This window comes from Nocardia tengchongensis (genome assembly GCF_054781395.1).
The window spans coordinates 2,158,208-2,273,550 of the sequence record NZ_BAAGUM010000006.1 but is presented as its reverse complement, the minus strand read 5'-3'; the positions used below and the strand labels follow the sequence as shown (position 1 = coordinate 2,273,550).

General features: G+C 68.6%; 105 protein-coding genes (2 of these 105 running past the window's edge). 58 read left to right on the top strand and 47 right to left on the bottom strand.

Annotated features, from left to right (window positions below):
- On the top strand, positions 1–452 hold the final stretch of the coding sequence (locus tag ACYVKL_RS21530; RefSeq protein ID WP_379165488.1) for a phytoene desaturase family protein. 1,099 nt of this gene lie to the left of the window's left edge; 452 of the gene's 1,551 nt are visible here — the last part of the coding sequence; its start codon lies off the left edge, out of view; its stop codon occupies positions 450–452.
- Positions 453–462: 10 nt separating this feature from the next.
- Here the strand turns inward: ACYVKL_RS21530 and ACYVKL_RS21525 are convergent, their stop codons facing one another.
- The gene (locus ACYVKL_RS21525) at positions 463–1,107 is read right to left on the bottom strand and encodes a class I SAM-dependent methyltransferase (protein WP_379165487.1); all 645 of its coding nucleotides are present in this window, start codon (positions 1,105–1,107) and stop codon (positions 463–465) included.
- Positions 1,108–1,143: 36 nt separating this feature from the next.
- Positions 1,144–2,064, bottom strand: coding sequence for a LysR family transcriptional regulator (locus tag ACYVKL_RS21520; RefSeq protein WP_213558562.1), 921 nt, complete (start codon positions 2,062–2,064; stop codon positions 1,144–1,146).
- Between the two features lie 253 nt (positions 2,065–2,317).
- Here ACYVKL_RS21520 and ACYVKL_RS21515 point away from each other — a divergent pair, with 253 nt between their 5' ends.
- Positions 2,318–3,739 carry a threonine/serine exporter family protein gene (locus ACYVKL_RS21515; RefSeq protein WP_379165486.1) on the top strand — a complete coding sequence of 474 codons (1,422 nt, stop codon included), beginning with the start codon at positions 2,318–2,320 and terminating at the stop codon, positions 3,737–3,739.
- On the opposite strand, the gene ACYVKL_RS21510 is transcribed toward ACYVKL_RS21515, so the two are convergent.
- On the bottom strand, positions 3,685–4,311 hold the full coding sequence (locus ACYVKL_RS21510) for a GDSL-type esterase/lipase family protein (RefSeq protein WP_379165485.1): 627 nt from the start codon (positions 4,309–4,311) through the stop codon (positions 3,685–3,687). The two genes, ACYVKL_RS21515 and ACYVKL_RS21510, sit on opposite strands and share 55 nt — an antisense overlap.
- A gap of 195 nt (positions 4,312–4,506) precedes the next feature.
- Here ACYVKL_RS21510 and ACYVKL_RS21505 point away from each other — a divergent pair, with 195 nt between their 5' ends.
- Complete coding sequence (locus tag ACYVKL_RS21505) at positions 4,507–6,948, top strand: lysylphosphatidylglycerol synthase transmembrane domain-containing protein (protein WP_379165484.1); 2,442 nt, start codon at positions 4,507–4,509, stop codon at positions 6,946–6,948.
- Here ACYVKL_RS21505 and fadD5 read toward each other — a convergent pair.
- Complete coding sequence (gene fadD5, locus ACYVKL_RS21500; protein WP_379165483.1) at positions 6,945–8,510, bottom strand: fatty-acid--CoA ligase FadD5; 1,566 nt, start codon at positions 8,508–8,510, stop codon at positions 6,945–6,947. The genes ACYVKL_RS21505 and fadD5 overlap by 4 nt on opposite strands.
- A 283-nt stretch (positions 8,511–8,793) precedes the next feature.
- On the opposite strand from fadD5, the gene ACYVKL_RS21495 reads away from it, so the two are divergent.
- From ACYVKL_RS21495 to ACYVKL_RS21475, 5 genes are all read left to right on the top strand, one after another.
- Positions 8,794–9,768 (top strand): NAD(P)H-dependent flavin oxidoreductase, encoded by a 975-nt coding sequence (locus ACYVKL_RS21495; protein WP_379165482.1) that lies wholly within the window; start codon positions 8,794–8,796, stop codon positions 9,766–9,768.
- A 168-nt stretch (positions 9,769–9,936) separates the two neighbouring features.
- The gene (locus tag ACYVKL_RS21490) at positions 9,937–10,101 is read left to right on the top strand and encodes a type II toxin-antitoxin system VapB family antitoxin (protein ID WP_213558568.1); all 165 of its coding nucleotides are present in this window, start codon (positions 9,937–9,939) and stop codon (positions 10,099–10,101) included.
- A gap of 188 nt (positions 10,102–10,289) precedes the next feature.
- Complete coding sequence (locus tag ACYVKL_RS21485; protein WP_379165481.1) at positions 10,290–13,025, top strand: acyltransferase domain-containing protein; 2,736 nt, start codon at positions 10,290–10,292, stop codon at positions 13,023–13,025.
- Between the two features lie 14 nt (positions 13,026–13,039).
- Entirely contained in the window at positions 13,040–13,429 is a 390-nt protein-coding gene (locus ACYVKL_RS21480) for a hypothetical protein (protein WP_379165480.1), read from the top strand.
- Between the two features lie 7 nt (positions 13,430–13,436).
- Positions 13,437–14,564, top strand: a complete 1,128-nt coding sequence (locus ACYVKL_RS21475) for a cation:proton antiporter (protein ID WP_379165479.1) — start codon at positions 13,437–13,439, stop codon at positions 14,562–14,564.
- Positions 14,565–14,664: 100 nt separating this feature from the next.
- Here the strand turns inward: ACYVKL_RS21475 and ACYVKL_RS21470 are convergent, their stop codons facing one another.
- The 3 genes from ACYVKL_RS21470 to ACYVKL_RS21460 all read right to left on the bottom strand — a co-directional run bounded on the left by ACYVKL_RS21470 (position 14,665) and on the right by ACYVKL_RS21460 (position 16,231).
- Positions 14,665–15,060, bottom strand: a complete 396-nt coding sequence (locus ACYVKL_RS21470) for an RNA-binding S4 domain-containing protein (protein ID WP_246598230.1) — start codon at positions 15,058–15,060, stop codon at positions 14,665–14,667.
- Positions 15,061–15,077: 17 nt separating this feature from the next.
- Positions 15,078–15,689, bottom strand: coding sequence for a C40 family peptidase (locus ACYVKL_RS21465; RefSeq protein WP_213558572.1), 612 nt, complete (start codon positions 15,687–15,689; stop codon positions 15,078–15,080).
- A 284-nt stretch (positions 15,690–15,973) separates the two neighbouring features.
- Positions 15,974–16,231: a hypothetical protein gene (locus ACYVKL_RS21460; RefSeq protein ID WP_213558573.1), complete on the bottom strand. Its 258-nt coding sequence runs from the start codon at positions 16,229–16,231 to the stop codon at positions 15,974–15,976.
- 156 nt (positions 16,232–16,387) lie between these two features.
- Here ACYVKL_RS21460 and ACYVKL_RS21455 point away from each other — a divergent pair, with 156 nt between their 5' ends.
- Positions 16,388–17,572, top strand: a complete 1,185-nt coding sequence (locus ACYVKL_RS21455; RefSeq protein WP_379165478.1) for an AAA family ATPase — start codon at positions 16,388–16,390, stop codon at positions 17,570–17,572.
- A gap of 91 nt (positions 17,573–17,663) precedes the next feature.
- Positions 17,664–19,619 (top strand): acyl-CoA dehydrogenase family protein, encoded by a 1,956-nt coding sequence (locus ACYVKL_RS21450; protein WP_379165814.1) that lies wholly within the window; start codon positions 17,664–17,666, stop codon positions 19,617–19,619.
- 61 nt (positions 19,620–19,680) lie between these two features.
- Here the strand turns inward: ACYVKL_RS21450 and ACYVKL_RS21445 are convergent, their stop codons facing one another.
- Positions 19,681–20,115 (bottom strand): hypothetical protein, encoded by a 435-nt coding sequence (locus ACYVKL_RS21445; protein WP_379165477.1) that lies wholly within the window; start codon positions 20,113–20,115, stop codon positions 19,681–19,683.
- A gap of 229 nt (positions 20,116–20,344) precedes the next feature.
- On the opposite strand from ACYVKL_RS21445, the gene ACYVKL_RS21440 reads away from it, so the two are divergent.
- Together ACYVKL_RS21440 and ACYVKL_RS21435 are read left to right on the top strand one after the other, a co-directional pair.
- Positions 20,345–21,331 (top strand): alpha/beta fold hydrolase, encoded by a 987-nt coding sequence (locus tag ACYVKL_RS21440; protein ID WP_379165476.1) that lies wholly within the window; start codon positions 20,345–20,347, stop codon positions 21,329–21,331.
- 183 nt (positions 21,332–21,514) lie between these two features.
- Positions 21,515–21,802, top strand: a complete 288-nt coding sequence (locus ACYVKL_RS21435; RefSeq protein ID WP_213558577.1) for a hypothetical protein — start codon at positions 21,515–21,517, stop codon at positions 21,800–21,802.
- 55 nt (positions 21,803–21,857) lie between these two features.
- On the opposite strand, the gene ACYVKL_RS21430 is transcribed toward ACYVKL_RS21435, so the two are convergent.
- Complete coding sequence (locus tag ACYVKL_RS21430) at positions 21,858–23,153, bottom strand: thiolase family protein (protein WP_379165475.1); 1,296 nt, start codon at positions 23,151–23,153, stop codon at positions 21,858–21,860.
- A 336-nt stretch (positions 23,154–23,489) separates the two neighbouring features.
- Between ACYVKL_RS21430 and ACYVKL_RS21425 the strand changes: the two genes are divergently transcribed.
- From ACYVKL_RS21425 to ACYVKL_RS21410, 4 genes are all read left to right on the top strand, one after another.
- On the top strand, positions 23,490–24,323 hold the full coding sequence (locus ACYVKL_RS21425; RefSeq protein ID WP_379165474.1) for a hypothetical protein: 834 nt from the start codon (positions 23,490–23,492) through the stop codon (positions 24,321–24,323).
- Positions 24,324–24,363: 40 nt separating this feature from the next.
- A complete protein-coding gene (locus tag ACYVKL_RS21420; protein WP_379165473.1) occupies positions 24,364–26,292 on the top strand; it encodes a fumarate reductase/succinate dehydrogenase flavoprotein subunit in 1,929 nt (642 codons plus the stop codon).
- 2 nt (positions 26,293–26,294) lie between these two features.
- Positions 26,295–27,041 (top strand): succinate dehydrogenase/fumarate reductase iron-sulfur subunit, encoded by a 747-nt coding sequence (locus tag ACYVKL_RS21415; protein WP_379165472.1) that lies wholly within the window; start codon positions 26,295–26,297, stop codon positions 27,039–27,041.
- 120 nt (positions 27,042–27,161) lie between these two features.
- The gene (locus ACYVKL_RS21410; RefSeq protein ID WP_246598232.1) at positions 27,162–27,317 is read left to right on the top strand and encodes a hypothetical protein; all 156 of its coding nucleotides are present in this window, start codon (positions 27,162–27,164) and stop codon (positions 27,315–27,317) included.
- 97 nt (positions 27,318–27,414) lie between these two features.
- Here ACYVKL_RS21410 and ACYVKL_RS21405 read toward each other — a convergent pair whose 3' ends face one another.
- Together ACYVKL_RS21405 and ACYVKL_RS21400 are read right to left on the bottom strand one after the other, a co-directional pair.
- Positions 27,415–27,618 carry a DUF397 domain-containing protein gene (locus ACYVKL_RS21405; protein ID WP_379165471.1) on the bottom strand — a complete coding sequence of 68 codons (204 nt, stop codon included), beginning with the start codon at positions 27,616–27,618 and terminating at the stop codon, positions 27,415–27,417.
- Positions 27,615–28,502, bottom strand: coding sequence for a helix-turn-helix domain-containing protein (locus ACYVKL_RS21400; RefSeq protein ID WP_379165470.1), 888 nt, complete (start codon positions 28,500–28,502; stop codon positions 27,615–27,617). The genes ACYVKL_RS21405 and ACYVKL_RS21400 overlap by 4 nt, the downstream gene beginning before the upstream one ends.
- A gap of 263 nt (positions 28,503–28,765) precedes the next feature.
- On the opposite strand from ACYVKL_RS21400, the gene ACYVKL_RS21395 reads away from it, so the two are divergent.
- The 3 genes from ACYVKL_RS21395 to ACYVKL_RS21385 all read left to right on the top strand — a co-directional run bounded on the left by ACYVKL_RS21395 (position 28,766) and on the right by ACYVKL_RS21385 (position 30,658).
- Positions 28,766–28,969, top strand: a complete 204-nt coding sequence (locus ACYVKL_RS21395; RefSeq protein ID WP_213558585.1) for a hypothetical protein — start codon at positions 28,766–28,768, stop codon at positions 28,967–28,969.
- 403 nt (positions 28,970–29,372) lie between these two features.
- Positions 29,373–29,795 carry a GNAT family N-acetyltransferase gene (locus ACYVKL_RS21390; RefSeq protein ID WP_379165469.1) on the top strand — a complete coding sequence of 141 codons (423 nt, stop codon included), beginning with the start codon at positions 29,373–29,375 and terminating at the stop codon, positions 29,793–29,795.
- A gap of 50 nt (positions 29,796–29,845) precedes the next feature.
- Positions 29,846–30,658, top strand: a complete 813-nt coding sequence (locus ACYVKL_RS21385) for a hypothetical protein (RefSeq protein WP_379165468.1) — start codon at positions 29,846–29,848, stop codon at positions 30,656–30,658.
- A gap of 9 nt (positions 30,659–30,667) precedes the next feature.
- Here ACYVKL_RS21385 and ACYVKL_RS21380 read toward each other — a convergent pair whose 3' ends face one another.
- Genes ACYVKL_RS21380 through ACYVKL_RS21365 form a run of 4 tightly spaced genes read right to left on the bottom strand, consistent with a single transcriptional unit; the run spans position 30,668 to position 35,543 of the window.
- Complete coding sequence (locus ACYVKL_RS21380; RefSeq protein ID WP_379165467.1) at positions 30,668–31,651, bottom strand: SCO2521 family protein; 984 nt, start codon at positions 31,649–31,651, stop codon at positions 30,668–30,670.
- A gap of 36 nt (positions 31,652–31,687) precedes the next feature.
- On the bottom strand, positions 31,688–32,737 hold the full coding sequence (locus tag ACYVKL_RS21375) for an SCO2522 family protein (protein WP_379165466.1): 1,050 nt from the start codon (positions 32,735–32,737) through the stop codon (positions 31,688–31,690).
- Positions 32,734–33,666 carry an SCO2523 family variant P-loop protein gene (locus ACYVKL_RS21370; protein ID WP_379165465.1) on the bottom strand — a complete coding sequence of 311 codons (933 nt, stop codon included), beginning with the start codon at positions 33,664–33,666 and terminating at the stop codon, positions 32,734–32,736. Before ACYVKL_RS21370 ends, ACYVKL_RS21375 begins: the two co-directional genes overlap by 4 nt.
- Positions 33,663–35,543, bottom strand: coding sequence for an SCO2524 family protein (locus ACYVKL_RS21365; RefSeq protein WP_379165464.1), 1,881 nt, complete (start codon positions 35,541–35,543; stop codon positions 33,663–33,665). Before ACYVKL_RS21365 ends, ACYVKL_RS21370 begins: the two co-directional genes overlap by 4 nt.
- Before the next feature lie 212 nt (positions 35,544–35,755).
- Between ACYVKL_RS21365 and ACYVKL_RS21360 the strand changes: the two genes are divergently transcribed.
- Genes ACYVKL_RS21360 through ACYVKL_RS21350 form a run of 3 tightly spaced genes read left to right on the top strand, consistent with a single transcriptional unit; the run spans position 35,756 to position 38,749 of the window.
- A complete protein-coding gene (locus ACYVKL_RS21360) occupies positions 35,756–36,643 on the top strand; it encodes a carbohydrate ABC transporter permease (protein WP_379165463.1) in 888 nt (295 codons plus the stop codon).
- Entirely contained in the window at positions 36,633–37,463 is an 831-nt protein-coding gene (locus ACYVKL_RS21355) for a carbohydrate ABC transporter permease (protein WP_379165462.1), read from the top strand. Before ACYVKL_RS21360 ends, ACYVKL_RS21355 begins: the two co-directional genes overlap by 11 nt.
- Before the next feature lie 11 nt (positions 37,464–37,474).
- The gene (locus ACYVKL_RS21350) at positions 37,475–38,749 is read left to right on the top strand and encodes an extracellular solute-binding protein (RefSeq protein ID WP_379165813.1); all 1,275 of its coding nucleotides are present in this window, start codon (positions 37,475–37,477) and stop codon (positions 38,747–38,749) included.
- Positions 38,750–38,779: 30 nt separating this feature from the next.
- Here the strand turns inward: ACYVKL_RS21350 and ACYVKL_RS21345 are convergent, their stop codons facing one another.
- Positions 38,780–39,673: a DNA-3-methyladenine glycosylase family protein gene (locus ACYVKL_RS21345; RefSeq protein WP_379165812.1), complete on the bottom strand. Its 894-nt coding sequence runs from the start codon at positions 39,671–39,673 to the stop codon at positions 38,780–38,782.
- Between the two features lie 89 nt (positions 39,674–39,762).
- Positions 39,763–42,525, bottom strand: coding sequence for an FAD-binding and (Fe-S)-binding domain-containing protein (locus ACYVKL_RS21340; RefSeq protein ID WP_379165461.1), 2,763 nt, complete (start codon positions 42,523–42,525; stop codon positions 39,763–39,765).
- A 157-nt stretch (positions 42,526–42,682) separates the two neighbouring features.
- On the opposite strand from ACYVKL_RS21340, the gene ACYVKL_RS21335 reads away from it, so the two are divergent.
- The 6 genes from ACYVKL_RS21335 (at position 42,683) to ACYVKL_RS21310 (ending at position 49,330) form a co-directional block, all read left to right on the top strand.
- Positions 42,683–44,563 (top strand): ABC transporter ATP-binding protein, encoded by a 1,881-nt coding sequence (locus ACYVKL_RS21335; RefSeq protein ID WP_379165460.1) that lies wholly within the window; start codon positions 42,683–42,685, stop codon positions 44,561–44,563.
- 71 nt (positions 44,564–44,634) lie between these two features.
- Complete coding sequence (locus ACYVKL_RS21330; protein ID WP_379165459.1) at positions 44,635–45,582, top strand: class I SAM-dependent methyltransferase; 948 nt, start codon at positions 44,635–44,637, stop codon at positions 45,580–45,582.
- A gap of 212 nt (positions 45,583–45,794) precedes the next feature.
- On the top strand, positions 45,795–46,265 hold the full coding sequence (locus ACYVKL_RS21325; protein ID WP_379165458.1) for a hypothetical protein: 471 nt from the start codon (positions 45,795–45,797) through the stop codon (positions 46,263–46,265).
- A gap of 95 nt (positions 46,266–46,360) precedes the next feature.
- On the top strand, positions 46,361–47,437 hold the full coding sequence (locus ACYVKL_RS21320) for a DNA polymerase IV (protein ID WP_379165457.1): 1,077 nt from the start codon (positions 46,361–46,363) through the stop codon (positions 47,435–47,437).
- Positions 47,438–47,469: 32 nt separating this feature from the next.
- Complete coding sequence (locus ACYVKL_RS21315) at positions 47,470–48,252, top strand: enoyl-CoA hydratase/isomerase family protein (protein WP_379165456.1); 783 nt, start codon at positions 47,470–47,472, stop codon at positions 48,250–48,252.
- A gap of 85 nt (positions 48,253–48,337) precedes the next feature.
- Positions 48,338–49,330 carry an oxidoreductase gene (locus ACYVKL_RS21310; protein WP_379165455.1) on the top strand — a complete coding sequence of 331 codons (993 nt, stop codon included), beginning with the start codon at positions 48,338–48,340 and terminating at the stop codon, positions 49,328–49,330.
- Here ACYVKL_RS21310 and ACYVKL_RS21305 read toward each other — a convergent pair.
- The 5 genes from ACYVKL_RS21305 to ACYVKL_RS21285 form a co-directional block, all read right to left on the bottom strand.
- A complete protein-coding gene (locus tag ACYVKL_RS21305; protein ID WP_379165454.1) occupies positions 49,327–50,028 on the bottom strand; it encodes an endonuclease/exonuclease/phosphatase family protein in 702 nt (233 codons plus the stop codon). The two genes, ACYVKL_RS21310 and ACYVKL_RS21305, sit on opposite strands and share 4 nt — an antisense overlap.
- A gap of 102 nt (positions 50,029–50,130) precedes the next feature.
- A complete protein-coding gene (locus tag ACYVKL_RS21300; protein ID WP_379165453.1) occupies positions 50,131–50,502 on the bottom strand; it encodes a DUF5073 family protein in 372 nt (123 codons plus the stop codon).
- Positions 50,499–51,305, bottom strand: a complete 807-nt coding sequence (locus ACYVKL_RS21295) for a heavy metal-binding domain-containing protein (protein WP_213558603.1) — start codon at positions 51,303–51,305, stop codon at positions 50,499–50,501. The genes ACYVKL_RS21300 and ACYVKL_RS21295 overlap by 4 nt, the downstream gene beginning before the upstream one ends.
- A gap of 121 nt (positions 51,306–51,426) precedes the next feature.
- On the bottom strand, positions 51,427–53,820 hold the full coding sequence (gene lon / locus ACYVKL_RS21290; RefSeq protein WP_379165811.1) for an endopeptidase La: 2,394 nt from the start codon (positions 53,818–53,820) through the stop codon (positions 51,427–51,429).
- A gap of 163 nt (positions 53,821–53,983) precedes the next feature.
- A complete protein-coding gene (locus ACYVKL_RS21285; protein ID WP_379165452.1) occupies positions 53,984–54,595 on the bottom strand; it encodes a TetR/AcrR family transcriptional regulator in 612 nt (203 codons plus the stop codon).
- A gap of 98 nt (positions 54,596–54,693) precedes the next feature.
- Here ACYVKL_RS21285 and ACYVKL_RS21280 point away from each other — a divergent pair, with 98 nt between their 5' ends.
- The 7 genes from ACYVKL_RS21280 to ACYVKL_RS21250 all read left to right on the top strand — a co-directional run bounded on the left by ACYVKL_RS21280 (position 54,694) and on the right by ACYVKL_RS21250 (position 61,440).
- Entirely contained in the window at positions 54,694–55,575 is an 882-nt protein-coding gene (locus ACYVKL_RS21280; protein WP_379165451.1) for a metal-dependent hydrolase, read from the top strand.
- On the top strand, positions 55,572–56,594 hold the full coding sequence (locus tag ACYVKL_RS21275) for a PDR/VanB family oxidoreductase (protein ID WP_379165450.1): 1,023 nt from the start codon (positions 55,572–55,574) through the stop codon (positions 56,592–56,594). Before ACYVKL_RS21280 ends, ACYVKL_RS21275 begins: the two co-directional genes overlap by 4 nt.
- 12 nt (positions 56,595–56,606) lie before the next feature.
- Entirely contained in the window at positions 56,607–58,070 is a 1,464-nt protein-coding gene (locus tag ACYVKL_RS21270) for a flavin-containing monooxygenase (protein ID WP_379165449.1), read from the top strand.
- A complete protein-coding gene (locus ACYVKL_RS21265; RefSeq protein ID WP_379165448.1) occupies positions 58,070–58,897 on the top strand; it encodes a short-chain dehydrogenase/reductase in 828 nt (275 codons plus the stop codon). Before ACYVKL_RS21270 ends, ACYVKL_RS21265 begins: the two co-directional genes overlap by 1 nt.
- 114 nt (positions 58,898–59,011) lie before the next feature.
- Positions 59,012–59,863, top strand: a complete 852-nt coding sequence (locus ACYVKL_RS21260; protein ID WP_379165447.1) for an alpha/beta fold hydrolase — start codon at positions 59,012–59,014, stop codon at positions 59,861–59,863.
- Complete coding sequence (locus tag ACYVKL_RS21255; protein WP_379165446.1) at positions 59,856–60,428, top strand: TetR/AcrR family transcriptional regulator; 573 nt, start codon at positions 59,856–59,858, stop codon at positions 60,426–60,428. The genes ACYVKL_RS21260 and ACYVKL_RS21255 overlap by 8 nt, the downstream gene beginning before the upstream one ends.
- A gap of 4 nt (positions 60,429–60,432) precedes the next feature.
- Entirely contained in the window at positions 60,433–61,440 is a 1,008-nt protein-coding gene (locus ACYVKL_RS21250; RefSeq protein WP_379165445.1) for a zinc-binding dehydrogenase, read from the top strand.
- Positions 61,441–61,466: 26 nt separating this feature from the next.
- On the opposite strand, the gene ACYVKL_RS21245 is transcribed toward ACYVKL_RS21250, so the two are convergent.
- The gene (locus ACYVKL_RS21245) at positions 61,467–62,543 is read right to left on the bottom strand and encodes a metallophosphoesterase (RefSeq protein WP_379165444.1); all 1,077 of its coding nucleotides are present in this window, start codon (positions 62,541–62,543) and stop codon (positions 61,467–61,469) included.
- A gap of 227 nt (positions 62,544–62,770) precedes the next feature.
- Between ACYVKL_RS21245 and ACYVKL_RS21240 the strand changes: the two genes are divergently transcribed.
- The 6 genes from ACYVKL_RS21240 to ACYVKL_RS21215 all read left to right on the top strand — a co-directional run bounded on the left by ACYVKL_RS21240 (position 62,771) and on the right by ACYVKL_RS21215 (position 68,523).
- Positions 62,771–64,126: a DUF445 domain-containing protein gene (locus ACYVKL_RS21240; RefSeq protein WP_379165443.1), complete on the top strand. Its 1,356-nt coding sequence runs from the start codon at positions 62,771–62,773 to the stop codon at positions 64,124–64,126.
- Between the two features lie 87 nt (positions 64,127–64,213).
- Positions 64,214–65,005, top strand: a complete 792-nt coding sequence (locus tag ACYVKL_RS21235; RefSeq protein ID WP_379165442.1) for a TIGR03084 family metal-binding protein — start codon at positions 64,214–64,216, stop codon at positions 65,003–65,005.
- 363 nt (positions 65,006–65,368) lie between these two features.
- Positions 65,369–66,106 carry a hypothetical protein gene (locus ACYVKL_RS21230; RefSeq protein WP_379165441.1) on the top strand — a complete coding sequence of 246 codons (738 nt, stop codon included), beginning with the start codon at positions 65,369–65,371 and terminating at the stop codon, positions 66,104–66,106.
- Positions 66,107–66,116: 10 nt separating this feature from the next.
- The gene (gene lhgO, locus ACYVKL_RS21225) at positions 66,117–67,310 is read left to right on the top strand and encodes an L-2-hydroxyglutarate oxidase (protein ID WP_379165440.1); all 1,194 of its coding nucleotides are present in this window, start codon (positions 66,117–66,119) and stop codon (positions 67,308–67,310) included.
- A gap of 51 nt (positions 67,311–67,361) precedes the next feature.
- The gene (locus ACYVKL_RS21220) at positions 67,362–67,862 is read left to right on the top strand and encodes an SRPBCC family protein (RefSeq protein WP_213558618.1); all 501 of its coding nucleotides are present in this window, start codon (positions 67,362–67,364) and stop codon (positions 67,860–67,862) included.
- A gap of 10 nt (positions 67,863–67,872) precedes the next feature.
- Entirely contained in the window at positions 67,873–68,523 is a 651-nt protein-coding gene (locus ACYVKL_RS21215) for a ribonuclease H family protein (RefSeq protein ID WP_357189535.1), read from the top strand.
- A 79-nt stretch (positions 68,524–68,602) separates the two neighbouring features.
- Here ACYVKL_RS21215 and ACYVKL_RS21210 read toward each other — a convergent pair whose 3' ends face one another.
- Genes ACYVKL_RS21210 through ACYVKL_RS21170 form a run of 9 tightly spaced genes read right to left on the bottom strand, consistent with a single transcriptional unit; the run spans position 68,603 to position 78,107 of the window.
- A complete protein-coding gene (locus ACYVKL_RS21210; protein ID WP_379165439.1) occupies positions 68,603–69,466 on the bottom strand; it encodes a hypothetical protein in 864 nt (287 codons plus the stop codon).
- Positions 69,467–69,519: 53 nt separating this feature from the next.
- Positions 69,520–70,692, bottom strand: coding sequence for an MlaD family protein (locus ACYVKL_RS21205; protein WP_213558621.1), 1,173 nt, complete (start codon positions 70,690–70,692; stop codon positions 69,520–69,522).
- Positions 70,689–71,810, bottom strand: coding sequence for an MCE family protein (locus ACYVKL_RS21200; RefSeq protein WP_213558622.1), 1,122 nt, complete (start codon positions 71,808–71,810; stop codon positions 70,689–70,691). Before ACYVKL_RS21200 ends, ACYVKL_RS21205 begins: the two co-directional genes overlap by 4 nt.
- Positions 71,807–72,919 (bottom strand): MCE family protein, encoded by a 1,113-nt coding sequence (locus tag ACYVKL_RS21195; RefSeq protein ID WP_379165438.1) that lies wholly within the window; start codon positions 72,917–72,919, stop codon positions 71,807–71,809. Before ACYVKL_RS21195 ends, ACYVKL_RS21200 begins: the two co-directional genes overlap by 4 nt.
- Positions 72,916–73,911, bottom strand: coding sequence for an MCE family protein (locus ACYVKL_RS21190; protein ID WP_379165810.1), 996 nt, complete (start codon positions 73,909–73,911; stop codon positions 72,916–72,918). Before ACYVKL_RS21190 ends, ACYVKL_RS21195 begins: the two co-directional genes overlap by 4 nt.
- Entirely contained in the window at positions 73,911–74,954 is a 1,044-nt protein-coding gene (locus ACYVKL_RS21185) for an MCE family protein (RefSeq protein WP_379165437.1), read from the bottom strand. The genes ACYVKL_RS21190 and ACYVKL_RS21185 overlap by 1 nt, the downstream gene beginning before the upstream one ends.
- The gene (locus ACYVKL_RS21180) at positions 74,951–76,408 is read right to left on the bottom strand and encodes an MlaD family protein (RefSeq protein WP_357189545.1); all 1,458 of its coding nucleotides are present in this window, start codon (positions 76,406–76,408) and stop codon (positions 74,951–74,953) included. The genes ACYVKL_RS21185 and ACYVKL_RS21180 overlap by 4 nt, the downstream gene beginning before the upstream one ends.
- A gap of 12 nt (positions 76,409–76,420) precedes the next feature.
- Positions 76,421–77,284 (bottom strand): MlaE family ABC transporter permease, encoded by an 864-nt coding sequence (locus ACYVKL_RS21175; protein WP_213558626.1) that lies wholly within the window; start codon positions 77,282–77,284, stop codon positions 76,421–76,423.
- Between the two features lie 4 nt (positions 77,285–77,288).
- Positions 77,289–78,107: an MlaE family ABC transporter permease gene (locus ACYVKL_RS21170; RefSeq protein WP_213558627.1), complete on the bottom strand. Its 819-nt coding sequence runs from the start codon at positions 78,105–78,107 to the stop codon at positions 77,289–77,291.
- 500 nt (positions 78,108–78,607) lie between these two features.
- On the opposite strand from ACYVKL_RS21170, the gene ACYVKL_RS21165 reads away from it, so the two are divergent.
- The gene (locus ACYVKL_RS21165; RefSeq protein ID WP_379165436.1) at positions 78,608–79,273 is read left to right on the top strand and encodes a chymotrypsin family serine protease; all 666 of its coding nucleotides are present in this window, start codon (positions 78,608–78,610) and stop codon (positions 79,271–79,273) included.
- 81 nt (positions 79,274–79,354) lie between these two features.
- Here the strand turns inward: ACYVKL_RS21165 and lppU are convergent, their stop codons facing one another.
- Entirely contained in the window at positions 79,355–79,975 is a 621-nt protein-coding gene (gene lppU / locus ACYVKL_RS21160) for an LppU family putative lipoprotein (RefSeq protein ID WP_213560739.1), read from the bottom strand.
- Positions 79,976–80,125: 150 nt separating this feature from the next.
- Here lppU and ACYVKL_RS21155 point away from each other — a divergent pair, with 150 nt between their 5' ends.
- The 6 genes from ACYVKL_RS21155 to ACYVKL_RS21130 all read left to right on the top strand — a co-directional run bounded on the left by ACYVKL_RS21155 (position 80,126) and on the right by ACYVKL_RS21130 (position 87,168).
- A complete protein-coding gene (locus ACYVKL_RS21155) occupies positions 80,126–81,415 on the top strand; it encodes a cytochrome P450 (protein WP_379165435.1) in 1,290 nt (429 codons plus the stop codon).
- A 295-nt stretch (positions 81,416–81,710) separates the two neighbouring features.
- Positions 81,711–82,616, top strand: a complete 906-nt coding sequence (locus ACYVKL_RS21150) for a L,D-transpeptidase (RefSeq protein ID WP_379165434.1) — start codon at positions 81,711–81,713, stop codon at positions 82,614–82,616.
- Between the two features lie 306 nt (positions 82,617–82,922).
- The gene (locus tag ACYVKL_RS21145; RefSeq protein WP_357189553.1) at positions 82,923–83,852 is read left to right on the top strand and encodes a carbohydrate ABC transporter permease; all 930 of its coding nucleotides are present in this window, start codon (positions 82,923–82,925) and stop codon (positions 83,850–83,852) included.
- A 53-nt stretch (positions 83,853–83,905) separates the two neighbouring features.
- Positions 83,906–84,697 (top strand): carbohydrate ABC transporter permease, encoded by a 792-nt coding sequence (locus tag ACYVKL_RS21140; protein ID WP_213560740.1) that lies wholly within the window; start codon positions 83,906–83,908, stop codon positions 84,695–84,697.
- A 19-nt stretch (positions 84,698–84,716) separates the two neighbouring features.
- Complete coding sequence (locus tag ACYVKL_RS21135; protein WP_379165433.1) at positions 84,717–86,063, top strand: ABC transporter substrate-binding protein; 1,347 nt, start codon at positions 84,717–84,719, stop codon at positions 86,061–86,063.
- A gap of 25 nt (positions 86,064–86,088) precedes the next feature.
- Positions 86,089–87,168 carry an ABC transporter ATP-binding protein gene (locus ACYVKL_RS21130; protein WP_379165432.1) on the top strand — a complete coding sequence of 360 codons (1,080 nt, stop codon included), beginning with the start codon at positions 86,089–86,091 and terminating at the stop codon, positions 87,166–87,168.
- 68 nt (positions 87,169–87,236) lie between these two features.
- On the opposite strand, the gene ACYVKL_RS21125 is transcribed toward ACYVKL_RS21130, so the two are convergent.
- The 3 genes from ACYVKL_RS21125 to ACYVKL_RS21115 form a co-directional block, all read right to left on the bottom strand.
- Complete coding sequence (locus ACYVKL_RS21125; RefSeq protein ID WP_379165431.1) at positions 87,237–89,219, bottom strand: M13 family metallopeptidase; 1,983 nt, start codon at positions 89,217–89,219, stop codon at positions 87,237–87,239.
- Positions 89,220–89,386: 167 nt separating this feature from the next.
- Positions 89,387–89,776, bottom strand: coding sequence for a DUF397 domain-containing protein (locus tag ACYVKL_RS21120; protein ID WP_379165430.1), 390 nt, complete (start codon positions 89,774–89,776; stop codon positions 89,387–89,389).
- A gap of 31 nt (positions 89,777–89,807) precedes the next feature.
- Positions 89,808–90,659, bottom strand: a complete 852-nt coding sequence (locus ACYVKL_RS21115) for a Scr1 family TA system antitoxin-like transcriptional regulator (protein WP_379165429.1) — start codon at positions 90,657–90,659, stop codon at positions 89,808–89,810.
- Between the two features lie 90 nt (positions 90,660–90,749).
- Between ACYVKL_RS21115 and ACYVKL_RS21110 the strand changes: the two genes are divergently transcribed.
- Entirely contained in the window at positions 90,750–91,268 is a 519-nt protein-coding gene (locus ACYVKL_RS21110) for a hypothetical protein (RefSeq protein ID WP_379165428.1), read from the top strand.
- Here ACYVKL_RS21110 and ACYVKL_RS21105 read toward each other — a convergent pair.
- Complete coding sequence (locus ACYVKL_RS21105; protein ID WP_379165427.1) at positions 91,246–91,797, bottom strand: DUF4190 domain-containing protein; 552 nt, start codon at positions 91,795–91,797, stop codon at positions 91,246–91,248. The genes ACYVKL_RS21110 and ACYVKL_RS21105 overlap by 23 nt on opposite strands.
- 9 nt (positions 91,798–91,806) lie before the next feature.
- A complete protein-coding gene (locus ACYVKL_RS21100) occupies positions 91,807–92,580 on the bottom strand; it encodes a pirin family protein (protein WP_379165426.1) in 774 nt (257 codons plus the stop codon).
- 281 nt (positions 92,581–92,861) lie between these two features.
- Here ACYVKL_RS21100 and ACYVKL_RS21095 point away from each other — a divergent pair, with 281 nt between their 5' ends.
- The 3 genes from ACYVKL_RS21095 (at position 92,862) to ACYVKL_RS21085 (ending at position 96,436) form a co-directional block, all read left to right on the top strand.
- A complete protein-coding gene (locus ACYVKL_RS21095) occupies positions 92,862–93,332 on the top strand; it encodes an NUDIX hydrolase (RefSeq protein ID WP_379165425.1) in 471 nt (156 codons plus the stop codon).
- 65 nt (positions 93,333–93,397) lie between these two features.
- Positions 93,398–94,708, top strand: coding sequence for an MFS transporter (locus tag ACYVKL_RS21090; protein ID WP_379165809.1), 1,311 nt, complete (start codon positions 93,398–93,400; stop codon positions 94,706–94,708).
- Between the two features lie 78 nt (positions 94,709–94,786).
- Positions 94,787–96,436, top strand: a complete 1,650-nt coding sequence (locus ACYVKL_RS21085; protein ID WP_379165424.1) for a DUF4185 domain-containing protein — start codon at positions 94,787–94,789, stop codon at positions 96,434–96,436.
- A 22-nt stretch (positions 96,437–96,458) separates the two neighbouring features.
- Here ACYVKL_RS21085 and ACYVKL_RS21080 read toward each other — a convergent pair whose 3' ends face one another.
- The 8 genes from ACYVKL_RS21080 to ACYVKL_RS21045 all read right to left on the bottom strand — a co-directional run bounded on the left by ACYVKL_RS21080 (position 96,459) and on the right by ACYVKL_RS21045 (position 103,719).
- Positions 96,459–97,322, bottom strand: a complete 864-nt coding sequence (locus ACYVKL_RS21080; RefSeq protein ID WP_379165423.1) for a 5-oxoprolinase subunit C family protein — start codon at positions 97,320–97,322, stop codon at positions 96,459–96,461.
- On the bottom strand, positions 97,319–98,044 hold the full coding sequence (locus ACYVKL_RS21075) for a 5-oxoprolinase subunit B family protein (RefSeq protein ID WP_379165422.1): 726 nt from the start codon (positions 98,042–98,044) through the stop codon (positions 97,319–97,321). The genes ACYVKL_RS21080 and ACYVKL_RS21075 overlap by 4 nt, the downstream gene beginning before the upstream one ends.
- Positions 98,045–98,060: 16 nt before the next feature.
- The gene (locus ACYVKL_RS21070) at positions 98,061–98,813 is read right to left on the bottom strand and encodes a LamB/YcsF family protein (RefSeq protein WP_379165421.1); all 753 of its coding nucleotides are present in this window, start codon (positions 98,811–98,813) and stop codon (positions 98,061–98,063) included.
- A gap of 168 nt (positions 98,814–98,981) precedes the next feature.
- On the bottom strand, positions 98,982–100,106 hold the full coding sequence (locus tag ACYVKL_RS21065; protein ID WP_379165420.1) for a sulfate/molybdate ABC transporter ATP-binding protein: 1,125 nt from the start codon (positions 100,104–100,106) through the stop codon (positions 98,982–98,984).
- Positions 100,103–101,722, bottom strand: coding sequence for a DUF885 domain-containing protein (locus ACYVKL_RS21060; protein WP_379165419.1), 1,620 nt, complete (start codon positions 101,720–101,722; stop codon positions 100,103–100,105). Before ACYVKL_RS21060 ends, ACYVKL_RS21065 begins: the two co-directional genes overlap by 4 nt.
- Before the next feature lie 10 nt (positions 101,723–101,732).
- Positions 101,733–102,545: an ABC transporter permease gene (locus ACYVKL_RS21055; protein ID WP_379165418.1), complete on the bottom strand. Its 813-nt coding sequence runs from the start codon at positions 102,543–102,545 to the stop codon at positions 101,733–101,735.
- On the bottom strand, positions 102,542–103,285 hold the full coding sequence (gene modA / locus ACYVKL_RS21050) for a molybdate ABC transporter substrate-binding protein (protein ID WP_379165807.1): 744 nt from the start codon (positions 103,283–103,285) through the stop codon (positions 102,542–102,544). Before modA ends, ACYVKL_RS21055 begins: the two co-directional genes overlap by 4 nt.
- 20 nt (positions 103,286–103,305) lie before the next feature.
- On the bottom strand, positions 103,306–103,719 hold the full coding sequence (locus ACYVKL_RS21045) for a TOBE domain-containing protein (protein ID WP_379165417.1): 414 nt from the start codon (positions 103,717–103,719) through the stop codon (positions 103,306–103,308).
- A gap of 140 nt (positions 103,720–103,859) precedes the next feature.
- Here ACYVKL_RS21045 and ACYVKL_RS21040 point away from each other — a divergent pair, with 140 nt between their 5' ends.
- Complete coding sequence (locus ACYVKL_RS21040; protein WP_213558646.1) at positions 103,860–104,687, top strand: hypothetical protein; 828 nt, start codon at positions 103,860–103,862, stop codon at positions 104,685–104,687.
- Positions 104,688–104,697: 10 nt separating this feature from the next.
- Here the strand turns inward: ACYVKL_RS21040 and ACYVKL_RS21035 are convergent, their stop codons facing one another.
- A complete protein-coding gene (locus ACYVKL_RS21035) occupies positions 104,698–106,161 on the bottom strand; it encodes a CCA tRNA nucleotidyltransferase (RefSeq protein ID WP_379165416.1) in 1,464 nt (487 codons plus the stop codon).
- A gap of 174 nt (positions 106,162–106,335) precedes the next feature.
- On the opposite strand from ACYVKL_RS21035, the gene ACYVKL_RS21030 reads away from it, so the two are divergent.
- From ACYVKL_RS21030 to ACYVKL_RS21010, 5 genes are all read left to right on the top strand, one after another.
- Positions 106,336–106,890, top strand: a complete 555-nt coding sequence (locus ACYVKL_RS21030; RefSeq protein WP_379165415.1) for an NUDIX hydrolase — start codon at positions 106,336–106,338, stop codon at positions 106,888–106,890.
- Positions 106,887–109,436 (top strand): DUF6049 family protein, encoded by a 2,550-nt coding sequence (locus tag ACYVKL_RS21025; protein ID WP_379165414.1) that lies wholly within the window; start codon positions 106,887–106,889, stop codon positions 109,434–109,436. The genes ACYVKL_RS21030 and ACYVKL_RS21025 overlap by 4 nt, the downstream gene beginning before the upstream one ends.
- A gap of 314 nt (positions 109,437–109,750) precedes the next feature.
- Positions 109,751–113,770, top strand: coding sequence for a murein biosynthesis integral membrane protein MurJ (locus tag ACYVKL_RS21020; RefSeq protein WP_417629428.1), 4,020 nt, complete (start codon positions 109,751–109,753; stop codon positions 113,768–113,770).
- A 234-nt stretch (positions 113,771–114,004) separates the two neighbouring features.
- The gene (gene sigM, locus ACYVKL_RS21015) at positions 114,005–114,571 is read left to right on the top strand and encodes an RNA polymerase sigma factor SigM (protein WP_357192327.1); all 567 of its coding nucleotides are present in this window, start codon (positions 114,005–114,007) and stop codon (positions 114,569–114,571) included.
- A gap of 140 nt (positions 114,572–114,711) precedes the next feature.
- Positions 114,712–115,343, top strand: the 5' portion of a protein-coding gene (locus ACYVKL_RS21010; RefSeq protein ID WP_379165413.1) for a hypothetical protein. Its footprint extends 268 nt past the window's final position; only the first 632 of its 900 coding nucleotides appear in the window; its start codon is at positions 114,712–114,714; the stop codon falls past the right edge of the window.

The window sequence follows — 115,343 nt, the reverse complement described above, 5'->3', positions numbered from 1 at the left end:
TCACCGATCCGTCGATCCTGGCGCCGGAGCTGATCGAAAGCGGCTTCCACACCCTCACCCTGTTCGGCATCCACACTCCCGCACGGCTTTTCGCCGCCGACCCGCGCGGCGCGAAGGAGCGCCTGGTGGAGTCCACCCTGGCGCAACTGGATTCGGTGCTGGCCGAGCCGATCCGCGACTGCCTGGCCCTCGACGGCGAGGGCAACCCGTGCCTGGAGGCCCACACTCCGGTCGAGCTCGAACGCGAGGTCGGCCTGCCCGGCGGCCATATCTTCCACGCGGACTTGAGTTTTCCCTACCGCACCGGCGCCGACGACAGCCCGGCCGGCCGCTGGGGTGTCGCCACCGGGCACCGCAATATCCTGCTGTGCGGCGCGGGCGCGGTGCGCGGCGGCGGGGTCAGCGGCATCGGCGGCCACAATGCCGCCATGGCGGTGCTGGAGCAGGGCTGAACGACGCCGGTCAGTGCGACGGCAGCAGCTGGGTGACCCGCCACAGCCGGCGCGGCAGTTCGCCCTCCTCGAAGGAATGCCGGTCGCGCAGTTCCCATCCGGCGGCCAGGGTGTCCACCAGGGCCTCGGAGAAGAAGTGCACCGCGAATCCGCCGTGCTCGTAGATGTCGTCGCCCAGCGCCGTGCCCGCGCCGAAGTGCGCGTCGTCGGTATTGCGGACGGTGTAGACGAAGGCGCCGCCGGGCCTGAGCACCCGGCGGATCTCGGCAACCAGGTCCCGCAGTTCCTGGGTGCTGAGGTTCATGCACAGCAGCATGTGCGCGTACACCGCGTCCATACTGCGGTAGGGCAGTGGAATCGGCTGGCGGACATCGAGTTCCCGGGTGCTGACCCGCCCGCCCATCCCGGCGGCCTCCGCGCCTTCGCGAAGCTGCGCCAGGGCGACGGCGCTGAAATCGGTGGCGGTCACCCGAAAACCCCGGCGCGCCAGGTAGATCGCGTCCCGGCCGTGCCCCGAGCCCAGTTCGAGCACCTCGACGGCCCGGATCTCCCGGAACAGGTCCGCCGCGTACACCGCCGCCTCCGACGGCTGCTCGCCGTACATGGCCGGGTGGGTGCGGTAGGTGCGCTGCCAGTGCTCGTGCTGGTCGCTCATGCCCCCATCATGTCCGACCGGGGACGCCGGGGGCGGCTAGGAGGTGCGGCGGCCGTCCGCGCCGTGCTGGCCGCCCATGATGTCGGAGCAGCAGCGAATGAAGTACCGCACCACCGGATCGGCTTCGGAGGCGTCCGGCCACACCACCGCCACCCGGGTCGGGCCGATGCCGTGCACGGGCCGGAACACCACGCCCGGGAAATCGGTGCGGGAGGTGGAGGCGGGGGTGAAGCTCACGCCGAAGCCATTGGCGATGGCGCGCAGCCATTCATCGGTGTTGCGGGCGATGGCCCCGATGATGGCGGTGTCCGCGGGCCGCGAATCCAGGCCCATCCAATAGTCGCGCCACCAGCCGGTTTCGGCGGGCGAGGCGACGTAGGGCTCGTCCCACAGTTCCCGGAAGGCGATGTCGTCGCGGTCGGCGAGCGGATGATCCTCCGGCAGCGCGATCCAGCGCGGTTCGGCGAACAGCTCCCGCAGGTGGTATTCGTCCTGGCCGGGAAAGGGCAAGCGCAGCAGGGCGACATCCACGTCGCCCTCGTCGAGCCCGGCGGTCGGGTCGGTCCATCCGCCCTGGTGCAGGTCGACCTGCCAGTCCGGATGCAACCGGTGGAAGACCCGGATGATCTCCGGGATGTGGCTGTCGGCGGCACTGTTCACACAGCCCAGCCGCAGCACCCGGGAGGCGCGGCTGGAGTCGCTCTTGGTGTCGCGCAGGATCCGGTCCCAGGACGCCAGCAGCGCCGGCAGCTGATCGGAGAGCACCTTGCCGGCCGCGGTCAGGGTCCAGCCCGCGCGGGACCGGATGAACAGCTCCACGCCCAGCTGCTGTTCGAGCTGTTTGATCTGGGTCGCCAGCGCGGGCTGCGCGACATGTAGTCGCTGCGCCGCCCGCGGCAGGTTCTCCGCATCCGCGACTGCCAGGAAGTAACGCAGCAGTCGCGTGTCGATATCCATGCCACCAGGTTAGGAACAGGGCAACCGGTAGGCATACCCGATGGCTTGGAAGGTGGGATTCGGGCGGCATGCTACCGGCGGTTCCGTGTCGGAGGGGGCGGCGCGTGGGGAGTGACGGTGCTCGCGTCCGGTGATTCGGGGCTTGGCGCGCGCTAGATTCGAATTGCTACGAAGTTGCCCGACTCTGGAGGCGAGGACGACGAGCCAACCCCGGCACCATCCACAGCACCGGCGCGCCCGCGGACAGGCCGCGGTGGCGCGCGGCCTGTACGGGGTCACCCGGAAGGCCGCCGGATCGGTGGACCGCTGGCTGCGGCGGGTCAGCGCCGACTCGGCCGTCGATCAGGCCCCGCCGCCGGTGGAACCGCCGATCTCGGCCGACCTGCTGGATCTGCTGCGGCACATGGGCGTCGCGCTCATCCGCTCCGGCGAGACCACCACCATGGTGAAGGACATCCTCGACGATCTGGCTCGCCGCTACCACGCCACCGAGGTGCACTTCTTCGTGCTTCCCACGGGAGTGTTCGTGCGCGTGCAGGACTCACGCGGCTCGGCGGTGGATCTGCTCGAGGCCGACTCCGACACCCTGCGCCTGGACCAGATCTCGGCGCTCTACCGGCTCATCGACCGCATCAAGCAGGAGGCGCCGCCGCCCGCCGAGGCCACCGCCGAACTCGCGGAGATCCTCACCTCCCCGCAGCCGACGCCGGTGTGGCGGCTGCTGGTCGGCAATGTGGTGCTGACCGTGGGGCTGGGTCTGATGCTCGAGCCCACCTCCACCGCGCTGCTCGGCTACATCGTGCTCGGGCTCACGGTGCAGCTGCTGATCATGGGCGCCGACCGCTTCCAGCTGATGTCGACGGCGCTGCCGGTGCTGGCCGGCGCGGTGGTCACCGTGCTGTCCTTCGGTTTTCCGAACGCGCTGGGCGGCGGCAATCCGTCGCAGCTGTTGGTCCCCTCGGTGTCGAGTTTGCTGCCAGGGGCCATGCTCACCAACGGCTCCATCGAACTGGCCACCGGTTCCATGATCGCGGGGGCCAGCCGCACCATCTACAGCTTCAACAAGCTGATCCTGCTCGCCTTCGGGGTGCTGGTCGGGTTGCAGCTGCTGGGCGACCGGGCCACCTCGGTCGCGCCGCACCCCGGGCACGGATTGGGTTGGTGGACACCGGAGGTCGGCGTGCTGCTGATCGGGCTGGGGCACAGCTGGCGGGCCAGCGCACCACCCAAGTCGCTGCCCTGGCTGTTGGTCGTGCTGTACGCGGCGTTCGCCGGACAGCAGGTGGGAACCCACCTCGGGGGCGGTCTGCTCGGCTCGTTCCTGGGCGGCATGATCGCGGTGCCGGTCGCCTACCTGGTGCAGCGCGCCCGGAACGCGCCGCCGACGCAGGCGGTGTTCCTGCCCGCCTTCTGGATGCTGGTGCCCGGCGGCATGGGCTTGAGCGGGGTGTCGGAACTGGTCACCAAGAACGATTCCAACAGCCTGCACATCCTGGTCACCGCGGTGCTCACGGTGCTGGCCATCGCGCTGGGGGTGCTGGTCGGTTCCGGACTGGTGGCCTCCACCCGACAGCCGCGGCTGGAGGGCATGGTCGAGGAGTGGCTGGGGCCCGGCGAGAGTCAGCGCACCACAGGCAGTTCCGAGACCGGGTCGGCCAGCCAGAGCAGCCAGTGAGGCGCGAGCAGGGCGGCGAATTCGTCGTAGCCGACCGCGCCGGGGTGGAAGCCGTCGCCGGCGGCGATGTCGCGCATCCAGATCTGGTTCTCGCGTAAGGGCTGGTGGGCGCGCAGGTAGGGCGCGTCGGCCTGCTCGCACACGTCGGCGTAGCGGGTGTCGAGGGCTTCGAGGCGGACGTTGTGCGCGTCGTCGACGTTCGGCGGCGGCGCGACCACCATTGCCTGCCAACCCCTTTCCCGCACCCGGCGCAGTATCTCCGCCATATTGGCGACCGATTCGTCGGAATCGACTCGGGGACGGCCGTTCTCGAACTGGGTGTCGTTGACACCCGTGGAGATCACCACCCGGCAGTCCGCGCCCGCGGGTAGGCGACGCTCGCACTCCGCTTCCCAGCGCGCCCGTAGCTCGGTGCTGTTCTCCCGGCGGATCCCCAGGTTGTAGTAGGTCAGCGGCTGCCCGGCGGCGGTGGCGCGGGCCGCGAGCCGCCCCGCCCACCCCAGGCATTTCGGATCGCCGACCCCCGCCACGAAGGACTCCCCGATGAAACAGACACGCAGATCGAGCACCACGGCCCGATCCTCGCACGAGCCTCCGACAGCACGCCCGACGCAATGAATAAGCCGGAAAAACCGATACCCGCGCCGGGCGCGGCGGGGCTTCGGGCCGGGCTTGTCGGGCACTCCCAGCCTCACGGGTTACGGTTAGCGGCGTCAGCCGACCATGGGACCGCAGCCGTTCCCACGATCCGAAAGCGCGAATAGGACATGCGAGTCGACGGGCGGGAGATTCCCGTCTCCGGCAGCCTGCTGCAGCCGCGGATCCGCCGGACCAGCGACATTCTGCGCGTCGTGCTGTCCGCGCTGTCGGTGGCCGTGGTCATCGCGGGGTCGCTGATCACCAGGCCGCAGTGGGAGGCGCTGGAGCGTTCGGTCTCCAACATCGTGGGGTTCCTGACCCCGGAACAGTCCAACCTGGTCTACATCGTCTACGGCATCGCGGTGCTGGTGCTGCCCTTCGCCATCCTGGTACGGCTGGTGCTGCGCGGGCAGTGGAAGCTGCTGGCGGGCTTCCTGTCCGCGGGCCTGATCGCGCTGGGACTGTTCTCCATCACCGGCAGCGGCTTCTCCGCGCCACGCTGGCATCTGTCCGAACCTGGACAGGTCAACACCTTCCTGTCGCAGTTCCTCGACGACCCGCGCTGGATCGCCATGCTGGCCGCCACGCTCACCGTCGCCAGCCCGTGGCTGCCCGCCCGGGCCCGGCGCTGGTGGTGGACGCTACTGCTGGCCTTCGTGCCGATCCACCTGTTCGTCTCGCTGGTGGTGCCCGCCCGCGCCGCACTGGGACTGGTGGTGGGCTGGCTGGTGGGCGCGGTGATCGTGCTGGTGGTCGGCACCCCGGCGCTGGAGGTGCCGCTGACCGCGGCGGTGCGGCTGCTGGCCCAGCGCGGCTTCCGGGTCACCGCGTTCACGGTGCTGCGCCCGGCCGCCCGTGGGCCACTGGTGCTTTCGGCGTCGACCACGCCGCAGCCGGAACCGATCGCCTCGCCCGACGGTGCGGCGGTCACGGCGGAAAGCGGCGAATCCGCTTCCCCGGACAATGAATTGATCGTCGAGATGTACGGCGCGAACCAGCGCAGCCGCGGCATGCTGCAGCAGTTGCGGCGCTGGTTGACCATTCGCAGCGGCGAGTACCCGGCCCCCTTCGCGTCCATGCGGCGCGCGGTCGAACACAAGGCTCTGATGGGTTTCGCCATCGCCGATCTGGGGCTGGCCAGCAACAAGCCGCTCACGGTGGCGGCGCTGGACCGCGGCTGGACGGTATACGCGCACACCCTGCCCCAGGGCCACCCGCTCACCGCCGCCGACGGCGAAGCGACGCTGACCCGGGTGTGGCAGGCGCTGCACCGCATGCACCAGGCCCAGATGTCGCACGGCGACCTGCGCACCGAGGAGATCCGCATCCTCGACGACGAGGTCCTCTTCGGCGGCTTCGTGCAATCCGAATTCGGCGCCTACCAGATGCGTTTCGACTCCGACGTGGCGCAGCTGCTGTTGTCCTCGGCGCACCTGTTCGGCACCGAACCGGCGGTGCGGACCGCGCTCGAGGTGCTCGACAAGCAGGCGGTGCTCGACGCCTCGGCCCGGCTCACCAAGACCGCCATGCCCGGCCACGTCCGCAAGGCCGTACCCGACGCGGGCGATCTGATGAAGGACATCCGCGCCGAGGTAGCCGAGCAGACCGGGCAGGACAAGATCGAGGCCGCGCAGATCAACCGCTTCTCGCGCAACCAGATCATCCAGCTGGTGCTGCTGATCGGCCTGGTGTACGTGGCCTACCCCTACATCAGCGCGGTGCCGACCTTCGCCTCCGAACTGGGCAGCCTGAACTGGTGGTGGGCAGCACTCGGCCTGACCGTGTCCGCCCTGACCTATGTGGGCGCGGCAATGGCGTTGTGGGCGTGCGCCTCCGAGGCGGTGAAGTTCGGCAACCTGCTGCTCATGCAGATCGCCAACACCTTCGCCGCGACCACCACCCCGGCCGGTGTCGGCGGTCTGGCCTTGAGCGTGCGATTCCTGCAGAAGGGCGGGCTGGGCGCGGTGCGCGCCACCGCCGCGGTCGCGTTGCAGCAGACCGTGCAGGTGGTGACGCACGTGCTGCTGTTGCTGATCTTCGGCGCGCTGGCCGGAACCTCCACCAACCTCTCGCATTTCGTGCCCAGCGCCACCGTGCTGTACCTGGTGGCGGGCGCGCTGCTGGGCCTGCTGGGCGTGACCATGTTCGTGCCCAAGGTCCGCAAATGGCTGCTCAACGAGGTGCGCCCGCAGCTGGCGGAAGTGCTCGGGCAGCTGAAGGATCTGGCCCGGCGGCCCGGTCGGCTGGCCATGATCGTGGGCGGCTGTGCCACCACCACGCTGGGTATGGCATTGGCGTTGTGGGCCAGTATCGAAGCCTTCGGCGGCAGTACGACTTTCGTGACCGTCACCATCGTCACCATGATCGGCGGCACGCTGGCCTCGGCCGCGCCGACGCCCGGCGGTGTGGGCGCGGTGGAGGCCGCGCTCATCGGTGGTCTGGCGGCGTTCGGAGTGTCGGCGGGGATCGCGGTCCCCGCCGTACTCCTCTACCGGGTGCTGACCTGCTGGCTACCGGTGTTCTGCGGCTGGCCGATCATGCGCTGGCTCACCGCGAAAGACATGATCTAGGCCGAATACCGGTCGCGCAGTGCGACCTTCACGACCTTGCCGCTGGCATTGCGTGGCAGCTCCGGCACCACGACCAGGTGCTTGGGGTGCTTGTAGCGGGCCAGCGATTCGTTGAGGAACGGTTCCAGCTCGTCCAGGGTCAGCTCGTCGATGCCCGCCGCCAGCGCCACCACCGCGACCGGCACCTCGCCCCACTTCTCGTGCGGGCGGCCGACGACGGCGGCCTCGTGAATCTTGGGGTGCGCGAAGAGCACGTTCTCGACCTCGGCGCAGTAGATGTTCTCGCCGCCGGAGATGATCATGTCCTTCTTGCGGTCCACCACGTAGACGAAGCCCTCCTCGTCGCGGCGCACCAGGTCACCGGAGTGGAACCAGCCGCCGTGGAACGCCTCCGCGGTGGCCTCGGGCTTGTTCCAGTAGCGCTGCATGAGAGTCGGTCCGCGATAGACGATCTCGCCGATCTCGCCCGGAGCGACATCGTTCATCTCGTCGTCGACCACACGGGTCTGCAGGGTGGGGATGGGCAGGCCGACCGAGCCGAGCTTGCGCAGCGCGTCCTTGCCCTCCAGCACGCAGGTGATGGGCGACAACTCGGTCTGACCGAAGACCGCGACATTGAAGGCGTCCGGGAAGCAGTCGGCCATCGCCCGGAGCACGGTGTCCGAGGCCGGGGCCGCGCCCCAGCACAGCGCCCGCAGCGCCAGTTTGCGCTGCTTGACCGTCGGCTCCTCGCAGATCAGCTGCCACTGCACGGGGACGCAGAACGCGGTGGTGGCCTGCTCGGCCTCGATCGCGTCGAGGAATTCGGTGGCGTCGAACGCGCCCAGCGGGTGCAGCACGGTGGTGCCGCCGAGCATGAAATACGGGGTGAGACTGCCCAATCCGGCGATGTGGAACAGCGGTGAGGTGCAGAAGCCGATGGAATCGGGGGTGATCTCCAGGGCCCGGATACAGGTCAGCGCCTGCGCGTTCATGTTCGCGTGGGTCAGCACCGCGCCCTTGGGGCTGCCGGTGGTGCCCGAGGTGTACATGATCAGGCAGGGCGTGTCCTCCGGAATGTCCAGCGGCGCATGGGGATCGCCCGGCTCGGCGAGCGCGTCGTCGTAGCCGAGGACGCCGTCGCCGGACTGTCCGTTGATCACCACCACGGTGGACAGCTCCGGAATCTGCCCGGCCACGCCCACCGCGAGCGGCTGCAGCACCGAGTCGGTGACGACGGCCTTGGCGCCGGAGTCGGCCACGATGTAGGCGACCTCGGGCGGGGTGAGCCGGAAGTTCACCGGCACCGCGATCGCGCCCAGGGCGTTGATGCCCATGACCGCCTCGATGTACTCGGTGTAGTTCAGCGCCAGCAGCACCACACGATCGCCGAACCCGACCCCTCGACGGGACAGCGCGCCGGCGAACTTCTCCGACCGTTCGTGCAGTTGCTTCCAGGTGGTCTCCGCGCCCTTGAACTTGAAGGCCACGTGGTCGGGCCGCATGGCCGCGTGCGTGGCGATCTGGTTCACCCAGTGGTTTCGAACCGACCGGATCGGCTCGTCTAGCGGCTGGAAGGTCATGCGGTGTCCTTTCACGCTGATCGACCGTGAGAATACCGCTTAACTTTCTGACGTGACAAGGGTTACAGAGAAGGTTTCATCGATTAGTTCTCACCCAGTCATCCGGCAGTTCAGAGGCAATATTCGTGGGTGCGCTACACCTTGCCCGGCAGGCACTTATCCACAGGCCGACCGGTCACGACACTGTGTTTATGCAAACTCCGACTCACATCAAGGTTGTCGCTCCATATGCAACTATGCGAGTATCGGGTCAGTTGCGAGAGGCAGGGAGAGGACAGCGCCCATGGCACTGAAAACCAGATTCACCGAGACCTTCGGCGTGGAGCACCCCATCGTGCAGGGCGGCATGATGTGGGTCGGCCGCGCCGAACTGGCCGCCGCCGTCTCCGAGGCGGGCGGCCTCGGCATCATCACCGCGCTCACCCAGCCCACCCCAGACGACCTGCGCCGCGAGATCGACCGCGCGCGTGAGCTGACCGACAAGCCCTTCGGCGTGAACGTCACCATCCTGCCGTCGATCAACCCGCCGCCGTACCAGGAGTACGCCAAGGCCATCATCGACTCGGGCGTGAAGATCGTGGAGACCGCCGGCTCCAACCCCGAGCCGTTCCTGCCGTACTACAAGGAAGCCGGGATCAAGGTGCTGCACAAGTGCACCAGCGTCCGGCACGCGCTCAAGGCCCAGAAGATCGGCGTCGACGGCGTTTCCATCGACGGCTTCGAATGCGCCGGACACCCCGGTGAGGACGACGTCCCCGGCCTGATCCTGATCCCGGCCGCCACCCAGGCGCTCGACATCCCGGTCATCGCCTCCGGCGGCATCGCCGACGCGCGCGGCCTGGTCGCGGCGCTGGCGCTGGGCGCGGACGGCGTGAACATGGGCACCCGGTTCATGTGCACCCAGGAGTCGGCGATCCACCAGACGGTCAAGGAGCAGATCGTCGCCAACTCCGAGCGGGCCACCCAGCTCATCTTCCGCACCATGCACAACACCGCGCGCGTGGCCGACAACGAGATCAGCCGCAAGGTCGTCGAAATCGAGAAGGCCGGCGGCAAGTTCGAGGACGTCAAGGATCTGGTCGCGGGCGCGCGCGGCCGCCGCGTCTTCGAAGAGGGTGACCTGGACGCCGGCATCTGGTCGGCCGGTCAGGTGCAGGGCCTCATCGACGACATCCCGACCTGCGGCGAGCTGGTGTCGCGGATGATGTCCGAGGCCGAGGCGCTGATCGGTCAGCGACTCGCGAGCATGCTCGGCTGAGACCCGCCGGGACGATCGGATAATTCCGGCGAAAGTCCGTACGTCCGAGACAATTACGACAAGAGCCCTTGGCATTTCCTGCCGAGGGCTCTCGTCATTCCGGGTATCCGCGAACGGTGGATCCGTCATGCTTTTCAGTACACGACGGATGCGGCGGAGGTGCCTGAAATGGCAATCACTCGAATCTATCTCGATGACGACGCGCTGCGCCGGGCCATGGCCATCTCGGGTGTGCACACCGAACAGGACGCGGTGAACCTAGCTTTACGGTTCTTCAGCACACACGCCACGGCCGAGGACTTCGACCCGACCTTGCACTCCCGCACCGCCTGACGGACACGGGCGGCGACGATCCCCGCGCCGGTCGCGGGGATGCGACTGTGCGAAAGGTCTTCTGACCGCGAGGAAATCTTGGCAGAATCGCCGGTGATACCTCGACGGCCGACAACGCGCGGACACGGGAGGGCATTCCTGTGCGCCACAGTACGAGAGCATCCACCGATCCAGCGCCCCACCCGCGGGTGTCGATCGTCGGTGTCGGCTGCCGCACCACCGGCACCGACTTCGACCACGAGTGGTTCGGCATGGACCGGCTCGCGGCCGCGGGCCTCACCCCGCGCCAGCGCACCACCCTCGAGGCGGCCGTCGAGGCCCTCGACGACTCCGGATTGGGTTGCCTGGCACCGGATTCCCAGGCCGCGGTGGTGTTCGGTGCGATCGGCAGCACCAATACCGCACACCACCTGTCGCGGGCGCTGGACCTGCGCGGCCCGAGCCTGACCGTGGACAGTCAGCGGTCCTCGCCACTGGTGGCCGTGGACATGGGCTGCCGACTGCTGGCAGACGAATCCGTGCCGTTCGTCCTCGCGGGCGGCGTGGATCTCACACTGCTCCCGGATATTTCGGACCTGCGCCTGCCACTGCCGCGCACCGCGGGCGCCGGTCACGACGGCGGCGACCGCTCGGTCGGCGGCGGCGCCGGGACCAGCACCGTCCTGGTGTTGCAGCGCACCGCCGACGCCGTGCGCACCCGCACCCGCCGCTACGCCGAAATCGATGGCCCCGGAATCGGATTCCGCGAGGCGCGCGACGCGGACGCGCACATCGCCCTGCACGATCCCACCCGGCCGACCGGGCCGTTCGATCTCCACCGCGGCGAGGAACCCCCCGTCCTGATCCCGATCTCCGGACCAGACCAGGCCACCATCCACCACCTGGCCCTGCGCTGGGCGGTCGCGCTCGGATCTTACGGCTCGCTGCGCGAATTCGCCGCCGCCACCGCCAGACTCGTCCCCGAATCCACCCGCGCCGCCATCCTCGCCCGCGACTCCGTCGATGCCGCCGCCGAACTGCGAGCCCTGGCCAGGCGCATCGCCGCGACCACCCCGGCCGCCCGATCCGCACCCGACCCCCTCGACCCCGTCCGCGAACACCGCGACGGCCGTGTCCTTTTCCTCTTCCCCGGCACCGGCGACCACCCGCGCATGGGCCGAGCCCTGGCCGCGCGCTACCCGATCTTCGCCACGGCCCTCGCCCTCGCGGCGGACGCCGTCACCGCGGCGGGCGGCCCCCGCGTGTGGACACCGCGATACGGCTTCGGCCGAACCGTGCCGAACCCCACCGCGCCCTCGGCGCACTCGTACTCGGCCGTCGACAACTCCGGGGCGGTTCATACCGAGACCCGATGTGCGGGTTCGATGTCCGACAGTGCTGCTTCCGCGGCGGATCATGGCCCGGACACCGAGACCGCGATATTTGGCGGTGCGTTGAACGACGCGGTCCACAGCGACGGAGAGTGCGCCAACGGGTGCGGCGAGCCAGTCGTGGACATTCCGGACCGCCGCGATGGGGTCGTGGTCGGGCAGGCGTCGTTGTTCGTATTCCAATATGCGCTGGCGGAATTGCTGGAATCGTGGGGGATACGCGCGGATGGGGTGGCCGGGCACGGGGCCGGGGAGGTCGCGGCGGCGGTCGTGTGCGGCGCGCTGTCGCTCGAAGATGGGGCTCGGGTCGCGGTGGCGCGGGCGCGACTGGTGGCGAGAGCCGGAGTGGGCGGGGCCGTCGCGGTCCTCGAAGCGACGCCCGCGGAGGTGTACCGGCTGGTCGAGCCGATGCACGCGGTGGCCGCGGTGGCCGCGGTGGACGGCATGACCATCACTGTGTCGGGCGAAGCGCGCTATATCGATGCGCTGGTCCGGCGGGCTCATCGGCGCACCATCTTCGCGCAACGGGTTCCGGCCGAGTCCGCGCCCGAACCGTCACACCTGCCGAGGATCCGCGAGCACAGCGCCGAATTGCGTAGCGCGCTCGCCGGTCTCACGCCCGCAGCGCCGTGGCGTCCGCTCTACTCGACCACCCGGCCCGGCAGTGTCCTGCGCGCCGCGATCCCGGATGGCGTGACCGGAACGGACCGGGAGATCCGTCTGGACGGCGAGTACTGGGTCGAGAACGTCTCGCGCGCGGTCGAGTTCGCCGCAGCTCTGGAGGCCGCTGTCGCCGACGGCTTTTCGACCGTGCTCGAGCTCGGCCCGACCCCGGTGCTCACCTCCGCGGTGCGTGAGCGGACCGCACTAAGGGACGGAGCGCACGCAGTCCTGTCCGTCGACGACGAGGCGGGAAGCCTGATGGGCACGATCGCGCGGCTGTATCTGGAGGGGCGGACCGTCGATTGGACCGCGTTGGGCCCGCACACCACCGCGCCGCCGCAAAGGCAGTGGCGGAGGCCGGATTCCGTCGATACCGGCGGGTGGCCCCGGGGTGGGTTCGCGGCGGACGGGCATCCGCCGGGGCCGGTGTTTCCGGAGGTGGAGATCCGGGCGGAGGGGACGTATGTGGTCGCGGGTGGGCTGGGGCCGCAGGGGGAGGCGGCGGTGCGGTGGCTGCTGGGGGCGGGGGCCCGGGATGTGGTGGTGCTGACGCGTACGCCGCGGCCGCTGCCGTCCCGGCTGACCGGGATGGAGGACCGGATCGTGATGATGCGATGCGACTGCGCGGATCGCACCGACCTCGCGACCGCGTTGCAGGACATTCGGGAGTGCGGGTCGGCGGTGCGGGGCGTGGTGCACGCGTCCGGGGCGACGCGCCTGGTGGCGGCGACCAATCTGCTGGAGCTGACCGCGGCGGATCCCACCGACTTCACCGTGCTGCTGACCTCGGCGCCCGGCGCGGCCGAGCCGGCGGCGGTGCGGGAACTGGCGGCCGCGCAGGCGGATCGGCGGGTCATCTGCGTGGAGTGGGAGGTCGGGCCCGCCGCCTGAGGCATGATGACCGGATGGCGGATCCCGAGATCACGGTCCAGTGGAAGAAGGAGCCGGACGAGCACGACTACCCGGCCGCCGCGGACTACCTCGAAATGCTGGCCGAGCCGGATGTCATCGAACAGGTGCTCCGGGAGTTGCGGGCCGCGCCCGTGACCCACAAGAAGGCCAAGGATCTGCTGCGCGCCTCGCAGCTCGAGATCCTGCCCAGCTACAACCCTTATGTCCGCCGCGACCTGGCCAAGATCACGTCCGGGAAGGCGCTCTCGCCGATCCTGGTGGTGCGCGGCGACTTCCGTAAGGGTGTGCCCATGCAGATCGTGGACGGCTACCACCGGGTGTGCGCCATCTACTACGCCGACGAGAACATCGCGATCCCGGTGAAGATCGCCTCGCTACCGTGAGCACCGCGTGAACTTCCAGACCCTCACCCTGATCACCGTGCTCGGCCTGGCCGGGCCCTGGCTGGCGTGGCGGCAGTCCTGGCATCTGCCGGTCATCCTGGGCGAACTGCTGGCCGGAATCGTCTTCGGCACCACCGGCTTCGGCCTGCTGCATCCCGCCGACCCGACCTTCAACTTCCTCGCGGACGTGGGCTTCGCCGTGGTCATGTTCGTGGCGGGCACCCATGTGCCGGTGCGCGACGCCGCGATCCGCGCGGCACTCGGGCGGGGCGTGGTGCGCGCGGCGGCGGTGGGCGTGCTGGCCATGCTCGCCGGGCAGGCCATCGCGATCTGGTTCGATACCGGGCACGGACTGCTCTACGCGGTGCTCATCGCCTCCTCGTCGGCGGCCATCGTGTTGCCCATCATCGATTCCCAGGGCCTGGGCGGAAAGCCGGTCCTGGAGTTGACCGCTCAGGTCGCCATCGCCGACGCGGCCGCGGTGGTGGCGCTGCCGCTGGTGATCGATCCGGGCAATGCGGGCAGGGCCGCCGTCGGCGCGCTGCTGGTGGCGGGGGCCGCACTGCTCGTCTACTGCTTCCTGCACTGGGTGGAGGAGTCCGGTATCCGGCACCGGCTGCACACGGTGTCCGAGGACCGGAAGTTCGCCCTCGAACTGCGGGTCAGCCTGGCGTTGCTGTTCGCGCTGGGCGCGCTGGCCACCCGCAGCCACGTGTCGATCATGTTGGCGGGCTTCGCTCTCGGCCTGGCGGTGGCGGCCGTCGGCGAACCGCGGCGGGTGGCCAAGCAGCTGTTCGCTCTGAGCGACGGATTCCTGGCGCCGCTGTTCTTCGTGTGGCTGGGCGCGCGCCTGAACCTGCGAGAGTTCGGCGACCACCCGTATCTGATCCTGCTGGGCCTGGCGCTGGGCGCGGGCGCGGTGCTGGCCCACGCGCTGATGCGATTCCTGGGTCAGCCGGTGCCATTGGGGGCGATCGCTTCGGCACAGATCGGCGTGCCGGTCGCCGCCGTCACCGTCGGCACCCAACTGCATGTGCTGAAGCCGGGCGAACCGGCCGCGCTCATGCTCGGGGCCCTGGTGACCATTGCCGCAGCCGCGTGGGGTGCGCGAAGCGCGGCCCCGCGGGACAACTGATTTCGCGAGGCGAGGGTAACTCGTCGGGGACGCCCGGAATCGGCTCGGCACCCGGCCGCCGGCCCGCGTGCACAACTGTTTACGGCTCTCAGCCGCGCGCTCAAGTCCCGGGGAGGCGGTGGAGCTTGTCGGTCTCGCGGCGTTCGCGCTTGGTGGGGCGGCCCGCACCGCGATCCCGGCGCGGCTGCAGCGCGATCACCTGCGGATCCGGCGGGGGCGGGCTCTTGTCGATCATGCACTGCACGGCCACCGCGGCGCCGACTCGCTTGGTGATGAGCTGCTCGACGATGACGATGCGTTCGAGTCCATTGACCCGGACCCGGATCTCGTCGCCGGGCTTCAGCGAATGCGCGGGTTTGACCGGCACGCCGTTGACCCGCACGTGCCCGGAACGGCAGGCCGCGGCGGCCGCCGACCGGGTCTTGAAAAGCCGAACAGCCCAGGTCCAAGAATCAACTCGGGCCTGGGCCGTGGTGCTCAGTGGAGCAGAGGTCACGCTTTACAAGATACGGGTCACGCGTTGACGACGCGGCGGGCGGTGACCACCTGGCTCGCGTGCAGCGGCGTGTAGGAGACCGGGGTGCCGGACTGCACCGCGTTCAGCAGCTTGCCGTCGCCGGCGTAGATGCCGACGTGGCCGCCGCCGTTGGTGATGACGATGTCACCGGGCTGCAGGTCGTCGAAGGCCACCGGGGCGCCGACGTTGGACTGCTCGAAGCTGGTGCGGGGCAGCTCGATACCGGCCTGCTTGTAGGCCCACTGGACCAGGCCCGAGCAGTCGAAGCTGTAGGGACCGGTCGCGCCCCAGGAGTACTGGGCGCCGACCTTGGTCTCGGCCGCGTGCAGCGCGATGTCGCCCACGGAGCTCGGCTTGTTGAAGATGGTCGGCAGCTGGAACTGCGGAGCGGGCGCGACCGCCGGGGCGCCGACCTGAGCGCCGCCGCCCAGAGCGCCGGGGGTCTGCAGCGCCGTCTCGGCGTCCTTGACCGTCTGGTTGAACTGCTGCACCTGGGGTGCGAATTCGTCCGGCACATCGAAGTTTCCGATGCCGGGGATTTCGACGGTGGCGGCCGTGGCGGTGATCGCCGGGAAGACACCAGTCGTCGTCGCCGCCATCGCACCCATCACGATGGCACCCTTAACGGAAGCCGGAAGCCGAGATTCCTGCTGCAAGCTGTGCTTACCCACTGAGACGCATCTCCGATCGTGCTGCTTGTAACCAAGCGGGCTGCCTCTCCGATGAAGCAACAGACTCCGCTAAGTCACGAGAAGATTACGACTCGGTCGCCCGGTTGTCTACCCGACGTGGGTGGCGTGTCGCATGTTTCCGAAAACGTCCCGCTTAACGGTCATTTCGGTGTAAAGAGCCATGGATCACGAGACGATATAGGTGATCGTTCCGGCCGTTATCAACCCTTCGCCTGGGCGGCCCGCTCCAGCTCGGCAATCCGCCGGCGCGCGTCGGCGAGGTCCACTTCCAACTGACCCAGGGCCATCACCAACGGGCCGACCGCGAGATCGGCCACCAGTTGCGGATCGTCGTACCCGCGCTCGATGGCGACCAGGATGTTGTTGCGGATGCGCGCGGCGACCACCGCCTCGGCGGGCACGTTCCAGGATTCGACCACCTCGGCGACGGTGGGGGGCTGTACGACTTCTTCCGACATGAACCCTCCTGCGCTGGAACCCAACGAATCAGGCATAAGGGTAGAGACCCCGGCGGACACCGCGGGCACATGTGTCGCATGCCGGTTGACAGCTGTCTCTACCGCCCGCCGTAGATGCCCGGATATTCGGTGATTCCCGCGCTACGGTTGGGCCGCATGGACCCCGTCAAGAATCCGTACGCGCCCGGCGCGGGGCAACGGCCACCCGAACTCGCGGGCCGGGACCGGCAGCTCGCGGCCTTCGACATCGTGCTGGAGCGGGTGGCGCGATCCCGGCCGGAACGCAGCGTGATGCTGACCGGACTGCGCGGCGTCGGAAAGACGGTGCTGCTGAACCAGCTTCGCTCGGCCGCCCGCACCCGCGGCTGGGGCACCGGCAAACTCGAGGCGCGACCGGATCAGGAACTGCGGCGGCCGCTGGCCTCGGCGCTGCACATGGCGGTGCGGTCGCTCGCGGCCGAGCACCGCAATCCGGAGCAGGTGGACGATTTCCTGGGGATTCTCAAGGCTTTCGCGCTGCGGTCGACCGCGGACAAGGGGATGCGGGACCGCTGGAACCCGGGCATCGACGTGCCCGCGGTGACCGGGCGGGCCGACTCCGGGGACATCGAGATCGATCTGGTGGAGCTGCTGATGGAGGCGGCGGCGCTGGTGCGCGACCAGGGCGTCGGGATCGCGGTGTTCATCGACGAGATGCAGGATCTCGGGGCGGCCGACATCTCCGCCATCTGCGGGGCCTGCCACGAATTGAGCCAGGACGCCGCGCCTTTGATCGTGGTCGGGGCGGGGCTGCCGCATCTGCCCGCGGTGCTGACCGCGTCCAAGAGCTACTCGGAGCGGTTGTTCTCCTATCACCGGATCGACCGGCTGGATCGGGAGTCGGCGGATCAGGCGCTGATCGCGCCCGCCGAGCGGGAGAACGTGGAGTACTCCACCGAGGCGCTGGACGCGTTGTACAAGAAGGCCGACGGCTACCCGTATTTCGTGCAGGCGTACGGCAAGGCGGCCTGGGACGCGGCGGCGCGGAGTCCGATCTCGGCGGAGGACGTGGCGGTGGCGTCACCCGCGGCCGAAGAGGAATTGGCGGTCGGCTTCTTCGGGTCCCGCTACGAACGAGCAACCCCGGCGGAGCGAGAATATATGCGCGCCATGGCCGATCTGTCCGGCGACGACGGCCCGGTAGCCACCTCCGCCGTCGCGAACGAACTCGGGCGAAAGCCCGCTTCACTGTCCCCGGCGCGCGACGGGCTGATCAAGAAGGGCCTCATCTATTCGGCCGAGCGCGGCACCATCGGATTCACGGTCCCGCATTTCGGCCGCTATCTCCGTGGCGTGCAGTAGCGGGATGCTGTTCGACAGATCTACCCCTACCGGTGGGTAACAAAGGCTCCTACACTCGAATGTGATTCTCATCACGGTCGAGGAGGACATCATGGCGATTGCCGCCAAAGTCGACGCCACCGAAGAACAAGCCCGGGCACTGGTCGAAGAATCCCGCGAAACCACTTGGGCCAAGCCATCCTTCGCCAAGGAGATGTTCCTCGGCCGATTCCGGCTCGACCTCATCCATCCCTTCCCACGCCCCAGCGCCGACGACGCGGCCAAGATCGAGGCCTACCTGACGCGGCTGCGGGCGTTCTGCGACACCATCGACGGCCTCCGCATCGAGGCCGAGGGCCGCATCCCCGACGAATACGTGCGCGGACTGGCCGACCTCGGCTGCTTCGGGCTCAAGATTCCCGAGGAGTACGGCGGCGTCGGGCTCTCGCAGGTCGGCTACAACCGGGCGCTCATGCTGGTCGGCTCCGCGCACGCCAGCCTCGGCGTGCTGCTGTCGGCGCACCAGTCCATCGGCGTGCCCGAACCGCTGAAACTGGCCGGCACCGCCGAGCAGAAGCGGGAGTTCCTGCCGCGCTGCGCCAAAGGCGCGGTGAGCGCGTTCCTGCTGACCGAACCCGACGTCGGCTCCGACCCGGCGCGGATGGCCTCCACCGCGACCCCGACCGCCGACGGCGAGGCCTACGAGCTCAACGGCGTGAAGCTGTGGACCACCAACGGCGTGGTCGCCGAACTGCTGGTGGTGATGGCGCGGGTGCCCAAGAGCGAGGGCCACCGCGGCGGCATCTCCGCGTTCATCGTGGAGGCCGACAGCCCGGGCATCACCGTGGAGCGGCGCAATGGCTTCATGGGCCTGCGCGGCATCGAGAACGGCGTCACCCGCATGCACAATGTGCGCGTCCCCAAGCGAAACCTGGTGGGCCGTGAGGGCGACGGGCTCAAGATCGCGCTCACCACGCTCAACGCGGGCCGGCTGGCGATTCCCGCCATGTGCACGGCCGCGGCCAAGTGGTCGTTGAAGATCGCGCGGGAATGGTCGGCCGCCCGCGTGCAGTGGGGCCGTCCGGTCGGCGAGCACGGCGCGGTCGGCACCAAGCTGTCCTTCATCGCCGCAACGACTTTCGCGTTGGAGTCGGTGCTCGACCTGTCCGCCACCATGTGCGACGAGAACCGCAACGACATCCGCATCGAGGCCGCGCTGGCCAAACTGTGGGCCTCGGAGATGGCGTGCGAGATCGCCGACGAACTGGTGCAGATCCGCGGCGGGCGCGGCTACGAGACCGCCGCCTCGTTGCAGGCGCGCGGCGAAAGAGCCGTGTCCGCCGAACAATTGGTGCGCGATCTCCGCATCAACCGCATCTTCGAGGGCTCCAGCGAGATCATGCGCCTGCTCATCGCCCGCGAGATGGCCGATGCCCACATGGCCGCCGCCGGCGCGCTGGTGGACCGCAATGCCGAACTCAAGGACAAGGCCAAGGCGGCGGTCGGGGCGAGCGGGTTCTACGCCAAGTGGTTCCCGCAGCTGGCGGTCGGCGCGGGCACCACTCCGGTGAGTTACGGCGAATTCGGGCCCCTGGCAAGGCATATGCGCTACGTCGAACGCATGTCACGCAAGCAGGCCCGCGCCCTCATGTACGGGATGGCCCGCTGGCAGGCCAAACTCGAATACAAGCAGGGCTTCCTGGGCCGCATCGTCGACATCGGCGCCGAACTGTTCGCCATGGCGGCGGCGTGCGTGCGCGCCCAGTCGCTGCGCGTCGCGGGCGGCCCGGAGGGCGAGACCGCCGAGGAACTCGCCGAGGTCTTCTGCCGTCAGTCCCGGCTCCGCGTCGAACGCCTCTTCGACGCGCTCTGGTCCAACACCGACGACGCCGACACCGACCTGACCCGCGGCATCCTCGACGGCCGCTACAGCTGGATCGAATCCGGCGCCCTCGATCCCAGCGAGGGCACCGGTCCGTGGATCTCCGAATGGCAGTTCGGGCCGTCGGTGGAGAAGAACCTGCTCCGGCCGTTCCTGCCGTCCACCAAGACGGGGGCGACCACCTAGCCGAAGGCTGTCGACAGAATTCTGCCGCTATCTAGCGAATCATCTAGATAGCGGCAGATTCTCAGGACGAGGGGTGCGGTGCGAAGGCGCGAGCCCAGACCTCCCGCGCCGCGACGGCGAGCAGCACGATCGCCAGCGCGGGGAAGACCGCCGTATCCGTGTGTCCGCCGCAGCCGCCCGGGGCCACGGACCAGATCACGATGGCGGCCGAGAACGGCACGAATACGGTGACCAGTCCCGGGATCAGGCGGCCCACGGCCGCTGCTTCCACGGTCGCGGCGATGATCAGCACCAGGAAGGCCAGGCCGGCGACGGGAGTCGCCATGCAGAATCCGTCCGAGGGCTGGTAATCGGCATAGCGGCGCGGCACTTCGGAGACGCCATAGGCGGTCCAGCCGTAGCGGGTGGTCTCGGGCCAGAGGGTTGCGACGACGAAGATCCACCAGCACGCATGGCCGGTGACATGGACGAACCGGAACAATCGGTCTCGTGTCACCGGCTCAACTGTAGTCGTGGCTTATCTACCGATTTCTACTCAATTTGCTAGAGCTTTGTAGAGATTCATGAGGTGCAAGTTGCCGAAGGCCGCGGCCCATCTACCGGCAGGCTGTATAGATCAGCGGAGACAGTTGGACAACTTGTGCATAACGCCTGGTGTAGGGGGTTAACGCCGGGGGCATCTATTTCGACAACCGGGCAAGAAGGCGCACTCTTCAGGAGACGTCATGTCCATGCACAGCCCCCGCGCCGCCGACTACGACGGCCACCACATCACCGTCTCGGCCGACGACGGCGTGCCGCTCGCGGTCCGCGAGTTCGGCGCCACCGACGCTCCGGTCACGGTGGTGTTCGTCCACGGTCACTGTTTGCGCGCCGAGTCCTGGGCGTTCATGCGCGGGCATCTGCTGGAGACCTGGGGCGAGGACACCCACATGGTGTTCTACGACCACCGCGGACACGGCGAATCGGGCAATGCCGATCCCTCGACCTACACCATCGAACAACTGGCCCGGGATCTGGACACGGTGCTGCGGACCGTGGTCCCGACCGGACCCGTTGTGCTGGTAGGACATTCGATGGGCGCGATGACGGTGCTGGCGTACGCGCGGCTGCACCCGGAGACGATCGGGACCCGGATCGTCGGCGTCGGCCTCATCTCCAGCGCCGCCAACGGGGTGACCCGGGTCGGGCTGGGACGGCTGCTGAGCCCGCCCGCGGTGAGCTCGCTGCGGGCCGCGGTGAAGCGTGCGCCGCGGGCCATGCAGGCCTCGAAACACCTGAGCCGCCGCATCTTCGAGCCGATCATGCGCGACGCCACCCTGGGCACCCGGAAGGTGAGCCCGCGCATGCTGGCGGTCGCGACGGCCATGCTCAACGACACCTCGCTGCTGACCATGGCCAGCTTCCTGGAGTCGCTGATCGCCTTCGACGAGACCGCGAATCTGCACCGGCTGGGCACGATTCCGGTGCTGGTGCTGGCCGGCTCCGCGGACATCATGATCCCGTTCGCGCATTCGGTGGTGCTGGCCTCCCAGGTCGACGACGCCGAACTGGTGCGGCTGGACGGGGCCGGGCACAGCGTGATCCTGGAGCGGGCCGAGGAGGTGGCCGCGGCGGTGGTGTCGCTGGTGGCCCGGGCGACCGCGGCGATGCGCGGCGCGGGCCCGGATTACGGGCCCGAATGCGGGCCGGAGTACGCGATCGCGGGATAGCCGGAAGTCGGCCCGCGACGGGCCGATCCCTGCAATTTGAAACGCCGCAGACCACGATTTTGCCGTGTTCGACAGGCCCTCGAGCTGCGAATATTCCTGCCGGACGAGACGGATCCCGCATGATCACGTACTGTGTTGTAGATCACGATGTGTGGTCTGTCACACGGGTCGAGGAGGTTTTCGATGACACAGAGCGAGATTGCGGAACTCCGCTACGCGGTGGGCCAGCTCCGGCAGTGCGTGAACTCACTGCGCTCCCACTACGGAGACGCGGGCATGATCCGCCGGCTGGAGAACGATCTGGAGAGGCTCGTCATCGACACCGACGAGTTCGAACAGACTCCGCTGCAGGAGCCCCCCGCCGCGAAGCAGGAGACCATCTACGTCCCCGACGCCAAGCACGACGAGGCGGCCTGGATGGGCGCGCAGGACGAGGGCCTCGGCTTCCACTCCCGCCCCCGCACCAAGTAACCGAACTTTTCGTTTCGAGCAGCGGCAGCGCCCCCTCGGCACTGGCGGCGAGAGCTCAGGGTCGATGACGACCCCGGGTGGAGCGCCTGCCGCCCGCACCCCGGAACCGGGCCCCGCGCGGCGCCTCGGAAACCGGTGTCAGATCCGGTGATTCGAAGACCGCGGCCACCGCGTGGCCGGGTCCGGCCGGACTCACGGCCATACTCAGCCCGCCGTCGCGGCGGCCCAATTCGTGCAGCATGGTAGTGGTCATGCGCAGGCCCGCGGCGCCACCGGGATCACCGAGGGCGATGGCGCCGCCGTGGACGTTGAGGCGCTCGCCCAGGTCGCCGACACCGAGGACGCGCGCCAGGGCGAGCACCTCGACCGCGGAGGTCTCCTCCACTTCGAGCAGTTCCAGATCCGCGAGGGTGAAACCGGTGCGCCACAGGGCCTTGGAGATCGCGGACGTGGCCGCGGGCGCCGTGGTTCCGGCGGGAGCGGCGGCGCTCGCCCAATCGACCAGATAGGCCATGGGGGCCAGACCCAGATCGACCAGCCGGTCCTCGGCCACCACCAAGCAGGCCGAGGCGGCCAGGGCGCGGGTGCTGCGGTTGGCGACCGTGGTGACGCCGCCGGCCCGGATGGGCGCCAGGGCGGCGAACGCGCGGTGCGAGACATCGTCGCGCAGGCCCTCGTCGCGGTCGACCAGGCGCACCACCTCCGAATTCGGGTCATCCGGACGCGCGCACACCGCCACCGGTGCGATCTCGGCGCCGAAGATGCCCTGGCGGTGCGCCCGGGCGGCCCGGCGGTGGCTCACCGCGGCGAAATCGTCGGCGGCCGCGCGGTTCAGGCCGTGATCGCGGGCCAGCTGTTCGGTGTGCGGCGAATCTGCTTGTCCGCGTGTGGGTTCCCCGGCCCACATCGCGATCTGCTCGTCGGTGGTGGGTCCGGCGGCCGTCCCGGGCCCGGATCGGCGAAACGACGGCGGGAAGCCGGCCGGTTGCGCTTCGAATGCCGCTGCGGCGCACTCGTATTCGGCGCCGATCGCGAGCACCACATCGGCCGCGCCGGTGCGCACCGTCATGGCGGCGGTGATCAGGGCGCGCAGGCCGCTGCCGGGTCCGGCGCCGAGGGCGAAATCGCCGAGCTCGGGGGCGAGTCCGCACCGGGCCAGCGCCGGACGGATGGCGTCGAGATCCGGGACCGCGGTGACCAGCTGTTCGACCCGCAGCGGGTCGATGCCGGAGCGGCCGAGCACCGCCGCCATGACCGTGCCGACCAGACGGTTCGGCGGCACGGCGGCGAGCGCGCCCCCGGGCAGACCCACCGGCGTACGCATCGGCTGGACGATGGCGGCTCGTCTCATCTCCGGCTCCCTTCCGACCCTCATCAGGGGGACAGGCCACCACACCCTTGTTGCTGCCGTGTGACGGTATGTAACCAGCGGAAACGACCGGGCCGCAGCGCGAAATCCGGGCATACCGAATCCCGGTGACAGCCCGCCGAGTTCGCGGGATTGCCGTTTGTTCACTACACGAATGAAATACGGACGCCCGCAGGAAATGTGGTGTAGATCACGCGATCACGAAATAGCTGATGCGAGCTCGAGTGATAGCACTCCTGTCGTAGGGTGCTCACCATCACATTCGATGCCGGAGGTAACGATGACGTTCCACGGGGTAGAGCAGCGAGGCAGGTCGCAGTGAGCGCCGCACCAGTCAAGGCTTCTGAATCGATCAGCACCGGGGTTTTCAGCAGGGGTCGCGCCGCCATCGCGGCACGCACGCTCCGCACCGACCGGTGGTGGGTGCCGCCGGCGCTGACGGTGCTCGGGCTGGGCGCCTTCGTCGTCTACGCGACCGTCAGATCCTTTGTGCGGACCGCGTATTGGGTGAACGACTTCCACTATCTGACACCGTTCTATTCGCCCTGTCTGAGCGCTTCGTGCGTCGAGGGCTCCAGCCACTTCGGGACGCCGATCGGCCAGCTGCCGATGTGGATTCCGCTGGGCTTCCTGGTGCTGCCGTTCCTGCTGTTGTTCCGGCTCACCTGCTACTACTACCGCAAGGCCTACTACCGGTCGGTGTGGATGTCCCCGCCGGCCTGCGCGGTGGCCGAGCCGCACGCGAAATACTCCGGGGAGACCAAGCTTCCGCTGATCATCCAGAACGCGCACCGCTACTTCTTCTATGTCGCGGTGATCATCTCGGTGATCAACACCTATGACGCGGTGATCTCCTTCCACGCCAAGGACGGCGGCTTCGGCATCGGCCTGGGCACCGTGGTCATCACCGCGAACGCACTGCTGCTGTGGGCGTACACGCTGTCGTGCCACTCCTGCCGTCACATCGCGGGCGGACGGCTCAAGCACTTCTCGCAGCACCCGGTGCGCTACCGCTTCTGGACCGTGGTGTCGAAGCTGAACACCCGGCACATGCAGCTGGCCTGGACCACGCTGGGCACGCTGGTCCTCACCGATTTCTACGTCATGCTGGTCGCGAGCGGAACCATCTCCGATCCTCGCCTCATCGGCTGACAGTCCTCTATTCCTCAGTCTCCCAGGAGTGTTCGGTTCCATGCCTGAAGTAGAGCGGCACAAGTACGACGTCGTCGTGATCGGTGCCGGCGGTGCCGGTCTGCGTGCGGTGATCGAGGCCCGTGAACACGGGCTGTCGGTGGCGGTGGTCTGCAAGTCCCTGTTCGGCAAGGCGCACACCGTCATGGCCGAGGGCGGCTGCGCGGCCGCCATGGGCAATGCCAACTCCAAGGACAACTGGCAGACCCATTTCAAGGACACCATGCGCGGGGGCAAGTTCCTCAGCAACTGGCGCATGGCCGAGCTGCACGCCCAGGAGGCTCCCGACCGGGTGTGGGAGCTGGAAACCTATGGGGCGCTGTTCGATCGGACCGCGGACGGGCGGATCAGCCAGCGCAACTTCGGCGGCCACACCTATCCGCGGCTGGCGCACGTCGGCGACCGCACCGGGCTCGAGATCATCCGCACCATGCAGCAGAAGATCGTCTCGCTGCAGCAGGAGGATTTCGCGCAGACCGGTGACTACGAAGCCCGCATCAAGATCTTCGCCGAATGCACCATCACCGAACTGCTCAAGGACGGCGACAAGATCGCCGGAGCCTTCGGGTACTGGCGCGAATCCGGACGCTTCGTCCTGTTCGAGACGCCCGCGGTGGTGATCGCCACCGGCGGTGTCGGCAAGTCCTACAAGGTGACCTCGAACTCCTGGGAGTACACCGGTGACGGGCACGCGCTGGCGCTGCGCGCCGGGGCGTCGCTGATCAATATGGAGTTCCTGCAGTTCCATCCGACCGGCATGGTCTGGCCGCCGTCGGTGAAGGGCATCCTGGTCACCGAGGGCGTGCGCGGTGACGGTGGGGTGCTCACGAACTCCGACGGCAAGCGGTTCATGTTCGACTACATTCCGCCGGTGTTCAAGGGGCAGTACGCCGAGAGCATCGAAGAGGCGGACCAGTGGCTGAAGGACAACGACTCCGCACGCCGCACCCCGGACCTGCTGCCCCGTGACGAGGTGGCCCGCGCCATCAACGAGGAAGTGAAGGCCGGACGCGGCACCCCGCACGGCGGCGTCTACCTGGATATCTCCTCCCGGCTGCCCGCCGACCAGATCGTCAAGCGGCTGCCGTCCATGCACCACCAGTTCAAGGAGCTGGCCGACGTGGACATCACGAAGGAGCCGATGGAGGTCGGGCCGACCTGCCACTACGTCATGGGCGGCATCGAGGTCGATCCCGACACCCAGGCGGCGAAGGTGCCCGGGCTGTTCGCGGCCGGCGAGTGCGCGGGCGGCCTGCACGGGTCCAACCGGCTGGGCGGCAACTCGTTGTCGGATCTGCTGGTGTTCGGCCGGCGCGCCGGATTGGGCGCGGCCACCTATGTGGAGGAGCTGGCGGCGCGGCCCAAGATCTCCGACACCGATATCGCGGCGGCCGCGAAAGCGGCTGTGACGCCGTTCGATCCGCCGGACGAGGGCCAGGGAGAGAACCCCTACACCCTGCACATGGACCTGCAGCAGACCATGAACGACCTGGTCGGCATCATCCGCAAGGAGGGTGAGCTGAAGCAGGCCGTCGAGAAGCTGTCCGAACTGCGCGACCGCTACGACCACGTCACCGTGGAGGGCCACCGGCAGTTCAACCCGGGCTGGCACCTGGCCATCGACATGCGCAACATGCTGCTGATCAGCGAATGCGTGGCGCAGGCGGCGCTGTTGCGCACCGAGAGCCGTGGCGGCCACACCCGCGACGATCACCCGGGGATGGATCCGGCGTGGCGAAACCAGTTGCTGGTCTGCACCATCGGCGAGGACGAGGTCGGCTTCTCGGTGCCCGCGGTCACCGTCACCTCCGAGCCTCAGATCCCCATGCGCGCCGAACTGCTCGCCCTGTTCGACCGGGCGGAGCTCGAAAAGTACTACACCCCCGCCGATCTCGCGGACTTGCGGGACGACGCCGGAAAGGCGGAATAGCCATGAGTTACCAGGCGAAGTTCAAGGTGTGGCGCGGCGATACCGAGGGCGGCGACCTGCACGACTTCACCGTGGAGGTGAACGAGGGCGAGGTGGTGCTCGACATCATCCACCGCCTGCAGGCCACGCAGGCGCCGGATCTGGCGGTGCGCTGGAACTGCAAGGCGGGCAAGTGTGGTTCGTGCTCGGCCGAGGTGAACGGCCGGCCGCGGCTGCTGTGCATGACCCGGATGTCGACGTTCACCGAGGACGAAGTGGTGACGGTGACGCCGATGCGCACCTTCCCGGTGATTCGCGACCTGGTCACGGATGTGTCGTTCAACTATCAGAAGGCGCGTGAGGTGCCGTCGTTCACGCCGCCGGTGGATCTGAAACCGGGCGACTACCGGATGCAGCAGGCCGATGTGGAACGGTCGCAGGAATTCCGCAAGTGCATCGAATGCTTCCTGTGTCAGAACACATGTCACGTGGTGCGTGATCACGAGGACAACAAGCACGCATTCTCCGGCCCGCGATACCTGATGCGTATTGCAGAACTCGAAATGCATCCTCTCGATGTGGCCGACCGCCGTGAGCTGGCACAGGAGGACGCGGGGCTGGGCTACTGCAATATCACCAAGTGCTGCACAGAAGTTTGCCCGGAGCACATCAAGATCACCGACAACGCCTTGATTCCGCTCAAGGAACGGGTCGTGGACAGCAAGTACGATCCGATCGTCTGGCTGGGCAACAAGCTCTTCCGGCGTTAGCTGCGAAGATCACGAAACGGCAGCCGTTCGGCAACGGAATCATGTTTACGCGAGCTAAGCATGGGTATCCAACTATTCGTGGACCGAGGACTCAAGAATGCGCGTCCCCGGTACCGGAAAATGGGTCCCGATGACTGGGTCGAACGGCTGATCGTAGGGATGCTCTTCGCGGTATCGGCGATGGGCGTATATGTACTCACCGGCGCTTTGATGCCATCCATCGCGATCGGCGTGCTCGTCGCAGCCGTCGCGATCGGGGTGGTCGCGATCCTATGACCGTGATCGCACGGAACCGAGATCGAGGTGCGCGGGGCGCCGCACCGAGCAGGTGAGCGGCCCCGCGCACCTCGATCGTTTCGTCAGCGGTCGCGAATCACCGGTCGAAGCGGCCGTTTTCGATGCCGGCGGTGAACGACTCCCACTCCTGCGCACCGAACACCAGCGCCGGGCCCAGCGGATTCTTGCTGTCCCGCACGCCGACCCGGCCCGTGGGCAGGAACGCCACCTCGACGCACTCCTTACCGGCCCCGCTGCGGCTGCTCTTGAACCAGCGGGCCCCGGAAAGTTCCACACTCATGCCGAATACTCCTTCGCCACCTGCCGCAGCAGGTTTCTGCTGTCCTGGACGTCCAACGCGCAGCGCTCCAGGCCCTCTTGTGCCCGGCGATAGCGCTGAACGTCGCCCTGCCTCTCGAGATACAGATCGCCGGTGAACCCCTCCACATAGACCACCGGGGGCTCCACCGGATGCCCCTTGCTGTCGGATCCGAACTCCAGGATCACGAACGGACCGGTCGAAAGTCCCAGCGGGACACCGGCGGCGAAGGGCAGGATACGCAGCGCGACATTGGTTCGGGTGCTCAGTTCCGCCAAGTGCCGCACCTGCGCCGCCATCACTTTTGCACCTCCCACCAGGCGGCGCAATACCGATTCGTGCAACACCATGGCGACGGCCGCCGGGTGCATGCGGCGGGTGATCATGGCCTGGCGCTGCATGCGCAGCTTGACGCGCCGATCCACCTCGGCCGCCGTCTCTTCCGGGTAGCCGAGGCGATTCAGGGCCCTTGCGTATTCGGAGGTCTGCAGCAGGCCGGGCACCAATTCCGATTGGTAGCAGGACAACTGCTGCGCGGATGCCTCCAGACCCACGTAGACGTCGAAGTTCTCGGGAATCAGGTCGCCGTAGGAGTGCCACCAGCTCTTGACGGCGGCCTGCTGCGCCAAACCCTTGAGCCCGTCGGCGATTTCGGCCGGGATGCCGTAGATCCGGCACAGCTCCTGGATGTCGATGGTGCGGATGCGGTCCGCGTTGCCCTTCTCCAGCCGCTGTAGCGTGCTGGCGCCCCACTCCATGAGCTTGGCGGCTTCGGCGATGGTCAATCCGGCCTGGATGCGCCAGTCGCGTAGATAGCGTCCGAGCTGACGGCGCGGCAGGGTGGATGACGCGGGACCTTCTGGCACAACACGCTCCATTCGCGGTCGCGGACATGGATCGGGGTTCGTCCGTGGGCGGGAAGTTCGTCCACTTTGGAGAATCGTCCTCTCCCAAGTGGATTCGCTGCTGGGAATTCGCGCAATTTTGCGTTCTCCTTGTCGAAATTCGCCCGCCTGGCGTCTGCTCGTGGTGTGCTAGATGTGTGCCCGGAGCGGTGTAGCTAGACCCCTTTCCTTTCCTGAACCTCCGGGCACTTCAGGAACCAGCGGGAACGAGGAGTGGTCTGGACATGCAACTGACGTCCCTCAATATGCACATCGCCGTTTTGTCGCGTTGCCGCCGGGATCCGGGGGTGATGACCGCCGAACAAGCCCACGCCGCAATGCAATTGCACCTGGATTGCACGGTGCAGACCTGCAAGGTGCGTCGCCGAGCCCGGGCCACCCTGGTGGAGGAGGGACGGTGCGTGCTCGACGAGCGCGCGTTGCCATGACAGCCCTCGGACCGGCCCGGTCCGGGTACAACCGGGCCATGTATCGGCTGCTGTGGCTGCTGCTCGAGTTCCGGGCGGCACGCCATCCCACCGGGCAGTCACGTCCCTACAGGAATTCGCGGCCCGGGACGTACCGGGGAAGGCCCCCGGCCGCGATGAACGCTGCGGCACAGCGCTTTCGAACGCCCCGCGCCTAACCTCCGGGCTGCGGATGCGTAGTCCCCACCGCGTGCAGCAGCGCGGTTCGGCCCGCTCGTTACACAGACGGCGGGCGGGCCGAACCGCACCCAAGTTCGAGTGTGACGCTTACCCTGGAATCCATCGCACTTTGTGCCCGGGGTGGAGGGGAACACCGTTGTTGGCCTTCGAAGAGCCGGATAGTCCGGTATGCCGGACCGCGTCGTTGTCGGATCTGGACGCCATCCGGGCACTCGAGGTGGTCGAGTTCGAGCATCTCGCGTATCCGTATTTCGTTCTGCGGCAATTGTTCGAGTTACACGGAGCAAACTGGACGGTTGCTGAAGATGCCGGAGTGGTGTGCGGCTACGTGCTCACCGCCGTCGACGGCGACGGCACCGCCTGGTTCCTCGGCTTCGCCGTGGCCTCCGCCTGCCGGGGCCGCGGTTTCGGACGGGTCCTGCTGGAAGCCGCTCTGGCCCAATGCCGCAAGGTGCACGCCGAGCAGGTCTACGTGACGGTGAAGCCGGGCAATCGCTCCGCCTACCACCTCTACAAGGAGATCGGGTTCGCCTGGGTCGACCACGAGGTCGACTACTTCGGCACCGATGAGCCACGAGATGTGCTGGTGCACAGGATCTATCATTGATCATGCTCGAGCGAAGCGCACCGTCGTCTCCCTTCGTGGCGGATATGAGCATGCGCATCGAGCGCCACGCCGATGCCTACTCGGAGAGCGTGGCCGAATTCCTGTCGCAGCCACACGGTTTGCGACGTCGGGCCACCGAACAACCCCTGCTGGACCTGTTCACCCGGCACACCGAGGCGGTCGTCGCCACCTATGATCCGCCCGGAATCCGCAGGGCCGGTGACAGTCTCGTCTTCGGACACATCTACGCGCCCGCCTTCGGGCAGCCGGGTGATCCGGACCGACCGGTCGTCCCGGTCAGTCGGTTGATCGCGGCCCTGATCGCCGCGGAAGTGGAGTTCCGCGGCCCACTGCGCTTGAGCCGCACCCAGAATCGGCTGCTCGCCGAGGCCTACGAACGCCTGGGCCGCCCGCTCGTGCAGGCCGGGCTGCCCGCGCACGCGGCCCTGGCCTTCCGTCGCGCCGGCAGTCTCTATCGCATCGACGAGGACACCGATGCCGAGGATCGGTGCGGGCTCGCCCTCGCCCGGGCCCGCCGGCTGGCGCAACCGGTCGCCTGGCGGCGGATCGGCGGCCTGGTCCCGGATCTGACCTGCGGCTACGGGTATCGACCCTTCCGCATGCTCTGGTTCGTGGCGTTCCAGCTGCTGATCTTCACCGTGGCGGTCGCGCTGCGCGCCGAACAGCCGTTGGCAGTGACCATCTTCCAGGTGCTGATGAACTACCTGAACCCGCTCGGCATCGGCGACACCGAGAACCTGCGGGTCGGCGGGCGCGCGGTATTCGTGACCGAGGCTTACGCCGGCGCGGTCACCATGTCGGTGTTCTTCGCGCTGCTGGTACGCCGTTGGTTCCGGCTCTGACCGAGACCGTCACCACTGGACGGTGCTGATCTTCGAGCTGCGCAGCGCCTCCAGGGTGGCCACCGCCAGCCGGTCGCGCAGGTGCCCCACCTGGGCGGTCCACTGCCGGGTGAAGCCGGGATCCGATTCCAGCCGGGTCCACAGTTCCCGCAGCCGGGGCGGGGTGTGCGCGCCCGGCATCCACAGGTGCACGATTTGTTCGAGCAGGGGCGCTAGCTCTTTGGACGAATCGCTTTCCGGCCGGGGCCGGTCGGCGTCCGACAGCGCCGAGGCGAGGGTGGACAGCAGCCAGTCGTGGATCGCCAGGTCTTCGCAGAAGCGTTGTGCGCCAGCGAGATCCCGGACGGTCGGCACCATTATCCGGACCGACCGCGTGTTCTCGTCCTCCAGCCGGAACGCGAACAGGGTCCGGCCCCGCGCGCTCCCGTCCACCGGCGGCGCCACCCGCGCGGCCCAGCGCAGTCGCGTCGCACCCGAATGCACCGGCGGATCCTGATCCAGGCGCGGATCGGTGCGCACCCGGGTGAGCAGCCGTTCGCTGATCGAACCCAGATCCAGGGTGGTGGCGCCCGAGCCCTCCAGGAAGCCCTCGGTCAGATCGACGGCCGTCGAGGTGTCGTCGCCGATCCGGTGCACCAGCTCCACCGTCCCGGCCCGGGTCAGATAGTGCGACCACGGCCGCCGGTGCTGATCGGCCGCCCGCACCACGCTCGAACAGGCCGAACTCTGCAGCACCCGGCCGCCCACCAGGACGGCGTGCGCGGCCACCGTGCCGATGGCGCGGCTCTCCGACCGGGACACCGTGGCCAGCCGGCAGTCCACGCCCACGGCCGAACTCGGGGAGACCGCCAGCGCCAGTGGACGTTCGCGCATCAGTACCCGCTGTCCGGGCAGCAACGACAGCAGCGCCGACGCCTCCCGGGCCGCCAGTCCCCCCGAATTCGGCAGCAGCGCCGTGCGCACCTCCCCCAGCAGGACCAGCGGATCGTTCATGCCGTGCCGTTCTGCGCAGTGCCTGCGCGGGTCACCTCAGACGTCCCCGAGGAAGATGTGGTTCAACCGGCGGGTGGCCTGGCGTGGCACCTCCACCGGAATTCGTTCGCCCGCACCGCGTTCGGCGAGCTTGGCCTGCACGTCGTCGTCGAGTTGCAGGTGGTCGAGGATCACCCGGACCGCGTGCTCGATGCCCAGATAGCTGTAGGGCAGCACGGACAGCGCGCGGTACGCCGCGAACGGTTTGGCCTGCGGGTTCAGCTGCACCACCGCGGGCAGCCGCGACCACTCCTCGGGCCACGGGTCGTCCCACGGCACCGGCGCGGCAACCATGGCGCCCTCGTCGCGAATCATCCCCAGCCGCAACAACTGCCAAATCGTCGCGAGGAAGGGGCAAGACCACAGGATGCGTTCCTCCCGCCGCCCGGCCACCTCCTCGAACTGGCGGCTCCACAGCTGCACGTCCAGGAAGATCGAGTGATTGCGGGCGCCGAACTCCTCCGGCGGCCGGTAGCGCGCGACCCGCATCGCCTGTCCCGCATCGAATTCCGAGGATCGGCGGCCGTTGCACAGCCAGCCGGATTCGACGGTCGGCGGGCGCCGGCCGGTGCTGTCGCGCTCGGGTTCGGCCACGATACGGGCCGACATCATCTCCGCCAGCCGCACCGGTTCGCCCACCGGCTCGCCGTCCCGGAACGACGGCACCTCAGCGCAGCCCGCCTCGCGCGCCAGGTAATCGATGCGCACCCCGCATTCCTCGGCCGCGGTGAGCAGCTTCTCCAGCACGTCCCGGGGATCGGCGGTGCGGCGGGCGTCCCGGGATCGGGCCGGGGTGCGGCTCCAGAAGTAGTCGTCAACCAGGAAGCAGGTGCTGACCCGCGCGCCCGGCCCGAATTCGGCCTCGGCCGCCGCGATCTGGGTGTCGACGATCGGGGCCACCTTGCGCAGCTGCGCGCGGATCCGGTCGACGCCGTTGACCAGCTCGTCCATGTAGAAGTGCCCGACCTCGATGGACAGGTGCGAGAGCGGTTGCCCGGCCACGCGATTGCGTTCACCGGCCTCGCTGTAGTCGGTCGCGGAGCTCATCTGCGTACCTCCACCTGTTCCCAGACGGCGTCGTTCATGAGTTTCTCGGTGAGCGTGCGGAACGCGTCCACGGTCTCGACATTGGCCACATGGGCGGCGACATCCACGTCCAGGATCACCTGCTCCCGGCATTGCAGCATCGGTTCCACCGGGGTCTGACCCAGTATCCCGCTCGGACCCATGCCGTGCCGGTTGGCCGCGCGGGTCAGGGTGTTGTGTTGTTCCTGCAGCCAGGCCGCCTGGGCCGGGCGCAGGCCCGTGGTGTGGTTGAGTTCGGGCACCGCGATGCGGACGAAGCGCAGCGAGTTCAGCAGCGCGGTGCGGTCGTGACCCCACGCCTCGCCGGTGGCCAGCACGCCGTGCTCGTCGTGCACCAAGCCGCGGGCGGCCGCGATGTGCTGGCGGGTCCAGCGGTGGAAGATGAGCCAGCGGCACACCGCCCGGGACAGTTGCGGCTCCCGGGTGGCGCTGAGCGCCAGGGCCAGCGCGATGGACCGGCCCGCGCTCAGATCCACGAAGGTGACGTCGAATTCCTGCTCGCAGGTGGCGAACAGGGCGGCGCAACGGTCGATCATGCGCTCGTCGAGGGTGGTGAACTCGGAGCCGCCGAGGTCGCCGGGGAACAGCACCAGCCGGCCCGACGGATGCCGGGATCGGCTCAGCTCCATGCGGTCGGTCTCCGAGCGCACGCTCAGCCGCGCGGGCGAACCGTTCTCGTTGAGCAGGTAGGCGTGCAGACCCGTCCCGTCCCGGACGCCGTTGTCGATCCGGCTGATCTCGAAAGTGCCGCCCGCGGTGGGGGATCCGAAGTCGAAGTCCAGGTAGGCGACCTTGTGGCCCTTCATGCTCAGCCAGTACGCCATATTGCAGCTGGTCACCGAGCGGCCGGTGCCGCCCTTGTCGGACGCGGAGAACACGAGCACGGTCACACGCTCCTGGTGGCGTCGAACCGGGCGTAGGCGAGCTCGTCCAGTTCCATGAGGGCCTGCGAGGCGAGACTGACGGCGGTGCCCGGGCGTTCGTCGATGAGCTTGCGGGCCCGTTCCAGCCGTTGTTCGGCCAGAGCGAGCGCGGTGCGGCCCGCCGACATGTCGGTTTCGCTGAGCTCCAGCATCTCCCGATTGAGCAGGTGCTCGGCCTCGGTCAGCAGTTCCATCGCCCGGGTCACCGAATTCGGCGCCCGCAGCGGCGGTTCCCGGTACATGCGGGCCGCGGTCACCATGCACTCGACCACGCGCTCGGTGAGATACCAGGACGGCAGGTGTGATTCGGTGCCGCCGAAGATGCGACTGGGGTCGTCCCACAGGCCGGTGGCCGGGCCCTCCCGGAAGGCGCGCAGGTCGAGGTGGTCCATGGTGGCCTGGGCCAGCGCCATCAGCTGATCGCGGGTCTCGATGGTGCCGGAGAGTCGCGCGGCCTGCAGGGTGCGTTTCAAAAGTACGGTGGCGTAATCGGATACGGTCCACAGCAGCAGCGGGCCGTCGAGTTCCTCGCTGCCCAGCAGCCGCAGGCTGAGGCCGGGCGTGTGCAGGATGCGGGCGGGATCGCCGGCGGTGAAGCGGCGGATGATGCGGCCGCGGCGCGCCAGCTCGTCGAAGATGGTGGCCGCGCGATCCAGATCGTCGTCATTGGCCTCGCGGTTGAGCAGGTCCTGCATGAGCACAGCGGACACGATGAGACTGAAGTAGTCCGACTCCTCGCCGTCGGACGTGCGCCACGGAATGTCCTCCAGCGGCCAGCGCCCGGTGCCGAAGCGCGCCACCGCCGCCCAGTACCGCTGGGCCAGATCCCAGCGCAGCTGCAGCGCCTCGGCCAGCCGCCGCTGCTGACCGTCGAGCAGGTCCAGCTCACGGGTGCGCTGCGAGGTGAGGTCGTTGATGCCGTCCAGCGCCACCACCGTGAAATGCAGGTAGGGCCGGGCGATGGCGTAGCCGGGCTGCTCGGCGATCGGCATGTCCACGAAGTCGATGGCGGCGGCCTTGCGCACGATGGCCCAGCTCCAGCCGCATTCGAAGAGCATGTCCGAGCTGTCCAGGTCGACACCCTCGATCTGACTGAGAGTGGCATCGTTGCGTAGTCGGATCCGGACCCGGTCCAGGCGGTCCCGTACGGCGCGCACCACCGTGCCAGGAGAACTGCCGGTCTGATTCAGCATCGACAGCATGGCCTGACCGGCCGGGGACTTGGGCGTGACCGTGTTCACCACGAAACTGCGGACGAGGCCCACCATGGCGGCGGTGAGCCGGGCATTGATATGCGCATCGAGCCGTTCGATGCGCGGGCCCAGTTCAACCGCGAGCCTGGTCCGCCGCCCCACAGCCAGTTCGGCCACGGGTCCACTGAATCCGCGCAGGAACTTCATGGCGGCCAGGCACAGGGTCAGCGACATCGAGTAGGAGTCGACAACATCGAGGGCGCGCTGCGACGCCGTCGGCTCGGCCCCGTCGGAGGAGGCGAGGTAACTGCCCGCGGCGAAGTTCGGCAGTTCGATGCCTGTGTCCGGATCGTGGTCGGTGTAGCGGTCGACGTACTGCTCGAGCAGCCACACCACCCGCTCGCCAATCCGCAGGCCGTCGTCACCAAACGGGGACAGCACCTCGAGGATGTCCTTGGCGATCTCGTCGGGGGTCTCCAGCCCGAAGCCGTCGATCTCGGTGGCCGGGTACAGCAGGCAGAGCAGCTGTTCGGCGTCGCTGATCGAGTTGGAGCCGTTGCGACCGCCCCAGACCCAGGTCTCGTCCTGGTAGCACGCGGTCAGCAGCGACCGCCAGACTCCGAGGATCTGTTCCCGTGGCTTGATTCTCATCGACGCCGTCCCCTGCCCTGTCGTGGCCAGCCTCGCCGCCATCGCAATGTACGAGCGCGGCACAAACTATCATGCGCCGACCACGGGCACCGGGTGGACAGCAGGCTCGAAATCGCGTCGCGCACAGGGCAATATCGGACACCGCACAATATCGGGCAGATCGGGCGTGGGAGAGCGGGTGCGGCGGGGCCGGGCCGGTAGCGTCCCCCGTCATGGACCGGACGGCCCGCCGCACGACGGCCGAGCACAGACAGGCGGCGGTCGGCTACGCCCTGCTGCTGCCGAGCCTGATCGGGGTCGGCTGCTTTCTGCTGCTGCCGATCGCGGTGGTGCTGTGGCTGAGCCTGCACAGCTGGAATCTGCTGGGGCCCATCCGATTCACCGGGTGGGACAACTGGCGATCGGTCCTCACGGACCGGCAATTCGGGCATTCGATCCTGGTGACGCTGGCCTTGACCGCCCTGGTGGTGCCCGCCCAGACGGCACTGGGCTTTGTCGTGGCGGCGCTGCTCGCGCGGCGCGGGCCGGGCGGGACCGTGCTGCGCGTCGTGTACGCCCTGCCGTGGATGTGCGCGCCCGTGGCGGTCGGCGTGGTGTGGCAGTGGATCTTCGCACCGACCGGCGGGGCGCTGAACGCCGTCCTGGGACGGCGGGTGGAGTGGCTGAGCTCGCCCGCGCTCGCGCTGCCGGCGGTCGCCACCGTCATCGTCTGGATGAATGTCGGCTATGTGGCGCTGTTCTTCGTCGCCGGGATCCGGGCCATCCCGGCCGAGATCCTCGACGCGGGCGCGCTCGACGGCGCCGTGGGCTGGCGGCGGGTGCGCTGGCTGATCCTGCCGCTGCTGCGACCGACCATGTTCTTCGTGCTGGTCACCGGCGTGCTGAGCGTCTTCCAGACCTTCGACGCCGTGTACGCCCTGACCAAGGGCGGACCCGGGCACAGCACCGATGTCGTTGCCATGCGGATGTATTCGGAGGCATTCGACGCCGCCCATCCCGGGCGGGCCGCGGTCATGGCGGTGGTGGTGTTCGCGGTCATGTTCGTGATCACGGTGGCGCAGCACCGGTACTTCCGGAATCGGACCAGCTATGAATACTGACAAGCGGGCGGCGGTGCGCGCCGTCGCGGCGTACACGATGCTGATCCTCGGCGCCCTGCTGACGGTCGCGCCGCTGGTGTTGAGTGCGATGACGGCGATCAAGACGCCGAAGCAGTTCGCGGGCGAATCCGCTTTGGCCACACCCGATCCGGCGACTGTGGATAACTTCCGCACCGTGCTCGACCAGGGCCTGGGCCGCGCGGTCGCGGTCACCGCACTGATGACGGTGTGCATAGCCTGTGGACAACTCGTCATCTCGATCATGGCGGCATACGCGTTCGCGCGCACCAGGTTTCCCGGCCGAGACGTGTTGTTCTGGGTGTACCTCGGGACCATGATGGTGCCCAGCGCCGTCACCCTGGTGCCGTTGTATCTGATGTTCGCGAAGCTGGGCTGGCTCAACACCTTCTGGGCGCTGGTGCTGCCGTTCCTGTTCGGGTCGCCCTACGCGATCTTCCTACTGCGCCAGTACTTCCTGGCGATCCCGGGAGAGATCATCGACGCGGCCCGGGTCGACGGCGCCACCACCCTCGACATCCTGATCAGCGTCGTGGTGCCGATGAGCCGGCCGATCCTGGCCACGCTCACCGTCATCACCGTGGTCTCGCAGTGGAACAGCTTCATGTGGCCACTGGTCGCCGCGTCCGGCGCGAAATGGCAGGTACTGACCGTGGCCACGGCGAATCTGCAAACGCAGTACAACGCGCAGTGGACGCTGATCATGGCCGCCACCACGCTGGCCATCGCGCCGCTGGTGCTGTTGTTCGTGGCGTTCCAGCGGCAGGTGCTGCGGTCCATCGCGGTCACGGGGCTGAAATGAGGAGCCGCCATCTGAAGGAGTCGACCCGGGCCGTCCTCGGGATCTTGGCCGTCGCGGTGCTACTGGTGGCCGCGGCGCTGTGGCTGGGGCGCGACGGCGAGAGCGGCGGGCGTACCGTGGTGCGGCTGCGGATCTGGGATCAGAGCTTCGTCACCGCCTACCGTGCCTCGCTCGACGAATTCCAGCGCGCCAATCCGGATGTCGAGGTGCGAATCACGCTGGTGCCGTGGGCTTCCTACGCGCAGAAGCTGCGGCTGGACGTGGCGGGCGGGATCGCCGACGACCTGTTCTGGACCAACCTCTACGAGGATTACGCCGACAGCGGGCACCTGATGGATATCGGCGCGGCGCTCGGACCGGACGCCGCGCGGAGCTGGGATCCCCAGGCCGTCACCCAATTCACGCGGGATGGAAAGCTCTGGGCGGTACCGCAATTCGTAGACGGCGGCACCGCGGTCTACGTCAACCAGGACCTGCTGGCGCGGGCCGGAGTCGAGCCGGGCGAGCTCGCGGGCCTGCGATGGAGTCCGGATCCCGGGCAGGACACGTTCCGTCCGGTACTGCGGCGGCTGGCCACCGTGTCGGCCTGGCCGTACAACGCCGCCAACGACTTCCAGTCGATCTCGCTGCCGTATCTGGGCTCGGCGGGCGGGCAGCTGCAGCGCGACGGCCGCTTCGCGTTCGACTCACAGCCGGGGCGCGACGCCTACGGCTACACGGTCGGACTGGTCGCCGACCGGCTCTCACCCTCCGCCGCGGACACCAACACCAGCGGCGACTTCGCCAAGAACGCCTTCCTGCAGGGTCGCATGGCGCTGTTCCAGTCCGGCACCTTCAATCTGGCGACCGTCGCACAGAACGCCGGATTCCATTGGGGCCTGGCCATGATTCCCGCGGGTCCGGCCGGACGGGTCAGCGCCAACAATGCCATCGGAGTCGCGGGCAACGCCGCCACCGCGCACCCGGAGGCGGCGCGCCGGGTACTGGCCTGGCTGGGCAGCGCGGCGGGTAATCGCTATCTGGGTCTGGACGGGGCCACGATTCCGGCGGTGGTCTCCGAGCAGCAGGTGTATCGGGACTACTGGGCCCGGCACGGCGTGGATGTGTCGCCGTTCTTCGATGTGCTGCGCGGCGCGACGATCAGCACGGGCGGCGGAGCCGGATTCCCGGCGGCCCTGCAAGCGATCACGCCGATTCTCGACGAGATGTATCTGGGGCGGATCCCGGTGCCGGAGGCGCTGGCCCGCGCGCAACGGGAGGCGGACGCCGCGGCCGCACAGCGGTGATCGATGCGGCCGCGCAGCGGTGATCGGCGCTCAGATGCGGCTGTGATCGGTATAGGGCGTGCGGGGGCCGAACTTCGGCTTGTGCGCGAACCCGGCCAGACCGAGCAGCCGGACCGCCCGATACCGGTGCGGGCGTAGCGGTTCCAGGTATTCGACCATGGCGTCGTCGTCGATCGGCTCACCCAGCAGGGTCCAGCCGACGGTGGCGGCGAGGTGGAAGTCGCCCACCGACAGGGCATCCGGATCGCCGAAGGCCCGCTGGGCGATCTCGGCGGCCGTCCAGATTCCGATGCCGGGCACCGTCCGCAGCCGTTGCGCGGCCTCGGCGTGGCCCAGGGTGGCCGCTTCCTCCAGCTTCGATGCGATACGCGCGGCCAGCACAATGGTTTTCGACCGTTGCGGCCCTACATTGGCGCGGTGGTACACCCACGACGGAATGTGCCGCCAGGTCTCGGCGTCCGGCATGATCCGCAGCCCCTCCGGGGCCGGGCCGGGTGCGGGAGTCCCGTAGCGCCACACCAGTTTCCGCCATGAGTCGTGGGCGGTCTTGGTGTGCACCTTCTGCTCCAGCACCGCGGGGACCAGCGCCTCCCACACCAGTCCGGTGCGGAGCATCCGCAGGCCCGGGTGCAGGCGGTGCGCCTCGGCGACCTTGGGATGCTCGGGGGCGAAGTCGCTGAGGTCCTCGTCCAGGCACAGCATCGCCGGCAGCCGCTCCAGGAATTCCTCGCCGCCGGGACCCCACGCGCGGGCGTCGACCGTGTGCCGGTCGAGCTGCCGCAGCCGGTAGGTGACCTCGCCCGACGGCATCCGCGAGGCGTGCCAGTGCGAACCGTCCGGCGTCCGGCGATGACAGGGATCGCCGAAACCGCGGCGCAGCGGGGAGATGGTCGCGGCCAGATCCAGCGGCCGCTCCGACCGCAGGACGCGGGACCCCTCGCGGGCGAGCGCGGCCGACCCCGGAGCGGGCTGGGCGGGCGGCGCTGACGTCACCGCGCCATTCTAGGGACGCCTCACCGGTCCAGCAGGAACTGGGCGAGATGGCGGGACGATCGCCCGGCCAGCTGCGCGGCCTGGGTCCGGCAGGAGAAACCGTCGGCCAGCACGATCGCCTCCGCTGGTGCGGCCCGCAACGCCGGCAGCAGGCCGCGCTCGGCCACCGCCACCGAGACCTCGTAGTGGCCGCGCTGCATGCCGAAGTTGCCGGCCAGCCCGCAGCAGCCGGTGACCTCGATCAACTCGGCGCCGGTGCGCCGCAGCACGCGGCGGTCGGCGGCGAAACCGAACACGGCGTGCTGGTGACAGTGCGGCTGCACCAGCACCGTCTGCCCCGAACGATCCGGGGGGCGCCAGCCGGGCTGGGTCTCCAGGAACTCGGCGAGGGTGTGGACGGCGGCCGCCACGGCGGCGGCGCGCCGATCGTCCGGGAGCAGACGGGGGAGATCGTCACGCAGGGTCGCGGTGCACGACGGCTCCATGCCGACCACCACGCCGCCGGAGCGGACGTGCGCGTCGAGCGCATCGACGGTGGCGCGCAGCCGCTTGCGGGCGCCGTCCAGCTGACCGGTGCTGATCCAGGTGAGACCGCAGCAGACCCGACGGTCGGGGATATGGACGTGGTGGCCCAGCGATTCGATCAATTCCACCGTGGCAGCGGCTATCTCGGGATCGAAGGCGTCGGTGAAGGTGTCGAGCCACAGCAGTACGCCCGGCCCCGCACCCGCCGGGACCGTCGGCGAGCGCCGGGAACGGCGGAAACTCGGGGCCGCCAGGGTTGGTACCGCGCGCCGCGAATCCATTCCAGCCGTGCGTAATCCGATGCGACGCAGGGGCGCGGTGGCTCCGATCCGGTTGACCAGTCCGGGCAGTCGGCCCGCCGCACCCAGCCAGCGCGGCAGCTGCCCGAGGGTGTAGTGGTCGATCGGACGTGGCCGGTGGCGATAACGGCGGTACAGGGTCTCCGACTTGTAGGTCGCCATATCGACGCCGGCGGGGCACTCGGAATGGCAGGCCTTGCACGACAAACAGAGGTCCAGGGACTCCGCGACGGCCGCCGAGCGCCAGTCCAGCTCACCGCGGACGACATCCTGCAGGACGCGGGCACGGCCGCGGGTGCTGTCCTTCTCGTCGGCGGTCGCCAGATACGACGGGCACATGACACCGCCGGAAGTGTCCGCGCGGCACTTGCCGATACCGACGCAGCGATGCACGGCGGTGGCCAGGTCGCCGTCGGTGGGAAAGGTGAATCCGCCGGTCGTCGGCAACGGTCGCAATCCGGAGAGGCGCAGGTCGGCGTCGAGGGGGCGGGGGTGCACGAGCACACCGGGATTCAGCACCCCGTCGGGATCGAACAGGGCCTTGAACTCCGCGAAGGCCGCGAGGGCGGCCGGGGAGTACATGAGCCGCAACAGATCCGAGCGCGCGCGGCCGTCACCGTGCTCACCCGACAACGAGCCGCCGAACCGCACCACCTGCCGGGCCGCGTCCTCGAGGAAGCTCCGGAAGCGCTGCGGCGCATCGGCTATCGGCAGATCCAGGCGCACGTGGATACAGCCATCGCCGAAATGGCCGTACAGCAGGCCATCCAGATCGTGCTCACGGGTGAGCGCCTCGAATTCCCGCAGGTAGTCGCCCAGGCGCTCGGGCGGCACCGCGGCGTCCTCCCAGCCGGGCCAGGCCGGGTTGCCGTCCGGGGTGCGACCGGCCAGGCCCGCGCCGTCCGCCCGGATGCCCCACAGCGCCCGCGCCTCGGCCGGATCGGTCACCAACCGCGAATCCACCGCGCCGACGCCGGCGCGCAGCGTCTCCGCCTTCTCACGTGCGTGTTCCGCTGTGTCACCGTCGATTTCGATCAGCAGCCAGCCGCCGCCGCGCGGCAGGTCGGGCACCGCGCCGCGATGGGTGCGCACCACATCGACCAAGCGGGCGTCCATGCCCTCCACGGCGATCGGCCGCACCGCCATGACCGCGGCGATATCGTCCGCGGCCGTGGGCATGTCCGGATAGCCGAGCACCACCAGCACGGTGGCCGCGGGCACCGGAACCAGGTCGACGGTCGCGTCCAGTAGCAGGCCGCAGGTGCCCTCGGTGCCGACGAAGGCCTTGGCCACCGACGAGCCCCGTTCCGGCAGTAGATGTTCCAGCGCGTAGCCGGACGCCTGGCGTTCGAATCTACCGAGTTCGGTGCGGATGAGCGCCAGCTGCTCGCGGGTGAATTCGGGCAGTCCGGCCAGCACGCCGGGATCGGCGGCGAGCGTCCGCTCCAGGCCCAGACCGTCCAGAATCCGCAACTCCCGCACCGTATCCGAGGTGCGGCCCCAGGCCACCGCGTGCGGACCGCAGGCATTGTTGCCGATCATGCCGCCCAGCGTGCAGCGGTTCTGGGTGGACGGGTCGGGGCCGAACCGCAGGCCGTACGCACCGGCTTCGCGTTGCAGGGTGGCCAGCACCACCCCGGGCTGCACCCGGGCGGTCCGCCGATCGGGATCGAGATCGAGGATCGCGGTCAGGTGGCGGCTGAAGTCGAGCACCAGACCCGGTCCGATGGCATTGCCCGCCACCGAGGTGCCCGCCCCGCGCGCGGTCACGGACAGACCCTCCGCGCGCGCGATATCCAGGGCCGCCGCCACATCGGCCGCGTCGCGGGGGAAGACCACCGCGCGCGGCGGCACCCGATAGTTCGACGCGTCCGAGGCGTACTCGGCCCGCCGCCGCGGACCGGTGTCGACCTCACCGGTGATCGACCCGCGCAACGCTCGTTCCCAGACTTCGCTCACGACTCGGCCTCGCTCACGTCATCAACCCTATGCGGGTCCCGGATTTCGCTGTCGGCGAACTCCTGACCAGCCCGGAAGCGCTTGCTCTCAACCTTTGTTGAGGTCTTAGTGTCAGTGGTGCGGGGTTTGATGGACCTCGGACAGTGGAGGAGCTGGGATGAGTATCGAATCGGTGGCGTGGAATCAGCTCTATCGGCAGATGCACGCGCCCACGGAGCAGCGACCGCTGCGCGTGGCGACTGCCAAGCGGATTCTCGCGTTCGCGCGGCCACACCACCGGCAACTGATCTCGTTCCTCGTGTTCAGCATCGTGTCGGCCCTGCTCGCAGTGGCTACGCCGGTGCTGGCGGGTCGCGTGGTCGACGCCATCGTCTCGCACGGCGCGCCACGCACGGTGCTGGTGCTGGCGGCGATCATCGCGGTGGTGGCGGTCCTGGACGCCGGGCTCGGCCTGGTCATCCGGTGGCTGTCGGCGCGCATCGGAGAAGGGCTCATCTTCGATCTGCGCACCGCCGTGTTCGACCACGTCCAGAAGATGCCGATCGCCTTTTTCACGCGTACCCGGACCGGCGCACTGGTGAGCCGGTTGAACAACGACGTCATCGGGGCGCAACGGGCCTTCAGCACCACCCTGTCCGGGGTCGTCACCAACGTGGTGACGCTCGCGCTCACACTGGCCGTGATGCTGCGGCTGTCCTGGCAGATCACCCTGCTCGCGCTGGTCCTGCTGCCGGTCTTCGTAATGCCCGCCCGGCGCATGGGCGAGCGGCTGGCCGGCATCCAGCGCGAGGCGGCCGGGCTCGACGCGGCCATGAGCACCCAGATGACCGAACGCTTCTCCGCGCCCGGCGCGACCCTGGTCAAACTGTTCGGCCGGCCGCGGCAGGAGTCCGCGGAGTTCGGGCTGCGGGCCGGGCGAGTGCGCGATATCGGCGTGCGCACCGCCATGCTGCAGACGGTGTTCGTCACCGCGCTCACCCTGGTCTCGGCGCTGGCACTGGCGCTGGTGTACGGGCTCGGCGGCTACCTGGCGCTGAAGGGCGAGATGGAACCCGGTGCGGTGGTGGCGCTTTCGCTGCTGCTGACCCGGCTGTACTCGCCGCTGACCGCGCTGGCCAGCGCCCGCGTGGACGTGATGTCGGCGCTGGTGAGCTTCGAGCGGGTCTTCGAGGTGCTGGATCTGAAGCCGCTGATCGAGGATTCGCCGCTGGCCACACCGGTGCCCGCGGGCCCGGTGGCGGTCGAGCTGGACGGGGTCAGCTTCGGCTATCCGTCGGCCGACAAGGTGTCGCTGGCCTCGCTCGAGGATGTGGCCACCCTCGACACCCGGGGCGGCGAGGAGGTGCTGCACGAAGTGTCGCTGCGCGCCGAGCCGGGGCAGATGGTGGCGCTGGTCGGCTCCTCCGGGGCCGGGAAATCCACCATCGCGCAATTGGTTTCGCGGCTCTACGACGTGGACTCCGGCGCGGTGCTGCTGGGCGGCATGGACGTGCGGGAACTGACCGGGCAGTCCATTCAGGACACCGTCGGCCTGGTCACCCAGGACGGGCACCTGTTCCACGACAGCATTCGCGCCAACCTGCTGCTCGCCCGGCCCGAGGCCGGCGAGGACGAGCTGTGGGACGCACTGCGCCGGGCTCGGCTGCGCGACCTCATCGAGTCCCTACCCGACGGGCTGGACACCGTGGTCGGTGAGCGCGGCTACCGCCTCTCCGGCGGCGAACGCCAGCGCCTCACCATCGCCCGCCTGCTGCTCAAGCAGCCGCGCGTGGTGATCCTCGACGAGGCCACCGCCTCCCTGGACTCCACCTCCGAGGCGGCCGTGCAGGAAGCCCTGGCCGAGGCCCTCGACGGCCGCACCGCCCTGGTCATCGCGCACCGGCTGTCCACCATTCGCAACGCCGACCAGATCCTGGTGCTCGAGCACGGCCGCATCGTGGAACGCGGCACCCACACCGAACTACTCGCCGCGGACGGCCGCTACACCGAGCTCTACCGCACCCAGTTCGCCGACACGAGCGTGCCGGCGTCGGCCTGATCGGACCGACGCGTTGCCGGATCGGCAAAAGAATTCGAGGCGGGTGAGCGCACGCCGATAACGTCGGGGGCATGAGCGCTCACGCACACGATCAGGCAGGCACGCACGGACACCAGCATTCCCACGGTCATGCCCACGGGCACGGGCACACGCACGACGGGATCGACTGGGCGACCATGATCCCCGACCTGCAGCGCGACGACGCCATGTCGGCCGAGGCGCACGCGGAGATCGCGCGCCGGCTGGTCGCCGCGATTCCCGCCGGAGCCGAGGCGACCGTGCTGGACATCGGGGCCGGCGCGGGCGGGCAGAGCGTGGCGTTCGCGCGGGAACTGCTCGCCCGCGGCGGCGGCCGGCTGCTGATCGTCGACGCCGTCCCCGCCTTGCTCGAGGTCGCGCAGCAGGCGGTGCAGGACGCGCTCGACGGCGACGACCGGGTCCGGGTCGAGACCGTGCAGGCCGATGCCGCCGCCGAGGATTTCGGCGCCGGCCTCCCGGCGGCGGACCTGGTGTGGGCCTCGCGCATGGTGCATCACCTGCCCGATCAGCAGGCGGGCGTGGCGCGCCTGGCCGGGCTGCTGCGTCCCGGCGGCCGGCTGGCGCTGGCCGAGGGCGGCGTGAGCGCGCGATGCCTGCCGTGGGAACTCGGGGTCGGCGCGCCCGGCCTGCAGGACCGGCTGCTGGGCCTGCGGGACGCGGGATTCGCCCAGATGCGCACCGAGATCACCGGCGCGGTCTCCATGCCCTACGGCTGGAATGTGGCGCTGACCCGGGCCGGGCTGGCCGAGGCGACATCGTTCAGCGTGCTGACCGACCACCCCGCGCCGCCCACCCCGGCCGTGCGCGAGAGCGTGGTGGCCTGGCTGACCGGATTGAGCGAGCGGGTCGGTGAACGCCTCGGCGAACCGGATCGGGCCACCATCGCGGCGCTGCTGGATCGGTCCGCCGACACGTATATCGGTGCGCGCGAAGACATTTACATTCTCGGCACCACCACGGTCTTCGTCGGCCGGCGCTGACGGCGCTGCCGCCGCGCCGCGGACACGGCGTCCCTCGAGCCGTAGGAGCGGAGTCGATCGGGCACGATCGTGATCTGGCCGTGCCCGAACCGACACCGTGTTGTGGCCGCAGAACCCGCTCCGACCTCCCGAAATGCCCTGCTATGCGGCATAATTCGAGCTCCCATGGCATAACCCAGATGATCGTTTCACATGCCGGGGGAGGAGTTTCGGTGACCCGTACCAAGGAACAGCGGCAGACGGCCGCGACCCGCGTCGACGATATCGAGGGCGCGTTCGGTGCGCGCCGATATCGGCCCTCGCCGGACGCGCAGCCCCTGGAACTCCGGGTGAACGGCGGCACCAAACGCACCGACGAGGACTGGACCGTCCCGAAACAGCTGGTGGCCGAATGCGTCTCGGGCAAGCTGGTGCTGGACTTCACCCAGGCCCGATGCTCCCGGCGCGAGATCGACATCCGGGTCGCGGCCGGCGCGGGGGCGATCGTGCTGATCGTGCCGCGCGGCTGGCGGGTCGACATGGAGGGCGTGCAGCCGGGCAACGGCTCGGTGGCCAACCGCGTCAAACTGCCGCGCTTCCCGGGTGCGCCGCTGATCAGGGTGACCGGACAGGTCGACTCCGGTGCGGTGCGGGCGCGCTACGCCTACCGTTCACCGCTCGGCCTGTTGCGCGGCACCCGCTGACCAGCATGCCGTTCCGGCAGATCACCGCGTACTCCTTCCCCTGACCGCGCTCGGGGATCCCGGCATTTCGGGAGACCTTGCGGTATGACGGAAGGGTGACGCGCTGGCTGCTGCACGTCGACCTCGACCAATTCCAGGCCGCGGTCGAGTTCCGGCGGCATCCGGAGCTGCGCGGGCAACCGGTCATCGTGGGCGGGAACGGCGATCCCGCCGAACCCCGCAAGGTGGTGTCCTGCGCGTCCTATCCCGCGCGGGCCTTCGGTGTGCGGGCCGGCATGCCGCTGCGCACGGCCGCGCGCAGCTGCCCCGACGGCGTCTTCCTGCCGCAGGATCTGGCCACCTACGCCGAGGCGTCCGAGGAGATCATGGCGCTGCTGCGCACCTTCCCCGGGCGGGTCGAGGTGCTCGGCTTCGACGAGGCGTTCCTGGCGGTGGACACCGAGGACCCCGAGCGGCTGGCGGGCGAGATCCGCTCCGCCATCGCCGAATTGGACCTGACCTGCGCGGTCGGCATCGGGGACAACAAGACCCGGGCCAAGCTGGCCACCGGATTCGCCAAGGCCGTCGGGAAGACGCTGCCGGCGGCCGACGAGCCGCCGCCCGAGCAAGAGGCGGGCACCGGCGTCTTCCGGCTGACCGCCGCCAACTGGGTCGAGCTGATGGCCCATCGGCCCACCACCGCCCTGTGGGGCATCGGCGCGCGCATCGCGAAACGGATGAGCGGCTTGGGCATCGAGACCGTGGCCGATCTGGCCGCCGCCGACCGGAGCGTGCTGGCCGCGGAGTTCGGGCCCAATACCGGCCCCTACCTGTGGGTACTGGGACACGGGGCGGGCGACACCGATATCGCCGAACCACGAGAACCGGTGGGCCACAGCCGATCCGAGACCTTCCCCCGCGACCTCACCGAACGCGACGAGATCGATGCCGCGGTGGCGCGGCTGGCCACCCAGGTGGCCGAGGAGACCCTCGCTGCGGGCCGGGCCATAGGGCGGGTGAGCGTCACGGTCCGCACCAAGACCTTCTTCACCCGCAGCAAGCAGCGGAAACTGCCCGCGCCGACGGTCGACCTCGACGAGATCGTGCAGACCGCCCTGGAGGTGCTGCACGCTTTCGAGCTGGATCGGCCGATCCGGTTGCTCGGGGTCCGTGTCGAGTACGCCATGCTGTGATCAAGTTCCACCGACGGAAGGCACTCCCCGCGATGAGCGACTACGAGAACATCCTGTTCGAGCACGACGGCCCGATCGCCCGCATCACGCTGAACCGGCCGAACGCCGCCAACGGCATCGATCAGGCGCTCGCCGAGGAGCTGGAGCGCGCTGCCACGTACTGCTCGGAGGACCCGGCCGTGAAGGTCGTGGTGCTGACAGGCGCCGGGCGCTTCTTCTCCGCGGGCGGCGACGTGCGGGCCATGGCGGCCAGCGACGACACCGGAGCGTTCGTCGCGAAGCTGGCCGACACCCTGCACCGCGCGGTCTCGGCGCTGGCCCGGATGGACGCGCTGCTCATCGTGGGCGTGAACGGCACCGCCGCGGGCGCGGGCATGAGCCTCGCGGTGGCCGGTGACCTGGTGGTGGCCGCCGAGTCCGCCGCCTTCACCATGGCGTACACCAAGATCGGCCTGAGCCCGGACGGCGGCGCGTCCTACTACCTGCCGCGGCTCATCGGCCTGCGCAAGACCCAGGAGCTCATGCTCACCAACCGCACCCTGCGCGCGGCCGAGGCCCTCGACTGGGGTCTGCTGCACCGCGTCGTCGCCGATGACGAACTCACCGGCGCGGTCGAGGCCCTGGCCCAGGAATTCGCCGCCGGACCCAAGGCCTCCAATGCCGCGGTGAAGAAGCTGCTGCTGGTCTCCGGTCAGCACACCCTGGAGGAGCAGCTGAACACCGAGGCCGCGTTCATCACCCGCAACGCGGAGTCGGCGGACGGCCAGGAAGGTATCGCCGCCTTCACCGGGAAGCGCGCGCCGAAGTACGCCTGATTCCCGAATTCACCTGATACCGGCCGCATCTCTCAATAGCCGCAAGCACCGATCCGGCCGGTGTTCCGGGCCCTATGCTCTGAGCATGGGTTTCCAGGCGATGGTGGCACACGAAACGGACAGTGGGATCGCCCTCACCCGGGAGGAAGTCGCCGACGACTTCCTCATGCCGGGTGACGTGACGATCAAAGTGCACTTCTCGAGCGCCAACTACAAGGACGGACTGGCGATCACCCCGCGCGGCGGCGTGGTGCGGCAGTATCCGCTCATCCCCGGCATCGACCTCACCGGCGAGGTGGTCAGCTCCACCGATCCGGAATTCGCGCCCGGGGACCTGGTGGTCGCCCACGGCTACGACATCGGCGTCGCGCACCACGGCGGGTTCGCCGAATACGCGCGCGTCCCGGCCGGGTGGGTGGTGAAACTCGACGGCCTGACCCCGCGCGAGGCGGCGGCCATCGGCACCGCGGGCTACACCGCCGCCATGAGCGTGCAGGCCCTGCTCGATCGCGGCGTCACCCCCGAGGCCGGACCGGTGCTGGTCACCGGCGCGACCGGCGGCGTCGGCAGCGTCGCGGTGGACATTCTGTCCGGACTGGGCTTCGAGGTGGTGGCTTCCACCGGCAAACTCGGTGCGAGCGAACTGCTTTCGGCGCTCGGCGCGAGCTCGGTCATCGGCCGGCTGCCCGGCGAGGGCGAGAAGCCGCGCGCCCTCGGCAAGGCGCAGTGGGCCGCCGTCGTCGACAGCGTCGGCGGCGAATCCCTGGCCCACATCCTGAGCACCGTCAAATACGGTGGCGCGGCGGCGGTTTCGGGTCTCACCGGCGGGGCCGAGTTGCCCACCACGGTGATGCCGTTCATTCTGCGCGGCGTCTCCCTGATCGGCATCGACTCGGCGCACTTCCCGATCGAGCGGCGCCGCGACCTGTGGACTCGCCTGGCGAAAGATCTGAAGCCCCGGCACCTCTCGCTGCTGGAGAACTACGCCCCGATCACCGAGGCGGAGTCGGTGCTGCGCTCCATCCTGGACGGAACCCATTCCGGCCGTACCGTTCTCGGGGTAGCGGGCGAGTTCTAGCCGACGATCGCGCGGACGAGATTGTGGTCGGACAACCCGGCCACATCCTCGACCGTGACGCCGCGCACCGGTAGGTCGCGCGTGACCACATGGTCGATGAACTGGGATTTCGCCCCCGAGTCACGGGGGCGGGTGGGCAGGGAATCCGGCGGGAACCAGGCCACGGCGTAGTCGTCACCCAGGGCCTCGGCCAGCGCGGTCCGGTCGATATTGAAGTCGCCGAGCAGCACCGCCGGGCCGGATGCCGTCAGCAGCCGCAACCGCGCCAACTGGTCGGCGCGCCGCTGATCGCCGGTCACGTGGGTGGCGACGATCAGCGTGCCGTCGAAGTCGACGGCCAGCGCGCCCTTGCCCGGATCGAAGAGGAAGGGTTCGGCGGCGACCTGCCGCGCGGAGCCGTCGACCAGGATCACCAGATGCTCGCTCCGGTCGCGCAGGACGTTCGGCAGGCGGCGCGGCGTCGGCACCCGCGGGTAGTCGAGCACATGGAATTCCCTGGCGGGCAGCGCGTTCCGCAGGTCGGCCAGCTGGTCGCCACTGACCTCCATCAACGCGACCACGGTTTCGGTGCGGGCCGCGACCGCCGCGGTCACGGCCGCGATGCGGTCGGCCTCGTCCGGCCACTGCCCGGCGATCTCACTGGCCCAGTTGTCGGCGTGGACACGATGCAGGACATTCCAGGTGGCGACGGTGATCACTACCGCACCCTATGAGATCCGCACGGACCGTGGGGCTTTCAAATTCACCCCGGAAACAGCGTTTCATGTGAAACAACGAAAATTCGCCCGACGGTTGCCATCTCAGCCCGCATCGGCCAGCACCTCAAGCGCCGCCGACAGATGCGGCAGCGCGGGCGGACCGTACGAGGAGGCGATCTCGGCCAGTGCCCGAGCCAGGTGCGGAGCGATCGTCGCGGCCGGCAACAGCTCCTCGGCCAGCACGATTCCGCCGACGATGTGCTCCGCGCGGATCCGCTCGTCCCGCGTCACCTGATAACGCCACGAACCGATCCTGACCCGCTCCGGCTCGGAGCGGAACAGCGACTTACGGGGCGGCGTCCGGGTAACTCCGGGGACGCTCGAGAACACCGTGAAGACCAGACCCAGGCCGCCGGGACCACCCAGCGCCGCCGAGATGACGCGGGCGGCGGTGTCGATATCGAAGTCGGTCACGAGTTCATTCCGAGGGTGAACTGCGGAACGATCGGGTCGCCCTCACCGATCCGGCGGACCGCGGTGCCGGAGGCGTAGAACTCGACCGTGTGATAACCCCAGGCGTAGTTGGAGATATCGACGCTGACGCCGGTGACACCGTTCGCGCCATCCCGTTCCGCCTCCGCCTGCATGCGGGACATCGCCAGTTCACGAGCCTGATAGTTGCCCTGCGTCCACTGCGGCATCTCCATATTGCGGCCCATCTGGCTCAGCATCTGGCGGAAACTCTGCACCGCCACGTGGAAGACGCAGTTGCCCATCACGAAAGCGATCGGGGCGTAGCCGGTGCGCATCAGCGTCACCATGTCCTGGCCGGAGAGGTGGCTGGTGAACGCCTGCCCGTTCGGCCGCTTGTAGCTGCCCGGCGCCTTCGCGAACCGGACCGCGGTGCCGACCGCGATGAACTCCAGATGTTCCAGGGATTCGCCGTGCTGACGCCATTCCAGCCGGACGCCCACCACGCCGTCCGCGTTCAGCGAATCGGCCTCGGCCTGCATGCGGGACATGGCATTCCAGCGCGCCCGATAGGTGGCCTCGGTCAGCACCGGCAGTTCCTGCTGCTGGCGGATACCGGTGAACTGGAAGCCGACGTGATAGACCGACACCCCCATCACCAGGTCGATGGGTTCGAAACCCGCGCCGTGCAGCAGCGCGAACTCGTTGACCGACAGGTCCGAGGTGAAGATGCGGTTCGCATGGGAGAGGCGCTCTCCCGCGACCTGATCGAGCTGCTGCGGCTGACTCGGCTGGTTCGGTTGCATGGCGTTTCGCCCTCCGTCGGAAGTCTTCTCCGAGAGTACGACCTGGAAACGGAAAGGGCCGTGCGTCTTCACAGAAGACACACGGCCCCTCGCCGTTACCTCACACGCTCACGCCGAGCCCTTACGCCGTCGCACTCAACCGCCGCCCGTCGTAGGCCGGTTCGGCGACCGGCTCGATGGCGTAGGCCAGGATCTCGGCCACGTCGGCGACCGGGCGGACATCCAGGGCGGCCAGCACCTCGGCCGGGACCTCGTCCAGGTCCGGCTCGTTGCGGGCCGGGATGAACACGGTCTTCAGGCCGGCGCGCTGCGCGGCGAGCAGCTTCTGCTTCACGCCGCCGATCGGCAGCACCCGTCCGTTCAGCGTGACCTCACCGGTCATGCCGACATCCGCGCGGACCTGGCGGCCCAGGGCCAGCGACACCAGGGCGGTGACCATGGTGACGCCCGCGGACGGTCCGTCCTTCGGCACCGCGCCCGCCGGGAAGTGGATGTGGATATTGCGATCCAGCACGCTCGGCTCGATGCCGATCTCTTCCAGGTGGGAGCGGACGTAGGTCAGGGCGATCTGCGCGGACTCCTTCATGACGTCGCCCAGCTGACCGGTCAAGGTCAGGGAGCGGTCGCCCTCGGCGGCATTGGCCTCGATGTAGAGGACGTCACCGCCGGCGCCGGTCACCGCCAGACCTGTCGCGACACCGGGGACCGCGGTGCGTTCCACCCCGTCGGGGGTGAAGCGCGGACGGCCCAGGTATTCCTTCAGGTCGCCCAGTCCGATCACCAGCTTGCCGGAAGCCGCCGCGGTCGAACCGGATTCGGTGTCGTAGCCCAGGTTCTTGTCGTAGCCCAGGTCTTCCGGCACGAATTCGCCCTTGCTGACCAGGCTTTCGGTGTCGGCGATATCCGCCGACTCCGACAGCTTGGTGGCCGCCTTGCGCAGCGCCTTCGCGATCAGTCGCTCCATCTGCCGCACGCCGGCTTCCCGGGTGTAGTTGGCGGCGACCTCACGCAGCGCCTCGTCCGTGATCGAGACCTCCTCGGCGGTCAGAGCATTGCGCTCCAGCTGCCGCGGGATCAGGAAGTCGCGGGCGATGGCCACCTTGTCGGCCTCGGTGTAGCCGTCGACGCTGATCAGTTCCATGCGGTCCAGCAGCGGGCCGGGGATCGTCTCCAGAACGTTCGCGGTCGCGATGAACAGCACGTCGGACAGGTCCAGATCCAGGTCCAGGTAGTGGTCGCGGAACGTGTGGTTCTGCGCCGGGTCCAGCACCTCCAGCAGGGCCGCCGCGGGATCGCCGCGGAAGTCGCTGCCGACCTTGTCGATCTCGTCCAGCAGGACAACGGGATTCATCGATCCCGCCTCCTTCATGGCGCGCACGATACGGCCGGGCAGCGCGCCCACGTAGGTGCGCCGGTGACCGCGGATCTCGGCCTCGTCGCGCACGCCGCCCAGGGCGACGCGAACGAACTTGCGGCCCAATGCCCGTGCGACCGATTCACCCAGCGAGGTCTTGCCGACGCCGGGCGGACCGACCAGCACCAGCACCGCGCCGGAACCGCGTCCGCCGACGACCTCCAGGCCGCGGGCGGCCCGGCGGGAACGCACGGCCAGGTACTCGACCATGCGGTCCTTGACCTCGTCCAGGCCGTGGTGGTCGGCGTCCAGCACCGCGCGGGCGGCCGAAACATCGGTGGAGTCGGTGGTTTTCACCGTCCACGGCAGTTCCAGGACGGTGTCCAGCCAGGTGCGGATCCAGCCGGTCTCCGGGCTCTGATCGCTGGAGCGTTCCAGCCGGCCGACCTCGCGCAGCGCGGCTTCGCGGATGTCGTCGGGCAGGTCGGCGTTCTCGACGCGGGTGCGGTAGTCCTCCGCGCCGTCCGGCTCGTCCTCGCCCAGTTCCTTGCGAATCGCGTTGAGCTGCTGGCGCAGCAGGAACTCGCGCTGGGTCTTCTCCAGCCCCTCCCGCACGTCCTCGCTGATCTTCTCGCTGACCTCGGTCTCGGCGATGTGCTGGGTGGTCCAGTCGATCAGCTTGTGCAGCCGCGCCTGCGTATCCGGGGTGTCGAGGATCTCGCGCTTCTGCTCGTTGCTCAGGTACGAGGCCCACCCGGCCGCGTCGGCCAGCGTGGACGGATCGTTCATCTGATTGACCGCGTCGATCACCTGCCACGCCTCGCGACGCTGCAGCACCGACACGACCAGCTTCTTGTATTCGGCCGCAAGCTCTTTGGTGCGTCCATCGGCGGCCGGAATCTCCACCGGCTCGGCCTCGACCCACAGCGCCGCGCCCGGTCCGGTCACCCCGTGCCCGATCTTGGCCCGGCTCTCGGCCTTCAACACCGCCGCGGGCGCGCCACCGCGCATCCGGCCGACCTGTTCGATGGTGGCCACCACGCCGTAACTGGCGTACCCCTCGTCGAGCCGAGGCGCGACCAGCACCTGGTTGACCTTGCCCGCGCGGGCGGCATCGATGGCGGCCTGCGACGACTCGTCCAGCTCGATCGGCACGACCATGCCGGGCAGCACGATCGGATCGGTCAGGAACAGGACCGGCAGGTTCTGAGGTGTAGTCACGTCTTCGACCCCTTCCAAGGTTGAGCGTTACCCAGTCAACCTCGGAGGTATACCGATTGTTCCACCCCGCCGTTCGCCGGGGGCGAACGCCGGATGACCGCGGCTAGGGGGTGAGGATCGGGACCAGGTAGGTCTTGGCGAAGGTGGTGAGGGCTGGTTCGGAGTCGAGGTCGATGCCGCCGGTGGGCTGGAGGATTACCGAGTGGACTATTCGGCAGGTGATCTCGGTGCGGGCGGAGAGGTCCGGTGGTTCGGGGAGGTCGTTGTCGGCCAGGACTTTTCGGATGAGGTCGGTGGCGGAGACTACGGCTAGGACGAAGGGGGCTGCGCCCTCGGTGGTGAATTGGGGGAGCAGGCGGTCGGGCTCGAGGGTGAGTAGGCGGTCGACCAGGGGATGGGTGCGCCAGCGGGTGACGACGGTGGAGAAGACGGCGGCGACCGCATCGGGGAAGGTGTCGTGGCGGGCCGGAATGTCGTTCAGCTCTACGAGGAGTTTGCGGACCTCGCGGGCGGTGACGGCGCGGACCAGTTCGTCGCGGGAACCGATGCGACGGTAGACGGTGACGCGGTCGACTTCGGCTTGGCGGGCGACGTCCTCGATGGTGGTCTTCTTCACGCCCACACGCTCGAACTGGACCAAGGCCGCGTCCAGGATGCGGTCCTCGATGCTGTCGGTTCCGGTCGCGTCTTTCGAGGTGGCGGGAGTGGAAGGCACAGGTCGAGGCTAACAGCCGGGTGTAGCGATGCAACAATTTGTGGCGATTTGTGGCTGCAACATTGCCATGCAGTTTGTTGCTTTGTTACGGTCGGCGCATGGCTGAGGACAGTGCAACGAGGCGCTCCTATCAGGACGAGGCCCATGCGATTCAGGCCCGGGACGTGCACTTCGACTTCTCGTCGGTGCCGATGCACTACATCCCGGGCGAAGTGCTGGCGACGCATGTCGTGAACGTCATGCACCTGGTGCTGCCCGAGGGGGAACGGGCCATGGCGGCCTGTCTGGCCGAGGCGCTGCCATTGATCGACGACGAGCGGCTGCGGGAGGAGGTCGCCGGGTTCATCGGGCAGGAATCGATGCACGCGAGCAGCCATGAGGGGGCGCGAAAACACCTGCAGGAGATCGGACTCGACGTCGACTCCTACGTCGCCAAGGTCGCGTGGCTGACCGACCGGGTGCTGGGCGACCACGGGCTCAGCGGACGGGCCAGGCGGGAATGGCTGAAGGAACGGCTGGGGCTGTTCGCGGGGATGGAACATTTCACCGCGGTGATCGGCGAATGGCTGCTGGAAACCGATGCGCTGCAACGGATCGGGATGGATCCCACGATGCTGGACCTGGTGCGGTGGCACGGCGCGGAGGAAGTCGAGCACCGCAGCGTGGTCTTCGACGCGTACATGCACGTCGACGGCGGGTACGGGCGGCGGGCGCGCACCGGACTGCTGGCCGGCTCCGCGCTGCTGACACTGTTCATGATCTCGACGGCCTACCTGTATCGCCGGGACCCGGCCCCGGACAAGGGGCGGTTCTGGGCGGCGCAGTTCGTGAGCGCCACCCGCCGGCACGTCATCCCGAACGCCACCACCTTCATCACCGAGATGCCGCGCTACCTGAAGCGGAATTTCCACCCTTCCCAACTGGGTTCGATGGACAACGCGCTGCGGTACCTCGCCCACTCCCCGGCGGCCCGGGCATGACGGCCGCGCCCACGATCGGGCTGCGCGCGTTGAACGCCGCGATGGACGCGTACAAGAAGGTGTTCACCACGCCATCGCTGTCGCGTCCGGATCCGGTGCGCCACACCGGATTCGACCTGGACGTCGTCATCGAGGCGGTCACAGTGGAGGCCGACGACGTGGTGAGTCTGACCCTGGTCCGGCCCGGCCACGAACGACTACCCGCCTGGCGGCCGGGATCGCATCTGGACGTCTTCCTGCCCTCGGGGCGGCAACGCCAGTACTCACTGTGCGGCGACCCCGTCGATCAGCACCGTTACCGGATCGCGGTACGCCGGATTCCGGGCGGAGACGGCGGATCCCTCGAGATGCACGCGCTCCGCCCCTGCGACCCGCTGCGAATCCGCGGTCCCCGCAACGCATTCACCTTCGTGGAGCGGGCGCCGTCGTATCTGTTCGTGGCCGGCGGCATCGGCATCACACCGATCCTCCCGATGGTGCGCGCGGCCGGAACCCGCGGACGGCTGGTGTATCTGGGGCGTTCCCGCGCGACCATGCCCTTCCTCGGTGAATTGCCCGCCGACGCCGACATCCGCGCCGACGCCGAATCCGGCGTACCCGATATCGAAGCGATCCTGCGTACCGCGCCGCCCGGCGCCGCCGTCTATGTCTGTGGTCCGCCGCCGGTCCTGGCGGCCGCGCAGCGCACGCTGTTCACCCTGAATCCGACAGCCTCGCTGCACACCGAGCGTTTCTCCGCGCTCCCGGTGCGCGACGGCCGGGAATTCGCTCTGACCTTGGCGCGCACCGGAATCGAGGTCCGCGTCGGCAGCACCGAAACCGCGCTGGACGCCATCCGCCGGGCGCACCCCGACGTCGCCTACTCGTGCCGCCAAGGATTCTGTGGCACCTGCAAGACGCGCGTGCTGTCCGGCGCGGTCGACCACCGCGACCGGCTGCTCACCGATGCCGAACGACCCGGCCACATGCTCACGTGTGTGTCCCGCGCGGTCGACGGTCCGCTCGTTCTCGACCTCTGAAAGGCCTCACCGATGAGCGACACCATGGAACACCGCAACATCGTCGTCCTCGGCGCGGGCTTCGGCGGCATCGGGATGGCGATCAAGTTGCGGGAGGCCGGGTTCGAGGACCTGGTGCTGCTGGAACGCGCGGACGACCTGGGCGGGACCTGGCAGGCCAACACCTATCCCGGCTGCGCGTGCGATGTGCCTTCGCAGCTGTACAGCTACTCCTTCGCGCCCAATCCGAACTGGTCGCGAACCTACGGGCGGCAGGCCGAGATCCTGGCATACCTGCGCGGCGTCGCCACCGAACACGATGTGGTGCGGCATATTCGGCTGAATACCGAACTGCTCGACGCACGCTGGGACGACGAGGACGCGCTGTGGCGGATCGAGACCTCGCGGGGCCCGCTCACCGCCGACTATTTCATCGCGGCGGCGGGCATCTTCACCGAAGCGAAGTATCCGGCGCTGCCCGGACTGGAAACCTTCGAAGGCAAGACTTTTCACTCGCTGCACTGGGACCACGACCACGATCTGACCGGCGAGCGGGTCGCGGTGATCGGGACCGGCGCGTCGTCGGTGCAGTTCATCCCCGAGATCCAGCCGGCGGTGGCGGCGCTGACGGTGTTCCAGCGTTCCGCCCCCTGGATCGTGCCCCGCATGGACCGGCCGACCTGGAGTGTGGAGCGGTCGCTGCTGCGGCGGATCCCGGTGGCGCAGAAGCTGGTTCGCGGCACCTGGTACACGCTGATCGAAGGTTTCGGGCTGGTCGGCTTCGTGGACAACCGCTTCCGCCACCCCTACGAGCTGCTGGGCCGATTCCAGCTGCGCCGCCAGATCCGCGATCCGCGGCTGCGGGCCAAGGTCACCCCGGACTACATGATCGGCTGCAAGCGCGCCATCTTCGCCGACGCCTATCTCCCGGCGCTGGATCAGGACAATGTCGAGGTCGTCACCGACGGCATCGCCGAGGTCCGGCCGCGGTCCATCGTGACCCGCGCGGGCGTCGAAATCCCGGTCGACACCATTGTTTTCGGCACCGGCTTCGAACCTGTTCCGGCGGCGTTCGAACGCATCACCGGCCGTGACGGGGTGACGATCGCCGACGTGCACCGCAAGCGACCACGCACCTATCTGGGGGCGGCCGTCGCGGGATTCCCCAACTTCTTCTGCACGCTGGGACCGTTCGGCGCGGCCGGGAACCAGTCGGCGATCTACATGATCGAATCGCAGATCGCCTACATCGTCGACGCGCTCACCACCCTGCGCGGCCGCGGCGCGCACCGGGTGGAGGTGCACGCGGCGCGGCAGGACGCGTTCGTCGACGAGATGCACCGCCGCAGCGCCGACACCGTCTGGCTGACCGGCGGCTGCGAGAGCTACTACACCACGCCGGAGGGCGGCAACGCCGGACTGTATCCGGGGTGGAGCTTCGAATATCGCAGGCGCACCAAGCATTTCGATTCCGACGCATACGAGGTGGGCGCCTGATGCGGTACTCCGTCAACGGCAAGGTCGTGCTGATCACCGGCGCGGGCCAGGGGATCGGGCGGGAACTGGCCGCCATCCTGTCCCGTCGCGGCGCACGCGTGATCGTCGCCGACATCGACGCCGCCACCGCGAAGAGCACCGCGCTCGAGCTCGGCGCGGACGGGGTGGTCGCCGACGTCGCCGACCGGGATCGGATGGCGGCCGTGGTCGCCGAGGTGGTCGACCGGTACGGCCGACTGGACGTGGTGGTCGCCAATGCCGGGGTGACACCGGCGCCCGCCACCCTGCGCACCATGGACCCGCGCGATTTCGACCGGGTCATCGGCATCAACCTGACCGGCGTGTTCAATACCGTGCACCCGGCCCTCGACCACATCGTCCGCGCCCGCGGGCACGTGGTGGTGGTGTCCTCGTGCGCCGCGTTCGCGCCCGGCATGGGCGGCTCGCCGTACATGATGAGCAAGGCCGCGGTCGAACAGTTGGGCCGGGCGCTGCGGGTGGAACTCGCAGCGAGCGGGGCCAGCGCGGGCGTCGCCTATTTCGGCATCGTCGAGACCGCCATGACCCACGACATGCTCGACGCCGACGATCTCGGCCGCCGGCTCGACGCCCTGCTGCCGTGGCCGCTGAATGTGCGCATCACCGCCGCGCAGGCCGCGGGCACCATCGCCGACGGCATCGAGCGCCGGGCGCCGCGCACCATCGCGCCGCGCGGGTGGGAGCCGTATGCCCTGCTGCGGGGCGCGGTCAATGTCGTGGCCGACCGCCTGCTGGCGGCGAATTCCACCGTGCACCAGCTCGTTCACGCAATCGAGGAACGGCGTTGACCTGCGAGATCACCTCGATCGACGAGATCTGCGTGGACAGCGGTTGACGCGGTTGGCTAAAGCGATTAGCTTTATGGCTATCGCAGTTAGCTACTCCCAGAGAGCGACAAGACCATGACGCAGTACGTGGACATCGACGGCGGCCGCATCGCATACGACGAGATCGGTACCGGACCCCTGGTGGTCCTGTCCCACGGAATGGGCATCGACCGCACGGTGAACCGGCATCTCGCCCCACTGCTGGCGGCGGCCGGATACCGGGTGGTCAACACCGATATGCGCGGACACGGCGAGTCGAGCCTGGACTGGGCGTCGGAGACCGGCAAGGAAGCCATCAGCCGCACCGACGTGGCCAACGACCTGCTGGCGGTCATCGAGCGACTGGGCGGCGAGCCCGCCATCGTGGTGGGGCACTCGCTCTCGGGCGGCTCGGCCACCATCGCGGCGGCGCTGCGGCCGGACCTGGTGCGGGCCATCGTGGAGATCAACCCCTTCACCCTCACCCAGAAGGCCGACGTGGCAGCGCTTTTCACCAACGCGCACCACCGCAAGGGGATGATCCCGCTGATGGGCACGATGATCTTCAAGAGCATCGGCCAGTGGCTGAAGTACCTGACGGTGGCCATGCCGTCCAAGCCGGCCGACCTCGACGAGTACCTGGGCGAGGTCGCCGCCAAGCTGCGCGAGCCCGGCCGGATGGCCGAGTTCATGAAGTGCGGCAAGTCCACCCCGGCGGACGCGGAGGCCCAGGTGCCCAACGTGACCCGGCCCGCGCTCGTCATCATGGGCAGCGCCGACCCGGACTTCCCCAGCCCCGAGGCCGAGGGCCGGCGCATCGTCGACGCGCTGCCGGCCGGACTGGGCAGCCTGGGCCTGGTCGAGGGCACCGGCCACTACCCGCAGTTCGAGGCCGCCGACCGGACCGCCGAGCTGATCCTGCCGTTCCTGAAGGAACACCATGCCTAGGGTCGGCCTGAACCGGACCGACGTCATCGCCGCCGGAGCCGCCCTCGCCGACGAGGTCGGGTTCGGCGAGCTGGCGCTGGGCACGCTCGCGCAACGGCTCGGGGTGCGCACGCCCTCGCTGTACAAGCACATCGAGAGCCTGGCCGACCTGCAGCACGGCATCGCCGCGCTGGCCATGGCCGAACTCGACGTCCGGGTGCGCGACGCCATGCACGGGCTCGCGGGCAGCGACGCGCTGACCGCCTTCGCGCAGGCCTTCCGCTCCTACGTGGTCGAACATCCCGGCCGCTACGCGGCCACCGTGGGCGCACGCTTCACCGGGCCGGATGATCCACTGCTGCAATCGGGTTCGCGGGTGCTGGAATCCATGGAGGCGGTGCTGCGTGGCTACGGCATCGGCGAGCAGGAAATGGTGCACGCGCTGCGCACGCTGCGCTCCACCTTCCACGGTTTCGCCAGCCTGCAGGCCTCCGACGGCTTCCAGTGGAGCGACGACTCCGAGGAGAGCTTCGCCTGGATGATCCGTTTTCTCGACCGTGGACTGACCGACATCGGCCTACGATGAGCCGATGACGATGCTGGCCGCGCGACTGCACCTGGGACCCGAACGTCGACTGGAACTGGACGAGGTGCCGATCCCGGAACCGGGCCCGGACCACGTGCTGGTCAAGGTGGAGGCGGCGGGCGTCTGCCTGTCCGACGTCCACCTCATCGACGGCACCCTGACCCCGCTGTTCCTGCGCGGCGACGTGGTGACGCTCGGCCACGAGGTCGCGGGCACGGTGCACACCCTCGGACCGGGCGTAACCGCCGCCAAGGTCGGCGACCGAGTGCTGTTGCAGGCGGGTGAGCTGCGCGACGGCGCCACCTTCACCCGCGGCGTCGACTACGACGGCGGCTGGGCCGAATACACCCTGGCCCGGATCGACACCCTGGTCCCGATTCCCGACGAGCTGCCGTTCGAGCAGGCCTGCTTCATCCCCGACGCGGTATCCACGCCGTGGGCGGCGATCACCGCCACCGCCGAGGTGAAACCCGGTGAGGCCGTGGGCGTCTGGGGCGTCGGCGGGCTGGGCGCGCACGGCGTCCAGCTGCTGCGGATGATCGGCGCCGCGCCGATCATCGCGATCGATCCGCTGCCCGCCGCCCGCGAGCGCGCCCTGTCCTTCGGCGCGGACCTGGCCTTCGATCCGGCCGATCCGGACCTGCGGCGCAAGGTGTTCCAGGCCTCGGGCACCGGCCTCGCGGCCGCCTTCGACTTCGCGGGCGTGGCCCCGGTGCGCGAGCAGGCGGTGACCTGCCTGGCGCCGCAGGGCCGCCTGGTGCTGGTCGGGCTGACCGACAAACCGATCACCATCACCGGTGGCACCGCGTTCAGTTTCTTCCAGCAGCAGTTGCGCGGACACTACGGCTCGCTGCCCGAGCACGTCACCCAACTGGTGAAACTGCAAGGGCTGCAACGGGTCGACTTCTCTCGTTCGGTGAGCGCCGTGGTGCCGCTGGCCGACGCCGCGAAGGCCGTCCACGCCCTGGAGGCCAAGGAGGGCAACCCGATCCGGATCGTCCTGAAACCATAGTCGACTCAAAGGCTCGATTCGGCAGGTTAACCGAGCTTGCGCTGGAAGACGTTGGCCGACTGGCCATTCGACAGATCGACGGTGTAGACCCCCAGGTCGGCGGACGTGGGGGTCAGGTCCAGGACCATGAAGCCGAGATCGTTGTAGTTCTCGTACAGTGCGCCGTTCGGCGTGTTCTTGCTGCCCGAGGACGGTTCCCCGTGCACCGATTTCGCGGCCGCGCCGGAGATGATCTGCCGGGTGCCCTTCGAGGCGGGGGTGGGTTCCAGCACCTGCAGCGAATGATCGTGGCCCGACAACAGGAACTGGCAGCGGCCCACCACGTGCGCTTCGAAGAAGTCCCGCGCGTGCCGGCCGTCGATCGGGCCGATACCGAACCCGTCGTATTCGCCGGCGTTCCCGTGCGGGCCGTTGTTGCGGTACGGGTGGTGGGTGCAGGCGATCTTCCAGGTGGCGGTGGACTCGTCGAGGGCCCGGTCCAGCCAGGCGGCCTGCTCGGTCATGAACTGGCCGTCGGCCGCCCAGTAGGGCTGGAAGAGCGGGGGCAGGTAGGCGGCGACGGGATTGAGGTCGAGCACGAAGAATTCGACGACCGGTCGCTCCTGTGGAATCCGCACCGAGTAATAGCGAGACGGCATGAACCAGCGGGCCGAGCGCGCGTGATAGGCCACCTCGTGATCGCCGCGCAGCAGCCAGCCACCGTCGCCGGGCAGGATCGAGGAGTTGTCGTGGTTGCCCTGCACCATGAGCCAGGGGAAGTCGAGGTCGTGGTTGGGGTCCTCGAACTTGGCGGCGAACTGGGCGTCGTCGTCGGCCCAGGGGCCCTGCTCGTAGACATTGTCGCCGAGGGCCAGGGCCAGGGAGAACGGCTCGCGCGCATGCTGTTCCCGCATGGCGTCGGCGACCTGCCACTGCGGGCGCGCGCCGGTGCCCGCGTCGCCGGTGACGAGCACGCGCAGGCGCTCGGTGTCGGGGAAGGCGAATTTGCCGATGGCCGGGGCGTTCTCGGCGCGTGCGGCGGCGGCGCCCAGCGCCAGTGCGGCGGTGCCACCCACGGCCGCGGCGGCGGTGCCACCGAGGAATCCCCGACGATCGACGGTCATGCGCTGCTCCCTGCCTGTCACGATGGGCTCCCTGACTGCCACCCTGGTCGATTGACCAGTATTCCGAACTCCCGGACCCGCCGCAGAGTAGGTCGCGCGGACCCCGCCCGCGGCGCCGCGACACGACATGTTCTTCCAGGCCAGGAACCTTTTGACAGCGACATCGCCCGATGAGAGTGTTGGGAATCCGTTTTCTCACACGTGCTCGGCCGTAGGGGGACCCTGCTATGACGACACTGGCCTCGGGCCTGTTCCTCGACTGGGAACAACTGACGGGCCAGTCCAAGCTCGTGGTCGATCTGATCAGCTTCCCCATCTTCAGCGCCATCGCCGGCTGGCTCACCAACTGGACCGGCGTGCTGATGTTGTTCTGGCCGGTCTACTTCAAGGGCTTCCGGGTCCCGGGGCTGGAGATCCTCTACCCCTATCTCCCGCGTCGCGTACAGGTGCTGCCCACCTTCTCCGGCGACGGCAGGCAACTCGGCTTCCAGGGCTTCATCCCGGCGCGCGCCGAGAAGATGGCCAGCATCTGCGTCGATGTGGCCATCATGCGAATCGGCAGTCCCAAGGACTTCATTCGCGAACTCGACCTCGAGGGCATCGCCGACTACATCGCCGAGGTGGGCCGCAAACAGGTGCCGGGCATGGTCGACGAGATCATGAGCAAGGAGAACCCGGACCTGTGGGGCGCGGTGCCCAAATCGGTGCGCAATGCGCTCTACCAGCGCATCGAACGCGAACTGCCGACGCTGGCCCGGAACGCCTTCGAGCAGCTCGGCGACAATGTCGACCAGCTGATCGACATCAAGGACTTCGTCATCCGGTATCTGCGGGAGAACCCGGAGATCCTCAAGGACCTGACCACCACCATCGCCGCGCCGGAACTGAAGTTCATGGTCCGCATCGGCCTGTTGGGCGCGCCCTTCGGTCTGCTGCTGGCCCTGTACATGCATGTACACCAGGGCATTCCGGTGCTGGGCTGGATCCCGCCGTGGCTGGTCATCCTGTCCGCGACCGCGACCATCGGCGTGCTGGTCAATGTCATCGCGGTCAAGATGGTGTTCGAGCCGGGCGATCCACAGCCCTGGTACAAGTACCTGTGGAAGCAGGCGCTGCTGGCCAAGCGGCAGCCCGAGGCCGCCGCCGATCTCGCCCACATCCTGGCCTACCAGGTGCTGACCCTGCCGAACCTGGCCGGCGAACTGCTCAGCGGACCGAACGGCGACAAGACCCGGCAGCTGCTGGAACGCCTGATCTCCACGGAGATCCACCGGCAGCTCGGACCGACCCATTCCGTGGTGCGGACCGTATTCGGCAAGCGGCAGTTCGACAATCTGAAGATCGGCGCGACCTCCGCCGCGGTGGGACTCGCCCCGAGCCTGGCCGACGATCCGGAGTTCGCCGCCGCGCAGGCCAAGAAGATCGACGAGTTCGCGGCCCGCAAGCTGCAGCAACTCACGCCCGGCGAATTCATGGAGATGTTCTACGCCTCCGTCGAACAGGACGCGTGGCTGCTGTATCTCCACGGTGCGGCCCTGGGCCTGGTCGTCGGCGCCGTGCATCTGATCCTTTTCGGCTGGTAGGAAGCCCTTTTCGCAGCAACCGAACAGCGCACCAAAAATCAAGCACGCGTGCTTGCATTTTTCCGGTGCGGCTGCGATGCTGGCCCCGTGGCCGATCTCGAGGCATTGCTCGCCGACTTCACCGCCGAATGCGCCGACCTGGATCGGCTGATCGCGGACCTGGATCCGACCGGATGGGAACGCGACACCCCCGCCGTCGGCTGGACCATCGCGCATCAGATCGCCCACCTGAACTGGACCGATCGGGTCGCCGCGATCGCCGCCACCGACCCGGTGGAATTCGACGAGCTGGTCCAGGCCGCCCTGCCCAAGGCACTCACCTTCGTCGACGAAGCCGCCGAGGAAGGCGCGAAAACCCCTGCGCCGCAACTGCTCGCCGACTGGCGACGGGACCGCGCGGCCCTGGTGAACGCGCTGCGCACGGTCGCGGCCGGCACCAAGCTGCCCTGGTTCGGCCCGCCCATGAGCCCGGCCTCGATGGTCACCGCCCGCCTCATGGAGACCTGGGCGCACGGACAGGACGTGGCCGACACCCTCGGCGTCACCCGGGAGCCCACCGCACGACTGCGGCACATCGCGCACATCGGAGTGCGGACCCGCAATTTCGCGTACGTGACCCACGGCAAGACCGCGCCCGCCGAGGAGTTCCGGATCGAGCTGAACGCACCCGACGGCAGCCTGTGGACGTGGGGGCCCGAGGACGCCGCGCAGCGGATCACCGGCCCGGCCTGGGATTTCTGTCAGCTGGTCACCCAGCGTCGCCACCTCGACGATCTGGCGCTCGAGGTCCGGGGCGCGGAGGCGCTGGAATGGCTGGGCCTGGCACAGGCTTTCGCCGGCCCGCCCGGAACCGGCCGAGCGGCGGGCCAGTTCGCCTGACCCGCCGCCGATCCCGGCCTCCGACCAGAATCCCCAATTCCCACCGGGGCTTGCCTCCCAGCCGAGCTGGGAGGGAGCGAGCGAGCGCCAGCCTGGGTGCGCCGTGCCTGGTGCCGACCGGACGCCGTTGGCCGGAGGTCTCTTCGATGGCAGTCGAGTTGGCGCTCGCCGCTATCAGCTTTTTACCCAGGGTTTCGCCGGGGAAAACCTGATGATGCCCAACCTTTTCCGAGAGTGATCCTGGTCTCACCTACGGCATGTGGTACCCGCGGCCACCGTAATCTGGACGAGCGTACGACTTTCAATGGTGCGGGTCTGCGTTGCGCAGGGGGACCCAGGGGAGAGGGAGAGGACGCACCAGTCATGTCGCATCAATTGGCGACGCAGGCCGCCCGGTCGACCCGGCGCGCGGCCCAGGTGATCCGCTACAGCGCCATCGTCACCGCCAGCATGGCCAGCATCGGACTGACCGTCGCGGCGGGCTCGTACATCGCCAACGAGATGGCCCAGCGGCCCGGCAAGCTCGCGACCACCACACCGGCCGACCGCCCGGCGCTCGCCGCGCCCGGCCACGGCGACACCGATCGGCAGGGCCTCCAGATCGCCGCGCCGATCGCCGAGAAGATCGCGCTGACCTCGCTTTTCAGCAGCCGTCCGCTGGAACCGGCGACGGCTCAGGCGATTCCGGCCCACCCGGGCGGGCCCGCCGTCGACGTACCGCATCCGCTGACCGGGCAGCTCCGGCTCGGCACCACCTATGTGGGCGCGCAGCTGGGCGGAGTCCAGCACGACACGGTGACCCTCACCCTGGACACCAATGTCTTCGCCACGCTGGCCGACGTTCTGCTCAACTCGCCGCTCGGGCACCAACTGGGGATCACCACCGATCCCACCGCCAACACCCGGCTGCGCACCGACGTGGACAGCCACGGCGACGTGACGCTGACCCTGTCGGATCCGGCGCTGGGGACCTACGGCCTGCAGATCGCGCGCCACCCGGTCCCGGCGGCAGCGCCCGACACCACCGGCAAGCCCGACACCACCGTCGCGCCCGATGTGAACGCCGCCCACGGGGCAGACTCGGCCACCGTCACTGTGTGAGACTTCCGGTGTGTACGACTACTGCGTGATCGGCGGGGGCATCGTCGGGATGGCGACCGCGCACCGCATTCTCGAGCGTCATCCGGGGGCGAGCCTGCTGCTGGTGGAGAAGGCCGGGGAGCTGGGCCTGCATCAGACCGGGCACAACAGCGGGGTCATCCACTCCGGCATCTACTACGAGCCCGGCAGCCTGAAGGCGCGGCTGTGCGTGCGCGGCGCACAGCTCACCAAGGAGTTCGCGGCGGCACACCACATTCCGTTCGAGGAGTGCGGAAAACTGCTGGTGGCCACGGATGCCGGTGAGCATGCGCGGATGCTCGCGCTCTACGAGCGGTCGGTCGCCAACGGCGTCGAGGTGGAGCTGCTCGACGCCGCCGAGCTGGTGCGGCGGGAACCGCGGATCACCGGGGTCGGGGCGCTGTTCGTGGCGAGCACCGGGATCATCGACTACGGCAGGGTGACCCGGGCGCTGGCCGAGGACGTACGCGCGGCCGGCGGCGAGATCGTGCTGGACGCGGAGGTCACCGCCATCAGCGAAACAGACTCAGCGGTAACGATTTCAGGCCCCGACGGCAGTCGGCAGGCCCGGCGGCTCGTGGTGTGCGCGGGGCTGCAGGCCGACCGGATGGCGCGGCTCGCGGGACTGGACATCGACCTGCGGATCGTGCCCTTCCGCGGCGAGTACTACCAATTGCCGCCGCACCGCAAAGATCTGGTGAACACCCTCATCTATCCGATCCCGGATCCCGAATTGCCGTTCCTGGGTGTGCATCTGAGCCCCACCATCGACGGCGGGCTGACCGTCGGGCCCAATGCCGTGCTGGGGCTGGCCCGCGAGGGCTACGCCAAGGGGAGTGTGAACCTGCGCGACGCCCGGGAGATCCTGGGCTACCGCGGTTTTCACAAGGTGGCCGCCGCCAATGTCCGCACCGGGCTGCGGGAACTGCGCAACTCGCTGTTCAAGCGCGGATACCTGGCCGAATGCCGGCGCTACTGCCCCGAGTTGACGCGTGCGGACCTGTTGCCGCGGGAGGCGGGCATCCGGGCTCAAGCGGTGCTGCGGGACGGTACCCTGGCTCACGACTTCCTGCTCGAGCACACGCCGCGTTCGGTCCACGTGCTCAATGCCCCGTCCCCGGCGGCCACCTCGGCCCTGCCGATCGCCGAGTACATCGTGGACCGATTGGACGACTCCGTTCAATAAATAGGATTGCTGTAGTACTTTTAATGGCAGCCGTGGGACAGGGAGCAGCCTATGGGCCATTTCAAGTACGCGAGTGATGTCGGCGCACCGGTGGAAGTCGCGTTCACATATACGGACAACCATCAGTTCGTGCCGGACTGGGCGTTCGGCGTCGTCGGGTTCGAGCCGGTCGGAGATTCCGACCACGGTCTCGGAGCCGTCTTCGGCGCGACGCTGCGGGTCGGCCTGTGGCATCCCACGATCGAGTGTGAGATCACCGACTACCGCCGCAACGCGGTCATCGAGTACACACTGCGCCGACGCCGGAAGGGGAAGCCGGCGTCGGCGTGCTCCAACTTCTGCGTCATCACCTTGCGTTTCGACCCGCTGGGGTACGGCCGCGCGGTGCTGACCTCGGAGACCGAGTACTGGGCGCCACGCGGCGTCACCGGCAAGTTGCTCTCCGCGGTGCTGGCCGCGTTGGTGCAGGCCACGGTCCGGCGGACCGAATCGCAATTGCGCAGGGAGATAGAGGAATTCCACGGCACCGATCTTGTCGGCCGGATCGCGTAGGGTAGGCCGCATGATCATCGTGAGCACCGACGGATCATGCCTGCGCAATCCGGGCGGGGCGATCGGCTGGGCCTGGGTCAATCACGCGGGCGGCTCAGCCAGCGGCGGCGGGCCCTCGGGCACCAATCAGATCGCGGAGCTACGCGCGCTGCTCGAGGCCGTGCGGGCCCATCCGAGTACCGAACCACTACTCATCGAGAGCGATTCGCTCTACGCCATCAAATGCGCCTCCGAGTGGATCAACGGCTGGCGCAACAACGGCTGGAAGACCTCCACCGGCGCACCGGTGAAGAACGTCGAGCTGATCCAGCAGATCGACCGCGCCATCGCCACCCGCCCCGGCCCGGTCCGGTTCCGCTGGGTGCGCGGGCACGTCGGCAACTACTTCAACGAGCAGGCCGACACCCTGGCCGGGCAGGCCGCCCGCCAGGCCGCCGCCACCGGGGAGATCACCGACTCCGACGCCACGCAGCCGGAACCCTTCGATCCGCCCACCGCGCCCATCCCGATCGCGGAGCCCAAGACCGAACCGCTCCCGGTGACCGCGCCCGCGGATCCGGCCGAGAAGATCGGCGCCACCGCGCATTCCGCACCGGCCACCCCGCGCCGCCGGGCGGCGGCCGCCAAAGCGCCTGTCACCGAGGCGCTCACCCTGTTCTGACACGCCACGCCGAAGCGCTCACACGAAAAGGGCCCGTCCTCCGGAAATCCGGAGGACGGGCCCTTTCGCTGTTATCGGTTCAGTTGCCGGGCTTGGGAGCCGCGGGGGTCGGCGCGGGCTGCGCCGGCGGAGTCGCCTGCCCCGAAGGCTGGATGCCCTGCTTGTCACCACCGGCGCCCGGGATGGCGCTGTCGTCGTTGCCATAGACCGTGCGGTACTTGGTGACCAGCCACTTGTCGCCCTTCTTCTCGAGCTCGACATAGGACGGCAGCGGCAGCACGACCGGCTGGGCGTGCAGATCGTTGCTGGCGGTCTGCAGCACGTCGACCAGGATGGTGGCCTTGTTGGCGTCGCCGTTCTCGTAGGCGCAGCGCAGCATGCTCAGGGTGGCCTTGGCGTGCTGCTTGATCAGCAGGTCCTGCAGATCGGAGGCCACCGGCTCGAAGCTCTGCGCGAACTCGCCGCCGTCGGCGATCTGCGACTTCATCCGGGCGGCGAAGTCCGGCAGCGACTTCTCGTCGTACGCGGTGAGGGTGCGCACGAACCCACACGCCGCCGAGGTGGCGTTGTCGCGGTTGTCGAGCTGCTGGGCGCGGTCGTGGGACTGCCACCAGAATCCGGCCGCCCCGGCGATCGCGGCCACCGCCACCACACCGAGCGCGCCGAGCGCGACCAGCGGCACCGGCACCGCGGACAGCAGGCCGGACTTGCCGGACTTCGAGTCGGCCGCCGGCTGCTCGGGCTTCGGCTCGGAACCAGTCGCGGCCTCGGCGTCCACACTCGCCTTCGGCTCGGCTTCGGTGGTCACCTTCGACTCGGCTTCCGTGCTCGCCTCCGGCTCAGCGGCTTCCGGCTCGGTGACCTTCTCGGCGTTGCCCTGGCTATCGGCCTCGGCGATCGAATCGTCTTCGGTTTTCTTGTCCTGGGCAGCGTCGTCCGACATCTATCGATCACTTTCCCGGTGCGCTGCGGACGCACCGTGTTGGTTGAAGGCCCTTACTTGACCGGCGGCAGGGTCCGTTCGTTCGGATCCGCTCCCGCTGGCGGGAGTGCGCCGTTGTTCGGCACGTCCGGTCGCGGCGCGTTGCCGGACCCTCGGATCTGCTGGTCCTGCGTCGGGTTCGGGCAGTAACCCGCCCACCTCGGGATGGTGTTCTCGGTCGCCACATCCGGCCGCACCTTCTTGGTGGCGTAGTCACAGAACGCGCGCGGCCAGATATCGATGATCGTGTAGAACTCGCCGTCGTGCGCCGGCACACCCATGGCGGAGGTGCCGATGACCAGCGACGGGAACAGTGCCCGCAGCGCCGGGGCGCGCAGCTGCGCGGCCTTGGTGATGGCCGCGAAGTTGGTGGCCAGACTGGTCATCGGGTCCGCGGTCTTGTCCAGCACCGCGCCGAGGGCCTGCATCTGGCCGGGAGCCTGCTCCAGGATCTTCTGAAGTTCGGCATTCGCGTCGTTGAACTGATTGAACAACACACTCGAATTACGGGTCAGCGTACCCAGATCGGGTTGCGCCAGCGCGGTGGTGCCGGAAATGACCTGCAAATTCTTGAGCAGGTTGGTGGTCTGGGGGAGCAGATTGTCCAGGCCGTTGGTGGCGATGCTGATCGCGTCGATGAGCGAACGCAGCTGGTCCGGGCCGCCGGAGAGGGCGGTGTCCAGCTCGGTCAGGATGACGCTGAACTTGTCCGGATCCACCTGGGCGATCAGGGCGCTGGCATTGTCGAGCACCGACCACACCGGAGTGGGCGTCTTGACCTTGGCCGGATCGAACTGCACCAGCGAACCGTTGTGCAGGAAGGGACCCTGCTCGGTGTTCGGGCGGAAGTCGATGTACTGCTCGCCCGCGCCCGAGAGCGCGCCCACCGCGACCACGGTGTCCGCGGGGATGGAGTACTTCTTGTCGATCTCGGCCGTGGCGGCGATGGCCGCGCCGTTGTCGATCAGCGTGATGTCGTTGACCTTGCCGACGCGGTAGCCGCGCAGGGTCACGTCATTGCCGGCCTGCAGACCGCCGGACCGATCCAGATTGACCGTCACCGTGTAGGTCTCGCGCAGCGGGTTCACCCGCATCACGCTGATCGCCAGATAGGACGCGCCCACCAGCAGGATCAGCACCAGCGCGCCATTGGACACCAGATTCTTGTGTCGCGATACCCAGTTCATCGGTGACCCCCGTTGATCCTGCCGTAGATGACCTGCAGCACCTGGATCAGGCTGCCCCCGAAGTCGTTGAGGTCCTTCACATCCGGGAACTTGCTGTTGGCCGGGTCGGTGAGCAGGCCGATATCGAGCATGGACAGCACGGCGGCCGGGGCCAGCGTGTCGCCCTTGAACGTGGCATCGACCCGGGGGCGGATGTCGTGCAGTGCGTCGAGCGCCGGTCCGAGCGTCTGATCGGTCCGGGCCAGCGCGGACATCAGCTGGTTCAGATTGTCGAGCAGGCTGCCCAGCGAGTCCGAGGTGGTGTTGGCGTAATCGCCCAGCGCCGCACTGGTTGTCGAGATCTTGTTCAGCAGATCGCCGATGGCCTGGTTGTTCTCGGCGATGGCGCCGATCATGCCGGGCAAGCTGTCGGCCACCTGACCGAGCTGCTGATGGTTGGCCTCGATGGTGTTGGCCAGCGCGCTGAAACCGGACAGCACATTGTCGACGCGCGCGCTGTTCTTGTTCAGACTGGTCATCACACTGGTCATCTGGGTGAGCACGTGACCGAGCTGTTCACCGCGACCGCCGACGATGGAGTCCATCTCGGAGGTCAGCTTGGACAGGCTGGCGATGCCGCCGCCGTTGAACAGCAACGAGACCGAGATCAGCAGCTCTTCGACGGTGGCGCCGGCCGAGGTGTTCTCGATCCGGCCACCGTCCTTCAGCATTTCGGTGCCGGGCTGGGTCTTGGGCTTGGACACCGCCACGAACACGTCGCCGAGCGGGGTGGCCTGCCGCAATTCCGCTGTGCTGCCCTTGGGCAGCTCGATGTCCTTGCGGATGGCCAGGTCCACGTTGGCCTTGAAGTCCTTGGTGGTGATCTTGGTGACCACTCCGACGTCCGAACCACCGATCTTGACCTTGGCCTGATCCGGGAGGTTCAGGGCATTGTCGAAGGCCGCGTGAATGGTGTAGGTCTCTTCGCCCGCACCGGGTTTGGGCAGCGGCAGGCTCTCCACCGTCAGACCGCAGCCCGACGCCACCACGGCGGTCGCGGTCACCGCGACGGCCACGATCACGCGGCGCGCCCGGCGACCGGTGCGCTCACCCCAGGGGCCCGACAGTCGATTACTCATTTGGTCATCCCCAGCGCCGCCGCCATCAGACCGAAGTCAGGTCCGAAATCCTCCATCTTTCCTGTCCGGCAACCATCCGCCTTCATCTGGACGCGCTCACAGAACACGCTGATGATCTCGCCGGAAAGCGCCGTGCCGATCAGGCCGTGCAGGCGAATGAAGTTGCCCTGCCGGTTGACCGACCGATCCAGGTTCTGCATGAGCAGCGGTGTCACGTCGACCACCTCGGTCACCCCGGCCGCGTTGTCGCGCAGCTGCTTGGTGACCGCGGTGAGCCCGGTCAGGGTGCCGTTGAGCTGATCGGAGTACTGCGAGAACGCGCCACTGGTGTTGGCCAGGAAGGCGTTCAGCTGATCGAGGGTGCCCTGCAGGCCGGGGGCCTGCTCGGACAGCAGCCCGGTCATCTGGGTGATCTTGTTGCTGAACCCGCGCACCGAGTCGTCGTTCTCGGCGAGCATGGTGGTGAGCTCGTTGAGCTTGATGATGATGGTGGAGATGGCGTCCTTGTTGTCCAGGCCCGTCTTCAACGCGCCCGACAGCGAGTTGAGCACGTCGCGCATCTTCTCGCCGTTGCCGTTCATCATCGGGTAGAGCACCCGGCCCGACAGCGGGCCGATGCCGTCCTGTCCCTCTTGGGGTTTCAGCGCGGCGCCGAAACTGTCGATCGTCTTGATCATGGTGTCCAGCTCGACCGGGGTCTTGGTCTGCTGGGTGGTCAGGTGCGCGCCGTCGCGCAGCTTGTCGCCGCCGGTGTAGCGCGGGGTGAGCTCGATGTGGCGGTCGGTCACGATGGACGGCGAAACCAGGGCGGCCTGAACGTTCTTCGGGATGTCCACGCCCTTGTCCACGGTCATGTGGACCTCGACGTACTGACCCTTCGGAATGATCTTGTCGACCCGGCCCACCTCGAGGCCGAGCACCGTGATCGGGTTGCCCTCGAACATGCCCGCGATGTTGAGGAAGTCGGCCGTGAAGTGCTGGGTCTGGCCCGCCGCGTCCTTCACCCCGAGCGGCACCAGCGAGCAGGAGCCGACGGCCCCCGCCACGGCACCGATCATGGCGGCCTTGGCGATTCGGCGGAGCAGCCGTGTGCGCTGCGTCGATGTCATTGGTGGCACCCCTCGTTCACCTGCGCGAAGCACAACCAGTTGTCCGGGAACAGCCACGGGAGCGCGACCTCGCCGTAGTTGCCGTTGCCGAAGACGTTGTTGAACTGCCGCACGGCCGGCGGCATGATCGACAGCAGCCGATCCAGGTTGTCCTTGTTCTTCTGCAGACCGTCGGCCATGGTGTTGAGCTGCTGCAGGGTCGGGCCGAACCGGTTGTCGTTCTGCGCGCCGATCTGCTGCAGCTGACCGCTGAGCTTGGCGATGTTGTCCAGCAGGCTCTTGAGCAGACCCTGCCGTTCCATCACCCGGTTGGCAATGGCCTCGCCCTGGGTGATCACCAGCAGCACGCTGTTGCGGTTGTCGCCGAGGATCTTGGTGACCTTGTCCAGATCCTTGAGCAGCTGGTCGACCTGGTCCTTGCGGTTGTTCATGGTCTTGGCCAGCGCGCCGATGGCGTCGAGGGCCTGCACCGTCATCTGGGGGGTGTCACCCATCTGCTGATTGATCAGATTGAGCGAGTCCGCCAGCTTCTTGGTGTCGAGCTCCTCGAACTTCGGCGTGCCCTCCTGGACCACGTCGGCCAGGTTGTAGGGAACCACGGTGTTGGACTTGGGGATCCGGTTGCCCTTCAGCCCCTTGCCGTCGCCCGGGACGAGGTCGACGTAGCGCGCGCCCAGCAGGGTCGCCATCTTGATCGACGCCTTGGCATCCGGGCCGAGCTTCACATCGTCGTTGACGCTCAAGGTGATCAGCACGTGGTCGCCCTCGAGCTCGGCGCCCGACACGGTGCCGACCGGGACGCCGGAGACGTCCACCTTGTCACCGACCTTGATGCCGGCCGTCTGCACGAACTCCGCCTTGACGGCCTTGGTGCCGATGCCCACCGACTTGTAGACGGTGGAGCCCAGCAGCAAGCCGACGATGACGAGCGTGCCGAGCACACCGAGCCAGAAGTTGCGATTGGATTGGAAGCGGGACTTGAGTTTCGACATCATGGACGGCACACCGCCGAGTGAGAGTTGCCACCGATCTGCGAGAACAGACCGCGCGGGAAGAGGACTCCGTACAGCGAGACGTCCAGGCTGCACAGGTAAGCATTGGCGTAGGCGCCGTTCTGGGTGAACTTGCCGACGTTGGTGAGGATGCCGGGCAGATCCACCGCGGCCTGGTCCAGCTTGGAACCGTTGGCCAGCAACACCGCCAGCGCGGAATTGGTGGAGGCCTGGGCCGCCACCAGCTTCGGCTGGATGGAACCGAACATCCCGACCAGACCCAGGGTGGCGTCGGCGATCTGGACGGTCGACGCCTGCAGCGACTGACCCTGCGCGTACAGGCCGCCGATCAGAGCGCGGGTCTGGGTGACCAGCGTCTCCAGTTCGTCGCCACGCTTGGCCAGACCGGACATGACGCTGGACAGGTTGGTGATCACGTCGGACAGGATCCCGTCGCGGCGTTCGAAGTCCGAGGCCACCGCGGCGGCCTGGGTGATGAACGCGCTCAACGAGACATTGTCGCCCTGCAACGCCAGGATGAAGGTGTTGGACAGGTTGTTCACCTGCTCGGGCTGCAGCACCTGGAACAGCGGCTGGAATCCGTTGAGCAGACCGGAGACGTCGAACGACGGCTCGGTGCGCTCGATCGGGATCACGCCATTGTTCTTCAGCGCCACGTGATCACCGGTCTTCGGCTTGCCCGCGACCGGCGGGGTCAGCGCGACATACCGCTGACCGATCAGGTTCTGGTAGCGGACCAGCGCCTTGGTGTCGCCGTACAGCGTCTGATCACGCTGCACGATGAAGGTCACGTGCGCCTGGTTCTGCTTGTCCAGGGCGATCTTCTCCACCTTGCCGACCCGCACGCCCGCCATCCGGACGTCATCGCCCGGACGCAGGCCGAGCACATCGGTGAAGGTCGCGGAGTAGGTGTTGGTGGACCCCTGCACCGTGCGAGCGAGCGTGTTCCAGATGACCGCGGTCACCAGGACGGACACGATCGCGAAGATGCCGAAGCCGATCAGCGGTTTGCGAATGCTCATCGGCCGGCCTCGCTCTGCGTCAGGTGCACGGTCGCATCCTTCAGAATCGGGCTCAGCAGCAGGTATTCGGCCGCGGTGGGACGCCGGCCCAGCACCGCGGTGATGGCGTCGTCACCGGCGAGGGCGATGTCCTTGCCGGTCGCCGGGGTGGCCGGCTGACTCGCCGGGGCCGCCGGAACCAGGTTCGGGAACATGCCCTGCAGCGGAGTGCCCGCGAGCGGGTCGTTGCCCGGCTTGGGAGCGTCGCCCGGGGTCGTCGACGGCACACCGGTGACGGTCACGCCCGGAATGAGCGGGAAGCCCGGCGGCGGCGCGGTGATCGGCAGACCCGCCGCGGCGTCGATGGACCTGGGCCGCAAGGAATCCGGCAGGGTGCCCGGATCCGAGGTGAGCGGCGCGGTGGCGCAGCTCGGCGCGGCCAGCTCGCCGTAGCGCGGGCAGTCGTCCCGGGTGTACGGCTTGTACGGGGTGAAGGTCAGGCCCAGGTTCCAGATCATCTGGTTCTGCGTACCCCAGTGGAACGTCGACCCCAGCTTGCGGACCGAGTCGTTGAGGTTCGAGATGGCCTGCGGGATGGCGTCCGGGTTGTCCGACAGCGCGCCGAACAGGGCGCTGGTGCCGGTGGTGACGTCCTTGCCGACATTCGGGTTGCGGGCGAACAGACCGTTCACCTTGTCGACGGTGTTCGAGGTGCCGGCCAGCAGCGCGGTCAGCTCGGCCCGGCGGTCGGAGATGGTCTGCGCCGTCTTGACCGAATCCTGCAGCACGCCCATCAGTTCCGGCGCCGACTGGTTGAGCGCGCGGAAGGAGGTGGAGAAGTCGTCGAGGAAGCCGCCCACGTCCGGGACCGCCCCGCGCACCCCGGTGAGCCAGGTGTCGACGCGCTCGATGGTGGAGCCGGGCATCCGGCCGCTGCCGTCGAGGGCGTAGGACAGGGTGCCCAGCACCCGGCCCAGCTGCACCGGATCCAGCTTGCCGAGGATGTTGCGGACCGTGGTGAGGGTGTCCTGCAAGGCGATGGTGCCCTTGGAGGTGTCCTCCGCGATCTGCGAGCCCTCCTTGATGTGCGCGGAATCGGTTCCGTTGTAGACCAGTTCGACCGAGGTGACGGCGAACAGGTTGGACGGCACGACACGCGCGGTGACATTGGCCGGGATGCCCGAGGTGTACTCCGGCTTCATCTCGATGTGCACCTGCTGCAGCTCGCCCTTGGCGGCCACCGACACATCCTTGACCGCGCCCACCAGCACGCCGCGGAACTTCACGTCCGCGTTGGCCGGCAGGCCGTCACCGGTGGTGGTGAGATTCGCGGTGACATTGACCTTTTCGACGAAGTAGCCCTTGTAGCGCGCCATCAGGAAGCCCAGGATGACGGCCATGACGGTGAGGCCGCAGACACCGGCGATGAGCAACTGCCGCATCGTCGGTCCGCGCCCGCTCGGATCGATGATCATCTGGTGCGCCCCCTATCCCGAGATCCGGATGCCGGGGTTGACCCCCCAGATCGCCAAGGTCATGAACAGGTCGGCGAAGACGACCGCGATGATGCAGTACTTGATCGCGCGACCAGCGGCCACACCCACGCCCTCCGGGCCGCCCGAGGCGAAATACCCGTAGTAGCACTGGATGAACGTGGTGATCGCGACGAAGATGACCGCCTTCAGCAGTGAGTACAGCACATCGTGCGGTACCAGGAACTGATAGAAGTAGTGCTGGAAGGTGCCTGTCGCGGTGCCGCCCACCAGGGACACGGTCAGCGAGCAGGAGATGTAGGCCAGCGGCAGCGCCACGCAGTACAGCGGCACGATGGCGATCATGGCCGCGATCATGCGGGTGCTGACCAGGTACGGAAGCGGCCGGATGGCAACCGATTCCAGCGCGTCGATCTCCTCGGAGATGCGCATGGCGCCCAGCTGCGCGGTGAACCGGCAACCCGCCTGCGCCGCGAAAGCGAGCGTGGCCAGCATCGGCCCGAGCTCACGCGTGGTGGCGAAGGCCGAGATGGCGCCGGTGAGCGGGCTCAGGCCGAGCAGGTTCAGCGAGGTGTAGCCCTGGATGGCGACGGTCATGCCGCCGAACGCCGACAGGATCAGCACCACGCCGATGGTGCCGCCACCGACGATGAGATTGCCGTTGCCCCAGGTGACGTCGGACAGCAGCCGCCACACCTCTTTGGGGTACTGCTTGAACGCCATCGGCATGGAGCCGAGTGAGCGCAGGAAGAAGAAGACCTGGTGGCCGATGCGTGCCAGCCAGTCGCGCGGCCAGCTCGCCGCACCCTTGATCCGTTGGAGCGGCCGCAGTAGCGGCGGTACGTAGGTAGCTGACACGGCCTCAGACCATCGCCGGGGGGAAGAAGGAGTTGTACAGCTGCGTGATGATCAGGTTGACGCCGAAGAGCATGACGGCCGACATGACCACGGCGGTGTTCACCGCGTTGGCGACACCACCCGGGCCACCCTTGGCACTGAGTCCGGAGTCGCAGGCGATGACGGCGGCGAGCAGGCCGAAGATGAGGGACTTCAGCAGGGCCGCAACCAGATCCGCCGTGATGGCGAAGGAGGCGAAGGTGCCGATATAGGAGCCCGGCGTGCCGTTCTGGGCGAAGATATTGAAGATGTAGCCGGTCAGGAAGCCGACGAAAATCACGAAGCCGCAGAGCAACACCGAGACCAGCATGGCCGCACCCAGGCGCGGCGCCACCAGGCGGCGCATGGGATCGACGCCCATCACCTTCATGGCGTCGATCTCTTCACGGATGGTGCGGGAGCCGAGGTCGGCGCAGATGGCCGAGCCGACCGCGCCGGCGATCATCAGCGAGGTGACCAGCGGCGCGCCCTGTTGAATGATGCCCAGGCCGTTGGCCGCACCGATGAACGAGGTGGCCCCGACCTGTCCGGCGACCGAGCCCACCTGGATGGACACGATGACACCGATCGGAATGGCGACCAGCAAGGTGGGAGCGGCCGCGACATTCGCCATGAAAGCGCACTGCCGGATGAACTCGTTGTAAGGGAACCGGCGGCGGAAGATCGCGACGAAAAGCTCGGTTACCGCCGCCACCCCCATCACCATCATGCGTCCGCCGGTTTCCAGCGAGCGTTTCGGATGGTCCTGCCAGTACCCCTTGGCCCAATCCACGGCTGTATTCATCCGTGACGCCGGCGGTGGACTTCCCTGACCCCCCGGGATCGTGGTCGACTGCACTGACTACCCCTCTCGACGCCGGAGTTACCCGCCTCCGGCGACTGTTTGCTTGACGCACCCTACTACGGAGTTAGGAAAAACACACCACCGATTGTGGTTCCGATCATAGAGCCGGATCACATTCACTGTATGGCTGTGAACAGCCACATCAGAGTTGGTTTTCGCACAAAAGAACCTGGCAGACATCTAGAACTTGTTCTAGTTTTCGACTATCTCCCGGAAGATGCGAACACCTACCGGGCAACAATTTGCAGGACCAAATTTATCGGAATTCGATAGCCATTGCGCATTGTCCCGATATCCCCATCCAACTAGGTATCGAGCCCGAAGCCCAGCAGGACACGGCTCGGCAACATGGGGCAGTACAACCGCCAACCGGGCCCGAATACTGACAGGATGTGTAACCGCAGGTTGCGATTCGTGCGGCTTCAGACGTCTGGAGGGACATGATCAACAAACTGGCCGGGGCGACCGGAGCGTTCGCCATCGCACTGAGCACCGCGCTCCTCGGAGCCGGAGCCGCTCAGGCGGACTCGGCACCCGCGGTCATCGGCGGCGGCTCGGGGATCATCATCGACGATCAGTTCGAATGCACCGTCACCACCATCGGATATGACGGCAGCGGGCGCCTGGTCGGACTCACCGCCGGGCACTGCGGCGACGCCGGAGCCCGGGTCTGGGCCGAAAAGGACCGGGGCGTAGGACAGATCGGGCAGTTCGTCTACTCCAACCACGATCTCGACTACGCCATCATCCAGTTCGATCCGAGCCGCGTCACCCCGGTCAACCGGATCGGCGGCGTCACCATCACCGGTATGGGCGGCCCCGCGGGCTTCCCCACCATCGTCTGCAAGGAGGGCCGGACCACCGGCAACACCTGCGGCATCTCGTGGGGCGACGTCTTCGACACCAATGTCGAGACCTGGAGCCAGATGTGCGTCGTGGAAGGCGATTCCGGCGCGCCGGTCGTCGTCGGCACCACACTGGTCGGGATGGTCAACGCCTACCTGGCGGTGGCCTGTCTCGGCCCGGAGGTCGGCACCAACATCAGCTCGATCATGGACGACATCAACGGGCGCGGCGGCATCGGCGCGGGCTACCGGCCCATCTGAGCCGGTAGCCGACAGGCGGACCGAAAGACAGTGAAAGCGGCGGTGATTCGAGAATCACCGCCGCTTTCGCGTGGTTCGCTCCTACAGTGTGTTGACGCAGACGACGAAGTTGCGCTCGTCGTAGACGTACCCCTGGTCGCCGTCGGGGCAGTCGTCGACGCTGGTGCTGTGCTGCACGATCGACACCACCTTCACGCCCTCGGTGGCCGTCTTGCTGGTGCACGGAATGCGGTGGGCGGCGTCATTGCCGACATCCATGCAGTCCCCGACCACCCAGTCGATGGTCAGGCACAGGGCGCCGGTCTCGGTGCCGTTGAGGGTCTCGTAGTAGACCTGGTCGGAGTCCTTGCCGCACTGGGCGTTCTGCGGAGCCTTACCGGTCACCTTGTAGTTGGAGTCCTGGCTGCCGCACGCCGCCTTGTCGATGGTGGCGTTCTCGGTGGTGCCGCCGAGCTTCACGCAATCGCCGATCGAGGCGTGGAAGTCGGTCTTGCCGCCGCGGTCGGCGCGCGGGGTGGTGGTCGGCGAGCCGGGCTTGCCCGGCTTGGTGGGCGGGCTTCCGGGAGTCTTGGTCGGGAGCACGACGTCACCGGGGGCGGCCTGGGGATGGCCGGGAACGGTGGTCCCGCAGCCGGCGAGCAGCAGGGCCGCGACGGCGGAGATCGCGGGCACGACGATCCGGACGGAAAGCTGCTGACGCAACACGGGCGAGTCCTATATTTCGAAACAAACAGGTTTGACTTGTGCGCCCATGAGTACACCACGGGCACCAGGAAGATCGAATCAAGGCCGCGAACCATTTCATCCGGGAAGCCGTATACGAAGCCATGAGCACCGACACCCTGGAGCGCGATGCCTGACATGCTCGAGCGCTACGTCTCGTGGCGGCGCGGACGCGACGGCGATCCCTTCCGGGTGCGCCTGCCGACCCTCGGATCGGTGCTCTTCACCGGCACTCCCGAGGGCGCGCGCGAACTGTTCCGGGCGCCGATGGACCTGCTCGAGCCGCCACTGCCCAACCCCATCGAGCCCATGGTCGGCGCCGCCTCGCTCATCCTGGCCCGGGGGGAGCGGCATCGACGCGAGCGGGCCCTGCTCGCGCCCGCGTTCCACCGCAATCGAATCAACGCCTACGCCAATGCCATTCGCGATGCGACGCGCGCCGAGCTGAACGGCGATCGCACCGGTACGCCGTGGCGGCCGGGCACCCGTGTCGACGCCCGCGCGGCGGCGCGAGCACTCACGCTGCGGGTCATCCTGGCGGCGGTGTTCGGCATCGACGAGCCCGCCCGCCGCGCCGAGTACACCGCCGCCACCACGGCGTTCCTGGAGTCCTTCGGCAGCGCGCTGTTCCTGGCTCCCGCATTGCGCCGCACTATGTTCGGACTCTCCGGCTGGGAGCGATTCGCCGCCGCACGGGATCGGCTCGACGAGCTCATCGACGCGGAGGTGACCCGGCGACGCGCGAGCGGGGACGGCGGGACGGATCTGCTGGCGCTGCTGCTCGACGCCCGCTACGAGGACGGGAACGCCATCACCGACACCGATCTGCGCGAGCAACTGCGCACACTGCTGGTGGCGGGGCACGAGACCACCGCGACAGCGCTGGTGTGGGCGTTGTACCGGCTGCACCGCGAACCCGCCACGCTGTCCCGGTTGCGTGACGAATTATCCGGCGCCGGAACCGATCCCGCCGAGCTGATGAAGCTGCCCTACCTGGACGCGGTCTGCCAGGAGACGCTGCGACTGCATCCGCCGGTGCCGATCGTCTTGCGCAGGCTCACAGGCGATTTCACACTGCGCGGGACGCCGCTGGCGGCGGGCGACACCATGGGGGTGTCGGTGCACCTGTTGCACACCGATCCCGCGGTATGGCCGGAGCCGCAGCGCTTCCGGCCCGAGCGGTTCCTCGATCGGCGCTACGGCCCGTTCGAGTACGCCCCGTTCGGCGGCGGGCATCGGCGCTGTATCGGCGCGACTTTGGCCGATTACGAGCTGCGGATCGTGCTGGCGACGGTGGTGACGGAGGTGCGGATGCGGCTCGCGCCACGCTTCGCGCGGGGGGCCACGCCACTGTCGGTGCCGCATACCATCACGGTCGGTCCGCGGCGCGCCATCACCTTCGACATCGTCGAGTCGTGAAGCGACGTCGGTGATTTCGATCACAAGCAGGTTTCAGGAAGCGATCGCTCCGAAAGCGGCCGTACCGGTGTCACTTTCGGGGAATCGCCGCCCCCAACGGCGCATACGCGCCCGGCGGGTAACCGACCCCAGGTCGTGTGACTCAGCGCACACCTAGAAGTCGGTATGCATAACTGCGAGAACCTGATTGGCTTGCCCGACAGATCGCTGTAGTAATGAACGCGGGGTTGGGACTACTGCGGGTGAAGTGCGCCCGCGTTCTGCGTTCGGAACGAAGATCTGAGAGGACCAAGCTGTGCGCCATACCCGGTATCGAAAGACGGGACTGATCGCCCTTGCCGCCATCGCGGCAACCGGAGCAGTGGTGGCAGCCCCCGCCTCGGCGACCCCGCTATGGCCGGGCGGCCCGGACGTCCCGGGCACCCCCTCCGCCGTCATGCCGCAGCCCGAGCCGGGCTCGCTGCCGACCGACCCGAACGCCAAGGCGCCGGTTCCGCCCGCCAACTTCGCGGCCCCCAACATCAGCCCCGGCGACGGTGACGTGGTCGGCGTGGCCATGCCCATCATCATCAACTTCAAGGACCCGGTCGGCGACCACGCCGCCGCCGAGAAGTCGATCCGCATCACCTCCACCAACAAGGTGAACGGCCACTTCTACTGGATGGGCGACAAGCAGGTGCGCTGGCGGCCCGAGAACTTCTGGCCGTCCGGCTCCAAGGTGACCGTGCAGGCGGGCGGCACCGACGTCGCCTACTCGATCGGCGACGAGTTCATCACCACCGCCGACGACAACACCCACATGATCACCATCACTCGCAACGGTGAGGTCGTGAAGACCATGCCGACCTCCATGGGCAAGAAGGGTCACGAGACCCCGAACGGCACCTACATCATCAGCGAGAAGAACCGCAAGATGATCATGGATTCCTCCACCTACGGCGTGCCGACCACGGCGCCCGAGGGCTACAAGCTCGAGGTCGAGTACGCCACCCGCATGTCCAACAGCGGCATCTTCGTGCACGCCGCCCCGTGGAGCCTGGCGCAGCAGGGCGTCTCGGACTCCTCGCACGGCTGCCTCAACGTCTCCACCGAGGACGCCAAGTGGTTCCAGGAGAACGTGCAGAAGGGCGACCCGGTCATCGTGCAGAACACCGCCGGCGGCACCCTGAACACCGGTGACGGCTGGGGCGACTGGAACTGACAGTTCACCCTTGATCTCGAATGCCCCGCCCTTACGGGCGGGGCATTCGTCTATACAGGGGGTGGGTGAGGCCGATTCGCCGCGCGTGGGGGTTTCAGAGGCTTGCCCCTGAGAGTCACGAGAGTTGGCTCCCCGTTCATATGGTTTTGGCTTCGAAACATCTTGGGCGGTCGTACGATTCGGCGCATGTCCGCGCCCCTCGATGGTGTGAGCGGTGAACAGTCGGTGGCCGGTATCGACCGACAGTTCAGCGAGCTACCATCTGGAATTAACCAGACAGTTGCCAAAGGCCGTAAGGCTGCGCGGGTGCGATCTTGGCCCGAACGAGTACTCCCGACGCCCCCCGGGCGCGGGTGGCGCAACAGACCCTGGCGGGACTACGCGCTCTTCACCGTCCTGGTGGCGCCGAACCTGATCCTGTTGGGGCTGTTCGTCTATCGGCCGCTGATCGACAACGTCCGGCTGTCGTTCACCGACTGGAACATCTCGGCGACCACCCTGAACTGGGTCGGATTCGACAACTACACCGAATGGTTCGGGCGCGACGACTCCTGGCAGATCGTCGGCAACACCGTGGTGTTCACCCTCGCCGCGGTGCTGGGCAGCATGATCCTGGGCCTGGCGCTGGCGCTGCTGCTGGACCGCAAACTCCTCGGCCGCAATGTCGTCCGGTCCGCGATCTTCGCGCCCTACGTCATCTCCGGCGCGGCCATCGGCGTGGGCTTCCAGTTCATCTTCGACCCGGGCTTCGGACTGATCCCGGACCTGCTGCAGCGGATGGGAATCCACTCGCCCGACTTCGCACAGGACCCGCACTGGGCGCTGTTCATGATCACGGTCACCTACATCTGGAAGAACCTGGGCTACAGCTTCGTCATCTATCTGGCGGCGCTGCAAGGAGTTCGGGCCGACCTGATGGAGGCCGCCGAGATCGACGGCGCGAGCCGCTGGACCACCTTCACCCGGGTGTTGCTGCCGCAACTGCGGCCCACCACCTACTTCCTGTCGATCACGGTGCTGCTCAACTCCTTGCAGGTCTTCGACCTGATCAACGTGATGACCCGCGGCGGACCCATCGGCACCGGCACCACCACCATGATCTACCAGGTCTATCGCGAATCCTGGGTCAACCAGCGGGCCGGCTACGGCGCGGCCGTCGCCACCATCATGTTCCTGGTGCTGCTGATCGTGACGCTGATCCAGGTGCGCGTCATGGACCGAGGAGACGAGAAGTGAACCGGATCGGCGTCAATCGAGAACTGTGGGCCAAGGTATTCGGCTACGCCGCCATGGCGTGTGTGCTGATCATCATCGGCGTCCCGCTGTACTACATCCTCACGCGCTCGTTCATGGCGCACGCGGAGGTCTACTCCCAGCCGGTCAGCTACTGGCCGAAACAGTGGCTGGCCTCGAACTATCACGACGCCACCACCACGCTGCCGTTCTGGCAGTTCCTGCGCAACTCGATCATCGTGACCAGCATCGTCTCGGCGGTGAAGTTCGTGCTCGGCGTGCTCAGCGCCTACGGGCTGGTGTTCCTGCGCTTCCCCGGCAAGAACATCGTGTTCCTGGTGATCATCGCGGCGCTCATGGTGCCCAACCAGATCACCATCATCTCCAACTACGCGCTCATCGCGCAGCTGGGCTGGCGGAACACCTTCCAGGGCATCATCATCCCGCTCTGCGGCGTGGCCTTCGGCACCTTCCTGATGCGCAACCACTTCCTGTCGCTGCCCTCGGAAGTGATCGAGGCGGCGCGGATGGACGGCGCGGGCTGGTGGCGACTGCTCACCCGGGTGGTGCTGCCCATGTCCGGGCCGACCATGGTGGCGTTCGCGGTGGTCACGCTGGTCAACGAGTGGAACGAATACCTGTGGCCGTTCCTGATGGCCGACGACGCGCGGGTCGCCACCCTGCCGGTCGGCCTGACCCTGTTGCAGAACACCGAGAACCCGAGCGTCACCAACTGGGGACCGGTCATGGCCGGGGTCATCCTGACCATGCTCCCCATCCTCGTCGTCTTCCTGGTGCTCCAGCGCCAGATGATCAAGGGCCTCACCTCCGGTGCGGTCAAGGGTTAAGTCCCAGAAGGAGATCCCCGTGTCCGAAACTCGCGCTTTTCAGAAGCACCGTCCCGCGCTGTCGCGTCGCGGCTTCCTCGGCCTCGCCGGTGCGGCCGCGGGTGCGGCGGCCCTGACCGCCTGCGCCGGCTCCGGTGGCGGCGGCACCCAGGGCGGCGACTCGAAGACCATCACCTTCTGGTCCAACCACCCGGGCACCTCCAAGGACCAGGAAACCGAGCTGATCAACCGGTTCCAGGCCAAGTACCCGGACCTGAAGGTCAATCTGGTCGACGCCGGCAAGAACTACGAAGAGGTCGCGACCAAGTTCAATGCCGCGCTCTCCGGCGGCGAACTGCCCGACGTGGTCATCCTGTCCGACGTGTGGTGGTTCAACTACGCGCTCAACGGCACCATCGAGCCGCTGGACAGCCACTTCTCCGCCGCCGGGGTGAACGTGTCCGACTACGTGGACACCTTCATCGGCGACTACAAGTTCAACGGCAAGACCTGGGCGCTGCCCTACTCGCGCTCCACCCAGATCTTCTACTACAACAAGGACGTCTGGGCGAAGGCCGGTCTGCCCGACCGCACCCCGGAGAGCTGGGCCGAATTCGACGAGTGGGGCCCCAAGATCCAGAGCGTGCTCGGCGCCGACAAGTGGGCGCACGGCTGGGGCGACGCCAAGAACTACCTGGCCTGGACCTTCCAGGGACCGTGCTGGACCTTCGGCGGCGCGTATTCCGACGACTGGAAGCTGAAGTTCAACGACCCGGCCACCATCAAGGCCGGCCAGTACCTGCGCGACGCCATCAACACCAAGAAGTACGCCAGCATCCGGCCCACCTACGCGGTCGACTTCGGCAACGGCATCATCGCCTCCGCCATCGGCTCCACCGGCGACCTGAAGAGCATCAAGACCAACTCCGCCGGCAAGACCGAGTTCGGCACCGGCTTCCTGCCGCACCCGAACGGGCTGGCCGGCGCCACCACCGGCGGTGCGGGCCTGGCCATTCCGTCGCGGATCAGCGACGCCCGCAAGACGAACGCGCTGAAGTTCATCGAGTTCATCACCAATGCCGCCAACACCTCCTACTTCTCGCAGGCCACCGGCTACATCCCGGTGCGCAAGTCGGCGCAGCAGGATCCGAGCATGGCCGACTTCCTGGCCAAGAACCCGAACTTCAAGACCGCCATCGACCAGCTGCCACTGACCAAGCCGCAGAACAACGCGCGCGTGTTCGTGCCCGGCGGCGACCAGATCATCGGCACCGGGCTCGAGCAGATCGGCCTGCAGAACCGGGATGTGGCAGGGGCTTTCGGTGACATCACCAACCAGCTGCAGACCATCATCGACCGGCAGATCACGCCGAAGCTGCCCAAGTAAGAACTAACGAGGAGACCCGCCCGCCATGGCGACTGTGCAGTTCGAGGGTGTTTCCCTCACCTACCCGGGTGCGCCCGGCCCCGCGGTCGACGACCTGAACCTGGAGATCGCCGACGGCGAATTCCTGGTGCTGGTCGGGCCTTCGGGCTGCGGCAAGTCCACCAGTCTGCGCATGCTGGCGGGTCTCGAAGCGGTGACCGCGGGGCGGCTCCGGATCGGCGGACTCGACGTCACCGGGCTGCCGCCGCGCTCACGCGACGTGGCCATGGTGTTCCAGAGCTACGCGCTCTATCCGAACATGACCGTCGCCGACAATATGGGCTTCGCGCTGCGCAATGCCGGAATGAGCAAGGCCGACACCCTGGTTCGGGTCAAGGAGGCGGCGGCCATGCTGGAGCTCGAGGAGCTCCTGGACCGCAAACCCGCGCGGCTGTCCGGCGGCCAACGGCAGCGGGTCGCCATGGGCCGGGCCATCGTGCGGCGGCCGCAAGTGTTCTGCATGGACGAGCCGCTGTCGAATCTCGATGCCAAACTGCGGGTCTCGACCCGTTCGCAGATCGCGGCGCTGCAGAAACGACTCGGCACCACCACCGTCTACGTCACCCACGACCAGGTCGAGGCCATGACCATGGGGCACCGGGTGGCGGTGATGAAGGACGGGAAGCTGCAGCAGGTCGCCGCACCCCGCGAGCTCTACGACAATCCGGTCAACACCTTCGTCGCCGGATTCATCGGATCGCCCGGCATGAACCTGCTCACCGCGCCCGTGCGCGAGGGCGCGGCCGTGCTGAACGAGCTGCGAATCCCGCTGCCGCACAGCGTCGACGGGGCGAGCGTCATCGTCGGCATCCGGCCCGAATCGTGGGAGGTCACCACCGACCCGGGCGATGCGCTCGCGGTCGAGGTGGAACTGCTCGAGGAGCTGGGCTCGGAATCGTTCGTGTACTCGCACGGCGTGGCCGACGAATGGTCCAGCCGCTCGGGCCGCGTCGTGGCCCGCGTCGACCGCCGCTTCCAGGTGGCGCTCGGCGACCGCCTGTACCTGACACCGAAGCAGGACGAACTGTTCTTCTTCGACGCGGAAACCGAAGAGCGCCTGCGCTGACCCCACGATCTACCTCGCCTTCGAGCCCCGCCCGTCAGGGCGGGGCTCGAGATCTCAGAGGTGAGTGATCACCAGATCTTCACGCGCTCCACCGGATCCAGGTAGAGGGCGTCGCCGGGAGTGACCTCGAAGGCTTCGTGGAAGCTGTCGAGGTTGCGGACGACGCCATTGCAGCGGAACTCCGGCGGGGAGTGCGGATCCACCGCGAGACGGCGGATCGCCTCCTCCGAGCGAGCCTTGGTGCGCCACACCTGCGCCCAGCCGAAGAACACCCGCTGCAGGCCGGTCAGTTCGTCGAGAACCGGGGCGTCCCGGCCCTCGATAGCGATCTTGTAGGCCTCCAGCGCGATCGTGAGGCCGCCCAGATCACCGATGTTCTCACCGATGGTGAACTCGCCGTTGACCGTGTGATCGTCGGAGAGATCCTTGGGGGAGAAGGTGTTGTACTGGGCGATCAACGCCTTGGTGCGCTTACCGAATTCGGTGCGGTCCGACTCGGTCCACCAGTCGATCATGTTGCCGTCGCCGTCGTACTTCGAGCCCTGATCGTCGAAGCCGTGGCCGATCTCGTGGCCGATGACCGCGCCGATGCCGCCGTAGTTGGCGGCGTCGTCGGCGTTCATGTCGAAGAACGGGGGCTGCAGAATCGCGGCCGGGAAGACGATCTCGTTCATGCCCGGGTTGTAGTAGGCGTTCACCGTCTGCGGGGTCATGAACCATTCACCGCGATCCACCGCGCCACCCAGTTTGTTCAGGTCGCGGTCGTGCTCGGCGGCGTAACCGCTGCGGTAGTTGCCCACCACATCGGCGGGATCCACGGTGACCGCGGCGTAATCGCGCCACTCGTCCGGGTAGCCGATCTTGGGGGTGAACTTCTCCAGCTTGGCCAGCGCGGCCTGCCGGGTGTCGGGGCCCATCCACTCCAGCCGAGAGATATTGCGGCGGTACGCCTCCTGGAGGTTCTCCACCAGCTCGAGCATGCGGGCCTTGGCCTCCGGCGGGAAGTGCCGCGCCACATAGAGTTTGCCGACCGCCTCGCCGAGCAGGTCCTGCACCAGGGACACGCCGCGCTTCCAGCGCTCCCGGTTCTCCTGGGCGCCGGTCAGGGTGCGGCCGTAGAAATCGAAATTGGCCTCGACCAGATCCGCGGTCAGATAGGGCGCGCGAGCCTTCACCACCCGCCACGCCGCCCACGCCTTCCAGTCGTCCAGCGACTCGGCGGCCCAGGTCTGGGCGAAGGTGCGCACGTAATCGGGCTGGCGCACCACCAGTTCCGCGAACAACTCCGCGCCCGAGCGGTCCAGGCCGGCGGCCAGCGCGGACGTCCAGGCGGTCCAGTCGAATTCCGGGTTCTCGGCGGTCAGCGCCTCGAAAGTGATGAGGTTGTAGCTCAATTCGGCGTCGCGGCGGCGCACCACATCCCAATGGCCCGCGGCCAGTTTCGCTTCCAGGTCGAACACGCGCTGCGCGTCGTAGTCCAGGCCCGCCAGCTCGAACATGCGGCGAATGTGGGCGACGTACTTCTCGCGGATCTCGGCGTACTCGTCCTTGTGGTAGTACGACTCGTCCGGCAGGCCGATGCCGGACTGGGTGGCGTGCACCAGGTAGCGGGTGGAGTTCTTGTCGTCGGTGTCGACGTAGAAGGCCAGCGCACCACCGACGCCGGTGCGCTGCAGGCGGCCGATCAGGGCGGCGAAGTCCGCGCGATCGGCGACGGCGGCCACGGCGGCCAGCTCCTCGGCGATCGGGGTCAGGCCGGCGGCCTCGATGGCCTCGGCGGCCATGAAGCTGTTGTAGAGGTCGCCGATCTTGCGCTCCTCCGAGCCGGGGGCGGCGTCGGCGGCCGAGGCGTCCTGGATGATCTTCTGCACATCCAGTTCGGCCTGGTCGTAGAGCGTACGGAAGGCACCGTCGACGGCCCGGTCGGCCGGGATCTCGTAGGTGTCCAGCCACTTGCCGTTGACGTGCGCGAACAGGTCGTCCTGCACCCGAACGTCCGCGTCACGGAAGGACAGGTCGATACCGGAGGGAGGCGTCAGCTGCGAAGTCACGATCCCCAGTATGCCTATTCCGCCTCCCCGCGTCTTTTGCGCGCGGCTGAGAGCCGCCAACCGTTACGCATGCGGACCGGCGGTCGTGTGCCAAACCAATTTTGGACGTACCCGACGAGTTACCCCGGTCGGCACGAAATCAGTTGTCGCTTCTGGAACGAAGCAGCTCAGGCGGATACTGGGATCCGATCAAACTCCCCGTCCCTGGCCCCGTCGACGAACGCGCGCCATTCGCCGGGGGTGTAGACCAGGGTCGTGACGCCGTGCCGGAGGGTGGTGTGGCCGTCCGCACCGGTCTCCGCGCCGAGCGCGGTGCGGAGCCGGGAGAGCGGGTGGCGGCCCAGCACCGCGGCCAGGAATGTCATCCATTCGGCCGCGGCGACGGTGATGATGGGCTCGTCGTCCAGGCGGTGTTCCGGATTGCGCCGGTACTTGCTGTCGCGGATGAGCACCGCATCACCGTCGAATCTAACCTCCACGCACTGATTTCCGTTATTGGTACGAGTCGACGTGAACCAGCCGGTGGATTCCGGCCGATACTTCGCGGTGGTAAGCATGGGCAGCATTTTACCGTTACGCATGCGTCTCCTACCCTTGCGAATAGCGTTTGATGAGCTCCAAAGATTCTGCGCGACCGAGGGATTGGTCGAGTGCACGCACAAATGCGAACCGCAGATCGCGAATCTGATCCGGATCCTCCACGGCCCCACCGAAAACCGCGCTCTCCACCCAGGCAAAGGTGGGAAGATTCTCGGAAGCGAAATCCAGCAGATGGAAACTCGAGCCACCGAGTAGCGCGCCCTGGGTGGCGGTGAACGGAATCACTCGCACCGAAATGGAATCCAGTTCGTCCAGCAGTGTTGCCAGATGTTCGAGTTGCCCGCGCAATACTTTCGGGCCGCCGATCTGCTGGAGCAGGGTGGCCTCACCGATCACGGCGGTGAGCTCCACCCGGTCGTCGCCGCGCAGCCGTTCGGCCCGTTTCAGGCGCACCGATACCAGCTGTTCCACCTGGACCGGGCGGATCATGACGTCGGCGCTGATGAGCGCACGCACGTATTCCTCGGTCTGCAGCAGGCCGGGCACCACCAAGCTGTCGTAGCTGCGGATGCTCTCGGCCCCCAGCTCCATGCCGTAATACCGTTGCAGCTCAGGCCCGATCAGCGCCGACGACTTCGCCCACCACCCGCGCTCCTTGCTGAGCAGCAGCAGCTCCAGCAGTTCCTCGCGTTCCTCGCCCTCCACCTCGAGCAGCTCCAGCACCGGGCCGATGGTCTTCGTGGTGAGCACGCGCCGGCCCTTCTCCACATGCGACCAATTGGCCGCGGTGAAGCCGACGCGCTTGGCGAAAGTCGCCGAATCGAAGCCGCGCTGCTCACGCAATTCACGCAGCCGCAGTACCAACTCCCACCGGGCGACGGTGGGCGAGGCGGGGGCCATGACCAGGAATGCTACGCCGCGAAACTCGCTGGCGTGTGACTATTGTCATAGTGATTGCGGCGGCTTACTGTCGGTAGCAGGAGGTTCGCCATGAGCGCGCTGGACCCGTCCTCGTATACCGCCACCCAGGAGGCGCTGGCTCGGTGCCGGCGCTATCGCAAGGAACACGGCCTATACGGCGTGGTGGACTCGGCGCTGGGCCGAATCATGTTGGAGGTCGGGGCCGTCAGCGCCGTGACCATGCCCGCCGACCTGGGCCACCGGGTCCGCGACCGACTATCCGCGCAGCAGCGCTGCGGACCCGTCATCGGCCACCCGCGCTCGGGCCGCTGGACGTTCCTCACCGGACCCAGCGACGACTCGTACCTCGACATGGCCTTGTTCTCCGACCTTTTCCGCGATTGCGCGTCCGTTGCGCTGCCGGGCAGCAATATCGTGCTGCCGTCACCGACCGACGAGCACAGCGCCTACCGCATCTGGATTCACCCGCCGGACGGGGACTTTCGCCCCGATCTGGCGGAAGTGCTGGCCGCCGTGCGCGAATGCCACCCGCAGCACCGCACCGCCGGACCCAGCGCGAACGACGTCAGCGCGTCGGAACCGGTGTGAGCGTCACGCTGAACTTGTCCTCCAGGCGCTGGTTGTATTCGCGCTGACACTGGTCGACCTTGGCCGAATCGCCATCGGCCTTGCGGACGCAGTCGAGGAAGTCGGTGGTGCCGGTGTCCTTGAACACCGTCCAGACCAGCACGCCGATCACGATGCCGCCGATCACGCTGATCACACCCATGATCAGGCCCGCCACCGCCATGCCCGGGCCGCCGGCCTTTCCGCTGCGCGCCTTCAGCAGGGCCAGCAGACCCAGGACCGCGGCCAGCAGGCCGCAGATGACGCCGACGATGGTCAGCAGCACCGTCCAGAAGGTCAGCAGGCCGATGATGCCGAGCACCATCGCCGTGATCGCCATGCCCTTGGGCTGCGGCGACTCCTGCCAGTACTGTCCGCCGCCCGGCGGGGGCTGATTACCCGGCGGGGGATAGTTCCCCGGCGGGTAGCCGCCCGGCGGCGGGTAGTTCCCCGGCGGCGGCCCCTGCGGCGGGTACTGGCCGTACTGGTCCGGCGGCGGGTACTGGTTCATAGCCCGATGCTATTGCCCGCCGAGTCGGGCATGCATCTCCCACACCAGAATCTCGGACGGCAGGTTCGCGGTCACCCGCTGCCCACCGCTGCGCGCCAAACGGACCGCGTCACCCTCGTACAGGGTGCCCGCACCCTCCATCTCCACCTCGCCGCGCGCGACGAAAACATGCAGGTAGGGGGCCTCGGGTAGGCGGATCTCGACGCCCTCGCCGGGCATCCGCGCCACGTGCATCGCGGAGTGACTGCTGGCGATGGCGATGGCCGTGCGATCCCGGTAGCGGGGCAGCCCCGAGGCCACCGTGATCAGATCACCGGACGCCAGCTCGGCGTCGATCTCGAGCTGCTGGTAGCCGGGGGTCAGCCCGGAGTCGTCGGGCACCACCCACATCTGCACGAAATGCACCGGCTCCTGGTGTTCGGGCGCATTGCTCAGCCGCCAGGAATCGTTCTTCTCCGAATGCAGGATGCCCGAGCCCGCGCTCATCCGCTGGGCCAGACCCGGATAGATGACGCCGCTGTGCCCCAGTGAATCCTGATGCACCAGGCTGCCGCTCAACACCCAGGTGACGATCTCCATGTCCCGGTGCGGATGGGTCTCGAAACCCTCGCCGGGCAGGACGATGTCCTCGTTGTTCACCAGCAACAGGCCGTGATGGGTGTTGTCGGGATCGTAGTGTTCTCCGAAGGAGAAAGAATGCTTCGAATCCAGCCACGCCACACGGGTTTTCATGCGGTCGCCGCCACGATGGATATCGATGTGTGGTGTCGTGAGGGTGGACACCGCCGTACTCCTCTCACCGGCGAGCACCGATCGGATTCCAGGGTAGGGGCCGATACACCGGCCCAACTTGAATTCCGGGTTAAATTCTAGCGTGCGGGCAGCGCTGCCCCGCATGCCGCCGACCAGGTACTACGCTTCCGGCAATCGCCCCGGGCAAATGCCCGGCGATGATCCGCGCGCCCGGCCGCCGCGCGCCCGGATCCCGGCGCGACCAGCAACGAATTTCGGTCGGCGACCGTATCATGATGTGCCGCAAGCGAAACGGGAGGGAGAGCAGGGGGATGCGACCCGAGGTACTCGCGGGCATCGAGCGCGAACTCCGGCAGCAGGCCGAAAGCGAGGGGATCGCCCATTTCGTCATGGGCGTGGCCGTCTTCCAGGGCGGCAAACTCCTGGTCGTACGGCGTGTCGAAGCAGGCTCGCACGCGGGGATGTGGGAACTGCCGGGCGGCGGCGTGGAATCGGGGGAGACCTTCGCCGAGTGCGTGGTCCGCGAATTGTTCGAGGAGACCGGGTTGCGGGTCCTGCGCATCACCGACGTCCTCGGTGGATTCGACTACGCGACCCGGACGAAATCCCGGGTCCGCAAATACAGCTTCGTGGTCGAGGCCGAACCCGGGGAAATCCGGCTCGACCCCCTCGAACACGACCGCTACCAGTGGATCGACGCCGACTCCGTCGACAACCTGCCGATGGCCGACGATATGCGCGCCGCGGTCTACGCGCTGGTCACCACGCACCCGTCCCGGTGACCGCACCCTCGCCGGCCGGGCCGCACAAACGGCTCGCCGCAGGGCCGCGGGCACGGGTAGCGGCGGTGGTGACCGTACTGCGCGAGAATCCCGGCACCCTGCGCCTGACCCTGGTCCGGCTCGCCGGCCAGTTCGGCGACGGCATGTTCCAGGCCGCGCTCTCGGGCGCCATCCTGTTCAACCCCGAACGGGAGACCGACCCGCTGGCCATCGCGGGCGGGTTCGCCGCCCTGCTGCTGCCGTATTCGATCATCGGGCCGTACGCGGGCGCGCTGCTCGACCGCTGGGATCGCCGCCGGGTGCTGCTCTACGCCAACCTGCTGCGCGCGGTCCTCATCCTGGCGACCGCGGCGGGTCTGGCGGCCGGGATCCGGGCCACGCCGCTGCTACTGGGCGCGCTGGCCGTGGTCGGGGTGAGCCGCTTCGTCGGCGCGGGCGTCTCCGCCGCGCTGCCCAAGGTGCTGTCGCAACGCTGGCTGGTCCCGATGAACTCGGTGCTGGCGACGGTGGCATCCGGCTGTGCGATTCTCGGCGCGGGCCTGGGGTTCTCGCTCATCGGCCTGATCGGGGCGGGTGACTTCGCCGCGGCGGTGGCGACGGCGGCCAGCGCCTCGGGGTCGATCGTGAGCGCGCTGGTGGTGGCCGGATTCCGGCCGCGGGCACTGGGTCCGGACCGCGAGGCGGACGGAACGGGCCCCGCCGGCGGGGTCGGCGCGGTGCGGGCGGTCGCCTCGGGGCTGCGGTCGGGCGCGACCGCGGCCTGGCGGGCGCGCGACGTGACCACCACCTTCCTCGGGATCGGCGCGCACCGCATCGTCTTCGGCGCGGACACCCTGCTGATGGTGCTGGCGCTGCGACGCGGCGACGAGGCCGCGGTCGGCACCCACCTGGCCAAGTTCAGCGCGGCCATCACCGCGACCGGGGCGGGCCTGGTGACCGCGGCGGTGGTCGCCCCGGTCCTGATTCCCCGGCTGGGGCGACCCCGCACGGTCGTGACCTGTCTGTTGGCCGCCACCGGCGTGCAGCTGACGCTGGTCACGCCGATCACCATCGCCACCGGGGACACCGAGCGACGCGCGGAACTGCTGCTGCTCGGGGCGGCCTACCTGCTCGGGCTGGCGGGCCAGGTCATCAAGCTGACCGGCGACGCGGCCATGCAGATCGAGATCGACGACACCCACCGCGGACAGGTATTCGCGCTGCAGGACACGGTTTTCAACATCACCTTCGTGCTGGCGCTGGCCGGGACGGCGGCGCTGATTCCGGCGGACGGCCGCTCGCCGGCGGTGGTCGTGGTGGCCGCGGGCGTCTATGTGTGCGGGATCGTTGCCATTGCGATCAATTCCCGCCGACAGACCGGTCCGTACGCCCCCTAGGTATCGGCTCGATCACACCGGCCCGGCGACACGCGACAGCTCTGCCTGGAAGCGGCCGGGCCCGATACCGTGGATTCAATGACTGCGCGGCGCTCCGAAGCACCTGCGGCACTGGCACTCTCCAGCCTCGCGATGGCCGGAGTCATGCTGCTGCCCGCCGCGCCCGCCACCGCCGGCGCCCTCGCCCCCTGGACGCCGCCGCCGCTGAACGCCTGCGGCGAAACGGGATTCGATCCCCTGGCGCGCGAACCGAATCCGGACGCCCCGCCCCCGCCGCCGGCACCGGCCGGCGACAACACCATCCACATCCAGATCCCGTTCCCGCAGTTCACACCGGTCGAGGTCCCCGGGCCGCGACAGGACAACACCCGCATCGATCCCGCACCGCTCCCCGAGGACCCGTGCCGGAACCCGTGCCCCGACATTCGCACCGACGGCAGTCCCCGACCCGAAAACCTCCCGCCCGAGACCGATCCGGACACCGCGTCGGGCGACACCGAGGACGCCACCGCCGATCCGGGCGCCACCGAACCGGCCCCGGAACCCGCACCGCCGCCCCGCGCCGACAGCGGATCGGGCGGAATCGCGCTGCCGCAGATCCAGATCGACCACTTCCCCGAGACCATCCCGATCCCGGTCCCCGGCGGCGAAGCACCCCCACCGCAACAGCAACCCGCACCCGCCGTGCAGCCCCTGGCGCCCGCACCCGTCGCCGCGCCCGTCGCCCCGGTAGCGCTCGATTCACTGACCCTGGTCAACCAGGTCACCGGACACGGCTCCACCAACCGCACCGACATGCGCTGGTCGGTGGACGGCACCGACCTCGGCCTCATGTGGGAGACCCGACCCGGACGGATCGCCGTCGTCTTCGGCGACACCTTCGGCAAGGGATGGGAACCGGTCGGCGCGGGCAACGGGGACCAGGACTGGCGCAGCAACACCATCGCCTTCAGCAGCGAACGCGACCTGTCCAAAGGCCTGACACTGGACACCTTCGCGCAGAACAGCCGCTGCCACGCGGCCGAGATCCTGGCCAGCCGCAAGGTCGACAACTTCGAGATCACCACCATCCCCACCTCCGGCTTCGCCCTGCACGGGCGGCAATACCTGACCTACATGTCGGTGGCCCGGTGGAGCCGCCACAAGCCCGGCATGTGGTGGACCAATCTGGGCGGCCTGGCCTGGTCCGACGACGGCGGCAGCACCTGGACCAAATCCGAATGGGCGCGCTGGGACAACGTTTTCGGACTCGGGCGCTTCCAGGTCATGGCGATGGCCCCGCACGACGGGTACGCCTACATGTTCGGCACGCCCAACGGCCGGTTCGGCACCATCGGGCTGGCCCGGGTGGCCACCGACCAGGTGCTCAACAAGTCGGCGTACCAGTACTGGATCGCCGGCCACTGGGTGCCCGCCATCGGGCCCGACGAATTACTCGCCACACCGGTGGTTTCCGGCACCGCGGGCGAGGTGTCGGTGCGCTACGACGCGTCGACGAAACAGTGGCAGATGCTGTACCTGGATCTCGACCGGCACGCGCTGGTGCTGCGCACCGCCACCGAACCGCAGGGCGCCTGGACCGATCCGGTGCCACTGCTCGACCTCGCCGAATATCCCAGCGCCTACGGCGGATTCATCCATCCGTGGTCGACCGGAAAGGACATCTACTTCACCATGTCGGCGTGGAACAGCTACAACGTGTACCTCATGCGCGCGACGCTGAAGTAGCGCAATCGAATCCGGTGGCGCGTCACTCGATGCGGCGGAAGCGCAGCGCCTGACCCGGCCGGGCCTGCGCCACGGTGTCCACGTCGGCATCCACCACCACCGCGATCACCGGATAGCCGCCGGTGATCGGGTGATCCGCGAGGAAGACCACCGGCCGGCCGCTGGGCGGAACCTGCACCGAACCCAAAGCCATACCCTCCGTGGGCAACTCGCTCGCGACGCAGCGCTGCAGCGCGGGTCCGCGGCGGCGGTCCAGGCGCGCGCCGATCCGGTCGGTATCCGGGGACACCGTCCACTCGCCCGCGAACAACGCCGCGGCGTCGGTGAACCAGTCCGCCCGCGGGCCCGGCACCGCCCGCACCGTGAGCAGGTCATTGCCCAGCGCCGGCACCGGCGCGACATCCACGATCGGCAGCGCGCGCGGCGGCGGGCCCACCGGCAGCACGTCACCGGCGCGCAACGGCTCCGGGCCGATGCCGGAGAGCGTGTCGCGGCTGCGCGACCCCAGCACCGGCGACACCTCGATCCCGCCGCGCACCGCCACGTAGCTGCGCAGACCCGAGGCGGCGAAACCGAGCCGAAGCCGTTGCCCCTCCTCGATTTCCAGCACACTGGCCGTGCCCATCGGACGGTCGTCGACGGTGACGGGGGCGGACGCGCCGGTCACCGCCACCGTGACATGCCGTTGCGCGAGCAGTTCCAGCCCGCCCAGCAGCACCTCGATGCCCGCCGCGCCCTCCGCGTTCCCGACCAGCCGATTCGCCAGCCGCAGCGAGGCCCGGTCGGCGGCGCCGGCCGCGCCCACCCCGGAATCGAACCACCCCGGACGGCCCAGATCCTGAATGGTGGCCAGCGGCCCCACCCGATCGACCCGCAATGCGCTCACGACTGCCTCCCCGCGTCCACGAACCGGACCGGCGTCCCCGCGCGCACCAGGGCGGGCGGATCCCGATCCACATCCCACATCGATGCATCGGTGGTACCGATCACCTGCCAGCCCCCCGGACTGCGGCGGGGGTAGACGGCCGAATAGCCGCCCGCGAGCGCCACCGCGCCCGCCGGAATCGCGGTCCGCGCCTGCGTGCGCCGGGGCACGGTCAACCGGGCATCGGGGGATTCCAGGTAGCCGAAGCCGGGTGCGAAACCCACGAAGGCGCAACGCCATACGGTGCCGGTGTGCTGGGCCACGACCTCGGCCTCGGACAGGCCGAGCAGGCGCGCGACCTCGGGGAGGTCCTCGCCGTCGTAGCGGACCGGGATCAGCACCGGTGCGGGCTCGGAATTCTCGCCTGCCGATCCGGTCGCGCCGCTATCGGCGGGCGGGCGGTCCGGCAAGTGACCAGCACCGGCGCCGACCCGCGCCGCCGCCTCCAGCCGGGTCAGCAACGCCAGCAGCCGCTTTCGCACCGACTCCAGCGACCGCGGTGAATCCAGGGTCACCAGTACGGTTTCGGCGGCGGGCAGCACATCCACCACGCCCGGTGGCCTCGGGTGCAGCGCGGATATCAGTCCGGCGACCGTGGCGGGCAACCGCGGAATCACCAGCAGCGCGCGGTCTCCCGCCGCCCGCACCTCGCCGGCGGCGTCGATCTGCCCGGGTTCGGTCATGACACGCCAGCCCCGATCAGGTGAAAGCTCGGACGGGGAGACCGGATTCGGTGAGCGCCGCGCGGATTCGGCGGGCCATCTCGACGGCCGCCGGGGTGTCGCCGTGCACGCAGACGCTGGCGGCGGACACCGCCACCGTGCCGCCGTCCACGGCGGCGGCCTTCCCGTCCCGCGCGATCGACAACGCCTGCGCCACCGCGGCATCCGCGCCCAGCACCGCGCCGGGCAGCGCACGCGGCGCGAGCAGGCCCTCGGGCGTGTAGGCGCGGTCGGCGAAACCCTCACCGAAGAACCGGGTTCCAGCGGCGCGGGCGGCGTGCTCCAGCTCGGTGGCGGCCGGACCCAGCAGCGCCAGATCGGGATCGAAGTCCCGCAGGGCCGCGACGATCGCATCGGCCAGCGCGCGGTCGGCGGCGGCTTGGTGATACAGCGCGCCATGGGGTTTCACGTACCGCACCCGATCCCCGGCCGCCTGGGCGAAGGCCGCCAGCGCGCCGATCTGATACAGCGTCTCGTCCCGCAGCTCCGCCGGGGCGATGGCGATGGCGCGGCGACCGAAACCCGGCAGATCGCGGTGACCCACGTGCGCGCCGATCCGGACGCCCTTCTCGACGGCCAGCGCGCAGGTCCGCCGCATGATGGCCGGGTCCCCGGCATGGAAGCCGCACGCGATGTTCGCGCTGGTGACCACATCCAGCATGGCGGCGTCGTCACCCATGACGTAATCGCCGAAACCCTCACCGAGGTCGCTGTTCAGGTCCAGGGTCATCCGCGTCCTCCACTGTCGTCGTGATCCGCCCGCTCTCGTCGTGATCCGATTGTGGGCGCGCCCGCATCCGGCGACAAGAATCTCACGACAGAAACTGTGTCATGGATCACAGCTCCGCGCGGCCACTTCCGCCGGGCTACGGACATCGATCCACGGACCAGGCCTTCGTCAATAGGCGTAGACGTCCACTTCCGTTGCCTTCACGGCGAAATACACCTCCATGCCGGGCGCTACCGCGAGCCGGGCCACCGCGGCCGGAGTCAGATCCGCCGCCAGGCCGGCCGCCGCCCCCGGACCGTCCACCGCGCGCACCCGCACGATCCCGCCGCGATCCTCCAACTCGGCCACCCGCACCCGGAACACATTGCGGGGACTGCCCTCCGGATGCTCCAGGTGCACCGCCACCGCGGCCGGGGAGAACACCGCCGCGGCATGACCGCCCGGCGTCCAGGCGTCCTCGGCGCGGCCGAAGACCTCGGTCGTGCCCTCCACGACGGCGCCCAGACCGGCGCTGCCGCCACTCACCGCGCTACCCAGGATCAGATTCACGCCGGCGATCCGCGCCGCGAACCGGCTGCGCGGGCGCGCGAGTACCTCGGTCACCGAACCGGATTCGATGACCCGGCCGGACTCGATCACGACCACCCGGTCCGCCAGGGTCACCGCGTCGATGATGTCGTGGGTGACCAGAATCGTCACCGCCGGACGCGCTTCCCGTAGTTCCGCGGAGTCTTCGCCGGGGTGCGCGCGCAGAACTCGGCGCAGCAACGCCCGCATGGCCGGGGCCGCGGTCACGTCCATCGCGGCCATCGGCTCGTCCAGCAACAGCACCCGCGGGTGCACGGCCAGTGCCCGGGCCAGCGCCACCCGTTGCGCCTGACCGCCGGACAAGGATCCCGGCGACCGGTTCGCCAGGTCCTCGGCATCCACCGCGCGCAACCACTCCCGCGCCAGCTGAACCGCGGCCTTCCCGCGCATACCCCGGCTCCGCGGCCCGAAAGCGACATTCGCTTCGACCGACAGATGCGGAAACAGCAAGGCGTCCTGCGCTAGCAGCGAGACACCACGCTGATGCGGGGGCACCGCAACATCTTTCGCGACATCGGTCAGTACCCGGTCATCGAGCCGGACAAACCCGACATCCGGAACAGTCAGGCCCGCAACCACATCCAGCAGCGACGACTTGCCCGCACCATTCGGGCCGAGGACCGCGAGCACCTCACCCACCGGAATCTCCACGTCCACCTGGAAATCCCGGTCCGCCAGGCGCGCGGACACCTCCAGCCCGCTCACCAGCCCGACGCTCCCAACAGCGTGTCCAGATGGCGAGGCGCGGGGGAGCCGTGCGCGAGCAGCGCGTCGTGCCAGTCCCGCAGGGGAGTGGCGGCCGGGCACGCGGCAGCCAGCGCCGCGACCTCGGTGTAGCCGACGAAATAGGTGGACAGCTGGGTGGACGTGAGCAGGGTGCGACGCCACTTGCCGGCCGCCTCACCCTCCTCCTGGAAGCCGCGGTCCAGCATCAGGCGCATGGCCTCCGACTCGGTCATGGCGTCACAGTGAACGGACTGGTCCAGAATCGCATTGATGGTCATCCGCAGATGCGACTTCAACTGTTGCAAGCGGACCGGCAGTCCGCCGAAACCGGTGTCGGCCATGAGCTTCTCGGTGTACACGGCCCAGCCCTCGATGAACGTCCCGCTCGAACACAACGCGCGTACCGGGGTCGAACCCCGGAAACGGCGAGCCCGCGCCAACTGGAGATAGTGACCGGGCATGGCCTCGTGCACGGTCAGATTGCGCATCATGTGGTCGTTGTATTCGCGGTAGAACGAGGCCGCCCGCTCGGGCGACCAGTCCGCCGGGGTCGGGGCGATCGCGAAAACCGTGGGAAGCTCCGCGATTTCCAGCGGACCGGCCGAATCGCAATAGGCCACGGCCACCCCGCGCGCGAACTCCGGCATCTCCTGGATCACCAGCGGATCCTCGACCAGCGAAACCAGCCCGTGCGCGCGGACGAAGGCGGTGGCCTCGGCCAATGCGGCACCGGCCACGGCGACCACCGTGCCGTTCGACGGGTGATCGGCCGCCAACCGGTCCAGTGCGCGGCGGACGGTGTCGTCCCCGGGATTCGCGACACCGAGCAGTTCGCCCGCCGCCGAACGGATTTCATCGGTCAACCGGTCGAGATGACGGTGGGCGCGGTCCAGGATTTCCCGCGAGCCCAGCTCGGTGTCCAAGGTGTGCCAGAGCTTGGCCTCCCACAGGCGACGGCCCAGCCGCGGGTCGCGGTCCGCGCCGTCTAGCCGTCCGGTCAGCCAACCCGCGAACTCCGTCAAGGCCGACATCGCCTCGGCGGCAGCGGGTTCGATGGCGATCCCGGGCGCTTCGGCGGCCAGCACCGGCAGCTGATCGCGCACCAGTGCGGCCACACCCTCGAACTGGCCGATCGCGGTCTCGACGTGGACCCGAGGCATGTCACCGAGCACAGCGCGGGCCGTGGCCAGCGCGTCCGGCAAAGCGGTGAGCCGCGCGCGCAACGCCTCCAGCCGGACCCCGGCGGGCGCGAACGGACGGGCCAGGAGGTGGTGCAGCAACGGACCGGGGTTGTGCACCAGCGGATTCCACTCGTGCTCACGGATCTCGGTCAGGCCGAAGAGCAGCGCGTCCACCTGCTGCTGCAGCAAGGCCAGATCGACGCCGTCCTCCGGGGCCAGATCGTCGGCATCCACCTCGGCCAGCGCGTGCGAGGCCTCGCGCAGCATGGCGACCTGCGCGGACACCGCGCCCGCCGACAGATCGGGCAGCCGGTGGTCGGCGCGATGATCACCGACCTCGGCGGCCAGATTCGGATCGGCGGTCAGCAGCGCGTCCACGATGCGCTCGGCCCGAGCAGTGAAGATCGGCGACATGGCAGTCACGCTAGCTTCCGGAGGACCGGGCGGGCGTGCGCACACGATCGACGGCGAGGCCCGGCCGCCGGTACGCGACCAGCACGATCACCGCGGCCACCAGCACCAGCAGCAGGGAAAGCGCCACGGCGGCATCCGGATCGGACTCACGCTGCAGGTAGATCTCCAACGGCAGCGTGCGGGTCCGGCCCTGCAGACTGCCCGCGAAAGTGAGGGTCGCGCCGAACTCGCCCAGCGCCCGCGCGAAGGCCAGGATGACACCCGACAACAGCGCCGGCCGCAGCAGCGGCAGCGTCACCCGCCACCACACGATCGACGGCCGCGCGCCCAGGGTCGCCGCGATCCGCTCGTAACGGTCACCCGCCGTGCGCATCGCACCCTCCAGCGTGATCACCAGGAACGGCAGCGCGACGAAAGTCTGCGCCAGCACCACCGCGGTCGTACTGAAGGCGATACGGATGCCGAACGACTCCAGCTCCCGGCCCACCAGACCGTGCCGCCCGAACAGATACAGCAACGCGAGACCGCCCACCACCGGCGGTAATACCAAGGGCAGCAACACCAGTGCGCGCAACACCGGCAGCAGCCGCCAGCGCACCCGGGCCAGCACCGCCGCCATGGGCACGCCCAGCAGGACACACAACACGGCGGCGGCCAGCGACGTGCGCAGGCTCAGCTCCAGCGCCACCCGCGAGGACTCCGAGGTGATCAGGCCGAAGAAATGCGACCAGTCCACCGCCCCGGTCAGGGCTACCAGCGGGCCGGCCACCAGCACGAAGCCGATGACCGCCGGCAGGTAGAGCCAGACCGGGGGTCTGATCACGGCTGCCCGAAACCTGCCTGCTGCAGCACCTTCCGGCCGTCCGGTCCGGTGACCAGGGTGACGAAGTCCTTCGCGGCGTCGGCATTCTTGGAGTCCGCCACCGTGGCGATCGGGTAGGTGTTCACGGCCTTGGCCGATTCCGGGAAGGTCACGGTGGTGACCTTGTTACCCGCGCCGGCCGCGTCGGTGACATAGACCAGGCCGGCGTCCGCCTGGCCCGTGGTCACCTTCGAAAGCACGTCGGTCACCGAGTTCTCCTCGCTCACCGGCGAAATCGCCACCCCGGCGTCGGACGTCACCTTCTTGGTGGCCGAACCGCACGGCACCTGCGGCGCGCACACCACCAGCCGCAGACCGGCGTGCGACAGGTCCGCCAGCGAATTGATGTGCGCCGGATTGCCCGGCGGCGTCACGATGGTCAGGACATTGGTGGCGAAATTCTGCGGCTTGTCGGTGATCCGGCCGCCCTTCACCGCCTTGTCCATGTTGTTCAGATCGGCGGACGCGAAAACGTCGGCGGGCGCACCCTGATTCAACTGCGCCACCAGATCCGAGGAACCCGCGAACGAGAACGTCACCTTCGTGTTCGGGTGCGCACTCTCGTACTGGGTGCCCAACTGGGTGAACACCTGCTTCAGCGAGGCCGCCGCGAACACCGCGATGGTCTTGGTGTCACTGCTGGTCGACGAGGAACCGCACCCCGCGAGCAGGCCCGCGCCGAGGACCGCGGTGGCCGACAGGGCCGCGCCCGCGCGGAAAGCTAGGCTCCGCCGGCGGTTTCGGCCGCCGTCTCGACCACCACCGTGGTGGCCTTCACGCTCGCCCACGCCACGCTCCCGGGCACCAGCCCCAGCTCGCGCACCGACTCGCTGCTCATCAACGACACCACTGTGAACGGTCCGCATTGCATCTCCACCTGTGCCATCACGGTATCGGTCACCACTCTGGTGACCAGTCCCGGAAATCGATTGCGCGCCGAACTGGCGCTGCCCATTCGCGTCTGCGGCGTGCGGGCCTGCTCCACGGCCAAGGCCGCGAGCTCCCCGCCATCCACCACCAGGCGACCGGACTCGTCCTTACGGCCGGACAACACGCCGCCGTCGATCCAGCGGCGGACCGTGTCGTCGCTGACGCCGAGCAGCTGCGCGGCGTCACGAATCCGTATTTCGGGCATGACAGGCAGGATATAACCGCGCACGCGGAGATATCAATGCGAAACATCCGCAAGTACGGATGACAAGAGCTTCCGGAGTGTTCCTGTTCACTTCCACGACGGTGGCGCGGCCACCCGCGGCCAGTACGCTCGAACGAATCATGGCCACGTATTTCGATCCGAAGGCCTGGTCACCCCTGCGCGCGGTCGACCTGGGCATGGACCTCGGAAGACGCTTGTTCGACCAGGTCTGGGTGGAGCAGTGGACGAGCTTCACCAGCGCCTGGCTCGAACCAGCCGCCGACTTCGGGTCCGGAACCGTCACCGCGCTGATGCCCGACGTCCTCATGACCCTGCTGTCCGAAGGCATCCTCAGCCAATTCGGCGGACAGGAAGTCAGCGCCACCCTGCTCGGCAGCGACCTCCGAGCCACCCTGCACACGCTCAAGGTGCGCCGGCGCGGCGCACACTTCCAGGCCAAGACCGTGCTCACCGGACTGCTCTGGAACCGGCATCCGATCGAAGAACTGACCGTCATCGCCCACGGACTGCGACTCGTCCCCGGCGTCCCCACCAAGGTCCGCACCTCACAACTCGACCTCAGCGGCGTGATAACCCTTGCCGCACTGCTGGAATGGATCAACGGCTGGCAGCCCGACTGGGAACTCGAACCCGCCGCCGACGGACTGATCCTCGCCAAGCACCGGCGCCGCAAGATCCGGGCGCTGGCCACCGCGGACGTCGTCGACAACGTCCTGTCCATCACCGTGCACCGCGCGCACTGGCGAAAAGTACGGGCCCCCAAGCGATTCACCACGCTCAACCCGATTCCGCTGACCGGCCTGCCCAGTCAGGCGCGGATCAGCCGCGCCGAACACGTCGACGGGCACGTGTTCTTCAGCGTCGACCTACCGGGAATCACGGGATCGTTCGATCTCGCTCAGATCAGATCGGCCATCGTCGCGGGAACGACACTGATCATCTTCTGACCGAACGCCTTTACTTCTGGGTCGGCCACCATTCGAGCAGCGCCGCCTCGGCCTCGTCCCGCGACATCGGGCCGCGATCCAGGCGCAATTCCTTCAGGAACCGCCACGCCTTACCGACATCCGGGCCCGGCTTCAGATCCAGCAACTCCATGATCGCGTTGCCGTCCAGATCCGGGCGCACCCGCGCCAGATCCTCCTGCTCGGCCAAGGCCTCGATACGGGTTTCCAACCCGTCGTAGGTCGAACGCAGCGCGGCCGCCCGCCGCTTGTTGCGGGTGGTGCAGTCGGCGCGGACCAGCTTGTGCAGGCGGGGGAGCAGCTCGCCGCCGTCGGTCACGTAGCGGCGCACCGCTGAATCGGTCCACTGCCCCTTGCCGTAGCCGTGGAAACGCAGGTGCAGATACACCAGCCGCGCCACATCCTCGGTGAACTGCTTCGGATACTTCAAGGCGCGCATGCGCTTTCGCACCATCTTCGCGCCCACCACCTCGTGGTGATGGAAGCTGACACCGCCACCGGGCTCATTGCGCTTGGTCGGCGGCTTACCGATGTCGTGCAGCAGGGCGGCCCAGCGCAACACCAGGTCCGGATCGCCGTCCTCCTGGTCGATCGCCTGCCGCAGCACGGTCAGCGAATGCTGGTAGACGTCCTTGTGCTGGTGGTGCTCGTCGATCTCCAGCTGCATGGCCGGCACCTCGGGCAGCACCCGCTCGGCCAAACCGGTGTCCACCATGATGTCGATGCCGTCGGTCGGGTACTCGCCGCCGATCAGCTTGTCCAGCTCGGTGCGCACCCGCTCCGCGGTGATGCGATCGATCTCCGGAGCCATCTCCACGATCGCCGCCCGCACCCGCGGCGCCAGCTCGAAACCCAGCTGCGCGACGAAACGCGCGCCGCGCAGCATGCGCAGCGGATCATCGGCGAACGAATCCTGCGGCAGCGCAGGCGTATCCAGGACACCGGCCAGCAGCGCCTCGACACCGCCCAGCGGATCCACGAACTCCAGCTCGCCCAGCGCGCCGATCCGCACCGCCATGGCATTCACGGTGAAATCGCGGCGCACCAGATCACCCTCGAGGGTGTCGCCGAAGGTGACCTCCGGATTGCGGGAGACCCGATCGTAGGCGTCGCTGCGGAAAGTGGTGATCTCCAGCTGCTGCCCGTCCTTGGCCGCGCTGACCGTCCCGAAGGCCAGACCGCCGGTGTCCCACAGGTGATCGGCCCAGCCGCGCATCAAGTCCTGCACCACCTCGGGGCGGGCGTCGGTGGTGAAATCCAGATCCGTACCCAACCGGCCCAGCACCGCGTCGCGGACACTGCCGCCGACCAGATACAGGTGATGGCCGTGCGCGGCGAACAACTCGCCCAGCGGCGTCAGCACATCCGAGAGCCGGCCCAGAGTTATCGCCGCCGCCGCCAGCAAACGAGTACGACGATCCTCGACAGCTGCTTCCTCGGACTTCGGCGAAACCACGAAGACGCAGCTTAGTCGCACGACGACCCAATCCCCGAATAGTGTCCCGCCCGCCCGGCGCCCCCACCCGGCGTGCCGCGCCGTGACCGGTGTCTACCTGCTATGAGAGCCCCCTATATAGAGGAGCCACCGCGCTGGGGCGGGCAAGGCCGCCCTCCCCTATAGACTGACGCAGTGTCCCCGGCCGATCGCGCGAACAGTCGACGCCGCCAGCCCCGGCGGCGTGGTTCGGCCGGTACTGCGGCGAAAGCCACCGGTGCGGCGAAACCGCGCATGCGCACCGTCCGCGAAACCTCCGCGGGCGGACTCGTGGTGGACGGCCTCGACGGCCCCAGCGAGAAGCGCTGCGCCGCCCTCATCGGACGTACCGACCGGCGTGGACGCCTGCTCTGGTCACTCCCCAAGGGCCACATCGAAGAGGGCGAGACCTCCGAGCAGACCGCCATCCGCGAAGTGCAGGAGGAGACCGGCATCCACGGCACCGTGGTCGCCGAACTCGGCAGCATCGACTACTGGTTCGTCACCGAAGGCCGACGGGTACACAAGACCGTGCACCATTACCTGATGCGTTCACTCGGCGGCGAACTCTCCGACGCCGACGTCGAAGTCACCAAAGTGGCCTGGGTTCCCTTGAGCGAACTAGACTCCCGCCTCGCCTACGCTGACGAACGCAGGCTGGCCGAGGTCGCCAACCGGCTGATCGACCGGATGGAGAACGGCAGACAATGACGCGTGCGGGATCGCGGCGCACGCTGCTTTCACTCGTCGCGGTAACGCTGGCGGTGCTCACGTCACTGGGAATCAGCCCGGGAACCGGCACGCCCATTGCCGGCGCCGAACCCACCGGCAGCGGTAGCGGACAAACGAGCGGACCGAAATTCCTGAAACTGTCGCTGGATTCGGTGACCCCCACCGCCATCACCAGCAACAGCGACCCCTACTTCGTGGTGTCGGGCACCGTCACCAATATCGGCGACCGGCCGGTCGACGACGTAAGCGTCCGCATCCAGCGCGGCGGGCCCGTCACCAGCCCCAGCGCGCTGCGCACCACGCTGCGGCAGGACCAGGCCAGCTACGACATCACCGGTGAATTCCAGGACGTCGCAGACCAGTTGACCGCCGGACAGCGCAAGCAGTTCAGCGTCACCGTCGCCCTGCACTCGGGAACCGAACTGCCGGGCGGGGTCTCCTCGCTCGACATCACCGCACCCGGCGTCTACCCGCTACTGCTCAACGTGAACGGGCAACCGGCCTACGGCGGCCAAGCCCGCCTCGACGACGCCCGCTTCCTGCTGCCCGTACTCGGCGTGCCCGGCAGCGCCGACCCCAAACACGCGCCCGGACAGCCCACCCCGCCCGCCGTCGACGGACCCCCGGTCGCCACCACCCTGCTGTGGCCGCTGGCCGACCGGCCCCGCCTGGTCGCCGGACAGCCCGGCGCACCCGACGCGCAGGCCCTGCTCACCGACGACGACCTCGCCGCCTCCCTCGCCCAGGGCGGACGGCTCGACCAACTGCTGTCCGCACTGGAGAGCGTGGTCAAACCCGACAGCACCCGCGACCGCAGCCTGATCAACGCGGTCTGCCTGGCCGTCGACCCCGACCTGCTCATCACCGTGTCCGACATGACCAGGGACTACCGGGTACTGGCCAGCCCCTCCGACCCCGAAGGACCCACCCGGCTCGGCAGCGGCGGCCGCGCCGCCAAGGCCTGGCTGGAACGACTGCGCGCGCTCGCACCCGGAATGTGCGTCACCGCGCTGCCGTTCGCGCAGGTCGACCCGAACGCGCTGGCCTCCGCCGGGGACGTCACCCTCACCGACCGGGCCCTCAACGCGCCCGCCGACCTGATCGACTCCCTACTCACGGTGAAATCGGTGCGCGGCGTGGCCATTCCGGACGCGGGCACCATCGACACCGAAGGCGCCACCCTGTTCGCGCACCACGGGTTCACCACCACCGTGCTCGCCGACAACGCCGTCGCACCCCTCGACGGACGCTCCAACCTGCTCGCGGCCAAGACCCCGCCGAGCACTCCGCCCACCACCCCCGCGACGCCCGGCAGCGCACCGGAACCCGGCACACCCGACATGGTCACCCTGGCCGACGTGGTCGTGCCGCCCGCCACCGGCACGACCACGCAGCCCGCGCCCGCCGCCCCGCACGCCGCCACCTTCGACAGCTGGGCCGCCACCGCGCTGGCCGCCATCGGATCCAATCCGCCGACGCCGGCCTTCACCCCGGACAAGGCCCGCTACGACGTCACCGTCGACTCCCGCGCCGCCCGATTGCAGGACGCGCTCGGCGCCATCGCCTGGACCGCGCTCAACCCGCAGCCCGGCCGGCCGCGCACCGCGCTACTGGTACCGCCGCAGCAGTGGGGCGCCAACCGCGACGAGGCCTCCGCCGTGCTCGGGCAGCTGGACCTGCAACTGCGCAACAACCTGGCCACCCCGCGGCCGCTCACCGAACTGCTTGCGCAACAGCCGGATCCACAGCCCTACACGTTGGACTATCTGGACCGGGCCGCCGACGACGCCGTCCCCGCGCACTTCGCCGAACCCGTACACCAGCAGGGTCAGCGCATCACCGAACTGATGAGCGCGCTGGTGGACGTGCCGCAGCAGGAACTCAGCCCGCGCGCCTTCCTCACCCCGCTGCGCGACGACCTGATCCGGGTGCTGTCGCTGACCGACCGGCGAGCCGGCGGCGGGGCCGCCGACACCAACGCCCAACGGCGCCTGGACCAGACCACCAAAACCATGAACAACCTGTACGGATCGGTGACCGTGCTGCCGCCCGGCGGCGTCTACACCCTCGCCTCCGAACAGAGCCCGCTGCTGCTGGTCGCGCGCAACGATCTGCCGGTGGCCATCCGGGTGCGATTCAAGATCGACGCACCGGCCGAGACGACTATCACGGACATCGGCGAACAGCAGTTGCCCGCCAAGGGAAATCGGTCGTTCCAGATCCCCACCGAGGTCTCCGACAGCCGCAACCTGACCATTCCCATCGGGCTCAGCACGCCGGACGGGGTGCCGCTCGGCAATGCGGTCTCGGTCTCGGTGCGCTCCAACGCCTACGGTCAGGTGTTGGCGATAATGACGGCGAGTGCCTGCGCACTGCTGCTCCTGCTGGTCGGTCGCCGGCTCTGGCACCGCTTCCGCGGGCAGTCCGATCCGGCCGACGAAGAGTTCGACGCGGGGGCTGTGCGCGAGAGCAAGCAGGATCGGCGGACGCGCAAGCGGGACAAGAAACGACAGGAGGCACGATGAGCGAGTACGGCGGGCCACGCTCATCCGGCCGACCAGAGGGCCCATCGGGTCAGCCGCACGGCGGATCCGGCCGACCGGAAGGACCGACCGGACGGCCCGAAGGACCCGACGGGCCGCCGCCGGGGCGGCGCACGCCCTCCGCGCCGTGGGAGCGCGGCGCACCCCGGCCGGCTCCGCGCGGACCGCAGGGTCCCGCCTCCGGCGCGCAATGGGCGGTTCCCGGTAATCCGCAGGGGATTCCCGGGCGCCCCTATCCGGGTCAACCGACCGGTCCTCAACGACAGGCGCCAGCCCCCGGCGAATCCGGGCCCATCATGCGACGCCCCCAACAGGGCCGGCCCGACCCCGGACGCGTCCCACCCGAAGAGCGCTACCACTGGGGACACCCCGGCGGCGAAGGCAACCGGCCCCCCGGCGCCGGACCGTCGTCGATGCCGCAGCGCTACCCGACACCGCCCATGTCCAACCCCAGACCGGGGCCGGCGACCGGGCCACAACGCCAAGCCAACTCGGGGCAGCAGCCCGTCGTCACCGCACCCCGCACCGACGAGAAGCCGGACAACTCCAACGCCAAGCTGGTCCGCGACACCGGCTCCCTCGCCGTCGCCACCCTGGTCAGCCGCATCACCGGATTCGCCAAACAGGCGCTGCTGCTGACCGTGCTCGGCCCGGCCATCGCCAGCGCCTTCACCATCGCCAGCTCGATTCCGAACATGATCTCGGAACTGCTGCTCGGCGCGGTGCTCACCGCCATCGTCGTACCCACGCTGGTCCGCGCCGAACGCGAGGACGCCGACGGCGGCGCCGCCTTCGTGCGGCGACTGTTCACCACCGCGCTCACCGTGCTCGGCACCGGCACCGCCATCGCGCTGATCCTGACACCCGTGCTCACCGAGCACGTCTTCCTCTCCTCCGACAGCAAGGTCAACTCCGCGCTCACCACCGCGCTGACCTTCATGCTGGTCCCCGCGATCCTGCTGTACGGAATGTCGGCGCTGCTCATGGCGATCCTGAACACCCACCAGGTGTTCAAACCCGGCGCCTGGGCACCCGTCCTCAACAACTGCGTCGCCCTGGTGGTGCTGGGGCTCTACGCCCTGCTGCCCGGCGAACTGACGCTCGACCCGGTCCGGATGGGCGAACCGAAACTGCTGCTGCTCGGCATCGGCACCACCGTCGGCGTCGCCGTCCAGGTGGCGACCCTGCTGCCCGCCATCCGGCGCGAAGGCATCGACCTGCGGCCACTGTGGGGAATCGACGCCCGGCTCAAGCAGTTCGGCGGCATGGCCGCGGCCATCATCCTCTACGTGCTGATCAGCCAGATCGGCTTCAGCTTCACGCTGCGCGTCGCCTCCCACGCCGACGTCGCCGGCCCGACCATCTACCAGAACGCGTGGCTGCTGCTGCAGCTGCCGTGGGGCGTCCTCGGCGTCACCCTGCTGACCGCGATCATGCCGCGCCTGAGCCGCAACGCCGCGGCCGACGACACGCCCGCCGTGGTGGACGATCTGGGCGCGGCCACCCGGCTCACCATGATCGCGCTGATCCCGATCGTCACCTTCCTCACCTTCGCCGGCACCCAGATCGGCGAGGCGATCTTCGGCTACGGGCGATTCGGGCACGACGCGGCCCGACTCGGCGAAGCCGTGTCCTGGTCCGCGTTCAACCTGATCCCGTACGCGCTGGTGCTGATTCACCTGCGCGTCTTCTACGCCCGCGAACAGGCGTGGACACCCACCTGGATCATCCTCGGCATCACCAGCGTGCAGATCACGCTGTCCGCGCTCGCGCCGGTCTTCTTCTCCGCCCACCACGTGGTCATCGCGCTCGGCGTGGCCCGCGGCCTCGGCTTCGTCACCGGCGCCCTGATCGGCGGCTGGCTGCTCCACCGCAGCCTCGGCGACCTGCGCATGGCCAACGTCGGACAGACCATCACCCGCGTCGTGCTGTCCTCCCTCGCCGGCGGCGCGGTACTGCTCATCGTGGACAAGGTCCTCGGCCTGCACCGGCTTTCGGACTCCTTCGGCGGGTTCGGCTCCTTCATCCGGGTCGGCATCACCGCCATCGTCATGTTCGGCGTCGCCTTCGGGCTGATGCGCCTGCTCGGCATCCCCGAGATCGTGGCCATCACCGTCGCCGTGTCGCGGCGCCTCGGTATCACCGCACCCGCACCGGATCTGGAACTCGACGGCACGCTGCTCGAGGACATCCACGAGACCACCCTGCTGCCCAAGCCGGACTTGCGCGCCGCGCCGTACTACTACCGCTTCGATCCGTACCTCGACGCGCAGACCATGGTGCTCCCGGTCATCCGACCCGATGCGGTTGAACTCACCGAGAAGAGTGAGTTCCCGTACCCTGTTCGGCAGGCAAGCGCAACTGCTCGAACCGGCCTGCCCGCGGACAGCTCCCGCGGCACGCCGGACGTCGCCCGGAACCCCGACGGCGGCTTCCGCACCACTTCGGAAGCCGCGGCCGCGGTTCCGCCGACATATCGGTCTTCAACATATGAGGGCGAAGGAGGAACCAGGGTGAGCGACGACGCGGCGGGCAGTGTCCCGTCCGCCGAATCCGCGACGACCGCGGGCGGCGGGCTCTCCACGGACACCCCTCCGGCCGGCGACGCCGGCGGAAAGCCTGGAGCCCGAGCCGAATCCACGGCCCGGAAGAGCGGGTCCGGCGGACCGGAGAAGCTACCGGAGGAGACGGACCAGGCCGGTCCCGAAACCGGTGTCTACGAGGCCATCTCACCGCAGATGCCGCCCATGCGGGTGGAATCGCCGACCAAGCGGATCCAGCGCGGCCCCAAGCTGACCCCGGGCGCCTCCGTGGCAGGCGGCCGCTACCGGCTGCTCGCCGGACACGGCGGCGCCCGCGGACTCCGGTTCTGGCAGGCCCTCGACGTCAAACTCGACCGCGAGGTGGCACTCACCTTCGTCGACGCCGACCAGGAAGCCACCGAGAACTCCGGACACGACGGACCGCAGGCCATCCTGTCCCGCACGCTGCGCCTGGGCCGGATCAACTCGCCCGGCCTGGCCCGCGTGCTCGACGTGGTGCGCGGCTCCTCCGGCGGCATCGTGGTGGCCGAATGGACGCCCGGACGCTCCCTCAAGGAGATGGCCGACACCGTGCCCTCGCCGATCGGCGCGGCCCGCGCCATCCGGGCGCTGGCGGCCGCGGCCGAAATGGCGCACCGCGGCGGCGGCTCGCTGTCCATCGACCACCCCGACCGGGTCCGCATCAGCGCCTCCGGCGACGCGGTCCTGGCCTTCCCCGGCACCCTCTCCGACTCCGACGCGCAATCCGACGTGCGCGGCCTGGGCGCCATGCTCTACGCGCTCATCACCGCCCACTGGCCGATCCGCGTCCCCGGCATCTCCGGCACCGCGGCTACGGTCGGTGGACTGCCGCTGGCCGACTTCGGGCCGGACGGAACCCCGGTGGAGCCCAGGAACATTCGGCCCGAGGTGCCCTTCGAGATCTCCGCGGTCGCGGTCCGCTCGCTGGAGTCCAACAAGGGCGTGCGCACCGCCGCCACCGTCCAGCACGTGCTGGAGCAAGCGTCGGTGGTGGACCAGAAGACCGACTTCATCCCCGTGCTGCGGCTCGGGCAGAAGCCGCCCAGCGCACCCGACGAGACCCTCGCCGACCCGGAACTGCTCGCCGCCGAGAAGGAACGCTCGCAACGGATGATGTGGATCCTGGTCGGGCTCGGCGTGCTGGCCGCGCTGGTGGTCGGCGTCATCATCTGGTGGCTGCTCAGCGTCTTCGCGCCCGGCTCCTCCAACGCGCCGCTCAACGAACAGCGCAATATCGGGCTCACCACCTCGGCGACGCCGCCGCCCAGCCCGGGCGCCGGGCAGACGCCCGCGAGCCTGCCGCCCACCGGCGGCGTGCCGGTGCCGGTCACCGGCGCCACGGTGTTCTCCCCGGAGGGCACCCCGGACAACGTCGGCAGCGTCGGGGCCGTGCTGGACAACAACCCGGCCACCACCTGGCGCAGCGACGCCTACTTCCAGCAGTTCCCGGCCCTCAAGAAGGGCGTGGGCATCCTGACCACCCTGGGCAGCCCCAGCAAGCTGACCAAGGTGAGCATCGAATCGCCCACGCCCGGAACACAGGTCGAGATCCGCACCTCGCCGACCGCCTCGCCGACCCTCGACCAGACCCAGCTGGTCGGGTCGGCGGTGCTCGGCGACGGCACCACCGAGATCCCGGTGCGGGCCGACCAGCCCGCCCGCTACGTGCTGCTGTGGATCACGCAGCTCGCCAACAACGGGGGACAGTTCCAGTCGGCCATCGCCGAAATCCGGTTCGAAGCCAGCGTCTGACCGACGCCGCGGAGGTCTGAGCGCCGATCACGAATGGGCCGCGCGATCCAGACCAAACATCCGCTACCTGCGCTTATTCGCGCAATTCGCAGCTGCTGAATCGTTATCCTCGATATGATCTTGCATACTCTCGGCTTGGGGAGCTCGCCGCTCTGAGGGGATGCATTGTCGTCACCGAACGCAGTGTCAGCATCGAATACAGAGTCACCGACGAACGCACCGCCGCATGCCGCCATCCGGCCACGCCCGCGCACCGTCGACACCCGCGCGCGCCAATCCAGCGACCGTGAACTGCTGGCCGCCCACGCCGGCGGCGCACCACACGCCTTCGCCGAACTCCTGCGCCGCCACCGCGACCACCTCTATCAGACCGCGCTACGCGCCTCCTACAGTCCCGAGGACGCCGCCGACTCGCTGCAGGACGCCCTGCTGTCCGCGCACCGCGGCGCGGCCGCCTTCCGCGGCGACGCCGAGGTCCGCAGCTGGCTGCATCGCATCGTGGTCAACGCCTGCCTGGACCGCATTCGTCGCAACAAACTGCGCCGCACCGAACCGCTCTCCGAGGACACCGCCGACGAACCACCCTGCCCGCGAGACGATTTCGCGGCCCTGGAAGCCAGCCTGCTGGTCGACGCGGCGCTGTTCACCCTGCCCGCCGACCAGCGCACCGCCCTGGTCGCGGTGGAGCTGGAGGGCTACTCCATCGCGGATGCCGCTGTCCTGCTGGGCATCCCGGAGGGCACCGTGAAGAGCCGCTGCGCGCGCGGACGGCGGCGACTCGAGACGAAACTTCGCGAATAGGACGTTCGCGAGCCGACACAGCCGGGCATGAACACCTGAATTCCGCTCGAACACCGCACTATTGGGGGAACCTTGTACGGTTCCGGTACGTCCGATATGAAGACAGGTTTGTGATTCCCACTCGAGGCCCTGGAGGGGCAATGGAGGACATCGGAGGAGCATTGGCGGGCACCACGGCGCCCACCCCGCCCTTCTCCACCGAACTGCTCGCCGAACTGCACGGCGGCAGCCTGCCGCCGGACGAATCCGAGCGGCTCTGGCCCGCGGTCCGGCGCGACCCCGAGGCCATGCGATACCTGCGTGCCCTCGACGACGTCGACAACCGGCTGCGCGCCCTCGGCCGCGACGAACACATCGCCCACCCCGTGCCCGGCGACGTGGCCGACCGCCTGGAGCGCATGATCGAAAACCTCGCCGCGGGGGAGCAACAGCCCACCGTCACCCGGCTGTCCGTCGCCCCGCCCCCGATCGTCCGCTCCACCCACCCCGCGCCCGCCGCCACCACACCGATGCCGATCCTCGACGGCTCTATTTTCGATACCGGCCGCCTCGACCCCAGCGACCTCGAGGAACCCCTCGACCTGCCCGAGCCGGAAGACGACGACCCGGCCGCACCCACACAACTCACCGAACGCCCCTCCCGCCGCCTGCGCTGGCTCACCGCCGCCGCGGCCACCGCCGCCCTGGCCGCCGGCGCCGTCGTCGCCGTGGACGCGCTGAGCGCCCGGCCCTCCACCCCGGCCGCCCACCCCGCCGAAGCCGACCTCGACCC

What these genes read in the sequence shown, in the direction of transcription:
- ACYVKL_RS21525 (WP_379165487.1), bottom strand. Translation starts at nt 1,107, where the DNA reads ATGAGCGACCAGCACGAGCACTGGCAGCGCACCTACCGCACCCACCCG.
- ACYVKL_RS21520 (WP_213558562.1), bottom strand. Translation starts at nt 2,064, where the DNA reads ATGGATATCGACACGCGACTGCTGCGTTACTTCCTGGCAGTCGCGGAT.
- ACYVKL_RS21505 (WP_379165484.1), top strand. Translation starts at nt 4,507, where the DNA reads ATGCGAGTCGACGGGCGGGAGATTCCCGTCTCCGGCAGCCTGCTGCAG.
- fadD5 (WP_379165483.1), bottom strand. Translation starts at nt 8,510, where the DNA reads ATGACCTTCCAGCCGCTAGACGAGCCGATCCGGTCGGTTCGAAACCAC.
- ACYVKL_RS21495 (WP_379165482.1), top strand. Translation starts at nt 8,794, where the DNA reads ATGGCACTGAAAACCAGATTCACCGAGACCTTCGGCGTGGAGCACCCC.
- ACYVKL_RS21490 (WP_213558568.1), top strand. Translation starts at nt 9,937, where the DNA reads ATGGCAATCACTCGAATCTATCTCGATGACGACGCGCTGCGCCGGGCC.
- ACYVKL_RS21480 (WP_379165480.1), top strand. Translation starts at nt 13,040, where the DNA reads ATGGCGGATCCCGAGATCACGGTCCAGTGGAAGAAGGAGCCGGACGAG.
- ACYVKL_RS21465 (WP_213558572.1), bottom strand. Translation starts at nt 15,689, where the DNA reads ATGGGTGCGATGGCGGCGACGACGACTGGTGTCTTCCCGGCGATCACC.
- ACYVKL_RS21460 (WP_213558573.1), bottom strand. Translation starts at nt 16,231, where the DNA reads ATGTCGGAAGAAGTCGTACAGCCCCCCACCGTCGCCGAGGTGGTCGAA.
- ACYVKL_RS21455 (WP_379165478.1), top strand. Translation starts at nt 16,388, where the DNA reads ATGGACCCCGTCAAGAATCCGTACGCGCCCGGCGCGGGGCAACGGCCA.
- ACYVKL_RS21450 (WP_379165814.1), top strand. Translation starts at nt 17,664, where the DNA reads ATGGCGATTGCCGCCAAAGTCGACGCCACCGAAGAACAAGCCCGGGCA.
- ACYVKL_RS21440 (WP_379165476.1), top strand. Translation starts at nt 20,345, where the DNA reads ATGTCCATGCACAGCCCCCGCGCCGCCGACTACGACGGCCACCACATC.
- ACYVKL_RS21435 (WP_213558577.1), top strand. Translation starts at nt 21,515, where the DNA reads ATGACACAGAGCGAGATTGCGGAACTCCGCTACGCGGTGGGCCAGCTC.
- ACYVKL_RS21430 (WP_379165475.1), bottom strand. Translation starts at nt 23,153, where the DNA reads ATGAGACGAGCCGCCATCGTCCAGCCGATGCGTACGCCGGTGGGTCTG.
- ACYVKL_RS21420 (WP_379165473.1), top strand. Translation starts at nt 24,364, where the DNA reads ATGCCTGAAGTAGAGCGGCACAAGTACGACGTCGTCGTGATCGGTGCC.
- ACYVKL_RS21415 (WP_379165472.1), top strand. Translation starts at nt 26,295, where the DNA reads ATGAGTTACCAGGCGAAGTTCAAGGTGTGGCGCGGCGATACCGAGGGC.
- ACYVKL_RS21410 (WP_246598232.1), top strand. Translation starts at nt 27,162, where the DNA reads ATGGGTCCCGATGACTGGGTCGAACGGCTGATCGTAGGGATGCTCTTC.
- ACYVKL_RS21405 (WP_379165471.1), bottom strand. Translation starts at nt 27,618, where the DNA reads ATGAGTGTGGAACTTTCCGGGGCCCGCTGGTTCAAGAGCAGCCGCAGC.
- ACYVKL_RS21395 (WP_213558585.1), top strand. Translation starts at nt 28,766, where the DNA reads ATGCAACTGACGTCCCTCAATATGCACATCGCCGTTTTGTCGCGTTGC.
- ACYVKL_RS21385 (WP_379165468.1), top strand. Translation starts at nt 29,846, where the DNA reads ATGCGCATCGAGCGCCACGCCGATGCCTACTCGGAGAGCGTGGCCGAA.
- ACYVKL_RS21380 (WP_379165467.1), bottom strand. Translation starts at nt 31,651, where the DNA reads ATGAACGATCCGCTGGTCCTGCTGGGGGAGGTGCGCACGGCGCTGCTG.
- ACYVKL_RS21375 (WP_379165466.1), bottom strand. Translation starts at nt 32,737, where the DNA reads ATGAGCTCCGCGACCGACTACAGCGAGGCCGGTGAACGCAATCGCGTG.
- ACYVKL_RS21365 (WP_379165464.1), bottom strand. Translation starts at nt 35,543, where the DNA reads ATGAGAATCAAGCCACGGGAACAGATCCTCGGAGTCTGGCGGTCGCTG.
- ACYVKL_RS21360 (WP_379165463.1), top strand. Translation starts at nt 35,756, where the DNA reads ATGGACCGGACGGCCCGCCGCACGACGGCCGAGCACAGACAGGCGGCG.
- ACYVKL_RS21355 (WP_379165462.1), top strand. Translation starts at nt 36,633, where the DNA reads ATGAATACTGACAAGCGGGCGGCGGTGCGCGCCGTCGCGGCGTACACG.
- ACYVKL_RS21335 (WP_379165460.1), top strand. Translation starts at nt 42,683, where the DNA reads ATGAGTATCGAATCGGTGGCGTGGAATCAGCTCTATCGGCAGATGCAC.
- ACYVKL_RS21330 (WP_379165459.1), top strand. Translation starts at nt 44,635, where the DNA reads ATGAGCGCTCACGCACACGATCAGGCAGGCACGCACGGACACCAGCAT.
- ACYVKL_RS21315 (WP_379165456.1), top strand. Translation starts at nt 47,470, where the DNA reads ATGAGCGACTACGAGAACATCCTGTTCGAGCACGACGGCCCGATCGCC.
- ACYVKL_RS21310 (WP_379165455.1), top strand. Translation starts at nt 48,338, where the DNA reads ATGGGTTTCCAGGCGATGGTGGCACACGAAACGGACAGTGGGATCGCC.
- ACYVKL_RS21295 (WP_213558603.1), bottom strand. Translation starts at nt 51,305, where the DNA reads ATGCAACCGAACCAGCCGAGTCAGCCGCAGCAGCTCGATCAGGTCGCG.
- lon (WP_379165811.1), bottom strand. Translation starts at nt 53,820, where the DNA reads ATGGTCGTGCCGATCGAGCTGGACGAGTCGTCGCAGGCCGCCATCGAT.
- ACYVKL_RS21280 (WP_379165451.1), top strand. Translation starts at nt 54,694, where the DNA reads ATGGCTGAGGACAGTGCAACGAGGCGCTCCTATCAGGACGAGGCCCAT.
- ACYVKL_RS21275 (WP_379165450.1), top strand. Translation starts at nt 55,572, where the DNA reads ATGACGGCCGCGCCCACGATCGGGCTGCGCGCGTTGAACGCCGCGATG.
- ACYVKL_RS21270 (WP_379165449.1), top strand. Translation starts at nt 56,607, where the DNA reads ATGAGCGACACCATGGAACACCGCAACATCGTCGTCCTCGGCGCGGGC.
- ACYVKL_RS21265 (WP_379165448.1), top strand. Translation starts at nt 58,070, where the DNA reads ATGCGGTACTCCGTCAACGGCAAGGTCGTGCTGATCACCGGCGCGGGC.
- ACYVKL_RS21260 (WP_379165447.1), top strand. Translation starts at nt 59,012, where the DNA reads ATGACGCAGTACGTGGACATCGACGGCGGCCGCATCGCATACGACGAG.
- ACYVKL_RS21255 (WP_379165446.1), top strand. Translation starts at nt 59,856, where the DNA reads ATGCCTAGGGTCGGCCTGAACCGGACCGACGTCATCGCCGCCGGAGCC.
- ACYVKL_RS21250 (WP_379165445.1), top strand. Translation starts at nt 60,433, where the DNA reads ATGACGATGCTGGCCGCGCGACTGCACCTGGGACCCGAACGTCGACTG.
- ACYVKL_RS21245 (WP_379165444.1), bottom strand. Translation starts at nt 62,543, where the DNA reads ATGACCGTCGATCGTCGGGGATTCCTCGGTGGCACCGCCGCCGCGGCC.
- ACYVKL_RS21240 (WP_379165443.1), top strand. Translation starts at nt 62,771, where the DNA reads ATGACGACACTGGCCTCGGGCCTGTTCCTCGACTGGGAACAACTGACG.
- ACYVKL_RS21230 (WP_379165441.1), top strand. Translation starts at nt 65,369, where the DNA reads ATGTCGCATCAATTGGCGACGCAGGCCGCCCGGTCGACCCGGCGCGCG.
- ACYVKL_RS21220 (WP_213558618.1), top strand. Translation starts at nt 67,362, where the DNA reads ATGGGCCATTTCAAGTACGCGAGTGATGTCGGCGCACCGGTGGAAGTC.
- ACYVKL_RS21215 (WP_357189535.1), top strand. Translation starts at nt 67,873, where the DNA reads ATGATCATCGTGAGCACCGACGGATCATGCCTGCGCAATCCGGGCGGG.
- ACYVKL_RS21210 (WP_379165439.1), bottom strand. Translation starts at nt 69,466, where the DNA reads ATGTCGGACGACGCTGCCCAGGACAAGAAAACCGAAGACGATTCGATC.
- ACYVKL_RS21205 (WP_213558621.1), bottom strand. Translation starts at nt 70,692, where the DNA reads ATGAACTGGGTATCGCGACACAAGAATCTGGTGTCCAATGGCGCGCTG.
- ACYVKL_RS21200 (WP_213558622.1), bottom strand. Translation starts at nt 71,810, where the DNA reads ATGAGTAATCGACTGTCGGGCCCCTGGGGTGAGCGCACCGGTCGCCGG.
- ACYVKL_RS21195 (WP_379165438.1), bottom strand. Translation starts at nt 72,919, where the DNA reads ATGACATCGACGCAGCGCACACGGCTGCTCCGCCGAATCGCCAAGGCC.
- ACYVKL_RS21190 (WP_379165810.1), bottom strand. Translation starts at nt 73,911, where the DNA reads ATGTCGAAACTCAAGTCCCGCTTCCAATCCAATCGCAACTTCTGGCTC.
- ACYVKL_RS21185 (WP_379165437.1), bottom strand. Translation starts at nt 74,954, where the DNA reads ATGAGCATTCGCAAACCGCTGATCGGCTTCGGCATCTTCGCGATCGTG.
- ACYVKL_RS21180 (WP_357189545.1), bottom strand. Translation starts at nt 76,408, where the DNA reads ATGATCATCGATCCGAGCGGGCGCGGACCGACGATGCGGCAGTTGCTC.
- ACYVKL_RS21170 (WP_213558627.1), bottom strand. Translation starts at nt 78,107, where the DNA reads ATGAATACAGCCGTGGATTGGGCCAAGGGGTACTGGCAGGACCATCCG.
- ACYVKL_RS21165 (WP_379165436.1), top strand. Translation starts at nt 78,608, where the DNA reads ATGATCAACAAACTGGCCGGGGCGACCGGAGCGTTCGCCATCGCACTG.
- ACYVKL_RS21155 (WP_379165435.1), top strand. Translation starts at nt 80,126, where the DNA reads ATGCCTGACATGCTCGAGCGCTACGTCTCGTGGCGGCGCGGACGCGAC.
- ACYVKL_RS21140 (WP_213560740.1), top strand. Translation starts at nt 83,906, where the DNA reads ATGGCGTGTGTGCTGATCATCATCGGCGTCCCGCTGTACTACATCCTC.
- ACYVKL_RS21130 (WP_379165432.1), top strand. Translation starts at nt 86,089, where the DNA reads ATGGCGACTGTGCAGTTCGAGGGTGTTTCCCTCACCTACCCGGGTGCG.
- ACYVKL_RS21120 (WP_379165430.1), bottom strand. Translation starts at nt 89,776, where the DNA reads ATGCTTACCACCGCGAAGTATCGGCCGGAATCCACCGGCTGGTTCACG.
- ACYVKL_RS21115 (WP_379165429.1), bottom strand. Translation starts at nt 90,659, where the DNA reads ATGGCCCCCGCCTCGCCCACCGTCGCCCGGTGGGAGTTGGTACTGCGG.
- ACYVKL_RS21110 (WP_379165428.1), top strand. Translation starts at nt 90,750, where the DNA reads ATGAGCGCGCTGGACCCGTCCTCGTATACCGCCACCCAGGAGGCGCTG.
- ACYVKL_RS21105 (WP_379165427.1), bottom strand. Translation starts at nt 91,797, where the DNA reads ATGAACCAGTACCCGCCGCCGGACCAGTACGGCCAGTACCCGCCGCAG.
- ACYVKL_RS21095 (WP_379165425.1), top strand. Translation starts at nt 92,862, where the DNA reads ATGCGACCCGAGGTACTCGCGGGCATCGAGCGCGAACTCCGGCAGCAG.
- ACYVKL_RS21085 (WP_379165424.1), top strand. Translation starts at nt 94,787, where the DNA reads ATGACTGCGCGGCGCTCCGAAGCACCTGCGGCACTGGCACTCTCCAGC.
- ACYVKL_RS21075 (WP_379165422.1), bottom strand. Translation starts at nt 98,044, where the DNA reads ATGACCGAACCCGGGCAGATCGACGCCGCCGGCGAGGTGCGGGCGGCG.
- ACYVKL_RS21070 (WP_379165421.1), bottom strand. Translation starts at nt 98,813, where the DNA reads ATGACCCTGGACCTGAACAGCGACCTCGGTGAGGGTTTCGGCGATTAC.
- ACYVKL_RS21060 (WP_379165419.1), bottom strand. Translation starts at nt 101,722, where the DNA reads ATGTCGCCGATCTTCACTGCTCGGGCCGAGCGCATCGTGGACGCGCTG.
- ACYVKL_RS21045 (WP_379165417.1), bottom strand. Translation starts at nt 103,719, where the DNA reads ATGCCCGAAATACGGATTCGTGACGCCGCGCAGCTGCTCGGCGTCAGC.
- ACYVKL_RS21040 (WP_213558646.1), top strand. Translation starts at nt 103,860, where the DNA reads ATGGCCACGTATTTCGATCCGAAGGCCTGGTCACCCCTGCGCGCGGTC.
- ACYVKL_RS21025 (WP_379165414.1), top strand. Translation starts at nt 106,887, where the DNA reads ATGACGCGTGCGGGATCGCGGCGCACGCTGCTTTCACTCGTCGCGGTA.
- ACYVKL_RS21020 (WP_417629428.1), top strand. Translation starts at nt 109,751, where the DNA reads ATGCGACGCCCCCAACAGGGCCGGCCCGACCCCGGACGCGTCCCACCC.